Annotated in this window: 91 protein-coding genes, 2 tRNA genes, 3 pseudogenes and 1 riboswitch (1 of these 97 running past the window's edge); of the genes and pseudogenes, 33 read left to right on the top strand and 63 right to left on the bottom strand. The window is 71.8% G+C overall.

The features are described from left to right. Window positions 1–663, top strand: partial view of a lipase maturation factor family protein gene (locus HEP85_RS33820; RefSeq protein WP_168531328.1) — the 3' end only. The gene continues 759 nt to the left of window position 1, outside the view; 663 of the gene's 1,422 nt are visible here — the last part of the coding sequence; its start codon lies off the left edge, out of view; the stop codon is at window positions 661–663. Here HEP85_RS33820 and HEP85_RS33815 read toward each other — a convergent pair. From HEP85_RS33815 to HEP85_RS33780, 8 genes are all read right to left on the bottom strand, one after another. Continuing rightward, window positions 651–1,490, bottom strand: coding sequence for an amidohydrolase (locus HEP85_RS33815; protein ID WP_168531327.1), 840 nt, complete (start codon window positions 1,488–1,490; stop codon window positions 651–653). The two genes, HEP85_RS33820 and HEP85_RS33815, sit on opposite strands and share 13 nt — an antisense overlap. Further along, complete coding sequence (locus HEP85_RS33810) at window positions 1,487–1,801, bottom strand: L-rhamnose mutarotase (RefSeq protein WP_168531326.1); 315 nt, start codon at window positions 1,799–1,801, stop codon at window positions 1,487–1,489. Before HEP85_RS33810 ends, HEP85_RS33815 begins: the two co-directional genes overlap by 4 nt. Continuing rightward, entirely contained in the window at window positions 1,798–2,784 is a 987-nt protein-coding gene (locus HEP85_RS33805) for an aldo/keto reductase (protein WP_168531325.1), read from the bottom strand. Before HEP85_RS33805 ends, HEP85_RS33810 begins: the two co-directional genes overlap by 4 nt. Beyond that, complete coding sequence (locus HEP85_RS33800; RefSeq protein ID WP_329528028.1) at window positions 2,781–3,539, bottom strand: SDR family oxidoreductase; 759 nt, start codon at window positions 3,537–3,539, stop codon at window positions 2,781–2,783. The genes HEP85_RS33805 and HEP85_RS33800 overlap by 4 nt, the downstream gene beginning before the upstream one ends. Further along, window positions 3,536–4,891: an L-fuconate dehydratase gene (locus HEP85_RS33795; RefSeq protein WP_168531324.1), complete on the bottom strand. Its 1,356-nt coding sequence runs from the start codon at window positions 4,889–4,891 to the stop codon at window positions 3,536–3,538. The genes HEP85_RS33800 and HEP85_RS33795 overlap by 4 nt, the downstream gene beginning before the upstream one ends. Window positions 4,892–4,952: 61 nt before the next feature. Beyond that, complete coding sequence (locus HEP85_RS33790) at window positions 4,953–5,978, bottom strand: ABC transporter permease (protein WP_168534311.1); 1,026 nt, start codon at window positions 5,976–5,978, stop codon at window positions 4,953–4,955. After that, window positions 5,971–7,527, bottom strand: coding sequence for a sugar ABC transporter ATP-binding protein (locus HEP85_RS33785; RefSeq protein WP_168531323.1), 1,557 nt, complete (start codon window positions 7,525–7,527; stop codon window positions 5,971–5,973). Before HEP85_RS33785 ends, HEP85_RS33790 begins: the two co-directional genes overlap by 8 nt. Then, the gene (locus HEP85_RS33780) at window positions 7,524–8,600 is read right to left on the bottom strand and encodes a sugar ABC transporter substrate-binding protein (protein WP_168531322.1); all 1,077 of its coding nucleotides are present in this window, start codon (window positions 8,598–8,600) and stop codon (window positions 7,524–7,526) included. Before HEP85_RS33780 ends, HEP85_RS33785 begins: the two co-directional genes overlap by 4 nt. Before the next feature lie 193 nt (window positions 8,601–8,793). On the opposite strand from HEP85_RS33780, the gene HEP85_RS33775 reads away from it, so the two are divergent. Further along, on the top strand, window positions 8,794–9,516 hold the full coding sequence (locus HEP85_RS33775; RefSeq protein WP_211118108.1) for a FadR/GntR family transcriptional regulator: 723 nt from the start codon (window positions 8,794–8,796) through the stop codon (window positions 9,514–9,516). A 261-nt stretch (window positions 9,517–9,777) separates the two neighbouring features. Here the strand turns inward: HEP85_RS33775 and HEP85_RS33770 are convergent, their stop codons facing one another. The 6 genes and pseudogenes from HEP85_RS33770 to HEP85_RS33745 all read right to left on the bottom strand — a co-directional run bounded on the left by HEP85_RS33770 (window position 9,778) and on the right by HEP85_RS33745 (window position 19,297). After that, window positions 9,778–12,795, bottom strand: a complete 3,018-nt coding sequence (locus HEP85_RS33770; protein ID WP_168531321.1) for a glycoside hydrolase family 38 C-terminal domain-containing protein — start codon at window positions 12,793–12,795, stop codon at window positions 9,778–9,780. Between the two features lie 30 nt (window positions 12,796–12,825). Next, window positions 12,826–14,833, bottom strand: a pseudogene (locus HEP85_RS33765) (endo-beta-N-acetylglucosaminidase). A 39-nt stretch (window positions 14,834–14,872) separates the two neighbouring features. Then, window positions 14,873–16,105 (bottom strand): glycosyl hydrolase, encoded by a 1,233-nt coding sequence (locus HEP85_RS33760; RefSeq protein ID WP_168531320.1) that lies wholly within the window; start codon window positions 16,103–16,105, stop codon window positions 14,873–14,875. 34 nt (window positions 16,106–16,139) lie between these two features. Beyond that, window positions 16,140–17,063, bottom strand: a complete 924-nt coding sequence (locus tag HEP85_RS33755; protein ID WP_168531319.1) for a carbohydrate ABC transporter permease — start codon at window positions 17,061–17,063, stop codon at window positions 16,140–16,142. Continuing rightward, a complete protein-coding gene (locus tag HEP85_RS33750; RefSeq protein ID WP_211118268.1) occupies window positions 17,060–17,980 on the bottom strand; it encodes a carbohydrate ABC transporter permease in 921 nt (306 codons plus the stop codon). Before HEP85_RS33750 ends, HEP85_RS33755 begins: the two co-directional genes overlap by 4 nt. 24 nt (window positions 17,981–18,004) lie before the next feature. Further along, the gene (locus tag HEP85_RS33745) at window positions 18,005–19,297 is read right to left on the bottom strand and encodes an ABC transporter substrate-binding protein (protein WP_168531317.1); all 1,293 of its coding nucleotides are present in this window, start codon (window positions 19,295–19,297) and stop codon (window positions 18,005–18,007) included. A 223-nt stretch (window positions 19,298–19,520) separates the two neighbouring features. Here HEP85_RS33745 and HEP85_RS33740 point away from each other — a divergent pair, with 223 nt between their 5' ends. Continuing rightward, window positions 19,521–20,567: a LacI family DNA-binding transcriptional regulator gene (locus tag HEP85_RS33740; RefSeq protein WP_329528020.1), complete on the top strand. Its 1,047-nt coding sequence runs from the start codon at window positions 19,521–19,523 to the stop codon at window positions 20,565–20,567. A 201-nt stretch (window positions 20,568–20,768) separates the two neighbouring features. After that, window positions 20,769–21,497 (top strand): alpha/beta hydrolase, encoded by a 729-nt coding sequence (locus HEP85_RS33735; RefSeq protein ID WP_168531315.1) that lies wholly within the window; start codon window positions 20,769–20,771, stop codon window positions 21,495–21,497. Here HEP85_RS33735 and HEP85_RS33730 read toward each other — a convergent pair. Beyond that, window positions 21,478–21,633, bottom strand: coding sequence for a hypothetical protein (locus tag HEP85_RS33730; protein ID WP_168531314.1), 156 nt, complete (start codon window positions 21,631–21,633; stop codon window positions 21,478–21,480). The genes HEP85_RS33735 and HEP85_RS33730 overlap by 20 nt on opposite strands. 321 nt (window positions 21,634–21,954) lie before the next feature. Beyond that, the gene (locus tag HEP85_RS33725; RefSeq protein WP_168531313.1) at window positions 21,955–24,303 is read right to left on the bottom strand and encodes an alpha-L-fucosidase; all 2,349 of its coding nucleotides are present in this window, start codon (window positions 24,301–24,303) and stop codon (window positions 21,955–21,957) included. Between the two features lie 254 nt (window positions 24,304–24,557). Between HEP85_RS33725 and HEP85_RS33720 the strand changes: the two genes are divergently transcribed. Beyond that, window positions 24,558–25,901 (top strand): amidase, encoded by a 1,344-nt coding sequence (locus tag HEP85_RS33720; protein WP_369657955.1) that lies wholly within the window; start codon window positions 24,558–24,560, stop codon window positions 25,899–25,901. A 76-nt stretch (window positions 25,902–25,977) separates the two neighbouring features. On the opposite strand, the gene HEP85_RS33715 is transcribed toward HEP85_RS33720, so the two are convergent. Together HEP85_RS33715 and HEP85_RS33710 are read right to left on the bottom strand one after the other, a co-directional pair. Next, entirely contained in the window at window positions 25,978–26,460 is a 483-nt protein-coding gene (locus tag HEP85_RS33715; RefSeq protein WP_168531312.1) for a GNAT family N-acetyltransferase, read from the bottom strand. Between the two features lie 61 nt (window positions 26,461–26,521). After that, window positions 26,522–26,695, bottom strand: coding sequence for a hypothetical protein (locus tag HEP85_RS33710; protein ID WP_168531311.1), 174 nt, complete (start codon window positions 26,693–26,695; stop codon window positions 26,522–26,524). Between the two features lie 492 nt (window positions 26,696–27,187). Here HEP85_RS33710 and HEP85_RS33705 point away from each other — a divergent pair, with 492 nt between their 5' ends. The 3 genes from HEP85_RS33705 to HEP85_RS33695 all read left to right on the top strand — a co-directional run bounded on the left by HEP85_RS33705 (window position 27,188) and on the right by HEP85_RS33695 (window position 29,755). After that, entirely contained in the window at window positions 27,188–28,372 is a 1,185-nt protein-coding gene (locus HEP85_RS33705) for a permease (RefSeq protein ID WP_168531310.1), read from the top strand. A gap of 95 nt (window positions 28,373–28,467) precedes the next feature. After that, window positions 28,468–28,923, top strand: a complete 456-nt coding sequence (locus tag HEP85_RS33700; protein ID WP_168531309.1) for an inositol oxygenase family protein — start codon at window positions 28,468–28,470, stop codon at window positions 28,921–28,923. A 25-nt stretch (window positions 28,924–28,948) separates the two neighbouring features. After that, a complete protein-coding gene (locus HEP85_RS33695) occupies window positions 28,949–29,755 on the top strand; it encodes an SDR family oxidoreductase (RefSeq protein ID WP_369657954.1) in 807 nt (268 codons plus the stop codon). A 196-nt stretch (window positions 29,756–29,951) separates the two neighbouring features. On the opposite strand, the gene HEP85_RS33690 is transcribed toward HEP85_RS33695, so the two are convergent. From HEP85_RS33690 to HEP85_RS33670, 5 genes are all read right to left on the bottom strand, one after another. Continuing rightward, window positions 29,952–31,475 carry an SDR family NAD(P)-dependent oxidoreductase gene (locus HEP85_RS33690; protein ID WP_248002177.1) on the bottom strand — a complete coding sequence of 508 codons (1,524 nt, stop codon included), beginning with the start codon at window positions 31,473–31,475 and terminating at the stop codon, window positions 29,952–29,954. Between the two features lie 114 nt (window positions 31,476–31,589). Continuing rightward, window positions 31,590–32,921, bottom strand: coding sequence for a wax ester/triacylglycerol synthase family O-acyltransferase (locus HEP85_RS33685; RefSeq protein ID WP_329292011.1), 1,332 nt, complete (start codon window positions 32,919–32,921; stop codon window positions 31,590–31,592). A gap of 397 nt (window positions 32,922–33,318) precedes the next feature. After that, window positions 33,319–34,578, bottom strand: a complete 1,260-nt coding sequence (gene glgC, locus HEP85_RS33680; protein ID WP_168531307.1) for a glucose-1-phosphate adenylyltransferase — start codon at window positions 34,576–34,578, stop codon at window positions 33,319–33,321. 80 nt (window positions 34,579–34,658) lie between these two features. After that, on the bottom strand, window positions 34,659–35,810 hold the full coding sequence (gene glgA, locus HEP85_RS33675; RefSeq protein WP_168534305.1) for a glycogen synthase: 1,152 nt from the start codon (window positions 35,808–35,810) through the stop codon (window positions 34,659–34,661). A 74-nt stretch (window positions 35,811–35,884) separates the two neighbouring features. Next, window positions 35,885–36,652: a (2Fe-2S)-binding protein gene (locus HEP85_RS33670; protein ID WP_248002176.1), complete on the bottom strand. Its 768-nt coding sequence runs from the start codon at window positions 36,650–36,652 to the stop codon at window positions 35,885–35,887. 210 nt (window positions 36,653–36,862) lie between these two features. Here HEP85_RS33670 and HEP85_RS33665 point away from each other — a divergent pair, with 210 nt between their 5' ends. After that, entirely contained in the window at window positions 36,863–38,083 is a 1,221-nt protein-coding gene (locus HEP85_RS33665) for a DMT family transporter (protein ID WP_168531306.1), read from the top strand. Here the strand turns inward: HEP85_RS33665 and HEP85_RS33660 are convergent. Then, on the bottom strand, window positions 38,073–39,293 hold the full coding sequence (locus tag HEP85_RS33660; protein WP_369657953.1) for a transglycosylase family protein: 1,221 nt from the start codon (window positions 39,291–39,293) through the stop codon (window positions 38,073–38,075). The genes HEP85_RS33665 and HEP85_RS33660 overlap by 11 nt on opposite strands. Before the next feature lie 374 nt (window positions 39,294–39,667). On the opposite strand from HEP85_RS33660, the gene gndA reads away from it, so the two are divergent. Further along, complete coding sequence (gene gndA / locus HEP85_RS33655; RefSeq protein WP_168531305.1) at window positions 39,668–41,107, top strand: NADP-dependent phosphogluconate dehydrogenase; 1,440 nt, start codon at window positions 39,668–39,670, stop codon at window positions 41,105–41,107. Window positions 41,108–41,646: 539 nt separating this feature from the next. On the opposite strand, the pseudogene HEP85_RS33650 reads toward gndA, so the two are convergent. The 3 genes and pseudogenes from HEP85_RS33650 to panD form a co-directional block, all read right to left on the bottom strand. Further along, window positions 41,647–42,270, bottom strand: a pseudogene (locus HEP85_RS33650) (arylsulfatase); the annotation flags it as partial. Window positions 42,271–42,323: 53 nt separating this feature from the next. Next, on the bottom strand, window positions 42,324–42,668 hold the full coding sequence (locus HEP85_RS33645; RefSeq protein ID WP_168531304.1) for a GNAT family N-acetyltransferase: 345 nt from the start codon (window positions 42,666–42,668) through the stop codon (window positions 42,324–42,326). A gap of 125 nt (window positions 42,669–42,793) precedes the next feature. Continuing rightward, window positions 42,794–43,213 carry an aspartate 1-decarboxylase gene (panD, locus tag HEP85_RS33640; protein ID WP_168531303.1) on the bottom strand — a complete coding sequence of 140 codons (420 nt, stop codon included), beginning with the start codon at window positions 43,211–43,213 and terminating at the stop codon, window positions 42,794–42,796. Between the two features lie 824 nt (window positions 43,214–44,037). Between panD and HEP85_RS33635 the strand changes: the two genes are divergently transcribed. After that, window positions 44,038–46,146, top strand: a complete 2,109-nt coding sequence (locus HEP85_RS33635; protein WP_168531302.1) for an FUSC family protein — start codon at window positions 44,038–44,040, stop codon at window positions 46,144–46,146. A gap of 521 nt (window positions 46,147–46,667) precedes the next feature. Here the strand turns inward: HEP85_RS33635 and HEP85_RS33630 are convergent. From HEP85_RS33630 to HEP85_RS33620, 3 genes are all read right to left on the bottom strand, one after another. Then, window positions 46,668–48,626: a glycoside hydrolase family 15 protein gene (locus tag HEP85_RS33630; RefSeq protein WP_168531301.1), complete on the bottom strand. Its 1,959-nt coding sequence runs from the start codon at window positions 48,624–48,626 to the stop codon at window positions 46,668–46,670. 400 nt (window positions 48,627–49,026) lie between these two features. Then, window positions 49,027–49,710 (bottom strand): NAD(P)H-binding protein, encoded by a 684-nt coding sequence (locus HEP85_RS33625; protein ID WP_168531300.1) that lies wholly within the window; start codon window positions 49,708–49,710, stop codon window positions 49,027–49,029. A 154-nt stretch (window positions 49,711–49,864) separates the two neighbouring features. Beyond that, window positions 49,865–50,908, bottom strand: a complete 1,044-nt coding sequence (locus tag HEP85_RS33620; RefSeq protein ID WP_168531299.1) for a zinc-dependent alcohol dehydrogenase family protein — start codon at window positions 50,906–50,908, stop codon at window positions 49,865–49,867. A gap of 113 nt (window positions 50,909–51,021) precedes the next feature. Between HEP85_RS33620 and HEP85_RS33615 the strand changes: the two genes are divergently transcribed. Both HEP85_RS33615 and HEP85_RS33610 read left to right on the top strand, forming a co-directional pair. Continuing rightward, window positions 51,022–51,948: a LysR family transcriptional regulator gene (locus HEP85_RS33615; RefSeq protein WP_168531298.1), complete on the top strand. Its 927-nt coding sequence runs from the start codon at window positions 51,022–51,024 to the stop codon at window positions 51,946–51,948. A 333-nt stretch (window positions 51,949–52,281) separates the two neighbouring features. Continuing rightward, window positions 52,282–52,707, top strand: a complete 426-nt coding sequence (locus tag HEP85_RS33610; RefSeq protein ID WP_168531297.1) for a hypothetical protein — start codon at window positions 52,282–52,284, stop codon at window positions 52,705–52,707. A 91-nt stretch (window positions 52,708–52,798) separates the two neighbouring features. Here HEP85_RS33610 and HEP85_RS33605 read toward each other — a convergent pair whose 3' ends face one another. Continuing rightward, window positions 52,799–53,455: a TetR/AcrR family transcriptional regulator gene (locus HEP85_RS33605; protein WP_168531296.1), complete on the bottom strand. Its 657-nt coding sequence runs from the start codon at window positions 53,453–53,455 to the stop codon at window positions 52,799–52,801. Between the two features lie 107 nt (window positions 53,456–53,562). Between HEP85_RS33605 and HEP85_RS33600 the strand changes: the two genes are divergently transcribed. Then, window positions 53,563–54,297, top strand: coding sequence for an SDR family NAD(P)-dependent oxidoreductase (locus HEP85_RS33600; protein WP_168531295.1), 735 nt, complete (start codon window positions 53,563–53,565; stop codon window positions 54,295–54,297). Between the two features lie 382 nt (window positions 54,298–54,679). Here HEP85_RS33600 and HEP85_RS33595 read toward each other — a convergent pair whose 3' ends face one another. From HEP85_RS33595 to HEP85_RS33580, 4 genes are all read right to left on the bottom strand, one after another. Then, window positions 54,680–57,430 carry an alkaline phosphatase family protein gene (locus HEP85_RS33595; protein WP_168531294.1) on the bottom strand — a complete coding sequence of 917 codons (2,751 nt, stop codon included), beginning with the start codon at window positions 57,428–57,430 and terminating at the stop codon, window positions 54,680–54,682. Window positions 57,431–57,434: 4 nt separating this feature from the next. Next, on the bottom strand, window positions 57,435–58,790 hold the full coding sequence (locus HEP85_RS33590; RefSeq protein ID WP_168531293.1) for an ABC transporter permease: 1,356 nt from the start codon (window positions 58,788–58,790) through the stop codon (window positions 57,435–57,437). Next, the gene (locus tag HEP85_RS33585; protein ID WP_168531292.1) at window positions 58,787–59,728 is read right to left on the bottom strand and encodes an ABC transporter ATP-binding protein; all 942 of its coding nucleotides are present in this window, start codon (window positions 59,726–59,728) and stop codon (window positions 58,787–58,789) included. The genes HEP85_RS33590 and HEP85_RS33585 overlap by 4 nt, the downstream gene beginning before the upstream one ends. Before the next feature lie 385 nt (window positions 59,729–60,113). Next, complete coding sequence (locus HEP85_RS33580) at window positions 60,114–61,496, bottom strand: MFS transporter (RefSeq protein WP_369657952.1); 1,383 nt, start codon at window positions 61,494–61,496, stop codon at window positions 60,114–60,116. Between the two features lie 97 nt (window positions 61,497–61,593). On the opposite strand from HEP85_RS33580, the gene HEP85_RS33575 reads away from it, so the two are divergent. The 7 genes from HEP85_RS33575 to nhaA all read left to right on the top strand — a co-directional run bounded on the left by HEP85_RS33575 (window position 61,594) and on the right by nhaA (window position 70,678). Beyond that, window positions 61,594–62,205: a helix-turn-helix domain-containing protein gene (locus HEP85_RS33575; protein ID WP_168531290.1), complete on the top strand. Its 612-nt coding sequence runs from the start codon at window positions 61,594–61,596 to the stop codon at window positions 62,203–62,205. Between the two features lie 247 nt (window positions 62,206–62,452). Beyond that, window positions 62,453–62,983 (top strand): (2Fe-2S)-binding protein, encoded by a 531-nt coding sequence (locus tag HEP85_RS33570; protein ID WP_168531288.1) that lies wholly within the window; start codon window positions 62,453–62,455, stop codon window positions 62,981–62,983. After that, window positions 62,970–63,959 (top strand): xanthine dehydrogenase family protein subunit M, encoded by a 990-nt coding sequence (locus HEP85_RS33565; RefSeq protein ID WP_168531286.1) that lies wholly within the window; start codon window positions 62,970–62,972, stop codon window positions 63,957–63,959. The genes HEP85_RS33570 and HEP85_RS33565 overlap by 14 nt, the downstream gene beginning before the upstream one ends. Beyond that, window positions 63,956–66,163: a xanthine dehydrogenase family protein molybdopterin-binding subunit gene (locus tag HEP85_RS33560; RefSeq protein WP_365217961.1), complete on the top strand. Its 2,208-nt coding sequence runs from the start codon at window positions 63,956–63,958 to the stop codon at window positions 66,161–66,163. The genes HEP85_RS33565 and HEP85_RS33560 overlap by 4 nt, the downstream gene beginning before the upstream one ends. A gap of 100 nt (window positions 66,164–66,263) precedes the next feature. Then, complete coding sequence (locus tag HEP85_RS33555) at window positions 66,264–66,725, top strand: MarR family winged helix-turn-helix transcriptional regulator (protein WP_248002174.1); 462 nt, start codon at window positions 66,264–66,266, stop codon at window positions 66,723–66,725. Window positions 66,726–66,877: 152 nt separating this feature from the next. Continuing rightward, entirely contained in the window at window positions 66,878–68,548 is a 1,671-nt protein-coding gene (locus tag HEP85_RS33550) for an MFS transporter (protein WP_248002542.1), read from the top strand. 207 nt (window positions 68,549–68,755) lie between these two features. Then, window positions 68,756–70,678, top strand: a complete 1,923-nt coding sequence (nhaA, locus tag HEP85_RS33545; RefSeq protein ID WP_369657951.1) for a Na+/H+ antiporter NhaA — start codon at window positions 68,756–68,758, stop codon at window positions 70,676–70,678. 43 nt (window positions 70,679–70,721) lie between these two features. Here the strand turns inward: nhaA and HEP85_RS33540 are convergent, their stop codons facing one another. Continuing rightward, window positions 70,722–71,642, bottom strand: a complete 921-nt coding sequence (locus tag HEP85_RS33540; RefSeq protein WP_248002172.1) for an NAD(+)/NADH kinase — start codon at window positions 71,640–71,642, stop codon at window positions 70,722–70,724. A gap of 90 nt (window positions 71,643–71,732) precedes the next feature. After that, the gene (locus HEP85_RS33535) at window positions 71,733–73,634 is read right to left on the bottom strand and encodes an ABC transporter ATP-binding protein (protein WP_211118266.1); all 1,902 of its coding nucleotides are present in this window, start codon (window positions 73,632–73,634) and stop codon (window positions 71,733–71,735) included. Between the two features lie 231 nt (window positions 73,635–73,865). Between HEP85_RS33535 and HEP85_RS33530 the strand changes: the two genes are divergently transcribed. The 6 genes from HEP85_RS33530 to HEP85_RS33505 all read left to right on the top strand — a co-directional run bounded on the left by HEP85_RS33530 (window position 73,866) and on the right by HEP85_RS33505 (window position 82,131). Beyond that, window positions 73,866–74,852 (top strand): lysylphosphatidylglycerol synthase domain-containing protein, encoded by a 987-nt coding sequence (locus HEP85_RS33530; protein ID WP_168531281.1) that lies wholly within the window; start codon window positions 73,866–73,868, stop codon window positions 74,850–74,852. Between the two features lie 139 nt (window positions 74,853–74,991). Beyond that, window positions 74,992–75,756 (top strand): crotonase/enoyl-CoA hydratase family protein, encoded by a 765-nt coding sequence (locus tag HEP85_RS33525; RefSeq protein ID WP_168531279.1) that lies wholly within the window; start codon window positions 74,992–74,994, stop codon window positions 75,754–75,756. A 265-nt stretch (window positions 75,757–76,021) separates the two neighbouring features. Then, window positions 76,022–77,137: a mechanosensitive ion channel family protein gene (locus HEP85_RS33520; RefSeq protein WP_168531277.1), complete on the top strand. Its 1,116-nt coding sequence runs from the start codon at window positions 76,022–76,024 to the stop codon at window positions 77,135–77,137. Window positions 77,138–77,435: 298 nt separating this feature from the next. Beyond that, on the top strand, window positions 77,436–79,655 hold the full coding sequence (locus tag HEP85_RS33515; protein WP_168531276.1) for an NADP-dependent isocitrate dehydrogenase: 2,220 nt from the start codon (window positions 77,436–77,438) through the stop codon (window positions 79,653–79,655). A 296-nt stretch (window positions 79,656–79,951) separates the two neighbouring features. Beyond that, on the top strand, window positions 79,952–81,076 hold the full coding sequence (locus HEP85_RS33510) for a nitrous oxide reductase family maturation protein NosD (protein ID WP_369657950.1): 1,125 nt from the start codon (window positions 79,952–79,954) through the stop codon (window positions 81,074–81,076). A gap of 26 nt (window positions 81,077–81,102) precedes the next feature. Next, on the top strand, window positions 81,103–82,131 hold the full coding sequence (locus tag HEP85_RS33505; protein ID WP_168534293.1) for a methyltransferase: 1,029 nt from the start codon (window positions 81,103–81,105) through the stop codon (window positions 82,129–82,131). 112 nt (window positions 82,132–82,243) lie between these two features. Here HEP85_RS33505 and HEP85_RS33500 read toward each other — a convergent pair whose 3' ends face one another. From HEP85_RS33500 to HEP85_RS33470, 7 genes are all read right to left on the bottom strand, one after another. Then, complete coding sequence (locus HEP85_RS33500; protein WP_153287536.1) at window positions 82,244–82,576, bottom strand: TcmI family type II polyketide cyclase; 333 nt, start codon at window positions 82,574–82,576, stop codon at window positions 82,244–82,246. Window positions 82,577–82,599: 23 nt separating this feature from the next. Continuing rightward, on the bottom strand, window positions 82,600–83,079 hold the full coding sequence (locus HEP85_RS33495; RefSeq protein WP_168531273.1) for an SRPBCC family protein: 480 nt from the start codon (window positions 83,077–83,079) through the stop codon (window positions 82,600–82,602). A gap of 1 nt (window position 83,080) precedes the next feature. Beyond that, complete coding sequence (locus HEP85_RS33490; protein ID WP_153287538.1) at window positions 83,081–83,338, bottom strand: phosphopantetheine-binding protein; 258 nt, start codon at window positions 83,336–83,338, stop codon at window positions 83,081–83,083. 24 nt (window positions 83,339–83,362) lie between these two features. After that, window positions 83,363–84,619, bottom strand: coding sequence for a ketosynthase chain-length factor (locus HEP85_RS33485; protein ID WP_329291922.1), 1,257 nt, complete (start codon window positions 84,617–84,619; stop codon window positions 83,363–83,365). Continuing rightward, window positions 84,616–85,884: a beta-ketoacyl synthase gene (locus tag HEP85_RS33480; protein ID WP_168531271.1), complete on the bottom strand. Its 1,269-nt coding sequence runs from the start codon at window positions 85,882–85,884 to the stop codon at window positions 84,616–84,618. The genes HEP85_RS33485 and HEP85_RS33480 overlap by 4 nt, the downstream gene beginning before the upstream one ends. Continuing rightward, window positions 85,881–86,363: a cupin domain-containing protein gene (locus HEP85_RS33475; RefSeq protein ID WP_168531269.1), complete on the bottom strand. Its 483-nt coding sequence runs from the start codon at window positions 86,361–86,363 to the stop codon at window positions 85,881–85,883. The genes HEP85_RS33480 and HEP85_RS33475 overlap by 4 nt, the downstream gene beginning before the upstream one ends. Window positions 86,364–86,433: 70 nt before the next feature. After that, window positions 86,434–87,570 (bottom strand): SchA/CurD-like domain-containing protein, encoded by a 1,137-nt coding sequence (locus tag HEP85_RS33470; RefSeq protein WP_168531267.1) that lies wholly within the window; start codon window positions 87,568–87,570, stop codon window positions 86,434–86,436. Between the two features lie 234 nt (window positions 87,571–87,804). Between HEP85_RS33470 and HEP85_RS33465 the strand changes: the two genes are divergently transcribed. Then, complete coding sequence (locus HEP85_RS33465) at window positions 87,805–89,472, top strand: FAD-dependent monooxygenase (RefSeq protein ID WP_168531265.1); 1,668 nt, start codon at window positions 87,805–87,807, stop codon at window positions 89,470–89,472. A gap of 209 nt (window positions 89,473–89,681) precedes the next feature. Here the strand turns inward: HEP85_RS33465 and HEP85_RS33460 are convergent, their stop codons facing one another. From HEP85_RS33460 to HEP85_RS33440, 5 genes are all read right to left on the bottom strand, one after another. Further along, complete coding sequence (locus HEP85_RS33460; protein WP_168531263.1) at window positions 89,682–90,137, bottom strand: RpiB/LacA/LacB family sugar-phosphate isomerase; 456 nt, start codon at window positions 90,135–90,137, stop codon at window positions 89,682–89,684. A 165-nt stretch (window positions 90,138–90,302) separates the two neighbouring features. Beyond that, window positions 90,303–90,376: transfer RNA gene (locus HEP85_RS33455), tRNA-Pro, on the bottom strand. 145 nt (window positions 90,377–90,521) lie between these two features. Continuing rightward, complete coding sequence (locus tag HEP85_RS33450; protein ID WP_369658146.1) at window positions 90,522–91,910, bottom strand: hypothetical protein; 1,389 nt, start codon at window positions 91,908–91,910, stop codon at window positions 90,522–90,524. A 298-nt stretch (window positions 91,911–92,208) separates the two neighbouring features. Next, on the bottom strand, window positions 92,209–92,433 hold the full coding sequence (locus HEP85_RS33445; protein ID WP_211118106.1) for a hypothetical protein: 225 nt from the start codon (window positions 92,431–92,433) through the stop codon (window positions 92,209–92,211). 229 nt (window positions 92,434–92,662) lie between these two features. Continuing rightward, window positions 92,663–93,100 carry an Lrp/AsnC family transcriptional regulator gene (locus HEP85_RS33440; RefSeq protein WP_168534289.1) on the bottom strand — a complete coding sequence of 146 codons (438 nt, stop codon included), beginning with the start codon at window positions 93,098–93,100 and terminating at the stop codon, window positions 92,663–92,665. A 164-nt stretch (window positions 93,101–93,264) separates the two neighbouring features. On the opposite strand from HEP85_RS33440, the gene HEP85_RS33435 reads away from it, so the two are divergent. Further along, a complete protein-coding gene (locus HEP85_RS33435; protein ID WP_329291912.1) occupies window positions 93,265–94,539 on the top strand; it encodes an ArgE/DapE family deacylase in 1,275 nt (424 codons plus the stop codon). Between the two features lie 52 nt (window positions 94,540–94,591). On the opposite strand, the gene thiD is transcribed toward HEP85_RS33435, so the two are convergent. The 8 genes and pseudogenes from thiD to HEP85_RS33395 form a co-directional block, all read right to left on the bottom strand. After that, complete coding sequence (thiD, locus tag HEP85_RS33430; RefSeq protein ID WP_168531261.1) at window positions 94,592–95,404, bottom strand: bifunctional hydroxymethylpyrimidine kinase/phosphomethylpyrimidine kinase; 813 nt, start codon at window positions 95,402–95,404, stop codon at window positions 94,592–94,594. 91 nt (window positions 95,405–95,495) lie between these two features. Then, entirely contained in the window at window positions 95,496–96,890 is a 1,395-nt protein-coding gene (locus tag HEP85_RS33425; RefSeq protein WP_168531259.1) for a cytosine permease, read from the bottom strand. Beyond that, window positions 96,880–96,974: riboswitch (TPP riboswitch) on the bottom strand. (Overlaps the previous gene by 11 nt.) Before the next feature lie 104 nt (window positions 96,975–97,078). Next, window positions 97,079–98,158: a maleylacetate reductase gene (locus HEP85_RS33420; RefSeq protein WP_168534287.1), complete on the bottom strand. Its 1,080-nt coding sequence runs from the start codon at window positions 98,156–98,158 to the stop codon at window positions 97,079–97,081. Between the two features lie 5 nt (window positions 98,159–98,163). Beyond that, a pseudogene (locus HEP85_RS33415) lies at window positions 98,164–98,298 on the bottom strand (6-chlorohydroxyquinol-1,2-dioxygenase); the annotation flags it as partial. A gap of 200 nt (window positions 98,299–98,498) precedes the next feature. After that, window positions 98,499–99,719, bottom strand: coding sequence for an alanine racemase (locus HEP85_RS33410; RefSeq protein WP_211118105.1), 1,221 nt, complete (start codon window positions 99,717–99,719; stop codon window positions 98,499–98,501). 1,053 nt (window positions 99,720–100,772) lie between these two features. Continuing rightward, window positions 100,773–101,099: an SH3 domain-containing protein gene (locus tag HEP85_RS33405; protein WP_248002171.1), complete on the bottom strand. Its 327-nt coding sequence runs from the start codon at window positions 101,097–101,099 to the stop codon at window positions 100,773–100,775. Between the two features lie 225 nt (window positions 101,100–101,324). Further along, entirely contained in the window at window positions 101,325–102,569 is a 1,245-nt protein-coding gene (locus tag HEP85_RS33400; RefSeq protein WP_248002170.1) for an FAD/NAD(P)-binding oxidoreductase, read from the bottom strand. 232 nt (window positions 102,570–102,801) lie between these two features. Then, window positions 102,802–102,875, bottom strand: a tRNA-Pro gene (locus HEP85_RS33395). 100 nt (window positions 102,876–102,975) lie between these two features. Between HEP85_RS33395 and HEP85_RS33390 the strand changes: the two genes are divergently transcribed. Both HEP85_RS33390 and cobF read left to right on the top strand, forming a co-directional pair. Next, window positions 102,976–103,503, top strand: a complete 528-nt coding sequence (locus HEP85_RS33390; protein ID WP_356014818.1) for a DUF309 domain-containing protein — start codon at window positions 102,976–102,978, stop codon at window positions 103,501–103,503. A 90-nt stretch (window positions 103,504–103,593) separates the two neighbouring features. Further along, complete coding sequence (gene cobF / locus HEP85_RS33385; protein ID WP_168531257.1) at window positions 103,594–104,364, top strand: precorrin-6A synthase (deacetylating); 771 nt, start codon at window positions 103,594–103,596, stop codon at window positions 104,362–104,364. A gap of 99 nt (window positions 104,365–104,463) precedes the next feature. Here the strand turns inward: cobF and HEP85_RS33380 are convergent, their stop codons facing one another. The 5 genes from HEP85_RS33380 to HEP85_RS33360 all read right to left on the bottom strand — a co-directional run bounded on the left by HEP85_RS33380 (window position 104,464) and on the right by HEP85_RS33360 (window position 111,753). Continuing rightward, window positions 104,464–105,210 carry a cobalt-precorrin-6A reductase gene (locus HEP85_RS33380; protein ID WP_369657949.1) on the bottom strand — a complete coding sequence of 249 codons (747 nt, stop codon included), beginning with the start codon at window positions 105,208–105,210 and terminating at the stop codon, window positions 104,464–104,466. A gap of 21 nt (window positions 105,211–105,231) precedes the next feature. Then, complete coding sequence (locus tag HEP85_RS33375; protein WP_168531253.1) at window positions 105,232–106,005, bottom strand: sulfite exporter TauE/SafE family protein; 774 nt, start codon at window positions 106,003–106,005, stop codon at window positions 105,232–105,234. A 127-nt stretch (window positions 106,006–106,132) separates the two neighbouring features. Continuing rightward, window positions 106,133–107,320, bottom strand: coding sequence for a thiolase family protein (locus HEP85_RS33370; protein WP_168531251.1), 1,188 nt, complete (start codon window positions 107,318–107,320; stop codon window positions 106,133–106,135). A 203-nt stretch (window positions 107,321–107,523) separates the two neighbouring features. Further along, window positions 107,524–109,917, bottom strand: a complete 2,394-nt coding sequence (locus tag HEP85_RS33365; protein ID WP_211118104.1) for a M4 family metallopeptidase — start codon at window positions 109,915–109,917, stop codon at window positions 107,524–107,526. A 1,071-nt stretch (window positions 109,918–110,988) separates the two neighbouring features. After that, window positions 110,989–111,753: a sugar isomerase domain-containing protein gene (locus HEP85_RS33360; RefSeq protein WP_168531249.1), complete on the bottom strand. Its 765-nt coding sequence runs from the start codon at window positions 111,751–111,753 to the stop codon at window positions 110,989–110,991. A gap of 228 nt (window positions 111,754–111,981) precedes the next feature. On the opposite strand from HEP85_RS33360, the gene HEP85_RS33355 reads away from it, so the two are divergent. Beyond that, complete coding sequence (locus HEP85_RS33355) at window positions 111,982–112,866, top strand: MurR/RpiR family transcriptional regulator (protein ID WP_168534277.1); 885 nt, start codon at window positions 111,982–111,984, stop codon at window positions 112,864–112,866. A 100-nt stretch (window positions 112,867–112,966) separates the two neighbouring features. Here HEP85_RS33355 and HEP85_RS33350 read toward each other — a convergent pair whose 3' ends face one another. After that, window positions 112,967–114,145 (bottom strand): N-acetylglucosamine kinase, encoded by a 1,179-nt coding sequence (locus HEP85_RS33350; protein WP_369657948.1) that lies wholly within the window; start codon window positions 114,143–114,145, stop codon window positions 112,967–112,969. Window positions 114,146–114,320: 175 nt separating this feature from the next. Between HEP85_RS33350 and HEP85_RS33345 the strand changes: the two genes are divergently transcribed. Next, the gene (locus tag HEP85_RS33345) at window positions 114,321–114,857 is read left to right on the top strand and encodes an NUDIX hydrolase family protein (protein ID WP_329291891.1); all 537 of its coding nucleotides are present in this window, start codon (window positions 114,321–114,323) and stop codon (window positions 114,855–114,857) included. Window positions 114,858–114,923: the final 66 nt, after the last annotated feature.

Genomic DNA, 114,923 nt, shown 5'->3' with positions numbered 1-114,923 from the left:
TGGCTGAACTGGACCACGATCGTGCTGGCCCTGGCCGCCGTCGAGTTCCCGGCCACTCCCCCGCGGGTGCCCGGGCCGCCCCTCTGGTACGAGATCGTGGTCCTCGCCGTCGCCGCCTGCCTGGTGGTCCTCGGCTACCGTCCGGCCCGCAACATGGTCTCCCGGCAACAGGTCATGAACCGCTCCTTCGACCCGCTGCGCCTGGTCAACACCTACGGCGCGTTCGGCAGCGTGAGCCGGGTGCGCCACGAGGTGGTCGTCGAGGGCACCTCGGACGCGATGCCGCGCGAGGACTCGGACTGGCGGGAGTACGAGTTCAGGGGCAAGCCCGGTGATCCGCGCCGCTGGCCGCGCCAGTTCGCGCCGTACCACCTGCGGCTCGACTGGATGATGTGGTTCGCGGCGCTCTCCCCCGCCTACGCCGGTTCCTGGTTCACCGGTCTGGTCGAACGGCTGCTGGAGAACGACCGCGACACGCTGCGGCTGCTGCGCCGTTCCCCGTTCCCGGCGGACGCGCCGCCCCGGTACGTCCGGGCCCGCCTGTACCGCTACCGCTACACGACCTGGCGCGAGCTCCGCGAGACGGGCGCGTGCTGGCACCGGACCCATGTGCGGGAGTTCCTGCCGCCGACGCGGCTGGAGTGGAGTGATCAGAGCCGGTAGACGCGCAGGGCGGTACCGCCGAACACGTCGGCACGCTCGCCCTCATCGAGCACATCGGTCAACTCCTCGGTGGCCGCGACCACTTGGGCGTACGACGCGGCCAGCGTGCACACCGGCCAGTCGGAGCCGAACATCAGGCGGCCGGGGCCGAAGGCCGCCAAGGCGGTCTCGGCGTACGGGCGCAGGTCGTCGACCGTCCACTTCGCGAGGTCGGCCTCGGTGACCAGGCCGGAGAGCTTGCCCACCGTGTTGGGGAGCGCCGCCAGCGCCCGGACATGCCCCGCCCACGGGTCCAGGGAGCCGGCCGCGACCGGCGGCTTCCCCAAGTGGTCGAGGACGAAGGTGAGTTCGGGGTGATCCATGGCCGCGCGGACACAGCCGGGCAGTTGGTGGGGCAGCACGACCAGGTCGTAGACCAGGCCGGCCGCCGCGACGGCCGCCAGCCCGCGCCGCACGTCCGGCCGAAGCAGCCACTCGGGTTCCGGCTCGCCCTGCACCTGGTGACGGATGCCCTTGAGGTACCGGCCGCCCGGCAGCTCCCGCAGCCGGGCCAGTTCGTCGGCGACGTCCGGCCGGGTCAGGTCGGTCCAGCCCACCACTCCGGCGATCAGGTCGCTGTGCCGGGCGAGGCCGAGGAACTCCGGGGTCTCCTCGGCCACGGTGACGGTCTGGACCAGGACGGTCCGTCCGATGCCGGCGGCGGCCGCCTCGGGCCTGAGGTCGTCAACGGTGAAGTTCCGGCGCAGTGGGCGGAGTCCGGGCCCGGTGATCCAGTCCTGGTCCCGGACGGAGAGGTCCCACACGTGGTGGTGCGCGTCCACCCTCACGGGAGCTCCCACACGACGGGCAGCCCCGCCGCCGCGCCCTCGTCGGAGTAGTCGTGCACGACGTCGAGGAGTTCGGCCATCCGCGCCTGCCAGGCGATGTTGACCGGCAGTCTCTCCAGTTCGGCGAGCATCCGGCCGTAGTCCTCGCACTCCAGGACGTGGAACAGGTCGGTGCCGCTGCGCCAGATCGTCCAGGAGGTGGCTCCGGCGGCCCGGATCGCCGCGGTGAGTTCCGCGGGAACCTTCCGGTGGGCGGCCTCGTACGCGTCGACGCGGTCGGCGCGCACCTTGGTGTGCAGGGCGATTCTCATGACAAGTCCTGTACGGGCACGGGGGCTTCCTCGGGCAGCAGTCCCGCTTCCCGCAGCTCCCGCCAGAACGCGGCGGGCACAGGAGTGGCGAACTGCTGGGCGCAGTCGCGGACTTCGTGTGCCGAGCGGGCGCCGACGAGCACGCTCACGACGGCCGGGTGGGCGGCGGGGAAGGCGAGCGCGGCGGCGCGCAGGGTGGTGCCGTGCCGCCCCGCGATCTCCTGGAGCCGCAGGGCCCGCTCCAGCGTCTCCCGGGGCGCGGTCGCGTAGTCGTAGGTCGCTCCCGGCCGCGGGTCCGCCAGCAGGCCGGAGTTGAAGGCGCCCCCGACGACGACCGAGGTGCCGCGTTCCAGGGCGGCGGGCAGCAGCTCGGCCAGCGCGCGGTGGTCGAGCAGGGTGTAGCGTCCGGCGCAGAGCACGACGTCCACGTCCGTGTCGCGGACGAAGCGGGTGAGCATCCCGGCCTGGTTCATGCCCGCGCCGATCGCGCCCACCACGCCTTCCGAGCGGAGCTTCTCCAGCGCCGGGTAGCCCTCCTGGAAGGCCTGTTCGGCGTGGTCGTCCGGGTCGTGGAGGTAGACGACGTCGACGCGGTCGAGGCCGAGCCGCTCGAGGCCGGCCTCCAGGGCACGTCGTACCCCGTCGGCGCTGAAGTCCCAGACCCGGCGGTGCGTGGCCGGCACGGCGAATCCGTTCGCCAGGTCGTCGCCACCCGTGTCGGCGGGCTCCAGGAGGCGGCCCACCTTGGTGGAGAGGGTGTACGCGTCGCGGGGCCGCGCGCGCAGGGCCGCTCCGAGTCGCCGTTCGGAGAGGCCGAGGCCGTAGTGCGGTGCGGTGTCGAAGGAGCGGATGCCGCCGTCCCAGGCCGCGTCCACGGCCTCGTACGCCGCCTCGTCACTCACCGCGGTGAACAGGTTGCCGATGCCCGCGGCGCCGAAGGACAGGGCGCTGACCTCGACGCCGCTCCTCCCGAGGGTTCTCACCGGCCCACCGGCCGCAGCCGCAGTCCCTGCATACCGCCGTCCACGGCGAGCGCGGTACCGGTGGTGGCGCCGGACAGCGGGCTCGCCAAGTAGGCGACGGCGCCCGCGACTTCGGCGGCCGAGACGAGCCGCCCGGAGGGCTGGCGGGCCTCCAGGGCGGCGCGCTCGGCGGCCGGGTCGGAGGCGGCGTCGAGGAGCCGGCCGACCCAGGGGGTGTCGGCCGTGCCGGGATTCACGCAGTTGACACGGATGCCCTCGCGGAGGTGGTCGGCGGCCATGGCGAGGGTGAGGGAGAGGACGGCCCCCTTCGACGCGGAGTACGCGGCGCGCTGCGGCAGTCCTGCGGTGGCGGCGATGGAGCAGGTGTTCACGATCGCCGCGTGCGCGGATTCCCGCAGATGCGGCAGAGCAGCGCGGGTCGTCCGCACCATGCCGAGGACGTTGACGTCCAGGACCCGGTGCCACTCGGTGTCGTCGTTGTCCTCGACGGTGCCCTGGGCGCCGATCCCCGCGTTGTTGACCAGGACGTCGAGTCCCCCGAGATCCTGCGCCGCCGCGGCCACCGCCGTGCGGACGGAGGCGTCGTCGCCGACGTCGGCGCGGTAGCCGAGCAGCGGCTTCTCGACCCGCGAGAGGTCGAGGTCGAGGACGGCGACCTGGGCGCCGCGGGCCGCGAGCAGCTCGGCGGTGGCGCGGCCGATGCCGGAGGCTCCTCCGGTCACCAGCGCCTTGAGGCCTTCGAAGTCCGCGGTCATGCCGCTTCCCCCTTCTGACGGTCGGGTTCCTGCCGGGCGAGGTCGGCGGCCCAGAAGGTGCCGCCGGGGTAGGTGAACTCCGCGATGGACTCCGGACGCATGGTGGCGGAGAAGCCCGGCGCGGTGGGTGCCGTGTAGTGACCCTGCCGGATCACCACCGGGTCGAGGAAGTGGTCGTGCAGATGGTCGACGTATTCGATGACCCGGTCGTCGGTGGTGCCGGAGAGCGCCACGAAGTCGAACATCGACAGGTGCTGGACGAGTTCGCACAGGCCGACGCCGCCCGCGTGCGGACAGACGGGCACCCCGAACTTGGCCGCGAGCAGCAGGATGGCGAGGTTCTCGTTGACGCCGGCGACCCGGGCCGCGTCGATCTGCAGGATGTCGATGGCGCCGGCCTGGAGGAGCTGTTTGAAGACGATGCGGTTGTGGACGTGCTCGCCGGTGGCGACCTTGACGGGGGCGACCGCCTTGCGCACGGCGGCGTGTCCGAGGACGTCGTCGGGGCTGGTGGGTTCCTCGATCCAGTACGGTTCGAACTCGGCGAGGGCCCTGGTCCAGTCGATGGCCTCGTCCACGTTCCAGCGCTGGTTGGCGTCGATCGCGATGCGGATGCCGGGGCCGACGACGGAGCGGGCGACCCGGCAGCGCCGTACGTCGTCCGTCAGGTCGGCGCCGACCTTCAGCTTGATCTGCGTGAAGCCGTCGGCGACCGCCTCGGCGGCCAGCCGGGTGAGCTTCTCGTCGCTGTAGCCGAGCCAGCCCGGCGACGTGGTGTAGGCGGGGAACCCGTTCTCCCGAAGGGTGTCGGCGCGCTCGGCGGCTCCCTGTCTGCCGCGCCGCAGCAGCTCCAGCGCCTCGTCCGGGGTGAGGGCGTCCGTGAGGTAGCGGAAGTCGACCTGGCTCACGAGCCACTCCGGTTCGGCGTCGGCGAGCAGTTGCCACAGCGGCTTGCCCGCACGCTTGGCGGCCAGGTCCCACACGGCGTTGACGACGGCTCCGATCGCCATGTGCATCACGCCCTTCTCGGGCCCCAGCCAGCGCAGTTGGCTGTCACCGATCAGGTCCCGGGCGAGGGAGCCCGGGTCGGCGCACAGTTCCTCGACGGACCGTCCCACCACGTGCCCCCGCAGCGCCTCGATCGCCGCGACCTGGACGTCGTTGCCCCGTCCGATGGTGAAGGTGAATCCGTGCCCCTCGGGACAGTCGGCCGTGTCGCCGCGCAGCACGACGTAGGCCGCCGAGTAGTCGGGGTCCGGGTTCATCGCGTCCGAGCCGTCGAGCTCGCGGGAGGTGGGGAAACGGACGTCGTAGGTGTCGACCGCGGTGATGCGAGCGGCAGTTGGGGACACGGGAGGCCTTTCGGTCCGGAACAGGGGGTACGGAGGGGTCCGTACGAGAGCGAGGGGGCGGTCAGTCCTGGGCGCGTCCGGTGGTCACGCGGGCGATCATCAGGGCGACCAGGATGATTCCGCCGTAGATCGCCTGGATCCAGAAGGACGGCACCTGCGCCAGGGTGAGCAGGTTCTGCACGACGCCCAGCAGCAGGACGCCGGTGAGGGCGCCGAACATGGTGCCCCTGCCGCCGTCGAGGCTGATGCCACCGATGACCGCGGCCGCCATCACCGTGAAGATCATGTTGTTGCCCTGGTTGGCGCTGATCGCGCCGACGTAGCCGGTCTGCATGATGCCGCCGACCGAGGCGAGGACGCCCGCGACGACCGACACACCGAGCAGGACCCGGTCGACGCGGATGCCGGCCGCGCGGGCGGCGTCCGTGTTGCCGCCGATCGCGTACAGGGCGCGGCCGATCCGGTGGTACTTGAGGATCAGCCCGGCGATGCCGAAGGCGACCGCCGCCAGCCACACCGAGAGCGGAACGCGCAGGAAGGTGGAGGTGGCCAGGGAGAAGAACGCGTCGGGCATGCCGAACAGCGTCTTGCCCTTGGTCGCGCCGACCAGCAGTCCGCGCAGGACGATCAGCATCGCGAGGGTGACGATGAACGCGTTGAGCTTGAACTTCACCACGAGGACGCCGTTGAAGGCGCCGATGACGCCGCCCACGACGAGGATCGCCAGGAGGGCGAGCCCGGCCGACCATTCCGTGCCCCAGCCGGACTGGGCGGCGGGCAGGACCAGCAGGGCGCCGACGGCGGGCGCGATACCGACGACCGACTCGAGCGACAGGTCGATCTTGCCGGTGATCAGGACGAGCGACTCGGCGAGCACCACCATCGCGAGCGCCGCGGAGGCACCGAGGATGGAGATGAGGTTCCGCTCGGTGAGGAAGGAGTCGTTCACGATCGCACCGAGCACCATGAGCAGCAACAGGGCTGGTACGAGGGCGAGTTCGCGTGCCCGGCGGAGCAGTACCGTCTTGGTGGCACGCCCGTCGCGTACTCGTGCGGCGGCGAGCGGCGGGGCCTTGGTCTCAGCCACCGGGGCCTCGCTCTCCTCGGCCAGGGGTCCGGGGTTGACCCCCTGGGGAGATGCCGTAGCCATGGTCCACTCCTTCGATGGAGGCGATCAGCTCGTGGTCGTGCCAGCCCGCCGGGTGCTCGGCGACGACACGGCCGTGGAAGAGGACGAGGACGCGGTCGCAGCGGCGCAGGTCGTCGAGTTCGTCGGAGACGACGAGTACGGCGGTTCCGTCGTCACGGGCGCTGTCCACGCGGGACAGCAGCGACTCCTTGGACTTCACGTCGACGCCCGCGGTCGGGTTGATGAGGATGAGCAGACGGGGGTCGGAGGCGAGGGCGCGGGCCATCACCACCTTCTGCGCGTTGCCGCCGGAGAGGTCGGAGACGGGCTGGTCGGGCCCTTCGGCGTGGATGTCGAGGCGGTCGATCAGCTCGTCGGCGAACTCGCGTCTGCGGTCGGTGGCGATGAAGCCGTAGCGGCCGAGCCGGTTCAGGACGCTCATGGTGGCGTTGTCGCCGATGCTCATGCCGGAGACGAGCCCCTGCTCGTGCCGGTCGCGCGGCACGCAGCCGACGCCGGCCCTGAGCGCGGCCTGCACATCGCCGAACGGGAGCCGCTCGCCGTCGAGTCGGGCCGTACCGCCCGTCGGCCGGTACAGGCCGGCGAGCGACTCGGCCAGCTCGATCTTGCCGCTCGCGCTGGAGCCGGCGAGCCCGACGACCTCACCGCGGCGGACGGTGAGGTCGATGGCTTCGTACGCGTCCGAGGTGAGGCCCTCGGTCCGCAGCACGACGGGCGCGTCCTTCGGCGCGGTGTCCCGGACGGCCGCCCGTTCGGCGATCGCCTCGCCCGCCATGGCCTCCACCAACGCCGGGCGCGGAAGCTCGGCGACCGGCGCGGTGGTGATCCAGCGGGCGTCGCGCAGCACGGTGACCGTCTGGCACACCTCGTACACCTCCTGGAGGTGGTGCGAGATGAACAGGAAGGTGACGCCGGACTCCTGGAGCGCGCGCATCCGGGTGAAGAGGCGCTCGATCTCCCGGTTGTCGAGCTGGGCCGTGGGTTCGTCGAGGACGATGAACCGGGCGCCGAAGCTCAACGCCCGCGCGATCTCCACCATTTGGCGGTCCTCGACCTTGAGGTCGGCGGTGCGGGCCTCCGGGTCGACCCGCACGTCCCAGGTCGCCAGGACGTCGGCCGCCTCGGACCGCAGTCTGCGCCAGCTGATCAGTCCGCCGCGTCCCGTCGGCTGCCGGTTGATGAAGAGGTTCTCGGCGACCGTCAACTCCGGTACGACGGTGGGCTTCTGGTAGACGCAGGCCACCTTGCGGCGCCAGGCGTCGCGGTCGGTGAGCGGGGGCGCGGGTTCGCCGTCGAAGCGGACCGTGCCCTCGTCGGGGGCCTGCAGACCGGTGAGGATCGTGACGAGGGTGGACTTGCCCGCGCCGTTGCGTCCCACGAGGGCGTGGGACTCGCCCGGCAGGACGGTGAGCCGGCCGTCTTGGAGGGCGACGGTGGGGCCGTACCGTTTGGCCACCCCGCGCGCCTCCACCAGTGGTGTACTCATTTGACCGTGTTGCCCCAGAGCTTGGGGTCGTCGACGTTGTCCTTGGTGACCAGCGGGGCGGGCAGCTGGTCCTCCAGGATGCCGCTGGGGAGCTTGACGATCGTGGAGTCGTGGTCGGTCGGTCCGGTCTTGAACGTCTTCCCCTGCATGGCCGCCTTGATGTAGTACATGCCGTACTTGGCGTAGGCGTCGGCGGGCTGGGAGACGGTGGCGTCGATCTCGCCCTTGCGGATGGCGTCGAACTCCTGCGGGATGCCGTCGTTCGAGACGATCGCGATGTGGCCCGCCTGGCCGGCCTTCTTCAGCATCCCCTTGGACTTCAGGGTCTGCAGGGTGGGCGCGAGGTAGACACCGCCCGCCTGCATGTAGATGCCCTTGATGTCGGGGTTGGCGTTCAGCAGCGTGTCCAGTTTGGAGGCCGCGGTGTCGGACTCCCACTTGGCGGGGATCTCCAGGACCTTCAGCTTCGGGTAGTTCTTCTTCACGCAGGAGCGGAACGCCTCGGAGCGGTCACGGCCGTTGACCGAGGCCAGGTCGCCCATGATCTGCACGACCTTGCCCGAACCGACCTGCTTGCCCAGGAACTCGCAGGCCTTCTCGCCGTACGCGACGTTGTCGGCGCGGACGACCATGGCGACCTTCCCCTTGTCGGGGGCCACGTCGACGGCGACCACGGGGACGCCCTTGCGCTCGGCCTGGTCGAGACCGGCGACGATCGCGGCGCTGTCCAGGGGGGCCACGACCAGGCCCTTCACACCCTGGTTCAGCTGGTTGTTGATGTCGGTGATCTGCTGCGACGGATCACTGTTGGAGTTGACGGTCTTGAGGGCGTCGACGCCCTCGGACTTCGCCAGCTTCGGCACGTAGTCGTTGTAGGACTGCCAGAACGGCGAGGTCAGCAAGGGCAGGATCACTCCGACCTTGCCGCTGCCATCGCCTCCCCCGCCGCCGGAGGCGACGTCGTCCTTGGTGCTGCCGCACGCCGCGAGCAGGAGGGTCGCGCAGGCGGCCACAGCCGCCGCACTCACTGCCCGCGACGGGATTCGACTGTTCCGCACTGTTCTGCCGGCCATCTGACGGCTCCTCATCGAGCGAGATCGAGCAGGACGCGTGGCCGGAGTCCCTCTTCCAGCCGGGACGAATATTTATCAGACCACTTTGGGTCCGCAACACCCCGCGGAGCCATATTTTCCGGGATTCCGGCCATAGTGGTCCGACCACATCGATGGTTAGACTGCGGCGCACCCGGCAACAGGAGGAAGCGGCGTGGACGAGACCCTGTCCCACGGGACGGAGGGCGCCCCCCAGAAGGGCACCGTGACCCAGCGCGCCATCGAGCGGATCAAGGCGATGATCAAAGAGGGCCGTCTCGAGCCCGGCCAGCGGCTGCCGACGGAGCGCGATCTCGCCGCCCAGCTGGGGATGTCCCGCAGCTCGATGCGCGAGGCGATCCGCGCGCTCACGGTCCTCGGCGTGCTGGAGGCCCGGCACGGCTCGGGCATCTACGTCACGCAGCTGGAGGCCGGAGACCTCCTGGAGACCTTCGGCGTGGTGGCCGACCTCTCACGCGGGCCGCGGCTGGTGGAACTGCTGGAGGTGCGCCGGATCCTGGAGTCGACGGCGACGGCGCTGGCCGCCGCGCGGATCACCCCCGACCAGCTCGCCGAGGTGGAGAAACACCTCACGGCGATGAACGCGACCGACGACCCGGAGGAGATCCTCGCCCACGATCTGGCCTTCCACCGGGAGATCGCGGCCGCCGCGGGCAACGAGACGATGGCGGCCATCCTGGAGGGGCTCTCCTCGCGCACCTTCCGCGCCCGGGTCTGGCGCGGCTACCAGGAGGAAGGTGCCTTCGAGCGCACCCGCCGCGAGCACGCTGCGATCCACCGCGCCCTGCTGGCCCACGACCCGGAGGCGGCCAGAGCGGCCGCCGCCGCGCACGTGGGCGAGGTGGAGCAGTGGCTGCGGACCCAGCTCACGCCCTAAGGGCTGTCCCGTAATCCCCGGTGGATCAGCGCGCGGCGTCGGATGCGGTGCATCGCAAGGCGGAGGGTCGTCCTCATACTGGGCGTATTCGGGCGATCCGACAACGCGGCGTGGGGGTCCCCCCTGCTCGAAGAGCTCGGGGGAGTGCCGTAGCTGTCGTCGTGCGCCCGCCGGGGATTACGGGACAGCCCTTAGGGCGTGTTGCGAGGCGGGCGGGACTTTCGCGACACGCCCTGGCCGGGTCCGCCGCCCGTGCGGTGGTCAGGCCCGCTTCAGCCGCAGCGTCACCAACTCGAAGGGACGCAGCGCCAGGGTGATCCGGTCGCCGTCGCGCTCCGGCGGCGCGGCGTCCGCGAGGGGCCGCTCCAGCAGATCGGTCACCGTGACGGCCCCGGTCGCGAAGCCCGCGGTGAGCGTGGCCCGCGTCCGGCCGCCGCGGGACTCGTGGAAGCGTACGACCACGTCACCGCTGCCGTCGTCGGCGAGCTTGACCGCGGTCACCACGACCGCGTCCTGCTCGACGCCCACCAGCGGCGCGACCTCGCGCGCGCCCGTCAGAGGCCGCTCGGGCAGGTTGATCCGCCATCCCTCGCGCACCGCGTCCCCGATCCCGGCCCCCGGCACCAGCGCGTGCCGGAAGCGGTGGACTCCCTGGTCGGTCTCCGGGTCCGGGAAGCGCGGGGCCCGCAGCAGGGACACGCGCACGGTGGTGGTCGTACCGGAGTCGCGCTCGCGCACGGTCCGGGTCACGTCGTGTCCGTACGTGGAGTCGTTGACGATCGCGACACCCCAGCCCGGCTCCTCGACGTGCACGAACCGGTGGTTGCACGCCTCGAACTTGGCTGTCTCCCATGAGGTGTTGGTGTGGGTGGGCCGGTGGAAGTGCCCGAACTGGGTCTCGGACGCGTACCGTTCGGCGTGCACGTCGAGCGGGAAGGCGAGCTTCAGGAACTTCTCGGTCTCGTGCCAGTCGACCTCGGTGTCGATGCCGAGCCGCCGCTCCCCCGGTGCCAGCGACAGCAGCTGGGTGACCCGCGACGCGCCGAAGGACCGGACGATCCGGACCGACAGGCCGTCCGCACCGGGCCCGACCTCGTCGGCGTCCACCAGATCGGTGACCGTGTTGCGGTAGAACTCGTCGACGTCCCAGGCGTCCCACATGTTCGGGAAGTCGGGGTGGATCTGGAGCAGGTTCGCGGCCCGGTCCGGTGCGATCGTCTCGCGGCCGGCCTCGATGTCGTACGCCGAGACGACCAGTCCCCGGGCGTCGACCTCGACCCGCAGCAGGCCGTTGTCGAGGACGTGTCCACCGGCCGCCCTGGGTACGAGCGAGACCCCGCCGGCGTCGGTGGCCGGGCGGGCCGCGCCCGCCGGGACCCCGTCGCGGGTGTGCGGGGCCGAGTTGAACACGAGCCGGGTGGTTCCTTCACCGGCGAGCGCGCGCTGTGCCGCGCCGATGATGCCGTCCAGCTCCTCGGCGACCCGCTCGTAGGTCCGCCGGGCCTCCCGGTGCACCCAGGCGATGGACGAGCCGGGCAGGATGTCGTGGAACTGGTGGAGCAGCACCGTCTTCCAGATACGGTCCAGGTCCTCGTACGGGTAGGGGAACCCGGTCCGCACCGCCGCCGTCGCCGCCCACAGTTCGGCCTCGCGCAGCAGGTGCTCGCTGCGGCGGTTGCCCTGCTTGGTCCTCGCCTGACTGGTGAGGGTCGCTCGGTGCAGTTCGAGGTACAACTCGCCTACCCAGACCGGCGCTTCGGGGTGTTCTGCCTCGGCCTTCGCGAAGAACTCCGCCGGGGTCTCCCACCTGACGGTGGCGGAGCCTTCGAGGTCCTTGAGGCGGGCCGCCTTCGCGACCATCTCGCGGGTGGTGCCGCCGCCTCCGTCGCCCCAGCCGGTGGGTGCCAGGGAGTGCCGGGCGACCCCCTTGTCCTTGAAGTTCCTGGCCGCGTGGGCGATCTCGCTGCCCCGCATGGAGCAGTTGTAGGTGTCGACGGGCGGGAAGTGGGTGAAGATGCGGGTGCCGTCGATGCCCTCCCAGCGGAAGGTGTGGTGCGGGAACTTGTTGGTCTGGGACCACGAGATCTTCTGCGTGAGCAGCCACTTGGAGCCCGCCGCCTTGATGATCTGCGGGAGTCCGGCGGCGAAGCCGAAGGTGTCGGGCAGCCAGGCCTCTTCGTTCTCGATGCCGAACTCGTCGATGAAGAACCGCTTGCCGTGGACGAACTGACGGGCCATCGCCTCCGAACCGGGCATGTTCGTGTCCGACTCGACCCACATGCCTCCGGCCGGGACGAACCGGCCGTCCGCGACGGCCTTCTTCACCCGCGCCCACACCTCGGGCCGGTGCTCCTTCACCCAGGCCCACTGCTGGGCCTGCGACATCGCGAAGACGAACTCGGGTTCGTCCTCGATGAGCGCGGTCATGTTGGAGGTGGTGCGCGCCACCTTGCGGACCGTCTCGCGCAGCGGCCACAGCCAGGCCGAGTCGATGTGCGCGTGCCCGACGGCGCTGATCCGGTGTGCGGAGGGCACGGCGGGTTCCGCGAGGACGCCCTCCAGCCGGGCCCGGGCCGCGGCGGCGGTGCCGCCCACGTCCTGGAGGTCGACGGCGTCCAGCGCCCGCTCCACCGCGCGCAGGATGTCCCAGCGCCGCGCGGACTCCACCGGGAGCTCGGCCATCAGCTCGCCGAGCACCTCCAGGTCGAGCACCAGTTCCCACACCGTCTCGTCGAGGACCGCGAGGTCCATCCGGGTGAGCGTGTACTGAGGCTCGCTGCCCGCGGTCTCCTTGTCGCCCAGCTGGGTGGGCTGGAAGGGGTGGTAGTCGAGGATCACCGGATTGGAGGCGGCCTCGATGTGCAGCCGGACCTCCTCGCCGCCCTCCACCGGCGCGCCGACGCGCACCCACTGGTTGCGCGGGTTGAGTCCCTTCACCGGAGTGCCGTCGGACCGGTAGACGAGCCCCTCGCACTGGAATCCGGGCATGTTCTCGTCGAATCCGAGGTCGAGGACCGCCTCGACGGTCCGGCCGGCCCAGGACTCGGGTACGGTCCCGGTGACCCGGAACCAACTGGTGCCCCACGGAGCGCCCCAGCGCGCGCCCACCTCGATCGGCTCCGGCACGGCCGCGAGCCCCTCGGCGACCGGGACCGGCTCTCCGGGCGCGTTCCACACCGCCACTTCCAGCGGCACGGACTCGGGGTACACGGCGGGTCGGATGCGCTCGTCGAGGACACGCTTGAGGCGGGCTTCGACCAGGGTGCGGTCGTCATGCATGGGTGGGCTCCGTGGGGTGAGGGGTGCGGGTTACCAGGTGTGGGTGATCGTGGCGGAGGTCGAGACGGTGAACAGCTCCCCCACCGCGCGCAGTTCGAATCCTGCGGCGGCCTCGCCCTGCTCGGCGGTGAGACCGCCCGCGTAGAACGCGGTCTGGCAGGTGCCGCCGAGGAAACGACGTGTGCCGTCGGGGAACGTCCGGTACAGCTCGTAGTGGCGTACGTCGCCGGCGGCACTCTGCCACGCGAAGCGCAGGTTTCCGCCGTCGGCGTCGGTGACGCGCAGGCCGGCGGGCGCGTCGGGGGTCACCGTCGCGTCCCGGACCGCGAGCCGGCCCAGCCGCCAGCCGACCGGACCGGGTCCCGGGGCCAACCGGACGCCCAGCGCGTCCACGGTTCCCGACAGTCCGGTCAGCCGCACGGTGGACGTCTGCCAGCCGTCGCCGCCGGTGATGGGCACGGACAGATAGGTGTACGGGGGTGCCCCGCCCGCCGCGCCCGGCTCCGCGGTGGCGACGGCCAGCTCCAGGGAGGTGCTGCCCGCGTCCGTACGGTGGGTCAGCTCGACCACCGTGTCCGCGCCGATCGGCAGCCGGGTCGTGTACAGGTCCAGCGTCGTCGGCGCGTCGAGAGTTCCGGAGACCAGGAGGCTGCTGCCGCCCCGCCAGGCGTCCGCGAAGTCGAAGGTGACGGTGGGGCGGTGGCCGGTGGTGCGCACGACCCAGCGGCGGGAGGGCAGCCGGTCCTGGAGACCCAGGTGGTTCCAGGCGGTGTCCGAGGTGACCTCGCCGTCCTCGTACCACCTCAGGCCGTGACCGGTGTTGAAGACGGTCGCGAACGGCAGCGAGCCGACGGTCGAACGGTCGGCGACAGAGACCGCCGGAGCGCGCCAGGCGGCGTCCGTGGCGGGCCTGGAGGGGTCGAGGGAGGAGCCGGTCCAGAACAGGTCGTCGGCGGTGTGGAAGTCGCCGGGGGTGCGGCCCGCGGGCAGGTGGTTGCGGGTCCACTCGGGCCGGTAGAGGCCGATCGACGCGATGTGCGCCTTGGTGGTCGGCACGATGGCGTCCCAGTTGACGGACGCGTTGGTGCCGCCTGCCTCGACGTCGACGCCGGCCCACAACTCGTAGGGGCTGCGGCCGAGTTGCCGGGCGGTGGTGGCGGAGGAGGCCAGGCTGCTCTGCGACCAGCGGAAGTCGACGAACATCGAGTCGGCGGCCTGGAAGAACGTCTTGTTCTGGTTGTCGAGCGCGCCCTGCCAGCCGACCGAGCCGCTCACGGTCATCGCGTCGTACCAGGTGACGCGCTGTCCCTGGGCCGCGCCGAGCGCCTTGAGTTCCTTCAGGAAGCCGAGCACGGCGGTGGCGAGCGCGGTGTCGCCGCCGCCGGTCTCGGCGTTGACGAACCAGCCGTCGAATCCGTACGCCGCGGCCACCGCGACCAGTCGGTCCGCGAGCGGATAGTGCCCGGTGGCGTCCTTCTGCACCAGGTCACGGGTCCACTGGAGGCGGCCGCCGTAGGCGACGGGCGGCAGAAAGACGTTGCCGAGGACGGGCACGCCGTGCCGGTGGGCCGCGTCCACGATCGGGGCGTTCGGCGCGAGGATCAGGCCCTCGCCCGACGAGCCTCCCCAGAAGACGAGTTCATCGAGGTAGGCCCAGTGGGTGAGGGCGTAGTAGTCGGCGTCGGCGGCGCCCTGGGAGGGGTTGGCCGACGTGGGCCCGAAGGAGACGAGGGACTGGACGCGGGCCTGGCCGGCGCGGGCCGTGCTGTTCACGGGGGTGGGGGTGAAGCGGGCGGCGAGTGGCACGGAGGACGCGTTGAACGCCAGGTCCGTGTCGCCGTCGGCGCTCCATGTCTTCAGGCTGCGCCAGGTGATGCCGGCGCCCGGGGTGCCCGAGGGCAGCGAGTCCGGGTACCAGTAGGAGGCGTACGGCTGGAGGTCGCGGTAAGCCGCCGCCGCGGCCGGGGACGCCGGGCAGGGCGGGGGTGAGCGCCGCCGCGGCTCCGGCGAGCAGAAGAGCGCGTCTGCTGAGGTTCACTGTGTGCTCCGTATCGTCGGGAGGACGGGTGGGGACGGGCTACTCGGTGACCTGATCGGGTGTGACGACTTCGGTGATGCCACGGGCCGCGAGGTGGTCCTTGTCGTCGGCGCGGCTCGCGAGAACGGTGGTGGGACGGGCGCCGTCGGCGGTGAGCCTGGCGAAGGCCTCGAAGACGGGGCCGCCGGGGGCGCAGACGGAGCGGCCCGGCGCGGTGTCGACGACGAGCGCGGTGGTGCGCGCGCAGGGCCGGTGTGCCCGTCCCTCGCCGGCGATGCGGGCGAGGGTCCGCGCGGCGGGCTTGGGCCGCCGGTCGCTCGTCAACAGGCCGAGGCTGTACTCGAGTTCGGGGAAGTCGGCCAGGTCGCGGCTGACGTCGTGCGAGCACCACCAGGTGACGCCCCACAGGTCGGGGCAGTCGAGCGCGTTCGCGACGGTCGTCTCGGTGAAGGCGGCCGCGTGCTCGGCCGGGATCAGCGGGGCGGGCGCGCCGACCTCCTGGAGCCAGACCGGGCGGCCGGGATCGTCGGCCCAGGCCTTGGAGAGCTCGACGAGGTACGCGGCGTGGTGCTCGGTGGCGACACCCCGGCGGCCGTGCCGCTGGGCCGTCCCGTTGAACACCCAGGAGTGGACGGCGGTGAGGGCGCCGAGCCGGGCCGAGTGCTCCGGCGTGAACGGCTGGTCGTCCTGGTACCAGGCGGCGTCGTAGGAGGCGTGCAGATGCGGCTTGCCGGGAGCGCCCTCCTCACAGGCCGCGAGCAGGCGGGTCAGCCATGCCCCGGCCTGCTCGGAGGTGATGCGGTCCGGGTCGGGGTGCGGCCCGGCGGCGAACTGGTTGACCTCGTTGCCGATCGTCATGCCGATGAAGTTCGGCCGGTCGGCGAGCGCGGCGGCCAGGGTGCGCAGGTACGCGGCCTCCCCCTCGACCACTTCCGGGTCGGTGAAGATGTTCCGCCGGTGCCAGGTCCGTGTCCACGCGGGCAGGAAGTCGAAGCTCGACAGGTGCCCCTGCAGTCCGTCCACGTTGACGTCGAGTCCGCGTTCGGCGGCGGCGTCGGCGAGCGCCACGAGCTGTTCGACGGCGCGCGGGCGGATCAGGGTGCGGTTGGGCTGGAAGTAGGGCCACAGCGGGAAGACCCGGATGTGGTCGAGGCCGACGGCGGCGATCGAGTCGAGGTCGGCGCGTACGGAGTCGAGGTCGAAGTCGAGCCAGTGGTGGAACCACCCCTCGCTCGGGGTGTAGTTGACGCCGAAGCGCACGGCAGAGGGCATGCGGGATCCTTGCGAATCGGAAGGACGGACGGTTTCAGCCCTTGACCGCGCCCTCGCCCACACCGCGGAAGAAGTACCGCTGGAGACAGGCGAAGAGGGCGATCAGCGGTGCCACGGCGATGATCGTCCCCGCGGCGACGAGCCGTTCGTCGTTGGCGAACGTGCCGTGCAGGTAGTTGAGGCCGATGGTGAGGGTGAACTTGGAGGGATCGCTGAGCACGATGAGTGGCCACAGGAAGTCGTCCCAGGCGCCCATGAAGGCGAAGATGGCGACGACGGCGAGGGTGCCCTTCACCGACGGCAGCGCGATCCGCAGGAACCGCTGCCAGACGTTCGCCCCGTCGACGTAGGCCGCCTCCTCGATCTCGTAGGGCAGGTTGAGGAAGGCGTTGCGCATCAGCAGGACGTTCATCGCGCCGACGCAGCCGGGCAGGACCACACCGATGAGCGTGTTGTTCAGGCCGAGCTCACGCATGGTGGTGAACTGGGCGATGATGATGCCCTCGACGGGGACCAGCATCGCGAGGATGAAGACGAGCGTCACCACCCGGCGGCCGCGGTAGCGCAACCGGGCCAGGGCGTAGCCTGCGAGGGCCGAACCGACGCAGTTCGTCACGACGTTGGCGCCCGCGACCTTGAGCGAGTTCACGGCGTAGTCCCAGACGGGGATGGTGTCGGCGACGCGCTGGTAGTTGTGCAGCGTCGGGTGGCCGGGCAGGAGCGCCGGCGGCGAGTCGAAGATGTCCTCGGTCGGGCCCTTGAGCGAGGTGGACAGCTGCCACAGGAACGGGCCGACGGTCAGGGCGAGGACGGCGAGCAGCAGCAGGTAGCGCAAGGCGAGTTCCCACACCCGGATCCGGCGGCCGTGCTCGTCCGTGACGCGGAGGCGGTGTCGGGGGCGGGGCCGTCGCCGCGGCGCCGGACGCTCCGCGGGTCGTACCTTCTCCAGCACGCTCACGCGTCCTCCTTCCGGTCGGCGCGCAGCACGAGCAGCATCAGCGCGACGGTGACGACGAAGACGACGACGGAGAGGGCGGAGGCGTAGCCCACCCGGCCGGTCAGTCCGGTGCCGGTGCGCTGGACCAGCATGACGAGGGTGGTGTCCTCGCCCGCCGGTCCGCCGTCCGGGCCCGCCATCAGGTAGACCTCGGAGAACACCTTGAAGGCGGCGACCGAGGAGAGCGCGCCGACCAGCACCATGGTGGAACGGACGGCGGGCACGGTGACGGTGAGGAAGCGGCGTACCGCCCCCGCGCCGTCGACGGACGCCGCCTCGTGCAGTTCGCGGGGCACGTTGGCGAGCGCGGCCAGGTAGATGATCATGTAGTAGCCGAGGCCCTTCCAGACCGTGACGGCCATGGCGCTCAGCAGGAGCAGCCACTGGTCGCTGAGGAAGCCGACCCTGCCGATGCCGACCGTCTCCAGCAGCGAGTTCACCAGTCCGCGTTCGTCCAGCAGCCACACCCAGATCAGGCCGACCACGACGATGGAGGCGACCACCGGGGTGTAGAAGGCCGACCGGAAGAAGGTGATGCCGGGGATGTTCTTCTGGACCAGCAGGGCGAGCAGCAACGGCAGCAGGACGAGCGCGGGGACGACCCCGACGACGTACAGCGCGCTGTTGCGCAGGCCGATCCAGAACATGTCGTCGTGGAGCAGTTCCCGGAAGTTGGCGAGCCCCACGAACGTGCCGGGGATCAGGGTGCGGCGGTCGGTGAAGGAGTTGACCACCGTCGAGACGAACGGGTACAGGATGAAGACACCCGTGATCAGCAGCCCCGGTGCCGCGAACAGCCAGGGGCTGGACGGGAGCTGGCGTCGTACCCGGGAGGCCGCGCGGGGCGTCCGCGCACCGCGCCGCGCGTCGCCGGACAGGGTCGAGGAACTCGCCACGCCGGATCAGCCCTGCTGCTGGAGGAGCCGGTCACAGGACTTGACAGCGTTGTCAAGAGCTGTTTTGGGGCTCTCCTTGCCCTGGAGCGCCTTGGCGACCTCGTTGCGCAACGCCGTCTTCATCTGCTCGCTGAAGAGGACCGGCGTGTAATTGACCGCGTTCTTCAGGGACTTGGCGGCGGCGATCCGCACCCGCGTCTCGTCGGTGCCGTCCTCCTTGGTGAAGTACGGGTCGTCCAGCGAGCCGGCGGTGCTCGGGAAGATCGCGACCTTCTTGGCGAACGACATCTGGTTGCGCGCGTCGGTGACGAAGTGGGCGAAGGCGACCGCGGCCGGAGTGTGCTTGGTGCGCGAGTTGACCATCACGCCCATGACGTACATGTTCACCTTGCCGGTGCTGGTGATCTGGTCCGTGATGCCGATGTTCCTGTACAGATTCGGCGCCTGCTTCTTGAAGTTGCCGAGGTCCAGGGCGCTGCCCGGGTTCATGGCGACGGCGCCGGTGAGGAACTTCTTGCCGGACGACTCCGGGGTCGCGGTGAGCGCCTGCGGGTCGAGCGCCTTGGCGTCGTACAACTCCTTGTACTTGGTGAGGAGTTCGACGCCCTTGGCGTCGTTGAAGGCGAAGGCGGTGCCTTCCTTGTTCATCAGCCCGACGCCGTAGCGGCCGAAGTCCTCGATGGTCGGCACGTTGGCGAGGGTGGCGACCTTTCCGTCGCTCTTGTCGGCCAGTCGCAGCGCGTCGGAGAACAGTTCGTCGTAGGTCGTCGGCGGCTTTGAGGCGTCGAGTCCGGCTTCCTTGAACAGCGACTTGTTGTAGAAGAGCGGGCCGGTGTTGAGGTACCAGGGGAAGGCGTACGTCCCGGTCATGCCCGGTATCCGATGACCGGCCCAGGCGCCGTCCAGGTACTCCTTCTTGTACTGGGCGGCCGACTTGTCGAGGTCCAGGGCGAGGCCCGCCTTGGCGAGCGGCGCGACGAGGTCCGGGGAGACGTTCACGACGTCGGGCAGGGTGCCGCCGGCCGCGTCCGCGCTGATCTTGTCGGCGTAGCCCTCGGCGGGCTGGTCGACCCACTTCACATGGGTGTCCGGGTACTTCTTCTCGAAGTCCGCGACCACTCCCTCGAAGTAGTCCTTGAAGTTGGCCCTCAGGTTCCAGGTCTGGAAGGTGATGTCGCCCTCGACCTTGCCGGAGGCGTCCGTCGAGCCGGCGCCGTCGTTCCCGGAGCCGCAGGCACTCAGCGGCAGGACGACGGCGACGGCGGCAGCGGCGGCGAGAACTCTGCGGGAGATGCGCACGGATGGGGCTCCTCTGCGGTGGGGGGGGCGAGTGGTGCCGGGGCAGACCTTGCATGCAACTCGCCGGAGTAGTCAATGGATTTGGCCCAGCTAAACTCTTTAGTGAGGGAACATGGCTGGTCAGAGACGTGCGCCCGGCCTCTTGCAATGGATCACTAATGCGCTTTATATTGCCTCAGCTCAAGCGCATTAGTGCGCGGTCTCAGCAGAACGGGGAGCAAGGTTGCCAGCCAAGCGGTCACCCGCGCGCCGGCCGACGATGAAGGACATCGCGCAGCGCGCCGGGGTCTCGCAGAGCGCGGTCTCCTTCGCTCTCAACGACCGGCCCGGGGTCTCCGAGATCACCCGCGACCGGGTGCGCCGGGTCGCCGAACAGCTGGGCTGGCGGCCGAGCACGGCGGCCCGCGCGCTGTCCGGCGAGGGCGCCGCCACGGTCGGACTCGTCGTCGCCCGGCCCGCCGACACCCTGGGCGTGGACTCGTTCTTCCTGCAGCTGATCTCCGGCATCCAGGAGGTACTGGCCGAGCGGCATCTCGGGCTGCTCTTCCAGGTGGTGGAGGACGTCGGCGACGAGTGCGCGGTCTACCGGCGCTGGTGGGCCGAACACCGCGTGGACGGGGTCCTGGTGGTCGATCCGCGGACCGACGATCCGCGCCCCGACCTGCTGGAGGAGCTGGGCCTGCCCGCGGTGGTGATCGGCGGTGTGCCGGACACGCGCCACCCCGGGATGTCCACGGTCTGGGCGGACGACGCGGGCGCGATGGCCTCGGTGGTGGGCGAGCTGTACGCGCTCGGGCACCGCCGGATCGCGCACATCGCGGGCCTGCCGGGACTCGCCCACACCGAGCGGCGCATCCGCACCCTGCGCGCGGAGGCGGAGCGGCGGGGGCTGTCCGAGGTGCGGTCACTGACCACGGACTACTCGGACTCCGAGGGCGCCGCCGTCACCCGCCGGGTCCTGGAGAGCGGCGCGCCGCCGACGGCGCTGGTCTACGACAACGACGTGATGGCCGTCGCCGGGGTCGCCACCGCGACGGAACTGGGCTTCCTGGTGCCGCGTGACGTGTCCGTCGTGGCCTGGGAGGACTCGGCGCTGTGCCGCATGGTCAGACCGTGGCTGTCCGCGCTCTCCCGCGACACCGTGGAGTTCGGGCGCACGGCCGCGCGGGAATTGACCGCGCTCCTGGACGGCGGCCCGGCACGGACGGTCCAGGTGCCGGTGCCACGGCTGATCGAACGGGAGAGCACGGGGCCGGCGGCCGGCATCTGACACAGGGCTGGTGGTCCGGCCTCCGTGAAAACCTGTTGGCGGACCACGGCGGCCGCTGCTACTTTTCCGGAGGCCGTGCGAGAGAAAGAGGAGGTGGTACCCGTGAACACAGTATCGACATGGGTGCTCTCCTCCGGGGTCACGGTCGGGCGATAGGTCGTCCGGGAGCGCCGTTCACGCGCACTCCCGAAAGGCACGACCATGCACTTCACTTCCGAACAGCGCCTCGACGACGGCGTCCTCGAGCGCGCATTCACCCTCGGCGGGATTCCCGGCATCCTGTGGACGCCCGCGTCCGCACCGGCGCCGCTGATCCTGCTCGGCCACCCTCCCCTCGGGCTGCGCAAGATGTACCCCCGACTGGCGGCCCGGGCCCGGCACTCCGCGGCGGAGGGCTTCGCCACGGCCACCATCGAGCTCCCCGGAAGCGGGGACCGGCCCCGTTGGCCCGCCGTCGAGCAGGCCCGCGCCGACCTGCGCCGGGCGATGGAGGCCGGCGAGCCGGTCAGCGACGAGATCGTCGACGCTCTCGTCCTCCCGCTGGTCGACAAGGCGGTCCCGGAATGGCAGGCCGCCCTGGACGCCCTCCTTGCACTGCCCGAGATCGGCGGCCCGGTCGGGTACTCGGGGGGCGTGATCTCCATCGGCATCCGGCTGGCCGTGGTCGAGCCGCGCGTCTCGGCCGCCGTTCTGTTCGCCGGGAGTTTCGTGCCTCGCGCCCTGTTCGAGGAGGCCCGGCAGGTCACCATCCCCCTGCACGTCCTGCTGCAGTGGGACGACGAAGGGAACGACCGGCAGGCGGCCCTGGACCTGTTCGACGCCTTCGGCTCCAAGGAGAAGTCCCTGCACGCCCATCTCGGCGGGCACACCGGCGTCCCGCAGTTCGCGGGGGACGCCGCGGCCCAGTTCTTCACCCGGCACCTGAAGTGAGGCCCGGCCGTCCGGCCGGCAGCGGACGGTAGCTGATGTCGGCCGGCATACCGCTCATCGAGGACAGGTACCGGCCCTCCTCGACGGCGGTGGCCGGTCGACGGACGACCGCCCCGATCGCGGCGTTACCGGCCATCGGCGGTACCGGCCGGTCGGGGCGGCGCCCGGCCACCGGCGCCGCCCTCAGCCGGACCCACCCACGCAGCTGGACCCACCCGCGAACCGAGATCGGTCTCGCCGAAAGCCGCTGCCCGGTGTTCCCCGAGGCCGTGGTCGACGGAGGGGACCGCCCGCCGGTCATCGGTCATCGGTCATCGGTCATCGGTCATCGGCGGTCCGGGGTCGGCCCGCGGCCGGTCCCGGTCCGCGCGCGGATGTCGGCAGGGGTGGTCGCGGGCGGCCCCGGACCGGTCGCGCGCGGCGGTCTCGGAGTCACGGTCGCCGCACGGGATGGATGTCAGTCACGCCACTCCACCTTGAACACCCAGACGTACTGGCCGGACCTGCGGGCCGCCGCCGGCACGTCGATCACCAAGGCCCCGTTCCGTACCGTCCAGTTGAGCGGCCGGTCGTGGCCGAGCAGGGTCACCCGGTCACCGCCGCGGACCGGCACCGGCGCCTCGACGGTGAGGGTGGCGCCCGGCGCGGTCAGCGAGTGGATGTAGAAGGCCTCGTTCTGCCGCACGGTGAACCGCAGGTCCTCACCGAGCTGCGCCATCCGCGACCAGTACGTCGTGTCGTAGATCGCCTCGCCGTTGACCTTCAGCCACCGGCCGGTCTCGCGCAGCCGGGTCTGCATGATCTCGGGGATGGTGCCGTCGGCGCGCGGCCCGATGTCGAGCAGGAGGTTGCCGTTCTTGGAGACGATGTCGACGAGGCTGCGGACCACCTCCTCGGCGGTCATGTAGGCGGCGTCGGGTGTGGCCCGGTTGTAGCCGTAGCTGAACGGGTCGAGGCCCCGGCTGGACTCCCACTTGGCGACGACGGTGTTCTCGTAGGTCGTGTACTCGGGGGTCGTGAAGTCGTGGAAGCCGATGCCCGAGCGGTTGTTGACGGTGACCTCGTAGGGCTTCGGCCGGTTCTTGCCGTGGTTGAAGTACTCGGCGAGCACCCGCGGGCTGTCGTTGGCGCCGCCGATGTCGCACCAGATGACGGACGGGTCGTAGCCGTGGATCAGTTCCAGCATCTGCGCGGCCTGATAGTCCTTCACATAGTCCTTGCCGGCGGTGTATCCGGTGTAGGGGACCGCTTCCCGGGTGTACGGGTTGCGCGGGGCATGGCCCGACCAGGGGTTGTCGGGGTTGAACCACTCGGGCATGGAGAAGTACAGGCCGCGGTGCAGCTCGGGCGTGAACCGCCGTGAGGCGTCGAAGAGTTCGCGGACCAGGTCGCGCCCCGGGCCCATCTTCACGGCGTTGCGGTCGGACACCCGCGTGTCCCACAGGGCGAAGCCCTCGTGGTGCTTGGAGGTGAGGACGTGGTACTGGGCGCCGGCGTCCCGGAACAACTCCACCCAGGCGCGCGGATCGAAGCGGTGGGCCGTGAACATCGGGATGAAGTCGTCGTAGGCGAAGTCCTCCCCGTACTTCTCGCGGTGATAGGCGTACACCGCGTTGTCCGGGTTCTGCAGGTTGTTCCAGTACCACTCGGCGTACTGTTCGCCCACCGGTGACCAGGCGGGCACCGAGTAGACGCCCCAGTGGATGAAGATGCCGAACTTGGCGCGGTGGAACCAGTACGGGGCCTGGTGGCCGGCGAGGGACTCCTCGGTCGGGAGGTAGTCGGGCACGCCGAGGGTCAGTGTGCTGCGGGCGGCGGCCGCCTGCCGGCCGCGGCCCTCGACGACCACCGTCCCCTCGCGCGCGGTGCCGGGCGCCGTGCCCACCCGGTTGCGGATGCCGACACGGATCCGCGCCTGCTCTCCGGGGTCGAGGCGGGTCACCCGCGCGGGCTCGACGGTGCGGGCCCCGGGCACCTCGACGCCGACCGTCACCCGGTCGCCCGCGAGGACGGCCACCGTTCCGGCGTTGACGACGGTGGCCTCCACGCTCTGCGCGCCGCTCGACTCCAGCAGCGAGAAGGTGGAGTGCGCGTCCCGCAGGGCCAACGCCCGCCCCTGGGACACCGGTTGCAGGGAGAGGGCGAAGACATGCAGCGAGGTCTGGTTCTCCCCGGCCGGCCGGGTGGTCGGCAGGGTGAGCGCGACCGCCTCGCGCCGCGGGTCGATCCAGACCTCCGCCGTGCCGATCCCGACGCTGTGCTCGTCCTTGCCGCCGTCCGGCCGGTAGCGGTACGGGGCGGACAGCGAGCCGCCCGTCGCGTACCAGTCCGCGCCGCCGAGCCCGGCGGTCGTCGTCGAACCGTCGGCGTAGTGCACGGTGGCCGTGCCGGAGGCGTCGCCGTAGCTGCCCGCCGTGAGGAACAGGGCCGAGAGGTAGCGGCCACGGGGGAGGTCGAGGCGCTGGCCGAGGGCGACCACGTTGTTCCGGGCGCCCGCGGCGGAGGACGGGAAGAGGAAGGTGATGCCGTCCACGTCGACCGGGCCTTCGGGGAGTTCCTCGCCGGGGAAGGTGTATCCCGAGCCGTCGAAGTCGCCGCCGGGGGCGGCCGCGCGGCCGATGCCGTCGTTGTCGAAGTGGGCGTCGAGCGGTACGGGGAGCGGGACGGGGACGGGAACCCACTGCCCCGCCCGCCCGTCGGCCGGTTCGGCGGCCCGCGCCCCGGTCGCGGCGGTGAGGGGAAGAGCCGTCGCGGCGGCGGCGGCCGCGGTGGCTCCCAGAACCTGACGTCTTGGATACGTACTCATGAGCGGCTCCAATTCATCGGATGTCTGATGATGAGACGGGTTCCGATGACTGTCAACGAGGCCACAAGACAGGAAAGTTGGCGAAGTGGTCGGATGACCTGGTGCCGCTGACGGACCGCCGGACGGTCGCCCTGTGAAATGTCCACGGGAACCGGGGTGAATGTCCCAGCGCGTCAGCCCTCGACGCGGCACCCCGCACCCCGGCACAGTGCTCCTCGTACTCACCAGTAATTCCCCGTCCCCGAGGAGCACCCGTGAGCAGTTGGGCCGGCCGGACCGCCACCGAGATCGCCGCAGCCGTCCGCGAGAAGCGGATCACCCCCCGCGAGGTGGTGGCCGAGCACCTCGCCCGGATCGAGCGGCTCGACGCCCGGGTCGGCGCCTTCCGGCTCGTACGGTCCGAGGCGGCGCTCGCGGAGGCCGACGCGCTGGCCGCCCACCCGGACCTGGCCGCACTCCCCCTCGCGGGCGTGCCCGTGGCCGTCAAGGACAACCTGCCGGTGCGCGGCGAGTCCTGCCGGCAGGGCTCGGCCGCGACCCCGGACTCCGCCGCCGAGGAGGACCATGTCACCGTGGCGCGGCTGCGCGCGGCGGGTGCCGTGGTGGTGGGCCTGACGAACGTGCCCGAGCTCTGTGTCTTCGGCACCTCGGACAGCGTGTACGGCATCGCCCGCAACCCGTGGGACACCTCGCGCACGGCCGGCGGTTCCTCGGGCGGCGGCGCGGCCGCCGTCGCCGCCGGAATGGTGCCCCTCGCGCTGGGCAACGACGGGATGGGGTCGCTGCGCATCCCGGCGGCCAACTGCGGCCTGGTCGGGCTGAAGCCGGGGCACGGCACGGTCCCGGCCGGCATCGGCCACGGCGACTGGTTCGGGATGTCGGAGAACGGGCCGCTCGCGACCACCGTGGCGGACGCCCGGCTGATGCTGGCGGTCCTGGCGGACACCGAGGCGGTACGGCCCTCCGGGAACCTCCTCCGCAAGGTGGCGGTCTCCGTACGCAGCCCCCTGGCCGGTGTGACCGTCGGCCGCCCGTACGCGACGGCGGCCCGGGAGGCGGCCGCGCTGCTGGCCGGAGCGGGTCACCAGGTGCGGCCCGCCGACCCCCCGTACCCGCTCTGGCTGGGCACCACCACGCTCGCGCACTGGACGGCGGGGACCGCGGTGGACGCCGCGGACCTCGACCCGCGGCGGCTCAGCCGCCGCACGCGTGTGCACGCCGCCGTGGGGCGCCGCTTCGTGGCCGGTGTGCGCACGGGTGCGCGGCGTGAGCAGTTGCGCGCGCGCCTGACGCCGTTCTTCGAGGAGCACGACGTGCTGCTGACGCCCGCGCTGGCCCGGCGCGGACCGGCCGCCGCGGCCTGGCACGAGCGGGGCTGGCTGCGCAACCTGCTGGCCAACACGAACTACTCGCCGCTGACTCCGCCCTGGAACCTCACCGGGTGGCCCGCGATGGCGGTGCCGTTCGGGACCCTGCCGGGCGGCGCCCCGTGCGCCGTCCAGCTGGTCGGGCGGCCCGGCTCCGAGCTGGAACTGCTGGAGCTGGCGGGACAGTTGGAGGAGCTGCGTCCGTGGAGGCGGACGGCGCCGCTGGACTGAGACCGCTCAGCGTCACCCGCCCGACGGGAAGGGACGGACACGACCGCCAGGAACCGCCCCGGCCGGGGACCGCCCTTCAGAGCGCGCGGTACATGATGTGCAGTCCGACGCGCCCGTGCCGGGGGTGCTCGTAGGCGTCCGGCACGGTGGCCAGGACGGTGAAACCGAGCGAGGTCCACAGCGCGACGGCGGGGTTGGTCTCCACGACGGCGTTGAAGACCATGCCCCGGTAGCCGTCGGCCCTGGCGACGGTCAGGACGTGCTCGGCGAGCGCGCGGCCGATGCCGCGCCCCGCGTGGTCGGGGTCGACCATGAATCCGGCGTTGGCGATGCGGTCGGCGGGCCCGCCGTAGTTCGGGGTGACGTAGGCCGAGCCGACGACCGTGCCGGCGGCGTCCTCGGCGACGTACACGCGCTTGCCCGGCGCCATCCACAGGGCCCGGGCCGCTTCGGCCGGGGTGTCGGGGTCCCAGGTGTAGCTCTCGCCCGCGGCGACGATGCGGTGCCAGAAAGGCCAGATCCGCGGCCAGTCGTCGGCCACGGCTTCTCTGATCAGCATGGGCGTGAGTCTGACACGCCCATGCCGTCAGCTGTCGCGAGGGGGTCTCGCGCCGGGTCGGTCAGTCGACGCTGGGCAGGATGTGGGGCTCGGCGAGGTCGTCCTCGTAACCCGCGAGGCGGATCGGCGCGGACCTGGCCCACACGTCGAGGCTTCCCAGCTTCTTCTCGGGCCGGCGGCCCGCGCGCTCCGTGCGTTCCTTGGGGCGATCGCTATTCGTCTTCTCCGGTGTCACCGCGCACTCCTTATGTGTCGGGTCACCCTCGGGACGTGCAGGGGCCAGTCTGTTTCCGGCCGCCTGACGCCCGCTCGGGTCTGAGTCGAAGGCAGTTAGGGACGCGGTGGCGCCGGTAACTCGTGTGAGAGCAGGCCGTGGTGACCGGCTGTCCCGGGACGGACCATGGGTGTGGGTGGGACCCCTTCAGGCTGTCCGTCGGTACAGGGTAACCAAATGAGCGGATGCCCGCTCTATGGGGCTGAAAACAAGAGGTAACCGTCTCGCGTCGATCTGCGTCCCCCGCGCGCTGATCTGCGTCTATTTGATGACGTATCCCCCGTTCACATCACTCGTTCGGCGTAGCGGTCGCACCCACCACCGACTCCGGGACGGAGCCGCGGATGCGCGCCTCCACCTCCGCCGACCCGCCGGAACACTCCGTTTCATACCCCCAGGGGGTACAGTCGCGCGGACAGCCCGGAAGTCGCCCACTGGGAGAGAGCGGAGCCGATGCAAGCGATCCTGCACGCGCTGTCCATCGCCGGGTCGATGACCTGGGAGATCACCTGGGCGCTGATCCTGGGATTCACCCTGTCCGCCGTGGTCCAGGCGGTGGTGCGGCGCGCGACGGTCGCGCGGCTGCTCGGTGACGACCGGCCGCGGACGCTCGTCCTGGCCGCAGGGCTCGGCGCGGCGTCCTCGTCCTGCTCGTACGCGGCCGTGGCGCTCGCGCGCTCCCTGTTCCGCAAGGGTGCGAACTTCACCGCGGCGATGGCGTTCGAAATCGCCTCCACCAATCTCGTGGTAGAACTCGGCGTGATTCTCGCCCTGTTGATGGGCTGGCAGTTCACCGTCGCGGAGTTCGTCGGCGGCCCGGTCATGATCGTGGTACTCGCCGTGCTCTTCCGGATGTTCCTGCGCGAGCCGCTGCTGCGGCAGGCCCGGGAACAGGCGGACCGGGGACTCGCCGGGTCCATGGAGGGCCACGCGGCGATGGACATGTCGGTGCGCGGTGAGGGCTCCTTCGGACGCCGGCTGTTCTCCGGCGCGGGCTTCACCTCGGTCGCACATGTGTTCGTCATGGAGTGGGCGGCGATCCTGCGCGACCTGGTGGGCGGACTGCTGATCGCCGGCGCCATCGCCGCCTGGGTGCCCGACTCGTTCTGGCGCTCCTTCTTCCTGGACGGGCATCCGCTCGCCGCGAAGCTGGTCGGACCCCTGATCGGGCCGCTCGTGGCGATCGCCTCCTTCGTGTGCTCGATCGGCAACGTGCCGCTGGCCGTCGTGCTGTGGAAGGGCGGCATCAGTTTCGGGGGCGTGGTCGCGTTCATCTTCGCCGACCTGCTGATCCTGCCGATCCTGAACATCTACCGGAAGTACTACGGCCTGCGGATGACGGGCTTCCTGCTGGTCACCTTCTACGGGGCCATGGTGATCGCCGGGTACGTCGTGGAGATCCTCTTCAGCGGCCTCGGGCTCGTCCCCGACCAGGCCGACGCCCGGATTCCCATGGAGGGCGTCTCCTGGGACTACACGACCTGGCTCAACATCGCCTTCCTGCTGCTCGCGGCGGCGCTGGTGTGGCGCTTCCTGCGCACCGGCGGCCCGATGATGCTGCGGACCATGGGCGGCTCTCCGGAGGCGGAGGAGCACCCGGACCCCACAGGTCGTGACCACCCGCACGGCCACCGCTGAACACGGCGCGCAGTTCAGGTCCCGTTGGCCGGTTCGCAAGCCGGCCATGCTGTGCTGGCGCCCGGCAACGGCTTTTCTCGCGGAAGGACCGACGCATGGAGCTGCGCAGCGTCGAGGAGCTGATGGATCTGCTGCACGCCGGCCGGGGCACCCGGCCCACCGCGGACGGCAGCGGCGGCCCGGTGGATGTGCACGACCACGCGCTGCAGACCGCCGCCCTGCTGCGCCGGAGCCATCCCGCCGACAAGGAACTCCAGGTGGCGGGTCTGGTCCACGGCATCGGCCGGCTGCTGCGCCCCGGCGACGCCACCGCGCACGCCCGGCCCGCGCCGGAATGGGTGGGGCCGCTGCTCGGCGACCGCGTCTCCCGTCTGGGACGCCTCCACTCCGGCGGCCGGCCTGACCCCCGCGACGCCGACGACGCGCTGAGCCTGCGCCAGGCCTGCGACGCGGGCCGGGTCGCCGGACTGCACGCCGGGGTGCTGGAGGACTGGCGCACGGTGGTGGAGCTGGTGGCGGCGCAGAACTCCCGGCTCGGGGCTGTCGACTGACGGTCCGTCATGAGACGGTACGCGGATGACGTCACCGTACGGGCTGCGGGGCAGGGCCGCCATCGTCACCGGAGCCTCGCGCGGGATCGGGCTGGCCGTCGCCGAGGAGCTCTCCCGGGCGGGGGCACGGGTGTGTGTGACCGCCCGGGACGCGGACGCGGTGGGCCGGGCGGCCGAGCGGCTCGGCGGGGTCGCGCTCGCCGGTTCGGTCGCCGATCCGGCGCATCTGAGAGCCGTGACCGAGCTGGCGCTGCGCGAGTTCGGGCGCATCGACCTCGTGGTGAACAACGCCGCGACCAATCAGCCGTACGGCCCGCTCATGGACGTCGATCCGGACCGCTGGCGGGCGGCGTTCACCGTCAACGTCGAGGCCGCGCTGCGGTTGGCGCAGTACGCCTGGCACGGCTGGATGGGTGAGCACGGCGGCGCGATCGTGAACGTGTGCACGGAGGGCGCGGACCATGTGGGGCCCCACGTGGGCGCGTACGGCACCAGCAAGGCGGCCCTGCTGCACCTCACCCGGCAGCTCGCGGGCGAACTGGCCCCGGGGGTCCGGGTCAACTCCGTCTCCCCCGGTCTCGTCCGCACCGAGATGGCGCGCTTCGTCTGGGAGGACTCCGAGGACGAGCTCGGCGCCGGGCTCCCGCTGGGCCGTATCGGCCGGCCCGAGGACGTCGCGCGGGCGGTGGCGTGGCTGGCCTCCGACGCCGCCGAGTGGATCACGGGCGCCGATCTGCTGGTCGACGGCGGGACCCGGGTCCGGGCCGCGCGCGGGGCCGGCCACGCCCTGCACGACCGTCTGCGCTCCCGCGCACCGGACGGCGGCCGCTGAGACCCGCGGGGGCGCCGTGGGCACGCCGTCCCGGCCCCCGCCGTCACCGCGGCGCCCCTCGCGGGGTCCGGTGGTCCGAAGGCGCCGGAGATGACCGCCGAGGCTTTCGCCCGGAACGGTCCGGGGGCGGCCTCACCCGCCGCCCGTGGCCACCCGCGGCCCGCGCACGGGCCGGACCACCGCTCGACGGGCGGGACTACCACTTGCCGGGCGCGTAGTCCTTCATGAAGACCCCGTAGAGCTCCTCGCCCTGCTCGCCGCGCACGATCGGGTCGTACACCCGGGCCGCGCCGTCGACGAGGTCGAGGGGGGCGTGGAAGCCCGCGTCGGCGAGGCGCATCTTGTCGGGGTGCGGACGCTCGTCGGTGATCCAGCCGGTGTCGACGGCGGTCATGAGGATGCGGTCCTTCTCGAACATCTCCTGGGCACTGGTGCGCGTGAGCATGTTCAGTGCGGCCTTGGCCATGTTGGTGTGCGGGTGGCCTGCGCCCTTGTAGCCGCGGTTGAAGACGCCCTCCATCGCGGAGACGTTCACGATGTACGTCCGCTCGGCCCGTGCCGCCGCCATCGCCGCGCGCAGGCGGCTGATGAGGATGAACGGCGCGGTGGAGTTGCAGAGCTGGACCTCGAGCAGCTCGACCGGCGTGACCTCCTCGACGGCCTGGATCCAGCTGTTGGTGTCGTGCAGGTCGGGCACGAGGCCGCCGGCGTCGATGGCCGTACCGGCCGCGATCCGCTCCAGCGACGCGGATCCGGACACCAGCGCGAGGTCCGTGACGTCCTGGGCGGTCAGCGCGCCGCCGCCGGGAACCGGGAGCGCGGCCACCGCGCCGGAGCCGAAGGTGCCGATGACCTCGGCGGGCGGCAGCTCCCCGGCGGGCAGCGGGCCGGACTCGGCGGCGAGCAGCTCACCGTAGGCCTGCGGCGAGCGGCGTACGGTCTGGGCCGCGTTGTTGATCAGGATGTCGAGCGGGCCCGCGGCGGCGACGGAGTCGGCGAGCGCGACGACCTGGGCCGGGTCGCGCAGGTCGATGCCGACGATCTTCAGCCGGCCGATCCACTCGTCGCTGTCGGGCATGGCCTTGAAGCGGCGGATCGCGTCGTTCGGGAAGCGGGTGGTGATGGTGGTGTGGGCACCGTCACGCAACAGCCGCAGCGCGATGTACATACCGATCTTGGCGCGGCCGCCGGTGAGCAGGGCGCGCTTGCCGGTGAGGTCGGTGCGGGCGTCGCGGCGGGTGCGGTTCTCGGCCGCGCAGTCCTGGCAGAGCTGGTGGTAGAAGTAGTCGACCTCGACGTAGCGCGTCTTGCAGATGTAGCAGGAACGCGGGCGCTGGAGTATCCCCGCGATCTCACCGGCCTCGGTGACGGACGAGGGCAGGATGCCCTCGGTCTCGTCGTCGATGCGCTGGGCGGAACCGGTCGCGGTGGACTCGGTGACGGCCTTGTCGTGGGCGGTCTTGGCGGCCCTGCGATCCTGTCGGCGGCGCTGCTTCACCGTGCGGTAGATGCCCGCGGTGGCACGGCGCACGGCGATGGCGTCGGGGTGGTCGACGTCGATCCGGTCGAGCTCGTCGAGCACGCTGAGGCAGACGGCCAGCCGCTGCGGGTCGATGCCGGGCCCGTACGCCTCCGCTGCCACGTCGACGGCGGAAGCCGCCCGGTCGTCCTCTGCCGTGTCCACGGCGAGAGCCGCCTGGCCGTCCTCTGTCACCGTCATCGCCGTTGCCGCTTCCTGGGGTTTCGCGCCGCGCTCGAACCGCGCTCGCTTTCGAAGGCGGAATTTTACGGAGCAAGGGGGCAAGGCGCCAAACCCGCGGTGATCACCGGCCGCTCAGGGGCCGCAGGCGATGATCAGCGTCTCCACCTCCTCGGTCAGCGCGCGGGCCAGCCGGTGCAGGTCCGGCACGGCCTCCGCGTCGGCGACGAGCCCGTAGTGGACCCGCCCGCGGAACGTCGAGACCGCCACCGCCAGTGCCTGGCCGCGGGCCAGCGGCGCGAGCGGATAGACCTCGGCGAGCGGGCAGCCGCCGAGCTTCAGACCGAGGCTGGGCAGCGGCACGCTGGTGACGAGGATGTCGAAGAGCAGCCGGGCCGCCTGGCCGACGACGGGGCCGCCGAGACGATGGCCGAGCGGCGGCACGTGGTCGGCGAGCAGCGCCACGGCGCCCGCTCCCCGGTTGGGGCCCGCGTCCTTGTTGCGGTCCATGGCCGTACGCACCGCGCGCAGCCGGCCGACCGGGTCCGGGTCGTCCACCGGAAGCCGTATCAGGTAGCCGGAGAGCCGGTTGCCCTGTGGCTGCGCGGTGCGCGGGCGGCGCCGGGAGACGGGGATCAGGGCGCGGGGCGCCACGCCCTCGCTGCCGTCGCCGCGCTCGTCGAGCCAGGTGCGCAGGGCGCCCGCGACGACGGCGATCAGGACGTCGTTGACGGTGCCGCCGACGCTCTTGCGGACGCGGTGCACGTCGTCCAGGTCGAGGGAGACGCCCGCGATGCGGCGGGTGCCGGTGGGGCGCGAGGTCAGCGCGGGTGAGGAGCGGACACCGAGGGTGGCGCGGGCGACCGAGGTGCCGATGTCCAGGGCACGGCCCACGTCGGAGAGGGTGCCGCGGACGAGTCCCGGCAGCTTGCGGACGTCCGGGAAGAGGCTCCGGGGCGGCTCCGCGGGCCGCGGGCGGGGTTCCGGCATGTCCACCGGGTCCATGAGGGCGGCGGCGAGCATCAGCGCCCGCAGCCCGTCGGCCAGGGCGTGGTGGAACTTGAAGAACACGGCGAACGAGGTGCCGTCCTCGCCGGGCAGGACGTGCGCCTCCCAGGGCGGCCGGCCGCGCAGCAGCGGGCGCTCCATGAGCCGTCCCGCGTCCGTGTGGAAGTCCGTGGTCGGCGCGTGCAGCCGGACGTGGTCCAGGGGGTCGAAGTGGGGCGCGGGTTCCCGGGTCGCGCTTCCGAAGGTCGGCGGATAGACGAGAGGCTGCCAGACGTCGCGGATCCGCATGCGCAGCCCGGGGACCCCGACCGCGCGGGCCGCGAGCAGGTCGGCGGCGTGCGCGCCCGCGGTGGGCGAGTGCGCCGTGAAGACGCCGAGGGCACCGAGGTGCATCGGGTGCTGGGCGGACTCGATGTTCCAGAACGCCAGGTCGAGTGGTGCGAGGAGATCGGAAGTCAAGGGCTTGCTCTCGCGTCGACGACGGTTGAGCAAGCAGTCAAACCCCGAGAGGCGATTACGGTCAAGTACGATCAAGCTACGCACAGTTAACAGCAGATTAAGCCCGGCCACTGAAAGAGGGGTCGGACACAAGGGACACTTGAGGTCAGTTCACACCCAAGAGCCCCGAAGGGCCCCCAGAACCCAAGCCGGACGGCTCAGCGCCGAGAGTGAACGCGTCGCACGGAGACGGCACTCGGCGGCAGGGGCCGGATCCGCACGCCCATGCGAAGCGCTCGCCGCGCACGGCCGTACGGGGCATCAAAACCGTACGGCCGTACGAGAATCGGCCGGATGTCCGGACGTCCGCGCACCCCGGCGGTCCGGACCGGGTGGTCGTCGGTGCGGGCGGCCGGGTCTACGACACGAGCCGGCCCTTCCCGAGCGCGATCACCCCGTTCCCGGAGACCGTGTACAGCTCCGCGTCCCGCTCCGGGTTGACGCCGATCGTCGCGCCCGGGGGCACCTCGACGTTCTTGTCGAGGACCGCGCCGCGCACCACCGCGCCACGCCCTATGCGGACGTTGTCGTGCAGGACGGAGCCCTGGACCACGGCGCCCGGGTCGACGAGGACGCCCGGCGAGAGCACCGACCGCGTGACCTGCCCCCGGATCAGACAGCCCGCGCTGACGATCGACCCGCTCGCGATGCCCCCGGTGCTGAATCTCGCCGGCGAGAGCTGCCCGGAGTGCGTGTAGATGGGCCACCTGCGGTTGTAGAGGTTGAAGGCGGGGCGTTCGGCGATCAGGTCCATGTGGGCGTCGTAGTACGCGTCGAGCGTCCCGACGTCGCGCCAGTACCCCTGGTCCCGGGTGGTCTCCCCGGGGACGTGGTTCTCGCTGAAGTCGTAGAGCCGCGCCTCACCGCGCTCGGTGAGCATGGGCAGGATCGACCCGCCCATGTCGTGCACCGAGTCCTCGTCCTCGGCGTCCCGCTGGAGCGCCTCAACCAGGGCCTTGGTGGTGAAGATGTAGTTGCCCATCGAGGCGAAGACGCAGCCGGGGTCGTCGGGCAGACCCGGCGGGTCGGCGGGCTTCTCCAGGAAGCCCCGCACGGTCTGCCCGTCGGAGCCGGGGGTGATGACACCGAACGAGGAGGACTCGGCGCGCGGCACCCGTATCCCCGCCACGGTCACGCCCGCGCCGCTCTCGATGTGCTGGGCGAGCATCTGCCGCGGGTCCATGCGGTAGACGTGGTCGGCGCCGAACACCGCGATGTAGTCGGGCCGTTCGTCGTACACGAGGTTGAGGGACTGCAGGATCGCGTCCGCGCTGCCCAGGTACCAGCGCGGGCCGAGCCGCTGCTGGGCGGGGACCGGCGTGACGTAGTTGCCGAGCAGGCTCGACATCCGCCAGGTCGTCGTCACATGCCGGTCCAGCGAGTGCGACTTGTACTGCGTCAGGACGCAGATGCGCAGGATGTCCGCGTTGACGAGATTGGAGAGCACGAAGTCCACCAGGCGGTACGTTCCGCCGAAGGTGACCGCGGGTTTCGCGCGGTCCGCCGTGAGGGGCATCAGACGCTTGCCCTCTCCCCCCGCGAGTACGATCCCCAGTACGGAAGGCCCCTCCCCCAGGTCCCGGCTCCACTCGCCCAGGGGGTGTCCCGTTCGCCGCATGCCGCCGCCCCTCTACGCCCGCTCGGGCCGCGTCCGGTGGCCGGACGGGGCCCTGTTGCCGAAGTACGCCTCTTCGATGGTTACCCCGCTTTGAGGACTTCCTCGTACAACTGGACGGTCCTTCGGGCCACCGCGTCCCAGCCGAACTCCCGTACCGCGCGCTCCTGTCCGGCCTCGCCCATCCGCCGGGCGGCCAGGGGATCGGCGAGAACCGAGTCGAGGGCGCGTGCCAGAGCGGCCTCGAAGTCCTGATCGACCGTCACCAGCACGCCCGTCACCCCGTCCTCGACGACCTCGGGGATGCCGCCGACCCGGGACGCGACGACGGCCGTTCCGCAGGCCATCGCCTCCAGGTTGACGATGCCCAGCGGCTCGTAGACGGAGGGGCAGACGAACACGGACGCGTGCGTGAGGAGTTGGATGACGTCCGGGCGCGGCAGCATCTGCGGGATCCAGTGCACTCCCTCGCGGACGCCGCTCAGTTCCTGGAAGAGTTCGCGGAACTCCCGGTCGATCTCGGGGGTGTCGGGGGCACCCGCGCACAGCACCACCTGCACGGCCGGATCGATGTCCCGCACCGCGCGCAGGAGTTGGGGCACGCCCTTCTGCCGGGTGATGCGGCCGACGAACAGTACGTAGGGGCGGCCGGTGTCGACGCCGATACGGTCGAGGACGTCCGTGCCGGGATCGGGCCGGTAGAGGGAGGTGTCGATGCCGTTGTGCACGACCCGCACCTTCGCCGGGTCCAGGGCCGGATAGCAGGTCAGGATGTCCTCGCGCATGGCTCCGGAGACGGCGATGACGGCGTCGGCGGACTCGATGGCGGTGCGCTCGGCCCAGCTGGAGAGGGCGTAACCGCCGCCGAGCTGCTCGGCCTTCCAGGGGCGCAGCGGCTCCAGGGAGTGCGCGGTCATGACGTGCGGGATGCCGTACAGGAGCTTGCCGAAGTGGCCGGCGAGGTTGGCGTACCAGGTGTGCGAGTGGACGAGTTCGCGGCCTTCGAGGGCGGCGGCGACGGCGAGGTCCACGGAGAAGGTGCGCAGGGCGTCGTTGGCGCCGTCGAGCGAGGACCAGGGCCGGTGGCGCACGACGCCGTCCGCCGAGCCCTCGCCCCAGCAGTGCACGTCCAGCTCGGTGAGCGCACGCAACTCCCGGGCGAGGAACTCGACATGGACGCCCGCGCCGCCGTACACGTCCGGCGGATACTCCCGGGTCAGCAGTCCCACTCGCACACAGAACCCCCCGTCGTTCCGGTCGGTGTCCCTCATGGTCACCCACAAGGAGCGCGCGCGGAAGACCACGGCCCTCAGGAACGGGGCGTCGTTCCCCGGCGGCCCCCGGTGCGGTCCGGCGGCCGGTCGAAGCAGCAGTCGCCGCAGAGGCCGCCGCCGGGCAGGCGGTAGTAGAGACAGCAGCTGCGGCGGCGGAGCGTGCGGGGGTCGAGGGTGCCGGCCAGACCGGGCCCCTGAAGGAGGCCGACGGCCAGGGTGCGGGCCCGGTCGGCCACGTCCGTGCGGCCGTGGGTCCGGGCCCAGCGGTCCACCTGGCGCCAGGCGCCCGCCAGCGCCGAGGCCGCGTTCCCCCGCAGCAGGCCCCGCGAGACGCGGTACCGGGACCGCAGGGCGGTCTCCAGCGGGCCGAGATGGCCGTCGCCCACGACCGTCCCGATCGCGGTCACGGGCAGGGCGCGCACCTCGGACAGCCACAGGTCGTCCGGAGCGCTGCCGTCCGGGTCCCAGCGCAGCAGTTCCGGATCGAGGTCGGGCAGGTGCCCGTAGACCGCCGCGGCGCCCAGCGCGATCGACCAGAGGCGGGCCGCCAGCCCCAGCTGCGCCACCGACGCCGCGACGCGGGGCTCAGGGGCCCGCAGACCCTCCGCGACCTTCCGGACACGGAAAATTATCGGATCTCCGTAAACCTCTCCGGGATGATCGACTTCCGGCGCCGCGTACGTCCGGGCGAGGGTCGGCAACGGCCCGCGCGGCGGCACGCCGGTGCGTAGTACGGAGAAGCCGCCGAGCGCGTCGAGCGCCGCGAGATCGGGGTCGAGGTCCACGAAAACCAGTAGTACCAAGCCCCCTAGGGGATTTCACCGGCGGGCCTCCCCCTCGTGTCGCCCACCCAGGGGAGGACACGGCGCGTGTCGTACTCCATCGGCAGTAGTACGCATTGCCTGCTCAGGTACGACGACGTGAAGGGCCGAACGAGGGATCGTAGTCACCATGAAGGCCGACCGTTCGCCGCGCCGGGCACCGCGCCCACGCCGCACGCAGAGGAGGGACACATGAGCGCGCTCGCGCTGTCCGTCCTGCTCTCGTTCGTCTCCGCCGTCGCGTACGCGGGCGGCGCCATCGTGCAGGAACAGGTCGCGCTGACCTCTCCCGAGCAGACGTACGCCCCGCTGCGCCGTCCCGGCTGGTGGGCGGCCGTCGCCCTGACCGGCCTCGGCGGTGTGCTGCACGTGGTGGCGCTCGCCTACGGGCCGCTGAGCCTGGTGCAGCCGCTGGGCGCGCTGACCATCGTTTTCGCCCTGCCCATGGCGGCGGTCTTCGTCGGCCGCCGGGCCGGGGCGACCGCCTGGCGCGGCGCGATCATGGCCACGGTGGGTCTCGCGGTGCTGCTCGCGCTGGTCGGCTCGGCCGACGCGCAGTCCCTGAGCACCACCCAGCGCACGGTGCTGGCCGTGGTGGCCGGCGGCGCGGTGGTGGCGTTCATGGTCGCGGGCCGCGCCGCGCACCGGCACCCGGCCGTGCGCAGTGTGCTGCTCGCGGTGGGATCGGGCACGGCCTTCAGCATGTCCTCGGTGTTCACCAAGACGGTCGCGGTCGACTGGGAGCACCGGGTCTCGCTCTCCGACCTGCCGAGCCTCGCGCTCATCGGTGTCTTCGCGACGGCCGGGATGCTGCTGTCGCAGGCCTCCTACCGCGGCGGCGGCCTCGCCGCGCCGCTGGCCACGCTGACGGTCGTGAACCCCGTCGTCGCCGCCGCCGTCGGCATCACGATGTTCGGTGAGACGTTCCGCTACGGCGAGACGGGCACCGTGCTCGCGCTGGCCTGCGGGGTCGTCGCCGCGGGCGGTCTGATCCTCCTCACGACGGAGCAGATCGGCAGTACCCGGCGTCCCGCCGAGGACGCCCCGGACGAGTACGCGGAGTCCGCGGCGGGGCCGGACGACACGGCCGCCGCCGTCCTCGCGACGCCGGACCCCGTCATCGCGACGCCGGACCCCGTCGAGGAGCTGCTGCTGCTCGCCGTCCTTCCCGACCAGCCCGTCCCCCCGGCCCGCGCGGGCGACGTCGGGCGCGAGAACGGGATCGCCGGGGTGGGGCACGGTGGGGAAGCCCGCGTGCCCCGCATACCGGCGGCGGTGACGGCGCCGTCCCCGGAGAGCGCGTCACCGCGGGACGCGCCGTCCGGGGGTGTGGCTGGTTTTGGCCCTCTGTACGCGCCGTACCTACCGACGACGCCGCTCCCGAAGCCCCAGCGCACCCGCGTCAGATCCTGACGCCGCCCGCCCGCAGGTACGCCAGCGGGTCGACGTCGGTACCGAAGCCGGGCCCGGTCCGCACCTCGAAGTGCAGATGCGGGCCCGTGCTGTTGCCCGTGGACCCGGACCGGCCGATGCGCTGCCCCTCCCCCACGCTCTGGCCGTCCTTCACGGAGATCGCCGACAGGTGGGCGTACTGCGTGTAGCGGCCGTCGGCGTGCCGGATGACCACCTGGTAGCCGAACGAGCCGCCCCAGCCCGCGCTGACGACATGGCCCGCGGCGACCGCCTTCACCGAGGTGCCGGTGGGCACCGGGAAGTCGACGCCCGTGTGGTAGCCCTTCGACCAGGACGCGCCGGCGGCGTGGTACTGCGTCCCCGTCGCGGCGTTCACGGGGGCGACCAGCGTGTGCCGCTTGGTGGAGTGGTCCGGGGTGGTCTTGTGCGGGGTGGTCTTGTGCGGCGTCGTCTTGTGCGGAGTGGTCTTGTGCGGAGTGGTCTTGTGATCCGCGGGCTGCTTCGCCGGTGCGCTCGGCGTGTGCACGGGGGCCTGGGCCTTGCCGTGCAGGTCAAGGCGCTGACCGGGGAGGATCAGGTCGGGGTCGGAGCCGACGGTCGCCCGGTTCGTGTCGTACAGCCGCTGCCATCCGCCCTCGACGTGCCGGGAGCCGGCGATGCCGGAGAGCGTGTCGCCGTGGACGACGGTGTACATCTCGGCCGTGCCCGCGTGCGACTGGGGCGTGGTCTGCGGCTTCACGTCACGGACGGAACGCTTGACCGTCTGCGGCGAGGTGCTCGCGGTGGCCGGCCGCGAGGAGCCGCCGGACGGGTCGACGGCGGGCGTGCCGCCGCCGCGGCTGAGGCCCGCGCGTACCGAGCAGACCGGCCAGGCCCCGGGCCCCTGGCCCTTGAGCACCTTCTCGGCGATGGCGATCTGCTGGTCCTTGGTGGCCTGATCCGCGCGGTGGGCGTAGACCGTGCCGCCGTACGCCTCCCAGGTGGACTGGGTGAACTGCAGCCCCCCGTAGTAGCCGTTGCCCGTGTTGATGCTCCAGTTGTCGCCGGACTCGCAGGCGGCGACCTTGTTCCAGGTGTCCACGTCGGCCGCGTGCGCCACGCCGGTGGCGATGAGCGGGAGAGCCATTCCGGCACCGCCCGCCGTGACGGTGAGTGAGGCGCGGTTGATCCTGTTCGGCTGATACCGGCGGTGCCGGCCGCGTACGGCCATGTGGGAGCCCCCTCGACATGCGTCAGGAGCGGCAAAAGTAAACGCTGCGAACAGGCCAGGACAAGACGGCAATCGGCCGTGCTGCGCCGGGGGTTGGCCGGGTGGCCGGCGGCCCGCGCCCGCCCTCCCCGCGGAGAGCGCCACTCGCGGCAGAGCGGCGTGCGCGGCGATCCGAAACACCGGGTGATATCTCTCGTGTGGAGATCGCCCCCGCCTCACCGCGTCGACGGCTGAGGTACCCGGGGGTTGTTCTGCGTACACATCCTCGACGCGTCAGGATGGCCGGAGGCGATGATGGCCAAGGCGATACTGACGAGCACGACCGGCACTACCGAATACAGGACCTCTTACAGGACCTTTTAGGAGCCAACCGTATGAGCACTTCAGCCCAGATCGGCGTCACGGGTCTCGCGGTCATGGGGCGCAACCTCGCCCGCAACTTCGCACGCAACGGCTACACGGTCGCCGTGCACAACCGCACCGTGGCCAAGACGAACGCGCTGGTGGAGGAGTTCGGTCACGAGGGCAGCTTCGTGGCCGCGGAGACGGCGAAGGAGTTCGTGGCGGCGCTGGAGCGGCCGCGGCGCCTGGTGATCATGGTGAAGGCCGGCGAGCCGACCGACGCGGTGATCCAGGAGTTCGCCCCGCTCCTCGAGCCCGGCGACATGATCATCGACGGTGGGAACGCGCACTTCGCCGACACCCGGCGCCGGGAACGCGAACTGCGCGGACAGGGCATCCACTTCGTCGGCACCGGTGTCTCCGGTGGCGAGGAGGGCGCGCTGAACGGGCCGAGCATCATGCCCGGCGGCTCGCCCGAGTCGTACGAGTCGCTCGGCCCCATGCTGGAGAAGATCTCCGCGAAGGCCGAGGACGGCGCCCCGTGCGTGACGCACGTCGGCCCCGACGGCGCCGGACACTTCGTCAAGATGGTCCACAACGGCATCGAGTACGCCGACATGCAGCTGATCGGCGAGGCCTACCAGCTGCTGCGCGATGTCGCCGGGTACTCCCCCGCGCAGATCGCCGACATCTTCCGCACCTGGAACACCGGCCGGCTCGACTCGTACCTGATCGAGATCACGGCGGAGGTCCTGTCGCACGTGGACGCGGCGACGGGCAAGCCGTTCGTGGACGTGGTCGAGGACCGCGCCGAGCAGAAGGGCACGGGCCGCTGGACCGTGCAGATCGCGCTCGACCTGGGAGTCCCGGTCTCCGGTATCGCGGAGGCGGTCTTCGCGCGCTCGCTGTCCGGGCACGCCGATCTGCGGGCTGCCTCGCGCGGCCTCGCGGGCCCCACGGCGCAGCAGCTCGACGAGGTCGACGCGGCGGCCTTCGCGGACCGGGTGGAGCAGGCTCTGTACGCCTCGAAGATCGTGTCGTACACACAGGGCTTCCACGAGATCACCGCGGGCAGCGACGAGTACGACTGGAACATCGACCTCGGCGCGGTCGCCTCCATCTGGCGTGGCGGCTGCATCATCCGGGCGGCGTTCCTGGACCGTATCCGTGCCGCGTACGACGCCCGGCCGGACCTGCCGAGCCTGCTGTCCGACGACACGTTCGCCCAGGAGATCGCGGCGGCCCAGGACGACTGGCGCGAGGTCGTGGTGGCCGCCACCCGCCAAGGCGTGCCGACGCCCGGATTCTCCGCGGCCCTGGCCTACTACGACGCGCTGCGCGCCGAGCGGCTGCCCGCCGCGCTGACCCAGGGACAGCGCGACTTCTTCGGGGCGCACACCTACCGGCGTACGGACCGGGAGGGCTCGTTCCACACGCTGTGGGGCGACGACCGGTCGGAGGTCGACGCGTAGGCGTCCGCACCGCAGGACCGAGGCCGTCACCTCCCCGACCTCGGGGGTGTGACGGCCTCGTCGTCGTACGGATCGCGGGGTGTCTTCGTCTCACCCCGCCGGATTCCCGTTCGCCGGATCACCGTCCGCCGGATCACCGTCCGCCTGGCTGCTCACGAGAGGGGTGGTCCCGGTTCGGGCTGCGGTACCGGCTCGGGTCCGGGCGGCACCGGTCCGGGTCCCGGCGGCGGAGGAGCGGGGGACGGCGGCGGAGTGGGTTCCGGGGTGGGACGGGGACCCGGGTCCGGCGTCGGTTCGGGGAAGGGGTTCGGGTCCGGGAAGGGCCGCGGGTGGTCGGGCCCCGGCCCGGGGTGGGACCGGGCTTCACCGGTTCGGGGTGCGGATGCGTCATCGTGTCCTCCAGCCAGTCGGTACGTCCCTGTCGGTACGTCGGCTCTGGACTTGTCCCACGCGTACCCGGCCCCCGCGCGCCCACTCACCCCATCGCGAGGGAAGCGGACCGGTTGGTTCTGCGCGCGGACCGGTCGGGTCCGTGCGAGCCGTGCCGCGTCCGCCCCGGCCGCGAGTCCCGGGCGGGGACTCGACAGGACCGGAACCGCGGTCGTGACCAACCGCTGGGCCGGCGCCATGGACGCCTGGGCGAGGACGATCACATCGGCGCCGGTGACCGAGTCCGCGGTCGCCGCGACCGCGGCGGCGAAGCCGTCCCGGTCGCCCGCCTCGAAGCGGGCCCACGCGCCGTCGGCCCGCAGGGTGCGGACCGTCACGGGCCGGCCGGCGGCGCGGGCCTCGTCCCCGACGAGGGCGACCGTCGGCGCCAGGGTGCTCTCCAGCGCCGCCACCACCGTGACACGCGGGCCGATGGCCACCGCGGCGGCGGCCATCGGGCGGTCCACCCGCAGCACGGGCACACCGGCCTCCGCCCGCTCGGCGATGCCGCCGATGGTCGAGCACGTGCACAGCACGGCGCCCGCCCCGTCCGCGACGGCCCGGCCGAGCGCCACCCGCACCCCGCCCACGACCGCGGCCGGGCCCTCGATCCGGGCCCGGGCCAACAGCTCCTCGTCCACCGTGTGCCGCAGTTCCAGGTCGGGATGGTCCTCGTCGCGGAGCGCGTCGAACACGGGAACGTGCACGGGCGAGGTGTGCAGCAGGGCGAGCACACCGCCCGGGACCGGCCTCCGAGGCGCCAGCGGCCTCCGAGGCGCCTGAGACATCAGAAGCGTCCGGGATGCGCCTGGAGCCACTCCATCGCCGCGTCCAGCAGCTCCGGGTCGGCCGCCGGGGCCTCCTCGGGGTGACGCGCCGCCCACTTCACGACGTACGGGCACAGCGGCGCGACCACGACGCCCTCGCGTGCGGCGATGGTGTACAACTCACGGGCGAGGGAGCCCGCGATGCCCTTTCCCTCGTGCGCGGGCTCCACGATGGTGTGCACGGGGACGAGGGCGCGTGCGGGGGCTTCGAGGACGAAGTACTCGATGTGGCCCACCACCTCGTCCCCGGCGAGGGCCTCCAGACGGCCGGCCGCCCGGTCGTCACGGATCACGATGTCGCTCATGGGTACTCCTCGAGTCCTGGTTACTCAGTTCCTGGTTACTCAGGTCCTGGTTCCTCGGCCCCGGCCCGCGGATCCGCCGGTTCGGCGGACGGCCTCGGACGCCCCCGGACTGTCTCGGCCGGGGCTCAGGCGGTGACCGCCTGGGGGCTGCGTTCCTGGTCCGAGCCCGGCACCGGCTCGGACGGATCGGCCCCCAGGGCCACGATCCGGTTGTCGCGGTCCACGTGCACGACCCGCGGCCGCAGTGCCCGCGCCTCGGCGTCGGAGACCTGAGCGTAACTGATGATGATCACCAGATCACCGGGATGGACGAGATGGGCCGCCGCACCGTTGATCCCGACCACCCCGGAACCGCGCTCACCCTCGATGACGTACGTCTCCAGGCGCGCGCCGTTGGTGACGTCGACGATGTGGACGAGCTCGCCGGGCAGCAGATCCGCGGCGTCGAGCAGATCGGCGTCGATGGTCACGGACCCGACGTAGTGCAGGTCGGCCTGGGTGACCGTGGCACGGTGGATCTTGGACTTGAACAGAGTACGCAGCACTTTGGACTCCTGGAAGACGGCTCCCTGCCTGCTTGTCGCAGGTCAAGGGCGGTCTTCACTGTACATCGGCACGCGTCGGAGTCGATGATCGTGAGGAACATCGCTTCGCGCTGACGAGAAGGCTCCCCACCTGCGCTTCCGTATGAACCAGGTTGTTATACCGCCGCCGACCAACCACCCGTTCGAACACCGGTCTCGGAATGCGCGAGGACTGATACTGATCAGATACTGACTTACCTGACGATAAGTCAGGTAGATGCCACCTCGAGCACTGGGCCATCCTCGTCACCGGACCCGGAAATCGTTCAACCCACCCCGTCGACCGGAGGCTTCGCCCGCCTTTGATCAGGTGGCAGCTGGATTGGTTCGCAACGGGCCGTGCTTGAGCGGCGCGCGGCCCCCGGGGACGGTGCCGGAAGGGGCGCCCGGCACCGTCCCTTTGTCAGGTGCGCGTCCGGTCAGCGCGAGTCGGCAGGGCACGTGAGGCCCTTGTCGTGGCCACCCTACGGAGAGTCGTGCAGCCGAAGTACGGAAAGGCGTGCTCCCGCGACTGCACGATCTTCAATCGGAGCCGGTGTCGGAATCGGCGACGAGTTCGGTGAGGGGTGCAGGAGCGTGATGAGCAGGACGCGCTCGGCCGGCGTGAACGCCTCGTAGGCGCGGGCCTGGCGCATTCCGGAGCCGGGCCCCGGAGCTGTTCGGACGAACGCACGTGACCGCCGGTCTCACGACCCTGAGTGGCGCCCTCCAGGGGCGAGTGGCAGCCACGCCGGAGCTGGCAGAGGATGAGAGCGCTGCTCCCGCGCCGCCAAGGAGGCCCGGACATGCACTGGTGGTCCTCGCTGGTCACGATCAGCCGGGACGGGCTGCGCATTCAACGGGCATTCGCCGCCCCGTCGGCGATCGCACGGGCCGTACTGTCCGTGCTGCTCGCCACGGTCCTCGGCCTGGTGCTGGACGACCCGGTGGCCGGGGCCATGGCCAGCGTCGGTGCGTTCATCTGCGGCATCGGTACGCTGCTGAGCCCGCTGCGGCACCCTGTGGTGAACGCGCTCGGGATGGCCGCGGCCTTCAGCGCCATGGCGGTGCTGGGGGCCCTGGTGCACGGCACCACCTGGCTGTTCCTGCTGGTGCTCGCGGTCGCAGCGTTCGCCACCGGACTGTGGCGGACGATGGGCATCGCGCCCGGCATCCGGGGTTGCCTCGCGGTCATCGGGCTGATGATCACGGCTGATCTCGCTCCCGACGTACATGGCGGCCTGGTGATCGCCGGCTGGATCGCGGTCGGGACCGGACTCGTCGTGGTGGTGCAACTGCTCCCCCCGTACGGTCCGCGGTTCGCCGCCCAGCGCCGCGCCCTTGCAGTTCTGTACCAGTCGCTCGCCGAGGCTTCGGTCGCGGCCGGCTCCGCCGGCCTGGGCGGGGCCGCTCCGTTCACGGCGGCCCGGCAGGCCCTGGACCTGCTGCCTCAGTTGAGCCGACCGGCGGCGGCGGCCATGTTCGGACTGCTGGGAGAGGCCGAGCGCATCCGCCGCGCGCTGCACACGGTGCGGCTGACGGTAGCGGCGGCCGGGAACCAGGAGGCACTGGCCGCTGCGGCGCACGTGCTGGGCGACATCTCCCGTACGGTGGCCTCCGGCCGCGAGCACCGCACCCCCGAGGAAGCTTGGACCCTCCTGGAGTCCTGGACGGCCGTCTCGCCCGCGCGCGGCCCGCGCGATCTGGCCGCACGGCTACGGACGGCCGAGCAGCTGGCCCGACGCTCGACCGACGACCGCCTGGGCGATGTACTGGAACCCCACACCGAGGTGCCGGGCCTGTACGCGGGCACCCCCTCCGTAGCACGCACCGCCCGGCGGTTCCGGGCGCAGCTGCACCCCCAATCACCGATCTTCCGCCATGCGGTGCGGCTCGCAGTGGGCGTGGTGCTCGCCGAGGTCATCGGCCGGTCGATCGGCGGGTGGGGCGGGCTGGGCATCTCCACGCACGGCTTCTGGGTGGCCCTGACCACCATGCTGGTGCTCTTCCCCGAGTACGGTCATACCCTCGCCCGCGGCTGGGGACGTGCGGCCGGGGCCGTGCTGGGCGGCCTGTTCGCCTGGGTTCTGTCCCTGCCGAACTGGACGCCCGTCGGCCTCGCGGTCGTGGCGGTAGTGCTGGCCGCTGCGTCGTTCGTGACCCTGCGGACTGGGCAGTTGATGCTCAATCTATGGCTGACCACCTGGATCGTCTTCCTCATCCACCACGTCGGCGGGCTACCCGGGCCCACAGCGTGGGCGCGCGCCGCCGACACGGTGGTCGGCGCCGCGATCGCCGTGTTCATCTTCCTGGTCTGGCCGACCTGGTCCACCCAGCGGGTGCCGGGCCTGCTCGCGGAGTGGCTGCGGGTGCAGGACCGGCTGCTGCCAGAGCTGCTGACCGGCTACGCCGACGTCGGGGCGACCGACCCGGCAGCCGTCGACGCGCTGCGGGCGCGGTCACGGCAGGTCAGGGAGCACCTGGAGGCCGCGGTGGAGCAGTCGCACGCCGAGCCGGCAGAGCACCGCGGCCCCTGGTCGAGTGTGCAGCTGGAGCAGATCAGGACTCAGGTGTCCACGGTTGCCGGATGCGCCACCCTGCTGGGCGAACACCTGCCGCGTACTCCTCAGGACACCGTGCCGGAGCTGACCGAACTGGTCGATCCGCTGCACGAACACCTCACGGCCCTGGCCCGCGCCTCCGCCGGAGCCGAGACAGTGGCCCCGGGGGCATTGCGGTCGGTCTTCGACTCCTTCACCGCCCGCTCCGGCTTGCTGGCCGAGACACCCGACGGCTTCGGCAGCGCCACGACCAGCCGCGCCGTCCTCCTGAGCATCGCAACCGTCGACGCCGTGGAGGCCCTGACCGCCACCATCGCCTCCCGCCACCGCCGCGGTCGCCACGCGGCAGCCTGAAACTCCGCAAAGTCGCTGTCCGCCCTGACCGTGGGGTCCCTGCCGGGGGGTGACGGGCGAAGCCGGGTAGGCCCTGGGGATCGACGCCAGTGCAGGGCGGCGCGACGCGTTCCGGATCCCTACCCCGACCTGACCATCAAGCCGGTTACCTGTCGAGTTGCGCGCACGCGCCAGGTCGCGCAACAGCAGCTCCGTGCCGATCGCCCCAGTCGGAATGGCCGACCCTTGCGTTCACCAGGCTGCCAGTGTCGTCAGCGGTCGGGCGAGGGCGTCGAGGGTGCAGTCACCTGGCAACGGCAACCGTAGATCGGCAATCTCGGTCAGCAGGATCCAACCACCGCGCAGCGATGCCGCAACAGGCTGGTCGGCCGTGGCCGAAGCCTTCTCAGTGGCGTGTTGACGGGCTTGCCCATGGTCATCGCGCACCCTGTAGCCGTGCCGGCATCACGACCGCCTTGCCGTCACCGGTGGACGCGGCCTGCTACCGCAGGTGGCGGACCGATGGGGAAAGGGTGGCGCGCTCACCTGCGGATGACGTGGTCCGACGGATACGGGGTGGCCGGCGTGACAGGTGGACCTCCGGCCGCTGCCGCCATCGGTTGCGCGTAGAGAAAGGGAACCGGAACCGCAGAGGTGGGAGGGAAGCCCGGCCTGGCGGCGTCGAGATGGGCATCCAGGCTAAGCGCGGCGGTGACAAGGGCGAGGTGGGTCAATGCTTGTGGGAAGTTGCCGAGTTGCTCGCCGGTCAGCCCGATCTCCTCGGAGTACAGGCCGAGATGGTTGGCGTAGGTGAGCATCTTCTCGAAGACGAGTCGCCCTTCGCGCAGATGGCCGGCGCGAGCGAGGGCTTCGACGTACCAGAAAGTGCACGCCGAGAAGGTGCCCTCGAAACCGAGCAGTCCGTCGGGAGAGGCAGAGGGGTCGTACCGGTATACGAGGCCGTCGGACACGAGATCGTTCCTGATCGCGTCCAAGGTCGAGAGCCACCGCGGATCCTGCGGGGGGATGAACCCTACCGCAGGCATCCGCAAAAGCGCGGAATCCAGGACGTCGCTGCCCAGGTACTGCGTGAACGCTGCACGCTCCGGGCTCCACCCTCGCCGCAGGATCTGCCAGTAGATGGCGTCGCGTTCCTTCGTCCAGCGCTGCACCTCGGCGGGGCGGCCGCTCCGGGCGGCCATGCGTATGGCCCGATCCAGCGCGGTCCAGCTCATGAGTCGTCCATAGGTGAAGTCCTTGTCACCGCCCCGCGTTTCCCAAATACCGGCTTCGGGACGGTCCCAGTTCTCGCACACCCAGTCCACCGTGTTGATCAGCGTCTGCCAGATCCGGCAGGTTGTCGGCAGACCCTGCTGGTCGGCGAAATGGAGGCACTCCAGTGCCGATCCGTAGATGTCGAGCTGCAACTGGTCAGCGGCAGCGTTGCCCACCCGCACCGGAGCGGAGTGCCGGTAGCCCTCCCAGTGGCCCAGGGTCTGCTCTGCCAGGTCGGAGGAGCCGTCGACGCGGTACATGACCTTCAGAGGGTGTTCGCCAGGACCGGTGTATTCCTGAATGCGGTCGCCCAGCCACTCGGTGAACGCCACGGCCTCCTCGGTGAATCCCAGCCCGAGCAGCGCATGAAGGGACAAGGAGGCATCACGTACCCACGCGTAGCGGTAGTCCCAGTTGCGCTCGCCTCCGACCTGTTCCGGCAGACTGGTGGTCGGAGCCGCGACCATGGCCCCGGACGGGGCGTACGTCATGAGTTTGAGCGTCATGGCGGAGCGGTTGACCGTCTCCCGCCACCGTCCGGTGTAGCGCGAACGCGCCAGCCAGTTGTGCCAGAAGGCGATGGTGTCCTCCAGTAGCTGCTCGCATTCCCGCGGCGAAACGATGCGTGGCGGACCGTCAGCGAACGTCTCCAGCACCAGGCCGCGGGTCATACCAGCTCGTAGCCTTACAGTCATGCACACGCCATCTGACCGAATCCTGCGGTCGCTCACGGACTCAACGTCAGGTGTGTCCACCACATGGACGGTCACATCCGTATCTCGGCTGGCAAAATGCCAGCCGCCCATATGCGAGGTGACCTCATATGGTTGCTGCGCGTAGTCGAACCGAGGGGCGATCTCGATGTCGAACGAGATCTCGCCGCGTGTGCACCGCAGCATGCGGACCAGCCGGTGATTGCTTGTCGGATTACGTGGAGAAGCAGGCGGCATGAAATCCACGACCGATCCGACACCTTGCTCGGTCATGAATCTGGTGAGCAGCACACAGGTGTCCGGGTAGTAGAGCTGCTTGGTCGCACATGTCGGCGCCTGGGGAGCAATCGTCCAGTGACCGCCGTTCGCACCGTCGAGCAGTGCTCCAAAGATACTCGGCGAGTCGAATCGCGGGCTGCAGAACCAGTCGATCGTTCCCTCGGTGGAGACCAGCGCGGCCGTCTGCAGGTCACCGATGAGTCCGTGGTCGTCGATCAGCGGATATTCGTTCATGGGGCCTCTTCCCATCCCGCCTGGCGTGAGCGGTGACGTCGCTGCTACCGCCGTGCCCCTCGCGGACACACCTTGCGCCCCCACCTCCAGACTGCCCGGCCTGCCGCGGGTTCGCATTACTCCTCGGGTAGCTCCTGGGGAGGTGAGGTACGCGCAGGGTGGTGGGCTGACCGACGCCGAGAGGGCCGCGCGGGAGCGGATCGGGTTACAGGCTGTCGTCCACTTCGAGGCCGGGCGGTCCCGGCTCAGCGAAACGCAGATCGCCAGGCTGGAGCGTGGCACGCTGGTCCACAACCGGGCGGACCGGCGGTGGACGCCGGCGCGGATCAAGACGTTGATCGGCCGACTGTGGCTCTGTTCGCCGAACGTTCGGCGGGGTCGTTCGTCGCGGAGGTGTTGTCTACCGGGGTCCGGGCTCGCCTGTGCGGGCGCTCGCGGCGTGGGAGACCGCTTCGGTCACCGGAACGGATCCTTCGGCGAGTTCGAGGACGAGTCCCGCGGTGGCGGGAGTGTCGAGGAGAGCGGCCAGGACCTGTGCGACGTCGTCACGGGTGACCTCCCCGACGCTTCGCTCCGCGGTGAGGCACACCCCGCCCGTGCCGGGTCCGTCGGTGAGGGCCGCGGGACGCAGGACGGTCCAGTCGAGGTCCTGGGCCATGAGGTACTCGTCGGCGACGGTCTTGGCCTGGATGTAGGCGGCCCAGACCTCATCGGCATGGGCCGGGGGCGGGCTGCCGGCGCCCCGGGTGGAGACCATCACATACCGTCGGACCCCGGCGCGCAGGGCTGCTTCGGCGAGGAGGACGGCGGCCTGGTTGTCGACGGTGTGCTTACGCGACGCGCCGCTGCCCGGCCCGGCGCCGGCGGCGAAGACCACGGCGTCCGCCCCCGACACGACCGGGACGACGTCGTCGCACGACGCCGTCTCGAGGTCGCGGACGACGGGCTCGACGCCGTCCGCCAGCAGGTCACCGCTGTGGTCCGGGTTACGGATGATCCCGGCGACGCTGTCTCCCCGGGCGGCGAGCAGTCGGCCCAGACGCCGCGCGATCTGGCCGTGGCCACCGGCGATCACGATCTTCATGAAGCTCTCCTCGGTACGAACTCGGTGCAGTACGAACTCGGTGCAGAAGGGGTGCGAACCGGGCCGTGGACCCGCACCGCGTCGGTGGACGTGTCGAGGCGACTCGCTCACGGGCCGGTGGACAACGCTCTCGTACCGGCCCGTGGGGACGGCCTCAGAACGCGATGCGGACCTTAAGGGCCGAGCGGTCGTCCATCGCCCGGTAGCCGTCCGGTACGCCGTCCAGGCCGATGGTGCGGTCGAAGACGAGGCCGGGGTCGATGGCACCGCTGAGCACGTCCGGAAGCAGCTCGGGTATGTAGGCGCGGGCGGGGGCGACGCCGCCGGCGAGAGTGATGTTGCGGTCGAACATCTGGCTGATGTCGATACCGGCGGAGCCGCCGTGCGGCACTCCCACGTAGCCGACAGCGCCGCCGTCGCGGGCGATGGAGATCGCGGTACGCATCGATTCCTCGGTGCCGACGGCCTCCAGGACGGCCTGCGCGCCCTGACCGCCGGTCAGCTCCTTGACCGCCTCGACAGCGGCCTCGCCCCGGTCCGCGACGACGTCGGTGGCGCCGAACCTGCGGGCGATGTCCGTGCGGACCTGGTGGCGGCCGAGCGCGATGATCCGGCCGGCGCCGAGCCGGTGTGCGGCGAGGACGCCGCACAGTCCGACCGCGCCGTCGCCGACCACGGCCACCGTGCTGCCCGGACGGACCCGGGCGGAGAGAGCGGCGTGGTGCCCGGTGCTCATCACGTCGGAGAGCGCCAGCATGCCGGGCAGCAGCTTCTCGTCGCCTGCGGCCTCCTTCGGCAACTGGACGAGCGTGCCGTCGGCGTAGGGTACGCGGACCGCCTCGCCCTGACCGCCGTCGGACCCGACCTCGCCCCAGAATCCGCCGTGCGGGCAGGAGGTCTGCAGGCCTTCGCGGCAGAAGTCGCACGTCCCGTCGGACCAGACGAACGGCGCCACCACGAAGTCGCCGGGCCGCACGCCGGAGACCTCGGAGCCGACCTCCTCGACGATCCCGAGGAACTCGTGCCCGATCCGCTGCCCCGCGACGCGGGAGGCCACACCGCGGTAGGCCCAGAGGTCGCTGCCGCAGATGCAGGCGTTGACCACGCGGACCACGGCGTCGGCGGGGTGCTCGATCCGGGGATCGGGGACCTCGTCGATGCGGATGTCGTTCGGGCCGTGGATCACGGTGGCGCGCACGGTCGGGCTCCTGACGTGGGTGCAAGTCACGGACTGGCTGTGTCGCCAGCGTCGCCTCCGGAGCCTGCCCGCGTCCAGCTACATCGTCTACAGAAGGCATTTAAGATGAACTAATGCTCGATGTTCGACGGCTCGTTCTCCTGCGCGATCTGGCCGCGCACGGCACCGTGACCGCCGTGGCCGAATTGCACGGTGTCACGCCCTCCGCCGTCTCCCAGCAGCTACGGCTCCTGGAGGAGGAGACCCGCACCCGGCTGCTGGAACGCACCGGCCGCTCCGTCCGTCTCACGGCGGCCGGGCACCGGCTGGCCGAGGACACCGAGGGCGTGCTGGCCGCTCTCGAACAAGCCCGAAGCCGCCTGCACGACACCGAGGATCCGGCCGGGCCCGTCCATCTTGCCTGCTTCCCCAGCGCTCTTGTGCCGCTGGCGGCCCCGTTCGGCGACGCCCTGGAGAAGGCCCACCCCGTCCTGAGCCTGCACATCACGGAGGCCGAGCCCGAGAACGCCGTGCGTCTGCTCGTACAGCGCCGGGTCGATCTCGCTCTGGTCTACCGCTACACCAATCTCGCCACCCCCGCGTACCCCGGCGTCGAGACCCGCCATCTGCGGACCGATCCGCTGGTCGCCGTCCTGCGAGGCGATCACCCGGCGGCGCGTCCGGAGGGAGATCCGATCGACCTGCGGGAGCTCGCGGACAGGCCCTGGATCACCGCACCCGCGCAAACGGCGTGCGGGGACGCCGTCCTCCAGTCGTGCCGGTCGGCCGGATTCACGCCCGATGTGCGGCACACCTGCACCGACTTCTCCGCGATGATCGCCCTCGCCGCGAGCGGGGGCCACCCGGTCCTCATCCCCCGCCTGGCCACGGCCCGTCTCCCCACGACGCTGACCGTCAGACCCGTGACGGACGAGACGCTGGCGCGCACGATCGAGGTCGCCGTCCGCCACGCCACGGCGCAGGAACCCGCGATCGCCGTCTGCCTCGACCTGTTGCGCGACCTCGGCTCCGGCAGCGCGGCGGACGCGGGGGCACTGTGACCCCGGTGGTGGGTCAGCCGCCGCGGGCCGGGCGCGGCGCGGTACGACGCCGCCCTCGCCACGGTCGACGACTGACGGCCACCAGCCGTCCCGGCTCCGGAGTTGAGCCGTCCCGACTCCGGCGCTGACGGGTGATGCCTGTGATCACACCCACGTCACGCTGCCGGCGCCGGTGAATCCGGCGTTCGCCGCCCCTGACACCCGCCGTCACCGCGGCCTTCGCCGGGTGGGACCTCTCGGCGCTCCGCACCTCGACTCCCCCGGACCCGGCTGGACGCCACTCCGTCCACGGCGTTGACTGTAGGCACATGCCGTAGACATCCGGAGAGTGCCATGTTTGTCATCATTGGCCTCATCATCCTTGTTGTCGCAGTGGTCGTGGGCGTGGCCGGTGTGCTCGGCAACGCCGGCGGCGGGCACACCCTCGCCTCCGACGGCTTCACCGTTTTCGGCTACCACGTCACCGGTTCCACAGGCACGCTCTTCCTGTCCGGCATCGTGGTCGGGGCCGCCGCCATGATCGGGCTGAGCCTGCTGCTGACCGGATACCGCCGCACCGCGCGTCGCGCCCGCACCGCGCGCCGCGGCCTCGATGAGTCCCGGCGCAGGACGGCGGCCATCAGCAAGGACCGCGACGACCTGATCACCCGGAGCGAGACCGACGGGGCCCGGAGCGACCAGCCCCGCAGCGACGCCGGTCAGGGCAACGGGCACCACCACCGATGGCACCCGTTCGGGCACCGCCCGGTCCACCGATAACGCATCCGCTTGCGCACCACACCGCCGCGGAGCGGTAGGGGTTCCTGCCAGGGGCGGCAGGACGACAGAGCGACACGGAGCCAGTGGCCGGTCAGGGCTTGGCCGGCGCGTCCGTCCTGACGCGTGCGATGTGGTCGAGCATCGCGTCGAGGGCCACCTCCAACGGCCGGACCTCACGCTGGATCTGCGTCAGCAGCAGCCCTCCCTGCAGGGCCGCGAGGGTGGCGAGGGCGAGGTCGTCGGGGTCGGCGTCGAGTTCCCCCCGCGCGTGCATGGCCGTCAGGCCTTCACGGATCGCGGACTCCCAGCGCAGGAAGCCCGAGGCGACGGCCAGCCGGGCTTCCGGGTTGCTCTCGGCGACCTCGCTGCCCAGCGTGCCGATCGGGCATCCGCCACGGCACTGCAGACGGCGCTGGTAGTTCACCAGGGAGTCACGCCATCCGCGCAGACCGGCCATGGTGTCCAGGCGGGCGAAGTGCGGTTCCTGCAGTTCCAGAACCGCCGCTGTCTGGAACTCGATGACGGCCAGGAGGAGCGCCTGCTTGTCCGCGAAGTAGTGGTAGATCTGCGAGCCGCTCACGCCGGCCGCGGCCCGTACGTCCTCCAGCGTCGCCTCGGTGAGGCCGCGCTCGTACATCAGCTGGGCGGCGGCGGCGACGATCCGTTGGCGGGTCGCCCGGCCCTTGGGGGTCAGGGACCTCTCGGGGGCGTTCTGCCGGTTCGGCGCCGTCCGGTTCTGAGTCGTCATGGCTCCACCATAGAAGATTCTGGAGTGGACAACCCATTTTTTGCTGAGCAATCTGGGACGCACAACCCACTCCGGTCCCGCGACCGGATTCCTGGAAGGTGCAGCACATGGAACTCACCGGCAAAGTCGCCTTGATCACCGGCTCCACCGGGGGTATCGGCAGCGAGGCCGCCCGCCTGATCGCAGCCTCGGGGGCCCACGTGGTCGTCTCCGGCCGTAATCCGGAGCGCGGTGCGGCCACGGTCAGGGCGATCACCGAAACCGGCGGCAGCGCGCGGTTCGTCCCGGCCGAACTCACGGACCTCGCCTCGCTGCGCCGGCTCGCCGCGGAAGCCGGCGATGTCGACATCCTGGTCAACAACGCCGCGCTGTTTCCCGGTGGGCCGACCACGTCGCAGGACGTGGAGGCCTTCGACGCCGCCCTGGCCGCCAACATCCGGGCCCCCTACTTCCTGACCGCCGCGCTGGCGCCGGGCATGGTGGCCCGGGGCTCCGGCAGCATCATCAACGTGAGCACGATGGCCGCGCGCATCGGCATGGCCGGGCTGTCCGTCTACTCCGCGACCAAGGCCGCGCTGGAGTCCCTCACGCGCACCTGGGCGGCCGAGTTCAGCCCGGCCGGAGTCCGCGTCAACACGGTGGCTCCCGGCCCCACTCGCACCGACATGGTGATGGACACCATGGGAGAGGAAGGAGCCCAGCAGATCGCCAAGACGACCCTGCTCGGCCGCCTGGCGACCCCGCGGGAGATCGCCGAGGTCATCCACTTCCTCGCGACCGAACGCGCCGGCTACCTCACCGGCGCCACGATCGCGGCGGACGCCGGCCGCACGGCGGTCTAGGCACCCACGCGGGGCCACGCGAGACGGCGGTCCGGGCCACACTGCTCGTGCGCGCCCTCACGTATCGTCTGGAGCGCGTCCACAAGCTCCCAACTCCTCACCCCGGGAGGCTTGTTGATCGCGGAGACGGTGCGGGGCGCGGATGCCGACGAACGTGTCGACGTCCGCATCGTCCATGGCGCATCGTCCGTGGCGTGCGCCGACGACGGTAGGAGCGGCGCCGGCGCACACGGCTGGGGCCCGCCGCGAGGAGAAGCCGAACCACAGCCGCGAGGCCGGTCGGCGCCGAGCCCGCAGGGGTGCCCCCCCCAGGCGCGGACGGAAGGGGCTCCTGGCCGGCGACCGTGCCGGCCAGGAGCCCCTTCACTGGTTACGCCCAGGGTCAGCCGTCGGATTCGGACGACGGGATGTAGGCGCCGGGCACGTCCTTGGGCGCGAAGATCTTCTTCTCGCCGGGGTACGGCTGCTTCCAGTTGTGGGTCTGGTACCAGGTGAGGTGGTTCATCTGTGCGGGGTTGGCGTAGTCGGGCACGGCATGGGGTCCGGTCAGCCGCTGCTGCGACTTCCAGGTGTCCCACTGCGACGCGAGCGGCCGCATGTCGGCCGGGACCTTCGTCGTCGGCACGGCCGCCGCCTCGGGGTTCTGCGGCGCGGGGGTGTCCGTGCCGCAGGCCGGCGGGGTCGCCAGGCCGTCGGTCAGCGAGGTGCGGTTGGCCAGGGCGTCGAAGGGCGCGAGGTTCGCCTTCTTGGTGAACGCCCCGCTCATCGGGGTGGCCGCGCTGTCCTTCTGGTTCATCGGGTGGATCCCGAGGATCTGCTCGATGGTGCGGATCATCGTGATCTGCGAGTAGTAGTGGCTGTCGACGACGCCGTGCCGGGCGTAGGGGCTGATGATCTGGACCGGGGCACGGTGGCCGTCGACGTGGTCGAGGCCGGCCTGGGAGTCGTCCTCGACGACGAAGATCGCGGAGTCCTTCCAGTACTTGCTGTGCGAGATCTCGTCGACCATCCTGCCGACCGCGAGGTCGTTGTCCGCCACCTGGGCGGCCGGGCTCGCCGGACCACCCGTGTGGTCACTGGAGAGCCAGAACATGTTCAGGTTCGCCGGCCCGTTCTTCTCGAAGTCCTGCTTCCAGATCTCCTCCCGGTAGACGTCCGGGACGCTGGTGTCGAACTTCGGGAAGGCGGGAACCGACACGCTGTTGAGCGAGGGGATCGGTGACGAGGAGACCAGGGAGTACGCGGACTGCTGCCCCGTCGCGTTCATGTTCTTGGAGTCGCAGTACAGGTTCTGCCAGGTCGAACCGGTCGGCTTGGTCAGGAACTGGTGGAACTCACCGAAGTCGCGGACCGACTTGTCCGCCGCCTGGGCGCCGGTCCAGAGGAAGCCGGACTTCTGGTGGCCGAGAGCGTCGTCCTCGGTGTCGTAGCTGCGCAGGTACTCGCCGGCCGAGGACTCGGTGTACTCGGGATTGTCGGCCTGCATCAGCCAGTTGTGCCCCTCGGCGGAGTTCGTGCCGATGTCGTACGTGTTGTCGTACAGCCCGAACTGCTCCGCGAGCGCGTGCTGGTTCGGTGTCACGTTCTCGCCGAACTGCGTCAGTGAGGGGCTGCCGTTGCCCTGCGGGATGTCACCGAGGACCTGGTCGTAGGTCCGGTTCTCCTTGACGATCATGAAGACGTGCTTGATCGTCGAGGGGTCGCCGAGCTTCGCCGGGACGGGTACCGGCTTCGCCTTGCTCCTGCCCTTGGCGAGCTTGACCGAGTCGCCGGTCCAGCCGTTCTGCTTGAAGACCTTGCCCGTCTCGGACTTGATGACCCGGTCGCCGGGCAGCGTGAAACGGGTCAGGCTCGACGTGGTGTCGTGGGTGCCGTGCCCGGCGCTGGTGGTGGTTCGACGGGCGTCGATGCCACGGGTGTTGGAGACCACGACCTGGTTGCCGGCCGTGGCGATCTCCGCGGGGAAGTAGTCCGTCGGAAGCAGTCCGACGAAGCTGACCGGCTCCTGCGGGCTCGTGTACCGGTAGACGGCGACCGCGTTCGCGCGACCGAGCGTCACCAGCAGATGGCCGTCGTCGGTGAGCGTCACCGCGTCGGGCTCGTAGCCCACCGACGCCTCCGGCCACGGCTGCGTGGCGATGGTCTGCACGACTTTGTCGTTGGCGGTCCTGATGACCGACACGTCGTTGGTGGCGGTGTTGGTGACGAACAGCGCCCCCTTCTTCGCGTACATCGCGGTCGGATGCAGACCGACGTTGATGCTCGTGACGGCGGCGTCCGGCTTCTTCAGGTCGATGACACTGACCGTGCCGGTGGTCGTGGCACCGGTCACCGGGTCGGCCGGCACCTGCGTGTTGTAGGAGTTGATGGTGGTCTCGCCGGGCCTCGCCGGGCGGCCGCCCTCGTTGCTGACGTAGAGCTTCCCTCCGACCTGGACCATGTCTCGCGGGGCGTTGCCCACGGTCCAGCTCCGCTGGACGACACCGGTCGCCGCGTCGAGGGCGACGACGCGGTTCTGTCCGTTGACCGCGGAGTACACGGTGGCCCCGTCGGGGGAGAACACCGCCTCGCCCACCAGTGCGTGCCTGGGTCCGTCCGCCGGGATCGGGATGTTGACCGGGCCCGCGACGCTGCCGTCCGGGTTCACACTGAATCTGGTGTATCCGTCGGTCCGGCCCAGCCACAACTGCTTGCCGTCGGGCGAGTAGGTGGGGCCTTCCTGGCCCACGTCGTTGCCGCTGATGCGCGGAACCGACGACGCGGCGCTGCTGACGAGCTGCTGCACCTTCCAGCTCTTGAGGTCCACGATCGACAGCGCCGCACCACCGTCGGTGACCGAGGCCGCGAGATGGGTGCCGTCCGGGCTGACCGACGACGACATGATCTTGCCGTTGCCGATGACAAGACGGTCGCCGTACGGAGCGATGTACTGGTCGCTGGAGACGACCTGACCGTTATGAGTGGTCTGGCCGACCTGTTCGGTGCCGAACTGCCGTGTCTGGGCGAGAGCGGTACCGGCGGCGGCGACAGCGAGGGCGGTGATACCGGCCGTCACCAGTGGTATCCGGCCGACGCGTCTGCTGAGAAGGCCCGGACGGCCATTCCCGGCCCGCCTGCGGCGTGTTACCTGCATGGAGTCATCCCTTCGTGGAGCCCAGCAGTTCGACGTTGCCGTCGAACTGCCAGAGCGGGTTCGGTGCGTCCCCGACCGGGGTGCGCACCAGGAAGAAGCCGTTCACCTCCTTCGGCCCGTCGCCGTCGGCGACGAACCGCCCGTCCGGGGTGACGTCGAGCTGGTAGATGGCCGTGCCGGTGGCCACGACGTCGGGAAGATGCCAGGACACGACACAGCGCCAGTCGTTTCCCGCTCCTTGCGCACCGTCCGTGACGCTGCCCTTCGTGCACGCCGCACTGGCCTTCAGCTGCGCCTCGGTGACGGCGGGGCGGTTGAGCTCCTCGGTCTGCCTGCGGTAGAGATGGGCGAACGCCACGGCTACCGAGTCCTGCACCTTTGTCCGCTCGATTCCAGAGCCCATGGCCCCGGTCGTCCCGGCGACGACCCCGACCGTCAGGGCGAGCAGCGCGGCGAGCGGCAGTACTCCGGCGACGAGTGCGCGGCGCGGCGACCCGTCGTCGGTGAGATTGGTGAAGTCCCGTCGCAGGAACAGCAGACAGGCCAGTCCCGTCGCGGCCACGGCCCACACCAGACTGACCACGATGCCGATCAGGAGCGGGTCCAGCTGCGCCGTACTGGTGAACAGGCCGTTCCAGGAGATGAAGGCGTACCCGGGCAGGGCGAGGCGCACGGCGACGGGCAACGGCAGCATCTGGGCGAGCTGCATGGCGAGCGCGACGAGCGCCGGCAGCAGCAGTCCCATCGGGGAGCGCCCCAGCGTGACGGACCCGAGCAGTCCGATCGCCGCGAGGGCGAGCGTGGGGGCGAGTGCGCAGGCCCAGGCGAGGAAGACCTTCCCGGCGGCGTCGCCCGCCGACAGCAGGTGACCGTCGAGGCCGACCAGCGGCTGGTTCCCGACCGCTGCCACCCCGCCCACCGCACTGGAACAGACCAGTCCGGCCACGAGCGACAGGATGACGGAGAGGCTGGCCAGGGCCTTCGCCGCGAAGATCCGCCGGGGCGAGCGGACCGCCACCAGCAGGTGACGCCATGTGCCGAGGCGGTCCTCGGAGGCGAACACGTCACCGGCTACCAGTGAGGTCAGCAGCGGGAGCGCCCAGGTGCCCGCGAATCCGAGGACCACCAGCGGTCCGGCCCACCCTGTGGCGTGCATCCAGCGGCCGAAGAGCGTGTCCACGGGGAGCGAGTCCTGCTGACTCACCGCGGCGACGAAGAGCGCCGGCGCGATCCAGCAGGCGAGGATCACGAGGCGGATCCGCCACTGCGAGAGGAGCTTGACCAGCTCGAAGCGGTAAGCGCGTGCCACCGACACCCTCGGGGTGCCGACCGTGACGTTCTCGGTGATGGTCGCGGTCATCGGGCCGCCTCCTGCTGCTCGGTGAGGGCGAGGAACGCGGCCTCCAGCGGGGACACCACGGGGGCGAACTCGCGCAACGCGATGCCCGCGTGCACGAGCCGCACCACCAGGTCGTCCAGGGCAGGTACCAGCCCCCGCACGACGAGGGACTCCGCATCACGCCACGCCCCGGCGGGGCCGACGACCTGGATCCCGGCTGTACCGGTGGCCAGCCGACGGGCGGCCTGCGGATCGGAGGTGAGCACCCGGTAGTCGAGTGCACCGTTCTCGGCTGCCAGCTTGCCCAGCGGGCCGGAGAAGACCACCCGCCCGGTCGCGAGGATGGTGACCTCGGAACACAGGGCCTCGAGATCGTCCATACGGTGACTCGAGAGCACCACGCTGGTTCCCTCCGCGGCAAGCCGCGCGAGGACACCGTGGACGTGCTTCTTGCCGGCTGGATCGAGACCGTTGGAGGGCTCGTCCAGCACGAGAAGCCGCGGCTTGGTGAGCAGAGCCGCGGCGAGCCCCAGCCTCTGACGCATCCCCAGGGAGAAGCCCCGGGCCCGGTCGTCGGCGACGTCCGTGAGCCCGACCTGATCGAGCACCTCGTCGATCCCCGCCGTCCGCGCCTCGCGGCCACGGAGAGCCGCCAGCGCGGCGAGGTTCTGCCGGGCGGTCAACGAGGGATAGAGGCCCGGCCCGTCCACGAAGCCGGCGACACCCTCGGGAGCCGCGAGCGCACGCCCGACCGGTGTACCCAGGACCTCGAGACGGCCGCCCTCGGCGACGGCCAGACCCAGCAGGAGACCGAGCAGGGTCGTCTTGCCCGCGCCGTTCGGTCCGACCAAGCCGTGGATCTGGCCCCGCGTCACCTCCAGATCGATGCCGTCGAGTGCGACGACGTCGCCGAAGGACTTGGTGATCCCGCGCGCCCGGACTGCGGGGAGAGTGTCCATGAGGCCCTTCCTTCGAAGCTCTCAAGGACCCTAGGTGTGGCGTACATCGAAGTCAGGGACGGCGAGTTGAACGGTCGCGGAACGGAAGACGACCCTCATCCGCCACCCCGGCGTCCTCCTTCCGTTTGTTCCGTGCGTACCGTCAATTTCACGGTTCACAGCGGAAACTGACGTTCTGTCGGGCCGAAAGCCACTGTCCTGTCCGTAAATCGATCGTTTTCCGGGGCCGGATTCCCGATCCGTGCCGGGTCCGGGGCCGCCGCTACCGCGCCGAGTGCCAGGCGCCGTTCCCCCCGCACCACGTCCTGGCGATCCACCGGAGGGCGGCGATCCCCCGGAGCGCGGCGGTCCCCCGGAGGGCGGCGGTCCCCCGGAGGGCGCGGTCTCAGTTCCGTGAGGCGCGTGCCACGACGAGGAGGAACAGCCCGCAGGCCGTCACGAGCAGCCATCCCGGATGTGACGCGGCGGCGAGGCCCGCGGGGCCGGCCCCCGCGGCCATGCCTCCGGCGACGGCGATCCCGATCGCCGCGCCGACCTGGCGCGCGGTGGAGGTGATCGCCCCCGCCACACCCGCCCGGGACCGCGGCAGACCGCTGACCGCGGTGTTGGTGAGGGGAGCGTTGGCGAAGCCGAACCCGACGCCGATCAGCAGATGGGCGAGGAGGATCAGCGGCACGCTCGTGTCCTGGCGCAGGTTCGTCAGGCACAGTCCGCCGGCCGCGATGAACCCGCCCGCGAGGATCAGCGGACGCCGCGGCCCGAAACGTCCGACCAGGGTGCCGGACCACGGTGCGCACAGCGTGGCCCCGAGTGCCATGGGCAGTGTCGAGGCGCCGCTCGCGAGCGGCGTCCAGCCACGGGTGTGCTGGAGGTAGAGGGTGTTGAGCAGCAGACTCACGTTCAGCGCGACGAACACCGCCGCGGCGCCGAGCACCGCCGACGCGAACGGCGGTCGCCGGAAGAGGCGGAGGTCCACCAGGGGTTCGCCGTGGCGCAGTTCGACCTGGACGAACCCGGCCGCCGCCGCCATGGTCAGGACGTAGCAGACGAGGGCCGTGGGCGACGCCCAGCCGATGCGAGGGCCTTCGATCAGCACACCGACGGACAGGCCGAGGACCGCGGCGAGGAGCACCTGGCCGGGCAGGTCCAGGCGCCGGGGGCGCTCCGCGCGGGACTCCGGCACGAACACCGCGACCAGGACGAGCGCGGCGACGACGACCGGGGCGTTGATCCAGAAGACCGAACGCCAGCCGAAGGCGGCGATGAGCACCCCGCCGGTGACCGGGCCCACCGCCATGCTGAGCCCGAACACCGAGGCCCACACACCGATCGCGCGGGCCCGTTCCCGCGGGTCGGGCATCGCGTTCACCACGATCGCCAGGGCCACCGGACTCAGCATCGAGGCGCCGACGCCCTGGGCGGCCCGGGCGGCGACGAGCACGCCGAGCGACGGGGCGAGCGCGCACACGAGGGAGGCCAGACCGAAGACGATCAGTCCGCACTGGAAGATCCGGCGGCGTCCGAAGCGGTCCGCGAGCGCGCCGGAGACGATGAGGAGGCCGGCGAGGGCCACGGTGTAGGCGTCGACGGCCCATTCCAGACCGCGGGTGCCCGTGTCGAGGCCCCGCCCGATCTCGGGCAGGGACACGTTGACGATCGTGGTGTCCACCCCCACCAGGAACATGCTGAGCGCGCAGACGGCCAGCACCGTCCAGCGGCGGCGCGCGCTCAGTGGGGAGGGTGGTGCGGCCAGGGATGTCGTGAGCACGGGAGGTCCCCCTTCGGTACGGGATCGGTTCCCGCTCAGGCTCGCGTCGGGGGAGGTGCCGGAACCAGGTTCTTTGCGGAGACCGCAAAATGGCCCCATGGACGCCGAACTCGCGGAACTCCTCGCCGCTGTCGGGCCCCGGTTGCGCGCCCTGCGGCGCGACCGGGGCCTCACCCTCGAATCACTCGCGAAGGACACCGGGATCTCCGTCAGTACGCTGTCGCGCCTGGAGTCGGGCCTGCGCCGCCCGACGCTCGACCTTCTCATCCCGCTCGCCCGGGCCCATCGTGTCGCGCTGGACCAGTTGGTGGCGGCACCGGCCACCGGCGACCCGCGGGTCCATCTCCAGCCGCGGAGCCGGAAGCCGGGCAGCGTCCTCGTCCCGCTGACGCAGTACCCCGGCCGGGTCCAGGTCTTCAAGCAGGTGCTGGCGTACCGCGAACCGAGGCTGGTGACCCACTCCGGCTACGAATGGCTCTACGTGCTCGCCGGTGAGCTCCGTCTCGTCCTCGGGGAGCGCGAGGTCACGCTCCGGCCGGGCGAGGTGGCCGAGTTCGACACCGACGAACCGCACTGGTTCGGGCCCGCCGGTGCCGAAGCGGTGGAGATCCTGCACCTGTTCGGGCCGCACGGCGACCAGGCCGTCGTACGCGCCGGCCCGGCCGCCGGCCCGGCGGCCGACAGCGCGGGGCGGCCGCCGGTCGTCTGAGTGGAGCCCTCCGAGTGGAGACGACCTTGAGCGGAGATCCGGCGAGGTGTGCGGAGGCGTCCTCTAGCGGAGGCCCGTGGAACGTACGGGGTGGGCCCCTGTCCGGACCGGTGCCCGCGCGGAATCACCTGTTCGGCCTATATGGTGGGAAACATTCATGAAGTAGCTCATATCAGCCGAATCAACTCACCGGATCCGGCCCCAGGAGGGGCTCGAGTCGTTCGCGACCCGTCCGGAGGAGGACGCGATGACGGACGTGGCGAGCAGGCGGGACGTGGACGAACGTCCCGCGATCATCGAACGGGTCGTGACACTCGACGTGAACGGCCGTCCCTACACGCTCCGCCTGGACACCCGGGTCACCCTGTTGGACGCCCTGCGCGACCGGCTGGGCCTGGTGGGCACGAAGAAGGGCTGTGACCAGGGAGCCTGTGGCGCGTGCACGGTCCATGTGGACGGCCGGAGAGTGCTGTCCTGCCTGACCCTGGCGGCGCAGGCCGAGGGCCGCGCCATCACCACCGTCGAGGGGGTCTCCGGGCCCGACGGACCGCACCCGGTGCAGCAGGCGTTCATGGAGCACGACGGCTTCCAGTGCGGCTTCTGCACGCCTGGGCAGATCATGTCCGCGGTGGCTCTCCTGGCCGAGGGCCGGGCCGGCTCCGACGAGGAGATCCGGGAGTTCATGAGCGGCAACCTGTGCCGTTGCGGCGCCTATCCGAACATCGTGGCCGCCATACGCGAGGCGGCGTCCCGGGGAGGCCGCGATGCGCACCTTTGACTACGTGCGGGCCGTCGACACCCAGGAAGTGGTCCGGTTGCTGGCGGACGACCCGGCCGCGTCCTGCCTGGCGGGCGGCACCACTCAGCTGGACCTGATGAAGGACGGGGTCCTGGAGCCACCGCGGCTGATCGACATCACCCGGCTCCCCCTCCACGGCATCGAACGCCGCGGCGAATCCCTTCATGTGGGAGCGCTGGTGACCATGGAGGAACTGGCCGCCGATGCCACGGTGGCCGAGCGACTGCCCGTGGTGCGCGAGGCGCTGCTGCTGGGCGCCTCGGTGCAGCTGCGGAACATGGCCACCATCGGGGGCAACCTGCTCCAGCGCACGCGCTGCCGCTACTTCCGCGACCCGACCGTCCAGGCGTGCAACAAGCGCGCCCCCGACTCCGGTTGCGCCGCGGTCGAGGGCGTGGCGCGCATGCACGCCGTGCTCGGTGCGAGCGAGCGGTGCATCGCGCTGCACGCCTCCGATCTCGCCGTCGCGCTGGTGGCGCTGGACGCGCTCGTGCACGTCCAGGGGGTGTCGGAGCGTCGCACCGTGCCGCTGACGGAGTTCTATCTGACGGCGGACGAGAGCCCACGGCGCGAGAACGTCCTGGAGCACGCCGAGCTGATCACCGAGGTCGAGATCCCGCTGCCCCCGGCGGCCGCGCGGTCGGGCTACCTCAAGGTCCGCGACCGGGCGTCGTACGAGTTCGCCCTCGCCTCCGCCGCCGTTCTGCTCCTCCTGGACGGTGGCACGATCCGGCGCGCCCGGGTCGGCCTCGGCGGGGTGGGAACGAAACCCTGGCGGGCCTACGAGGCCGAGCACGTGCTGACGGGCGCGCCGGCCACGACCGCCACGTTCACGGACGCGGCCGAGGCGACGATGCGCGATGCCTTCACCGTCCCCGGCACGGCGTTCAAGGTGCCGCTGGCCCGTCGCACGCTGGTGCGCGAGCTGCAGACAGTCTCAGGAGTGACGGCATGAGCACCGTCGAGAGCAGGCCGCTGGTCGGCGCGGGCGTCAGCAGGGTCGACGGCCCGCGGAAGGTCACCGGAACCGCCCCGTACCCGATGGACTTCAGCATCCCCGGCCAGGCCTACGGCACCGTGGTGCAGTCCACCGTCGCCGCGGGCCGCATCGTGCGTATGCACACCGAGGCCGCCGAGGGCGCTCCCGGTGTGCTGGCCGTGCTCACCCATGCGAACGCCCCGTCCGTCGGCACGGGCCCGACGACCGTGCTCGGGGCGTCGCCGCCACCGCCGCTGAGGAACGACCGGATCGTGCACCACGGGCAGCACATCGCCTTCGTGGTGGCCGAGACTCCGGAGCAGGCCACGGCCGCGGCGCGGCTGGTGCGGGTCGACTACGAGGTCGAGGAGCCACTGCTGGACCTTCGGGACCCACGGGCCGAACAGGTCCTCGATCCATGGGAGATGGACACCTCGCGCGGCGACCCCGGCGCGGCGCTGGAGTCCGCGGAGGTGACCGTCCGGGCCACGTACACGACGGCCGACAACACCAACAACCCCCTCGGGCTGTTCGCGACGGTCGCCGTGTGGGAGGGCGACACCCTCACCGTCCACGACACCAGTCAGTGGCCGTCCATGGTGCGCACCACCCTGGCCATGGTCTTCGGCATCCCCGAGAGCTCGGTACGGGTCCTGGTGCCCTACGTCGGCGGGGGCTTCGGCGCCGGACTGCGCGCGTGGCCGCACGTGATCCTGACCGCCCTCGCCGCCCGGATGCTCAAGCGGCCGGTCAAACTGGTCCTGACCCGGCCGCAGATGTTCACCTCCGTCGGGCATCGCCCCAGCGGGGTGCAGCGGTTGAGCGTCGGTGCCACGCGCGAGGGAGACCTGGTCGCCCTCGACCACCGCAGCCTCATCTCCCTGAGCATCGAGGACAACGACTTCGAGCCGTTCTCCTCCGGAACCTCGTTCGCCTACCGGTGCCCCAACGTGATCACGCGGGACCGGCAGGCGCGGATCAACATCGCCGTCCCGACGTCCATGCGTGCCCCCGCCGAGGCACAGGGCAACTTCGCGCTGGAGTCGGCGCTCGACGAACTGGCTTGCACCCTGGGCATGGACCCCTTGGACCTACGGGTGCGCAACCACACCGACGTCGATCCGCGCAATGGGCTGCCCTGGACCGGCAAGGCGATCCTGGAGTGCTACGAGGCCGGCGCGCGGCGCTTCGGCTGGTACGACCGCAACCCCGAGCCGCGCTCGATGCGCGACGGGAACTGGCTCGTCGGGTACGGGATGGCGAGCGCGATGTTCCCCTACTTCGCGCAGCCCTGCTCGGCGCAGGCCACCGTCAACAGCGACGGCAGCGCGCTGGTGCGCAGCGCGGCGACGGACATCGGCACCGGCACGTACACCGTCATGGCCCAACTGGCCGCGGCGGAGCTGGGTCTGCCCCTGGACCTGGTCCGTTTCGACCTGGGCGACTCCGACATGCCCAACTCGATGATGGCGGGCGGCTCCGGCCTGACCGGCGCGCTGGGCAACGCCGTGCACGACGCCTGCCGGCGACTGGTGCGCTCCTTCGCCGAGCTCGCACGCGGTGACACCGACTCGCCGCTGCGGGGGGTGTCCCCCGACGACGTGGAGTGCGGCGGGGGCAGGGTCCACCCGGCCGGCCGTCCGGACCGCGGGGAGTCGTACGTCGACATCCTCGCCCGGCACGGGATGTCCGAGCTCACGGCGTACGGGAACAGCACGCCGCCGGTCGCCACCGAGCTGGGCATGTCCCCGGCCGGTGCGTACGGCGCGAAGTTCGTGGAGGTCCGGGTGGACGCGGATCTCGGACTCATCCGTGTCGCGCGGGTGGTCTCCGCGATCGACGGCGGCCGCATCCTCAACGCGAAGACGGCCCGGAGTCAGATCATCGGCGGCACGGTCGGCGGCATCGGCATGGCCCTGTACGAGGACACCGTCACCGACCCGCACACCGGCCGCATCGCCAACGGCACCTTCGGCGACTACCTCATCGCGGTGAACGCCGACGTCCCCGAGCTGGACGTGGTCTTCGTCGGCGAGCCCGATCGCGGCACCGCCACGGGCACCAAGGGTGTCGGAGAGGTCGGCCTGGTCGGCATCGCGCCCGCGATCTCCAACGCCGTCCACCACGCCACGGGGAAGCGTCTGCGCGATCTGCCGATCACGCTCGACGCCCTGCTGTGAAGGCACCGACCCACTTCCGTGGACGCAGCCGGGCCGCGATAATTACTAACATTTGATTGATCAGCCCAGCCTGATAAACCTAGTGTCAGTATCTGTGAGGGTGGATACAGAAGCAGGTCACGAGCACGTCCGGGAGCCCGGCGACACCGCCCGGCTCGCCTCCGCACTGCGCCTCGCCGTGGGTCGCACGACCCGGCGCCTGCGCCAGGCCCACTCCGTGGGGGACGTGTCGCTCTCCGGCGTCTCGGTGCTCGCGCGGCTCGCCGCCGACGGCCCCCGCTCGCCGGGGTCCCTCGCCGAGCTGGAGCGCGTACGGCCGCAGGCGATGGCCAGCACGCTCGCCGCGCTCGGCGAACGCGGGCTGGTCGGTCGCGCGCCCGACACGACGGACGGGCGGCGGATCATCGTGGCGATCACCGAGGAGGGGCGGGCCATGCTGGCGGAACGCCGCTCCGAGTCCGTCCACCGCCTCTCGGCCGTCCTCGACGAGTTCACCGAGCAGGAGCGCGAGACCCTCGCCGCCGCGCTGCCCCTCCTCGACCGACTGGCGGAACGACTGTGAGCGTCCGCGCGCCCGACGACCGTGGCCCGGACCGTCCGCGCGGAGGCGGCGCGTCCGCCCTGCGCTCCGTGCGCCGCAAGGACCTGCCCGCGGGCCCCGGCTACAAGTGGGTCGCCCTGTCCAACACCACGCTCGGCGTGCTGATCGCCACGATGGACGCCTCCATCGTGATCATCTCGCTGCCCGCGATCTTCCGCGGGATCGGCCTCGACCCGCTCGCACCCGGCAACATCGGCTATCTGCTCTGGATGATCCTGGGCTATCTGCTGGTGTCGGCGGTGCTCGTCGTCGTCCTCGGACGGCTCGGTGACATGTACGGCCGGGTCAAGATCTACAACCTGGGCTTCCTCGTCTTCGCCTGCGCCTCCGTCGCGCTCTCCCTCGACCCGTTCCGGGCCGCCGCCGGCGCCCTGTGGCTGATCCTGTGGCGCGTCGTGCAGGCGTTCGGCGGCTCCATGCTCACCGCCAACTCGGCTGCCATCCTCACCGACGCCTTCCCCACCCGGCAGCGTGGCATGGCCCTCGGCATCAACCAGATCACCGCGCTCGCCGGCCAGTTCCTCGGCCTCCTCGCCGGCGGACTGCTGGCCGCCGTCGACTGGCGCGCGGTGTTCTGGGTGAGCGTGCCGGTCAGCATCACCGGCACCGTCTGGTCGTATCTGAGCCTGCGGGAGACCTCGACGGGGCGCCCCGGCCGCATCGACTGGCTGGGCAACCTCACCTTCGCGGCGGGCGCCGGAACCCTGCTGGTCGGCATCACCTACGGCATCCAGCCCTACGGCTCGCACGCCACCGGCTGGGGAAACCCGTGGGTGCTCGCCGGTCTGACCGGCGGTGTCGTCCTGCTGCTGCTCTTCTGCTACGTCGAGTCGCGCGTCGCCGACCCCATGTTCACGCTGGCCCTGTTCAAGATCCGGGCCTTCGCCGCGGGCAACCTGGCGGCGCTGCTGACCGCGATCGCGCGGGGCGGGCTGCAGTTCATGCTCATCATCTGGCTTCAGGGCATCTGGCTGCCCCTGCACGGCTACGCGTTCGAGGACACCCCGTTGTGGGCGGGCGTCTTCATGCTTCCCCTGACCCTGGGCTTCCTGATCGCGGGTCCCCTGTCCGGTTACCTGTCGGACCGGTTCGGCGCCCGTATGTTCTCCACGACCGGCCTGATCGTCGTCGCGGTCTCCTTTCTCGGGCTGCTCGCCCTGCCCATCGACTTCGACTACGGGACCTTCGCGGCGCTGCTGCTGCTCAACGGACTGGGCCAGGGCATGTTCTCCTCCCCGAACACCTCCTCGATCATGGGCAGCGTGCCGCCCGAGTACCGCGGCGTCGCCTCGGGCATGCGCTCCACCTTCCAGAACTCGGGCACCGCCCTGTCCATCGGCGTGTTCTTCTCCCTGATGGTCTCCGGACTGGCCTCGTCGCTGCCCGCGGCCCTCAGCGGCGGACTCCAGGCCCACGGCGTGCCCGCCGGAGCGGCCGAACACGCCGCGTCGCTGCCGCCGGTGAGCACGTTGTTCGCCACGTTCCTCGGCAACAACCCCATCGAACACCTGCTCGCGTCCGGTGGAGCCCTCACCCACCTCTCCCCGGCCCAGCACGCGGCCCTGACCGGTCACACCTTCTTCCCCCGGCTGGTCTCCGCTCCCTTCCACCACGGGCTCGCCATCGTCTTCGGTGTGGCCGCGGGCATGGCGCTGGTCTCCGCGCTCGCCTCGGCCCTGCGCGGCGGACGCCGTCCCGCCGAGGACGCCCCTCCGCCGGATCCGGGGCCCGCCGCGGCCGGACCGGCGCCGACGGGACAGCGCCGGCACCACACACCTTCGTAGGCGCGGCGGCCGCCCGGGAATCACCCGGAAGGCGTCCGCGACGCGCCCCGCGAAACACCCGGAAGGCGTCCGCGCGGACCCCGGGAAGGAAGAGGGACCGCCTGCGGGGAGTTACCAGGGGTGCACCATGGAACCGAGCGGGGCCGGGGCGGCGCCTCGCCGTGGCTTCGCCGGGTGCGGGTCGACGCGCGGGGCGAGAATCACGGAGTGACTGTGCCACTTGAGCCACCTGAGCCGCCCGAGAGCCCCCTCCTGTCGGGGCAGACCGAGTGCGGCACGAGCGCCCACGGTCCGCTGCGGGACTTCCTGCGGACCGAGACCGGCAGCGCCGCCGTGCTGCTCACCGCGGCGCTCCTGGCCCTCGCCTGGGCCAACCTCGGGCCCGGCTCGTACGCGTCCTTCTGGCACACCGAGCTGTCGGTCCGCATCGGGTCGGGCGGGGTCTCCCTGGGGCTGCGCGAGTGGGTGAACAGCGGGCTGATGACCCTGTTCTTCTTCGTCGTGGGCCTCGAGGCGCGCCGCGAGTTCGACATGGGCGAACTACGGGAGCGCCGGCGGGTCACGCTGCCGGTGCTCGCGGGGCTCAGCGGTATGGCCGTGCCGGTCGCGGTCTATCTGGCCGTCAACGCGGGCCACGCCTCCGCGCAGGGGTGGGGCACCGCCATGTCGACGGACACGGCCTTCGCGCTGGGCATGCTCGCCCTCTTCGGTACGCGGCTGCCCGGCAGTCTGCGGGTCTTCATCCTCAGCGTCTCCGTCGTGGACGACTTCGTCGCACTGGCCGTCATCGCCTTCGCCTACAGCAAAGCCGTCTCGGTGCCCGCGCTGCTGACGGCGCTGGGCCTGTTCGCGGTCCTCCTCCTGGTACGCCGCACCCTGGGCATGCGGATCCCGGCCCTGTACGCGGTGCTGGGCGTGGCGATCTGGGTGGCGCTCCTGAAGTCGGGTGTGGACCCGGTCGTGACGGGACTCGCGATGGGTCTGCTGACGTACGCCCGCCCGGCCGAACGCAGCGACCTGGAGCACGCGACCACACTGTTCCGGCGCTTCCGCGAGCAGCCGACGCCGGAACTGGAGCGCACCGTACGCCGGGGACTGGCCTCGACGCTCTCCCCCAACGAGCGCCTCCAGCGGATGTTCCACCCCTGGACGAGCTATGTGATCGTGCCGCTGTTCGCCCTCGCCAACGCCGGCATCACCGTCAGCGGCGGCCAGCTGGCGCACGCCTTCACCTCGCCGATCACGCTCGGCATCCTCTTCGGCTACGTCCTCGGCAAACCGCTCGGCATCATCGGCGCCGCCCTCCTCACCACACGCGTCAGCCGCGGACGCCTCCGGCCGCCGGCCGGCTGGGGCGCCATCACCGCGGGCGGCACCCTGGCCGGGGTCGGGTTCACCGTCTCCCTGCTGATCGCGACCCTCGCCTTCGACGGCGACGAACTGGCGCAGGCGAAGATCGGGATCCTGGCCGCCGTGGTCGGCTCGTTCGTCCTCACCTGGCTGGTCACCCGGGTGATCGGCGCCCTGCCGAAGCGTTCCCGCTCCCGGGCCCTCCTCGGTACGAGCCAGGGCATCGTGGATCTCAGCGACTCCGTCGACGTGCGACGCGACCACGTACGCGGCCCCCTGGACGCGCCCGTGACACTGGTCGAGTACGGGGACTTCGAGTGCCCGTACTGCGGACTGGCCGAGCCCGTGGTGCGCGAGCTGCTCGCCGACTTCGGGGACGTGCGCTACGTATGGCGGCATCTGCCGCTGCACGACGTGCACCCCAACGCCCAGCTCGCCGCCGAGGCCGCCGAGGCCGCCGCCCTCCAGGACGGCTACTGGGAGATGCACGATCTGCTGCTGGAGCACCAGGGGGACCTGCTGCCGAAGGACCTGCTCCACTACGCCGAGGAGATCGGCCTCGACACCGCCCGCTTCCGCGCCGACCTGCGGGCGGGGGTGGGCTCGGCCCATATCGCCGCGGACCTGGAGTCCGCCGATCTCAGCGGCGTCTCGGGTACCCCGACGTTCTTCGTCAACGGCCGCCGTCACCACGGCGCCTACGACATCGCCTCGCTGTCCGCGGCCGTACGCGCGGCGCGGGAGAGGGCGGCGCTCACCGGGGCCGGCCGGCCGGCCTGAAACCGGCTCGTTCGCACGCATACGGGTACGGAGTCCGGGTGTGTCACTGCTCCGCGATATCGGCGTGGAGCGCGAAATCGACGTGCTCGTCGGGATGGAGGCGGCCCGCTTCGAGGCTTCCCCTGATGCCGAGCTTCCTGCGGGCCCGCTGGTAGAACGTGGTGCCGCCGAGGCGCACCACATGGGCCACCGCGGGGCAGGCCGTCACGGTGATCCGGTCACCCGCGTCGAGGTACTCGACCACCTCACCGTCGACCTCGACCGCCAACCGCCCTGTCGTGGGGAGCAGTTCGAGCACCACCTGCTCGTCCGCCGGCAGGACGAGCGCCCTGTCGAACGACGAGTGCGCGCTGGCCGGGACGACGAGGATGGCCTCCACCCTGGGCGAGAGGATCGGGCCGCCCGCGGCGAAGCTGTACGCCGTCGATCCGGTCGAGGTGGCGACCACGAGCGCGTCGGCCGCGTATCGGATGAACTCGTCCCCCTGGAGACTGATGGAGATGGCGGCCATTCCGTGGCCCGGCACCCGTACGAGGGCGATGTCGTTGAACGCCCGGCACTCGCGCCCGTCCGGCAGGCGGGTCCGTACGGCCATGCGGGCCTCGGTGGTGAAGCGGCCGCCGTCGATGCGGTCCAGCGCCGCTGCCAGGTCCTCGACGTCGATCTCGGCGAGGAAGCCCAGCCGGCCCAGGTTGACGCCGAGCACCGGGGTGGCGGAGCCGGAGAGCAGCCGCATGGCGCGGAGCATGGTTCCGTCACCGCCGAGACTGACGATCAGACCGGCCCGGGCCACCAGGTCGTCGGCCGGCACGGCCACGGCGCTGCAGGCGATGCGTCCCACCTCGTCCGGCAGCCCCAGCACCTCGGTCCGGTGCGTACGGGCCCAGTGGACGACGGATTCGATGACCGGCCCCGGATTGCGCCTGGGATGCAGAATCAGGCCGATCGATCCGATCTGACCCATGAGGATTCCCCTTACGTCGATGCGACGATCCCGAGTGCTCCATCATTGTCCTGCAGTGCGGCTTTCCTGCCGGTGTGGCCCGGTGGCCCCTCAGTCCATCATCAGCCCGAGGCTCCGTTCCCGGGCGCTTTCCGGCCGGGGCTCGTCGAACTGGGTCCGGTACAGCTCCGCGTACCGCCCCTCCGCCGCCAGCAGCTCCTCGTGGGTACCCCGCTCCACGATCCGTCCCGCCTCGACGACCAGGATCACGTCGGCGGCGCGCACCGTGGACAGCCGGTGGGCGATCACCAGGGCCGTACGCCCCGCCAGCGCCTCGGCGAGCGCCTCCTGCACGGCCGCCTCCGAGGTGTTGTCCAGGTGGGCGGTGGCCTCGTCGAGGATGACGACGCGCTGGCGGGCGAGCAGCAGCCGGGCGATGGTCATCCGCTGGCGTTCGCCGCCGGAGAGCCGGTAGCCGCGCTCGCCGACCACGGTGTCGAGGCCGTCGGGCAGCGAGCGTACGAGTTCCTCCAGCCGGGCGCGGCGCAGTACGTCCCACAGTTCCTGCTCCGTCGCGGCGGGGCGGGCCAGCAGCAGGTTGTCGCGTACCGAGTCGTGGAAGAGGTGTCCGTCCTGGGTGACCATGCCGAGGGTCCGGCGGATCGACTCGGCGCTCAGGTCGCGGACGTCGACGCCGCCGATGCGGACCGCGCCCGCGTCGGTGTCGTACAGCCGCGGCAGCAGTTGGGCGATGGTCGACTTGCCCGCACCGGAGGAGCCGACGAGCGCGACGGTCTGGCCGGGTTCGGCGCGGAAGGAGACGCCGCGCAGGACCTCGGCGCCGGCGCGGGTGTCGAGGGCGGCGACCTCCTCCAGGGAGGCGAGGGAGACCTTGTCCGCGGCGGGGTAGGCGAAGCTGACGTCGTCGAACTCCACGGAAGCCGGGCCTTCCGGGACCTCCTGGGCGTCCGGCTTCTCCTCGATGAGCGGCTTGAGGTCGAGCACCTCGAATACGCGTTCGAAGCTGACCAGGGCGCTCATGACCTCGACGCGCGCCCCGGCGAGCGAGGTGAGGGGCGCGTACAGGCGGGTCAGCAGCAGCGCGAGCGAGACGACGGCGCCCGGTTCCAGGCTGCCGCGCAGCGCGTACCAGCCGCCCAGCCCGTACACGAGCGCCAGCGCCAGCGCGGAGACCAGTGTCAGGGCCGTGATGAACGCCGACTGCGCCATCGCCGTACGCACCCCGATGTCCCGTACCCGCCCGGCCCGCGCCGCGAACTCGGCGGACTCGTCCTCGGGCCGCCCGAAGAGCTTGATGAGGGTGGCGCCGGGTGCGGAGAACCGCTCGGTCATCCGGGTGCCCATGGCCGCGTTCAGCTGCGCGGCCTCGCGTTGCATCCTGGCCATCCGGCTGCCCATGCGCCGCGCGGGCACCACGAACACGGGCAGCAGCACCAGGGCGAGCAGCGTGATCTGCCAGGACAGGGTCAGCATGACGGCGAGGGTGAGCAGCAGGGTGACGACGTTGCCGACCACTCCGGAGAGGGTGTTGCTGAAGGCGCGCTGGGCGCCGATCACGTCGTTGTTGAGTCGACTGACGAGCGCGCCCGTACGGGTACGTGTGAAGAACGCGACCGGCATGCGCTGTACATGATCGAACACAGCCGCCCGCAGATCCAGGATGAGCCCCTCCCCCAGCGTCGCCGACAGCCAGCGACTGAGAATCCCCAGTCCCGCCTCGGCGAACGCGATGATCGCGATGAGCACGGCAAGGCGGACGACGGTGCCCTCGTCGCCGCGGGAAACGATGGCGTCCACGACGCGCCCCGCGAGCACCGGTGTCGCGACGGCCAGCAGCGCGGTGATCACGCTGAGCACGACGAACTGGCCGATACGGCGGCGGTGCGGGCGGGCGAAGGCCGCGATGCGGCGCAGTGTCGCGCGGGCGAAGGGGCGGCGCTCCTGCTGCGCGTTCATCACGCTGTGCAGCTGTGTCCAGGCTGTGGTCTCCATGCTCATGGAAGTGACCGTAGGACCTCAAGCTTCGTTGAGGTCAATGTCTCGCGGAAGAAGTCCACGCGCACGAAGGAACGACCCAGGGAACTCATGACGGCATCCACGACGGTATCCACGGCCCCGCCGACCGCGCCGGCCCCGGCTCCTCCCGCACCTTGCCCGGCGCGTCAGCCTCCGGACCCTCGCCCGCAACCTCCTGTTGGTGCGGTGTGGAAAACCTCTCCGGATGTGACAGCGGTCCGTTTTCCCCAGACGCCCCCGCGGGGTCCCCTCCAGGGACTCCCCCGGCGCCTCCCCCTCCGGTCGGTCCTGTGCCTGGTCCCGCTCGCCCTCGTGCTGGTCATCGCCGTGCGCCACCGCGCCGTGCTCGCGGAGGGTTTCGGCCATCTGCGCGCGGCCGAGTGGCCGTGGCTGCTGGCGGCGGCCCTCGCGACCTGTCTGACCTGGGTCGCCGCGGCCGTCACCCGGCAGGGCGCGGTCGTGGAGCGGCTGCCCGCGCGGCGGCTGCTCGCCACCCAGTTCGCGGCGGGTGCCGCCAATCACCTGCTGCCGACGGGGCTGGGCGCCGGCGCGGTCAATCTGCGTTTCATGACGGTGTGCGGCGTTCCGCTCGCCCGCTCCTCCGCGGCGCTCGCGCTGTACATGCTGGCCGAGTCGGTCGCCCGTCTCGCCCTGCTGGCGGGCCTGCTCGTCGCGTTCCCCGGCGCGCTGCGGATCGGCGGCCTCCTCCCGGACGGGGCGACGGGCCCTCTGCTGCTCGGCGCGGGCGTACTGCTGTGCGTCGCGGTGACGGTGCTGCTGCTCGTACGGCGGCTGCGGGTGGCGGTGCTGTCGTTCCTGCGCACCGCGCTCGGCGAGGCGCGCTCGGTGCACTCCCGCCCGGCGCGCGCGTGCGCCCTGTGGGGCGGTTCGCTCGCCTTCCCGCTGCTGCAGGCCGCCGGTCTGACCGCGGTGGGACAGGCGATGGACCTGCCGGTGCCGCCGCTGCACATGGCTCTCGCGTACCTGGCGGCGACGGCCGCGGTGGCGGTGGTGCCCACGCCGGGCGGGATCGGTTCGGTGGAGGCGGCGCTCGTCGTGGCGCTGGTGGCGGCGGGCGGTCCGGTGGCGGTGGCCACGGCGGTGGTCCTGGCGTTCCGGATCATCACGGTGTGGCTGCCGCTGCTGCCCGGGGCACTGACGCTGGGAGCGCTGGTGCGTCTGAAGGTGATCTGACCGGGCCCGCACGGTAAGCGGGGCCCGCACGGTAGCGGGCCCGCACGATGAGGGGCCCCGGACGGCGGCGGGCCCCGCAGGGCGGCGGACGGCACGGAGTAGCCTCGGACGTACGTCAGCCGGAGAAGGGGGCAGCAGGATGCCGGTCCGGACCGAACGCCAGGGGTACGTGACCACGGTGGTCCTCTCCCGCCCCGGCGCCCGCAACGCGGTGGACGGCCCGACGGCCGTCGAACTGGCCGACGCCTTCCGGGAGTTCGAGGCCGATGACACGGCCCGGGTGGCGGTGCTCTGGGGCGAGGGCGGCACGTTCTGCGCCGGCGCGGACCTCAAGGCGATCGGTACCGAGCACGGCAACCGGGTCGCCGAGGACGGTGACGGGCCGATGGGCCCGACCCGCCTGCGGCTGTCCAAGCCGGTCATCGCGGCGGTCGCGGGGCATGCCGTGGCCGGGGGGCTGGAACTGGCGCTCTGGTGCGATCTGCGGGTCGCGGAGGAGGACGCGGTCCTCGGTGTGTTCTGCCGCCGTTGGGGCGTCCCGCTCATCGACGGCGGCACCGTGCGCCTGCCCCGCCTCATCGGCACCAGCCGCGCGATGGACATGATCCTCACCGGCCGCCCGGTTCCCGCCCCCGAGGCGTACGGGATGGGGCTCGTCAACCGCCTCGTCCCGAACGGCCGGGCCCGTGCCGCGGCCGAGGAACTGGCCGCCGACATCGCCGGCTTCCCCCAGTCCTGCCTGCGCAGCGACCGCGCCTCGGTGCTCGACCAGGAGGGCCTGGTCGAGCAGACCGCCCTGCGCGGTGAACTCCGCCACGGCATGGACGTGTTGGCCGACGGCATGGAGGGCGCGGCACGCTTCGCGTCGGGAGCCGGGCGGCACGGTTCGTTCAGCGGGACGTGAGGCGGGCGAGGGCACGGCCGGGGGCCCGGTTCCGTCAAGAGCCGCCGTGCGCGGGCCTGGTGACGGACGGACGGCAATGGCGCGGGTGCGCGGACCCGGTCACGGACCTACCCCCGGGTACGGCAGGATGAGCGGTCGCCCCGGAAGCCGAACGGCCGTCCGGGCGTGATCGTGCGTTCCCGGATTCGAGCAGGTGGCAAGTGACGACACAGCGCATACGGCCCATGGGCCCTCACCCCGGCCCCGGTCTCCCAGGAGGTCACCGATGAAGCGTCCGGTCACCCTGGACGACCTGATGATCGCCGGCATAGCCGTGGCCGCGGGACTGCTGGCGGCGTTCCTGCTGCGGATGCTGCTGCGCTGGCTGGGCAAGCACGCCGAGCGCACCCGTTGGAGCGGCGACGACGCCATCGTGGACGCGTTGCGCACCCTGGTGCCGTGGGCGGCGATCGCCGGCGGGTTCGCGTCGGCGGCCGCGGTGCTGCCGCTGACCGCGCCGGTCGGACGCACGGTCAACCGCTCGCTGACCGTGCTTCTCATCCTGGTCACGACGATCACCGCGGCCCGGCTCATCGCCGGACTGGTCCGGTCGGTGACCCAGTCCCGATCGGGGGTCGCCGGATCGGCCACCATCTTCGTCAACATCACCCGGGTCGTGGTGCTGGCGATCGGTTTCCTGGTCGTCCTGCAGACCCTGGGGATCTCCATAGCGCCCCTGCTCACGGCCCTGGGCGTGGGCGGTCTCGCCGTCGCCCTGGCACTCCAGGACACCCTCGCGAACCTCTTCGCGGGCGTCCACATCCTCGCGTCGAAGACGATCCAGCCGGGCGACTACATCCGGCTGAGCAGCGGCGAGGAGGGCTACGTCGTCGACATCAACTGGCGCAACACCACGGTCCGTCAGCTCTCCAACAACCTGGTCATCATCCCCAACGCCCAGCTGTCGGGCACCAACATGACCAACTTCACCCGGCCCGAGCAGCAGATGACGCTGACCGTGCAGGTCGGCGTCGGTTACGACAGCGACCTCGACCACGTCGAGCGCGTCACCAACGAGGTCGTCACCGAGGTGATGACCGGGATCACGGGCGCCGTCCCGGACCACGAGCCCGCCGTCCGCTTCCACACCTTCGGCGACTCCCGCATCGGACTGACCGTGATCCTCGGCGTGGGCGAGTTCAGCGACCAGTACCGGATCAAGCACGAGTTCATCAAGCGCCTCCACAAGCGCTACCGCGACGAGGGCATCCGCATCCCGTCGCCCGCCCGCACGGTCGCCCTGCAGCCGGGCGGTGCGGAGCTCCTGGAGTCGGGCATACCGCACCAGCGGGACGCGCGGCCGCAGAGCCGGAGCCGCACGGACGGGCCGGCCCGGCTCTAGGGCGTCGTGGGGGGCAGGCGGGACTCTCGCCACACGTCCTCGGGGGCGCGGCGCCACCGATGCCGTACGCCGGGCGCCCGTGGCCCCCGAAGGCGTCTCCTCCCAGGAGGTCGGAGGCTCGCGGGCGCGTCGAGGTGGTCGGGGCGGTGGCCGTGACGCACGGTTACGGGGCAAAACCCCGCCCGGGGTCGATCGAACCGCGATCGGGCTCGGTCGGATGCGGACCCCTGTCGAGCCGGGGTCGCTCAGGAGATATCTTGATGTCGAGCAATGTTGCAGACGTGGAGCGGAGCACCCGGTGACTGACTCGACCATCATCTACACGCACACTGACGAGGCCCCGGCCCTGGCGACGTATTCGTTCCTGCCGGTGGTCCAGGCGTACGCCTCGCAGGCGGGTGTCACTGTGGAGACCCGTGACATCTCGCTGGCCGGGCGCATCCTCGCGCTCTTCCCCGAGTTCCTGGAGGAGGGGCAGCGCGTCCCGGACGCCCTCGCCGAGCTGGGCGACCTGGCCAAGACGCCCGGGGCCAACATCATCAAGCTGCCGAACGTCTCGGCCTCCATCCCGCAGCTCAAGGCCGCGGTCGCCGAGCTGCAGGAGCAGGGCTACGCGCTGCCGGCCTACCCGGACGACCCGAAGTCGGACGAGGAGCGCGACATCCGCGCCCGTTACGACAAGGTCAAGGGCAGCGCCGTGAACCCGGTGCTGCGCGAGGGCAACTCCGACCGCCGCGCCCCCGCCTCGGTCAAGAACTACGCCAAGACGCACCCGCACCGCATGGGCAAGTGGACGTCCGACTCGAAGACGAACGTCGCCACCATGGGCGTCGACGACTTCCGTTCCACCGAGAAGTCCACGGTGATCACCGAGGCCGGCGCGCTGAGGATCGAGCTGGTCGGCGACGACGGCTCCACCACGGTGCTGCGCGAGTCCGTACCCGTCCTCGCCGGCGAGGTCGTGGACGCGTCCGTCATGCACGTCGCGCCGCTGCGCGAGTTCCTCACCGAGCAGATCGCCCGCGCCAAGGCCGAGGGCGTGCTGTTCTCGGTGCACCTCAAGGCCACGATGATGAAGGTCTCCGACCCGATCGTCTTCGGTCACGTGGTGCGCGCCTTCTTCCCGAAGACGTTCGCCCGGTACGGCGAGGCGCTCGCCACCGCCGGTCTGACCCCGAACGACGGACTCGGCGGCATCTACAAGGGCCTGGAGGCCCTGCCCGAGGGCGCCGAGATCAAGGCCTCCTTCGACGCCGAGCTCGCCGAAGGACCGGAGCTCGCGATGGTCGACTCCGACAAGGGCATCACCAACCTGCACGTGCCGTCCGACGTCATCGTCGACGCCTCGATGCCGGCCATGATCCGCACCTCCGGCCACATGTGGGGCCCGGACGGCCAGGAGGCCGACACGCTCGCCGTCCTGCCGGACAGCAGCTACTCCGGCGTCTACCAGGTCGTCATCGACGACTGCCGCGCCAACGGCGCCTTCGACCCGTCCACCATGGGCTCGGTGCCGAACGTCGGTCTGATGGCGCAGAAGGCCGAGGAGTACGGCAGCCACGACAAGACCTTCGAGGTGCCGACCACCGGTACGGTCCGCCTCGTCGACCAGTCCGGCAACGTCGTCCTGGAGCAGACGGTCTCCGCCGGCGACATCTTCCGCGCCTGCCAGACCAAGGACGCCCCGATCAAGGACTGGGTGAAGCTGGCCGTCACCCGCGCCCGCGCCACCGGCGACCCGGCCGTGTTCTGGCTGGACGAGAGCCGCGCGCACGACGCCGTGCTCATCGGGAAGGTCGAGCAGTACCTGCCTGAGCACGACACCGAGGGCCTGGACATCCGCGTCCTGTCCCCCGTCGAGGCGACCGAGCTGTCCGTGGAGCGCATCCGCCGCGGCGAGAACACCATCTCGGTCACCGGCAACGTGCTGCGCGACTACCTCACCGACCTCTTCCCGATCCTGGAGCTGGGCACCAGCGCCAAGATGCTGTCGGTCGTCCCGCTGATGGCGGGCGGCGGCCTCTTCGAGACGGGCGCCGGCGGCTCCGCCCCGAAGCACGTCCAGCAGCTGGTCAAGGAGAACTACCTGCGCTGGGACAGCCTGGGCGAGTTCTTCGCGCTCGCGGCCAGCTTCGAGCACCTCGCGACCACCACGGGCAACGCCCGCGCCCAGGTCCTCGCCGACACCCTCGACCGCGCGACGGCGACCTTCCTCAACGAGGACAAGTCGCCGACCCGTCGCGTCGGCGGCATCGACAACCGCGGCAGCCACTTCTACCTGGGCCTCTACTGGGCGCAGGAGCTGGCCGCGCAGACCGACGACGCGGACCTCGCCAAGGCGTTCGCCCCGCTCGCCGAGACGCTCACCGCGCAGGAGCCGGTGATCGTCGACGAGCTGCTCGCCGTCCAGGGCAAGCCCGCCGACATCGGCGGCTACTACCAGCCCGACCCCGCCAAGGCCGCGAAGATCATGCGTCCGTCCGCCACCTGGAACGAGTCGCTCGCGACCCTCGCCTGACATACCGTCGTGCCCCGACGGGCCACGACTGCGCCGCCCCGGCCGGGTCCTCCGGCCGGGGCGGCGGCGTTCCGCCGGTCCGGTGGCCCCGGGCCGGACACCTTGTGTCGTCCACCGTGTGCCCACACCGTGCGCCGGACACGGTGTACCGGGCAGGGTCCTCCGTCGTCCTGATACCCCGTCAGAGTCTCCGCGTGGCCGACCGACACACCGGCGCACACCCAAGGGGCGACAAGGGCTGTCCACCTGGGTGATCAGCGGTGGCGTGCCGGAACCCCCGCTCATAGCTTCGGCCCATGACCAAACGACAGATGGCCTATCTCGCGTGCACCGCGGCCGTCATGGCGTCGGGGCTGGGCGCCGCCCCGTCGGCCGACCACCGCACCGTGCACCTGGTGAGGCCCGGCGAGTCCATCCAGAAGGCCGTGGACACCGCACGGCCGGGGGACACCGTCCTCATCTCCCCCGGCACGTATCACGAGAGCGTCCGCATCACCGTGCCGGACCTGACGGTGCGGGGCTCCGGCGCCCGCCGCACCGTCATCGAGCCGGGCCCGGCCTCCGCCGACGTCTGCGCCAAGGCCGGCAACGGCATCTGCGTGACCGGGACGGACAGCGCTCCCCTCACCGGTGTCACCGTGCGCGCGCTGACCGTCAAGGGCTTCGCCAAGCAGGGCCTGTGGGCGTCGGGGACCGACCGGCTGACCGTCCGCGGGGTGACCGCCGAGGACAACGGCCAGTGGGGCATCGCCCAGGAGAGGTCCGACCGCGGGGTGTTCCGGCACAACACCGCCCGGGGCAACGGCGACGCCGGCCTGTTCGTCGCCAACACGGTGTCCGCCGAGGAGGGCGCCCGGGACACCCGGGGGACGGTGATCAGTGACAACCGACTGGTCGACAACCGGATCGGCATCACGGTACGCCGGCTGCGCAACCTCACCGTCGACCACAACGAGGCGACCGGCAACTGCGCCGCGGTGTTCGTCGTGGGCGACGAGAACAAGCCGCCCGCCGGAGCGCTGACCGTGCGCCGTAACTACCTCCACGCCAACAACAGGTCCTGCCCCAAGACCCCCCGGCTGCCCGCTCTGCAGGGCTCGGGCATCGTCCTCACCGGCACCGAGAACTCCCTGGTGACGAAGAACTGGGTCGTGGACAACGTGGGCACCTCCCCCCTGTCGGGCGGCATCGTGCTGTTCAAGAGCTTCGTCGGCGCGGCCAACCGCGGCAACGTGATCCACGACAACGTGGTGCTGCGCAACGGCCCGGCCGACCTGGCCGACCGGGACCCCGCCGGCACGGACAACGTGTTCCGCCGCAACACCTGCCGGGTCTCCCAGCCCGCTAAGCCGGTGCTGACCGTCCCATCGCTCCCCCACCCCCCACCCAAGGCACGACAGAAGAAGCGAGGCACCAGATGACGACTGCCGAGCAGGCTCCGGACCGGATGACCACCGCCGAACAGGCTCCCCCGCCGCCCATGCGGCTGCGGGAGCTCGTCTTCGGAGCGGCGTGCGCCGCCGCCGTACGCGCCGCCGCCCGCCTGGGCGTGGCCGACGCCCTGGAAGAGACGCCGATGAGCGTCGAGGACCTGGCGGCGGCGGTCAAGACCCAGCCGGGGACCCTGCGCCGGCTGTTGCGCGCTCTGTCCTGCCAGGGCGTCTTCGTGGAGCGCCCCGACGGCTCCTTCGCCCACACGGAGATGTCCCGGCTGCTGCGCGAGGACGACCCGCACAGCCTGCGGTACATCGCCCTGTGGTGCACCGAGCCCTGGACGTGGAACGTCTGGCCCCGGCTCGACGAGGCGGTGCGCTCCGGCCGCAACGTCTTCGAGGACGTGTACGAGAGGGAGTTCTTCGAGTACCTCAACGAGGAGGCGCCCGAGTCCGCGTACGTCTTCAACCGGGCCATGACGACGTCCAGCGAGCAGTCGGCGCGCGACGTCGCGGCCCTGCTCGACCTCGGTGGGGTGGCCTCGGTCGCCGACATCGGAGGCGGTCAGGGGCAGGTCGTGGCCGGCCTGCTGGAGAAGCACCCCGGGATGCACGGCACCCTGCTCGACCTGCCGGGCGTGGTGGCGAACGCCGACGCGCGCCTGCGCGACGGGGGTTCGCTGGCCGACCGGGTGCGCATCGTGCCCGGTGACTGCCGCGAGGACATCCCGGTACAGGCGGACGTGTACATCATCAAGAACATCCTGGAGTGGGACGACGACAGCACCCGCCGGGCGCTGGCGAACATCCGCAAGGCGGCGCTGCCCGGTGCCCGCGTCGTCGTCATCGAGAACCTCGTGGACGACACCCCGTCGATGAAGTTCACGACCTCCATGGACCTGCTGCTGCTCCTCAACGTCGGTGGCGCGAAGCACACCCGGCAGAGCATGGTCGACCGGCTGACGGCCGCGGGCCTGGTCATCGGTGAGGTCCGTCCGGTCAACGCGTATCTCCACGCGTTCGAGTGCACCGTCCCGGCCTGAGCCGACACGGCGTCCCGGGCCGGCCGCCCCGCACAGGCCCGCCCCGCAAACCCGAGGCCGCCGGATCCGCGTTCGCGGATCCGGCGGCCTCGGGTTGTGTCCGGGCGCCCGGTCAGGAGGCGGCGGCGCGCTCCCAGCGGTAGAAGCAGCGGGCCATGGCGTCCTTGGGGCTGCGCCACGTCTGCGGGTCGTACGCACTGACGTACGCGGACAGTTCCTCGCTGACGCTGCGGAACTCCGGGTGCCCGACCACCTTCGCGATGGCGGGCGCGGGGTCCTTGTCGGATTCGATGAGGTGCATGTACACATCACCGAACTGGAAGAGGCTGCGCCGGTTGACGCCGATCAGGTGCGGCAGTTCACCGCGGTCGGAGGCGGCGAACACGTCGGCGATCGCCGGCGCCGAGTCGGGCGCCATCCGGGCGACGATCAGGGCGTGATGCATCGGGGTCCTTCCTGGGTCGGTGATCAGCCCGGTACGGCGGGCGCGTTGCGGCGGTCGCGGGCGACCTGCTCGATGCGGTCCCGGATCAGGGCCATCTGGACGCGGGAGTTGCGGTTGATGTTGTCCGTCATCCAGGCGTCGTCGACCGGCGCGTCGGGCTTCATCGCGAAGTCCTGCACCCAGTGCATGTGGGTGCCGCCCGGGGTCTCCTTGTACTCCCACCGGATGTTCATGTGGGCGAAGGGGCCGGTCTCGACGCGGCGGGCCCGTACGGTCCGCGCGGCGCGGTCCACGGTCCGCTCCGAGACCCAGCTCCAGACCTTCCCGTTCTCGTCCGGGTGCATGGTCAGGCGGAAGCTCGTCGTGTCGCCGTCACGGGAGAGCACCTCCAGGGACGCGTACTCGCTGAACAGCTGAGGCCAGTTCTCGATGTCGTTGGTCATGTCCCAGACCAGGTCGAGAGGGGCGTCGATGGTGATGCTGTTCTCGGTGTGTCCTGCCACTTCAGGCTCCAGTCTTGAGGGTGCTGTTGACGAGGTCGAGGAACTCGCGGGGCGTCTTGCAGCGCTCCGCGTCGGGCGGCAGCGGCTTGCTGTACCGGTTCTCCAGCTCGCCGACGATGCCGAGCAGGCCCAGCGAGTCGAGGCCGAGGGTGCCGAACGGGGAGTCCGACGCGTGGTGCAGCTGCTGGGGGTCGACGGTGACTCCGGCGGCCTTCTTCATCAGCTTGGCCAGTTCGTCGACGGTCACTTCGATGATCATCTGTGTTCTCCTTCCCGCCCGGTCCTATCGGGCGGATTCGCCGCCGCGGCGCACGACCAGCGCCGCGTTGGATCCCATGAGTCCCCTGCTGAGGATCAGGGCCGTGTTCAGCTCGGCGGGGCGAGCGCTGGACATCACCAGGTCGAGGTCGTGGCAGATGTCGAACACGTTGGGGGTGGGGGGCACCAGCCCGTTCTCCATGGCGAGCACCGCGGCCGCGGTGTCCAGCACGGGTGCCGCGCAGTAGGCCCGCCCGATCCCGGTCTTGGGCGCCGTGACGGGCACCCGGGTGCCGTGCGCCCCCAGGGCGTCGGCGATGGCCAGGGCTTCGGCGCGGTCCGCCTCGGGCACGCCCAGGGCGTCGGCGAACACGACGTCGATGTCCTGCGGGGCGCAGCCCGCCTCGTCGAGGGCGACCCGGATGGCCTGGGCGAGTCCCTCCCGGGACTGCTCCCAGCGGGAGGCCCCCGTGAAGGTGGCGCCGTGCCCGGCCACGGTGGCCCGGATCGCGGCACCGCGGTCGCGGGCGCGAGCCTCTTCCTCCACGACGAGCATCGCGCCGCCCTCCGCGGGTGCGAACCCGCAGGCCCCCTCGGTGAAGGGCCGGTAGGCGCGATCGGGGTCCTCGACGGTGCTGATCTCGGGGTAGCCGAGCTGGCAGACCATCGAGTACGGGGCGAGGGGCGCCTCGGCGGACCCGGCGAGGACCGATCCGGTGCCGCGCCGTACGCCGCGGGCGGCGTGCGCGATGGCGTCCAGGCCGCCGGCCTCGTCGCTGGCGACCACTCCGCACGGCCCCTTGAAGCCGCCCCGGATGGAGATCTGGCCGGTGCTGGCGGCGTAGAACCAGGCGATGGACTGGTACGGGCCGACGTACCGGGATCCCTGGCCCCACAGTTTCTGGAGTTCCCGCTGCCCGAACTCCCCGCCTCCGGAGCCGGCCGCGGTGACCACGCCGATGTTGTACGGCTCCGCGGGCTCCCCGTGGCCGAGGCCGGCGTCGTCCAGGGCGAGGACGGTCGCGGCCATGGCGAAGTGACTGAAGCGGTCGGTCTGGACGAGGAAGCGCTCCTCGATGAGGGACGCGGCGTCGAAGGAGCGGACCTCGCCGGCGACGCGGAGCGGCAGGTGCTCGCATCCCTCGCGGGTGATCCGGCCCAGAACGCCGAGCCCCTCACTGATGGACTTCCAGTAGGCGTCGGCTCGCAATCCGTTGGGCGCGATCACACCGATCCCGGTGATGGCCGCGCGCCGGGGGCGCTCAGTGCGCTGACTGGTCATGGGTTCCTCCCACCCGGCCCGGTCAGGAGCACCGCGGACTGGAAACCGCCGAATCCGCTGCCCACGGAGAGCACGTTGCGGAGCTTCCGGGGGCGTGCGGTGCGCGGAACGTAGTCCAGGTCGCACTCGGGGTCGGGGGTTTCGTAGTTCGCGGTGGGCGGCACGACCTGGTGCTTCAGGGCGAGGACGCAGGCGACGACCTCGATCGCGCCGATCGCGCCCAGCGAGTGCCCCACCATGGATTTGATGGAGCTCATGGGTGTCTTGTACGCGTGTGCGCCCAGCGACCGCTTGACCGCGGCGGTCTCGTGGCGGTCGTTCTGCCGGGTGCCCGAGCCGTGCGCGTTGACGTAGTCGATCAGTGTCGGATCGAGTCGCGCCTGGTCGAGCGTGGTGTCGATCGCCCGGGCCATCTCACGGCCCTCACTGGTCAGACCGGTCATGTGGTAGGCGTTGCCGTAGGTGGCGTAGCCGCCGATCTCGCAGTAGATGTGCGCACCGCGGGCCCGGGCGTGCTCGTACTCCTCGAGGACGAGTACCGCCGCGCCCTCGCCCATGACGAAGCCGTTGCGGTTGGCATCGAAGGGCCGGGAGGCGTGTTCCGGGTCGTCGTTGTCGGGCGACGTCGCCTTGATGGCGTCGAAGCAGGCCATGGTGATCGGGGATATGGGAGAGTCGGACGCCCCGGCGATGCAGACGTCGGCCCGGCCCTCCTCGATCGTGTGGAAGGCGTAGCCGACCGCGTCGAGTCCGGAGGTGCAGCCCGTGGAGACGGTCTGTACCGGACCCTGCGCGCCGAACTGTTCGGCGACCACCGAGGCGAGCGTGCTGGGTGAGAACGCCAGGTGCAGTTGCGGGTCGGCGGCGCGGTGGTCCACGTCCCACCGTCGACCGCCCTCACTGACCTTGACGTAGTCGTGTTCCAGGCGGGTGGTACCGCCGACGGCGCTGCCGAGCGAGACACCGACCCGCCAGGGGTCCTCCCTGGCGGTGTCGAGTCCCGAGTCGCGTACGGCCTCGTTGGCCGCGACCGCGGCGAACTGGATGTACCGGTCCGTGTGCTGACTCAGCTCCGGGTCGAGACCGTGCGCGAGGGGGTCGAAGTCGCATTCGGCGGCTATGCGCGAGCGCAGGCCCACCGGATCGAACAGCGTGATGCCGCGGGTCGCGGTACGGCCGTTGGCGAGGAGGTCCCAGAACGCCGTCGCTCCGGTGCCGCCCGGAGCGACCACACCGATGCCGGTGACGGCCACCCGCCGGGTCACTTTATGGCCCCACTTCGCTCGGACGGCCGTCCGTGGTCAGGCGCGGACAGGTCCGTCCCGGCGGCGACGAACTCGGGGGCGGGCCCGTGTCCGTCGGTCACCTCCGTGTCGACGTGACCGAGGCTCGGCCGGGGGGCGAGCGGGCCCAGGTGGAAGACCATGCGGGCCTCCGTGTCACCGACGTTGCGGAAGCGGTGGCGCATGTTGATCGGGATCAGGAGCCCCTGGTCCGGCCGGAGCGCGTGCGCCTCGCCGTCCAGGTCCACCTCGAGCGCGCCGGTGACGACGTACACGAACTCCTCGGAGTACGGGTGGTAGTGCTCGCCGATGCGCTCGCCGGGCTGGATGATGGCCAGGCCCATGAACCCGCTGGTGGAACCCGCGGTGGCGGGGGTGAGCATGGCCCGGATGTCGCCTCCGCGCCTGCGGTTGGGTTCCGTCTCGCTCAGGTCCACGATGCGTGGATGCTTCTGGATCATTCTTGATACCTCCGACTGTGGAAGTGGCGTGCGGTGGGGCGGCCGCGGGCCTGGGGGCCGCGGCCGTCCGTCAGGAGTCCGCCGAGGTGCGGTCGGTGACGGGCATCATGTCGGCGTGCGACAGGAGCCGGTTGACGTTGCGCTCCGTCTCCAGGGAGCCCTCGACGCCGATCGCGGGACCGTCGAGGAGCCGCTCGAGCTCCGCGGCCTTGCCGGCGCCCTGGACGCCGAGCGAGGCGACGGGGTCGGCGTCGAGTTCGCCCGTGATGTCGACGAGGCGCACCACGATGTCGTCGCGCTGGAAGACGGTGCTCCCGTAGACCGGCCCGTCGGGGTCGGCCGCCGCGGACTCGTCCTGATGGGCGAGCAGCCGGGCGAGCTCCATCCCCTGGCCGCGCTTGGCCGGGTAGTACAGCGCGTGCCGGCGAAGGCCCGCGGGTTCCGGCCGGTCCGCCACCACGTGGTGCACGGCCGGCAGGGCCGCGCGGGTGAAGAAGACCCGCGCCGAGTCCTCGTTGCCCAGGTCGCGGTCCTGCTCCAGGTACGGGTTGATGGCCTCCTCGACCGCCCGTACCTCGGGCTGGCGCGCGACATGGCGCAGGGCCACCAGGAGGTCGCCCTCCACTTCCACCGCGCGCACGACGCGGTTGCCGTGCATGAAGAGCGAGGTGCGGCGCAGGCGCGTGGTGGCGTCGACCTGGGCCTCGGGCGCCTGGTACCCGGCCAGGATCTCCGCGACCTTCGACTCGGAGCCCGGCTTGACCGTGAAGGTGAGGGCGTGGCGAGCCACCCCGTCGCCCACGCGGGCCTGTACCTGCTGGACGGACTTGGCGGCCTTGCCGGCCTTCGGCGCCGCCTGCTGCGGGTTGCCGTGGGTCTCGCGCAGGATGCTGTACCGCATCGAGCGGGTGTCCTTGACGCAGCTGTGCATCGGCCTGACCGTCTCGACGTGCTCCTCGCTGTTCACCCAGGCGAGGAAGGGCGGGGCGCTCTCCCACTCACTGGTGATGAGCCACTGCGAGGGGTTCTCGATGGACTGGCAGAGCTGGTCGCTGATGTGACCGGGGATGGACGCGACCTGGTTGCACATGAGTTCGTAGGCGTCGAGGAACTTCTGCTGGGCTCCGTCGTACAGATCGAGCAGCAGGATCACCCGCAGCTTGGAGCCGTCGAACGCCGACTGCGAGATACGTCCCGAGCTGGTCATCCGGCACACCTTTCTTCGTTCTTCACGGAAGGTCAGGAACGACCGCCGTGGCCGAAAGGCCGGGGTCGCCATGAGCCGATCGTTGACGGGACGTCCGATACGCGCGAGCCCCACGGGGCGGACGAGTGAACTGCGTGTCATCCGGGTGCCCCGGGCTCGCGGCCAGGCCCTCAAAGGGCATGGAACCTGCATCCCATTCCTGACTCACGTCGCGGGTGACACGGGAGGCAATCAATGAACCGATGGAAAGAGGCCGGCGAGGTCGGTCACCACACGCCGGTCCTCGTCGTCGGCGGCTCCCTGGTGGGCCTGTCCACTTCGCTGTTCCTGGGGCGCCTCGGCGTTCCGCACCTGCTCGTCGAGCGTCACCCGGGCACGTCGATCCATCCGCGCGGACGCGGCAACAACGTCCGCACGATGGAGTTGTTCCGGGTGGCCGGGGTGCAGCGGCGCATCGAGCGGGCCGCGTCCGTCCTGGCGGAGAACCATGGCATCCTGCAGGCTCCGACGCTGGTGGGCGACGCGGGGGAATGGCTGTTCAAGACCATCGACCCGGGTGGCGGCCTGGCGCGTTTCAGCCCCAGCAAATGGTGTCTGTGCAGCCAGAACGACCTGGAGCCGGTGCTGCTGGAGTGCGCTCGGGAGCTGGGCGGGGAGTTGCGGTACTCCACGGAACTGATGTCGTTCGAGCAGGACGCCGAGGGGGTGACCGCGCGGCTCAAGAGCCGTGTGACGGGCGAGCACAGCACGGTCAGGGCGGACTATCTCGTCGCCGCGGACGGCCCGCGCAGCCCCGTCCGCGAGCGGCTCGGCATCGGGCACAACGGCCCGGGCGACCTGTTCCACAACGTGAGCGTCACCTTCACCTCCCGGCGCCTCGCGGAGGCCGTCGGCGACCGGCGCTTCATCGTCTGCTATCTGACCGACCCGGAGGCCGACGGGGCGCTGCTGCCGGTCGACAACAAGGAGCACTGGGTGTTCCACGCTCCCTGGCACCCCGAACACGGGGAGACGCTGGAGGAGTTCACCGACGAGCGGTGCGCGCGGCACATCCGGCGGGCCACGGGCGTACGGGATCTCGATGTGGAGATCACCGGCCGGGCCGCCTGGCACGCGGCCGAGCGGGTCGCCGAACGGTACGTGGACGGCCGGGTGCTCCTCGCCGGTGACTCGGCCCACGAGATGTCCCCCACCGGGGCGTTCGGTTCCAACACCGGTATCCAGGACGCGCACAATCTCGCCTGGAAGCTGGCCGCGGTCCTGGGCGGCTGGGCCGGCCGCGGGCTGCTGGACTCGTACGACGCGGAGCGCCGTCCGGTCGCGGAGGCGACGAGCGCGCGCGCCTCGTCGCGTTCGGTCGAGCACAGCCACCCCGGGTACACGCCCGCGCCCCGAACCGGCGGCCCCGGGGGCCCGCATGGCAAGGGCGGCGGCATCCTCAACGTGGCGCTGGCCTACCGCTATCCGCGCGGCGCGGTCCTGGACGCCGATCCGACGCTGCCGATCGTGCCGGACGGCATGCGGTTGACGGGCGAGCCGGGCAGCCGGGCACCTCACCTGTGGCTGGAGCGTTCCGGCGACCGGATCTCCACCCTCGACCTGTACGAGCGGTCCATGGTGCTCCTGAGTTCGGCGGACGGCACCACCGGGTGGCACACCGCGGCGAAGGACGCCGCGGCGCGGCTGTCGGTGCCGCTGGACTCGTACCGGATCGGCGGCGGACCCGGCGCGGAGCTGTCCCCCGAGGGCGGAAGCGACTGGGCCCGGGCGCACGGTGTCACCACGGAGGGTGCGGTGCTGGTCCGCCCCGACGGGTTCGTCGCCTGGCGGTCCGAGGGCCCGTCGGCCGATCCCGGCGCGACACTGCGGGAGGCGCTCATGGAATTGCTGGACCGGCGCTGACGAGTCCTTCGCGCCGGCGGACGCGGACGCTCCGCCGGAACGGACGCGGGAACTCCGCCGGAACGGACGGCGGCGGGGAGCCGGGCCCCGACGAAGGCGGGTGCCCGGACCGGCGGCCGCGGGGAGCCGGGATGCGCGCGAGGGCGGGACGGCCGGTGTCCGCCGGCCGCCCCGCCGTCGCGCGTGTCCGGGGGCCTCGCCCGAAGGGGTCAGGGACCCGTTCGGCCGAGGTCGAGCCGTCCGATGTGCGCCACGTTCTCCCGGTCGTCGGCGTCCTCGCCCGCGTCGGCGGCGAACCAGGCGTCGAGGATCTCCTTGAGCAGCGGTTCGGACGTCAGCCGCAGGCTCAGCGCCAGTACGTTGGCGTCGTTCCAGCGGCGTGCGCCGTCCGCCGTGTACGCGTCGGTGCACAGGGCCGCCCGGACGCCCGCCACCTTGTTCGCGGCGATCGACGCGCCCGTGCCGGTCCAGCAGCACACGACCGCCTGCTCCGCGGTCCCCGCGGCCACCTCGCGGGCCGCCGCCTCCGAGCACACCGCCCACCGCGGGTCCTGGCCGGGGTGCAGCGCCCCGTGCGTCGTGACCTCGTGGCCCCGGCCGCGCAGCTCCGCGACGAGGGAACGGGCCACGGGTTCGTCCATGTCCGAGGAGACGGAGATCCGCATGCACGGCAGCCTACCCAGCGACGCGGACGTGCGGCACGCCGCTGCGTCCGGCAGCCTGAGAAAGGCCTGCGTACCCGAAGAGGAGCCGGCGTACACGAAGAGAGGAGCCGGCGTACACGAAGAAGGGCCCTCACGGACCATCGCCCGTGAAGACCCTTCGCACCGTCGGGACGACAGGATTTGAACCTGCGACCCCTTGACCCCCAGTCAAGTGCGCTACCAAGCTGCGCCACGTCCCGATGCGGTTCACCCGCGGTGATCCCGCGTGATCGTGCAGGTAAACCCTACCGCACGTGCGGGGGCGGGCCCGCACACGCGACGGCGGGCGGGGCGGTGCGTCAGGTAAGCCGCATAAGCGCGGCACGTGGACCACGGGGGCTGCGGCTACACCCTGCCGCCCGCGAGCCTCCACTCCCGGTGCAGCGTGCCCAGCGGAATCCCCCGCCGGAGGACCGGGGTGCCGAAGACGGACAGCTGGATCCGCAGGGTCCCGCTCAGATCGAGACCGCCGTAGACGCCCCAGGTACCCGTCGCCGCGGTGTGGGCCTTCGTGCCGGAGCCGGCCGGGGCGGTGACGTCGACGGTGCCCGCGGCCTCACCGCGTAGATACGGGGCCAGGTCGGCGGTGACGCCCACGGCTCCGTACAGACCGACGGTGGCCTGCGCGCCGAGGGCGGCCTTCACCCCTCCGGCGGTCGTGACCAGGGCATGCACCGGGGTGCTCGCCATGTGCGACTCGTTGACCGGGGTCCAGCCCCTGGCCGAGTCGTAGGTGCCGCCCGCGTCGAAGTCGCCCTTGAGGTCCTGCTCGATGTCGACGGTGACCCTGCCGTCGCCGCTGATCTGGAAGTAGCAGGTCAGGTCGAGGTTCACGACGACGGGGATCGGGCCGACCTGGAGGACGGGGTCGGCGTGCAGCTTCGCGAACGGCAGCCGGACGGGCTGGGCGGAGGCGGCGGCGCGTCCCTTCAGTGCCCACCGCGAGGTCCAGTCGCCGGAGACACCGAGACGGGCGGTTCCGGGGCCGGCCGCGGCGCCCCCGCCGCCGTAGGAGAAGTCGACCTCCGGCTTGACCTGGACGAAGCCGGACACGGTCGCCGCCGCGGAGGCCGACGCCCCCTCGGCCGTGGCGACCCGGGTGGCGACGTCGACCCGCAGGCTGCCGAGCGGGACCTTCGCGCCCTCGGGGCCCGCGTGCACGTCTCCGGCCCGCGCCCAGGAGACCTTGACGTCGGGCAGCAGCCGCTCGACGTCGAAGGAGGCGGGATCGACGGGAACGGTGCCCTTCGCGTCACCGTCGCCGAGCAGCGCGTCCAGGGTCGTCGGCGCGGTCCGCACCTCGGTGCCGTCGGACCTCTCGTCGATCACCTCGGTGACCTTGGCGAGCAGTCCGTCAGGGGCGCCGGGCGCGGGGGCGCTGGCGATGACGTCGCCGACGGCGGTGCGGCTCGGCGCCGGTGTCCCTCCGGGGGCCGGCGACGCGGACGGATTCCCCTTGTGCGCGGGGGATATGACGGCGCGCCGGGTGCGGCTGTCGTACGAGGTCACCGTCAGCGCGGACTTGGCCGCCCTGCCGCCGGCCGTACCGGGCCGCGCGACGGCGGTCGAGGTGGCCGCGGGCGCGGCGGCGACGGCCAGTGGCCGGCCGTTGTCCGCGGGCGCGGCGGCGGAGGAAGTGGCGTCCGGGGCACGTTCGGGGGCGGTGGCGGAGCGCGGGCCGGGGTCTGCGGAGCAGCCGGCGAGGAAGAGGGCGGATGCGGCGAGCGCGGGCATGACGGCACGCAAGGGCCGCTTGCGGATACGCAAGATCAGTCCTGAGGGGGGTGGGGGCGGCAAGGAATTACCGGCGAGTAACTAGATGTGAGCATGCCATGAAGGCGTGAAGACCCGCTTCACCTTTCCGCACCCCTCAGGGGTGATGTGCGCCACGCCGCCCCCCTCAAGGCGGTCGCGGCGCCTCCAACTCACGCCAAAGTCGACCCAATTGACGTGGCGTCACAAGATCGACCCACACGGGCGCACCCGTCACACCCCGCCCACAGGGGGAGGGGACACGACGGCCCGGGCGCCCTCACGTCCCGGTCTCGGGCCCCCAGTACTCCGGGCCGATCCCCCGCCAGTCGATGAGCGGGGACACCGCGATGGTCAGCGGGTCGACATCGAGCCCCGCACGCCGCAGGAACTCGGACAGGTCGCCCAGGTTGTAGGCCAACCCGAGGCTCTCTCCGTGCACACGGACCCGACGGCCACCCGTCGGCGCCGGCGGGGACACGATCACAGGCAGCGGTTCGGACATGAATCCAGCCTCGCCTCTCCGGTCCCGGCCTGCATCCCGGCCGGCTGTCTCGCTCGTTCACCGCGCGCCACCATGGGGCCGCCGGGGAAGTGTGGGTACGCCATGGCCAGATTCAATCACGTGTTCGATTTACTGCGCGACCGCGACCACGACCACGACCGCCGCCGCACCCGCACCCGTGCCCCGTGCGGATCGCCGATCGCCGGCCGGCCGGGCGGGCCGCCGTCGGTCAGACCCGCGGCCGGTTGATCAGCCCGGACAGCACGATCACGCTCTCCGTCCGCTCGATGACCCGGGCCTCGCGCACCTGCTGGATGGCCCGTTCCAGGTGCGGGATGTCCAGGGCCATCAGGTGCACCATCGCGTCGGCGGCCCCGGAGACCGTGTAGGCCTCGACCACCTCCGGCACGGCCTCCAGGGCCCGCCGCAGTTCGGCGGGGGTCGGATTGCCCTTGCAGTACACCTCGGCGAAGGCCTCGGTCCGCCAGCCCAGCGCCTGGGTGTCGACGAGGGCCGTGAAGCCGCGGATCGTACCGTCGGCCACGAGCCGGTCCAGGCGCCGCTTCGCCGCCGGTGCCGAGAGCCCGGCGGCGCGGCCGATCTCCGCGTACGTGCTGCGCGCGTCGCTCAGCACACACCGCACGATGTCCTCGTCGATGGCGTCCATGGCCAAGTCGCTCACCCTCTCGCCGCGCAAGAAATCACCACGCAGGCCCAGTCTTCACAAGAAATCGATCCTAGACGGAAACAAACGGCGATTGTTTGCGTACCGGAACTGTTCGTAGCATCCTCACGCCCCCTCGTCGTCCACCCGCGAAAGGAGCGTGTGGCATGCGCGCAGTGCTCAGTGCCGAGGAGTCCGCCGCCGTGGAGGCGGTCGACGAAACGGCCGTCGCCACGATGCTGCTCGACACCCTGGCCGTGCCCAGCGTGACGGGAAGCGCGGCCGAGTCCGAGCTGCAGCACCGCCTGGCGCGGGACCTCGGCCGGTCCGGCCTGGACATCGACCTGTGGTCGATGGATCTGCCCGCTCTGCGCGCCGAGCCCGGTTTCCCCGGCATGGAGGTGCCACGCGACGAGGCATGGGGGCTCGTCGCGACGCTGCCCGGCGCCGAGGACGGTCCGACCATGATCCTCCAGGGTCATGTCGACGTCGTGCCGCCCGGTGACCTCGCGCAGTGGGCGGGCGCCCCCTTCGTACCGAGCCTCCGCGGAGACGTCGTGCACGGCCGGGGCGCCTGTGACATGAAGGCCGGGGTCGTCGCCAACGTCGCCGCGCTCGCCGCCATCCGAGCCTCCGGGGTACGGCTGCGCGGCAGCGTGGCGGGCCACTTCGTGGTCGGCGAGGAGGACGGCGGGATCGGGGCCTTCGGGACCCTGCGCCGTGGCCACACCGGCGACGCCTGCGTCATCAGCGAACCGACCGGCGGCACGCTGGTCACCGCGAACGCCGGCGCCCTGACCTTCCGGATCACCGTGCCGGGCCGGTCCACCCACGCGAGCACCCGTGACGCCGGGGTGAGCGCCATCGACGCCTACGCCCCCATCGCCGCCGCCCTGGCCCGGCTGGAGGCAACCCGCAGCGAGACGCCCGATCCGCTGATGGCCGAGTACCCCTTCCCGTACAGCGTCTCCGTCGGAATGCTCCAGGCCGGGGACTGGGCCAGCAGCGTGCCGGGGCTGCTCGTCGCCGACGGCCGGCTCGGGCTGCAACTCGGCGAGGACCCGGCCGCGGCACGCGCCGCGTTCGAACGCTGTGTGGCGGAGGCGTGCGCGGCCGATCCGTGGCTGCGCGGGCATCCCGCGGTCGTCTCCTGGCCCGGCGGCCAGTTCGCCAGCGGACGGCTCCCGGCCGGCCATCCCCTGCGCGAGACGGTCGGCACCGCGCACGCCGACGTCACGGGCGCGCCCTCGGCCCGGGAGCGCGGCGCCCCCTACGGGAGCGACCTGCGGCTCTACGCCGGGGCGGGCATAGCCACACTCCAGTACGGCCCCGGGGACGTACGCCTGGCCCACGGCCCCGACGAGCACGTGTCCCTCGCGGAGACGGTCGCCGTCGCCCAGGCGCTGGTCCTGGCGACACTGCGCACCGTGGGAACCCGGTAGGACCGGCGCCGGGAGGACGACGGACCCGGTAGGCCCACGGACCCCAGGACGTTCAGCGCCCCGCGCGCATCCGCCAGCCGTGGTCGACCGGTCCGAGTCCGGAACCGAGCGGGAAGCCCGCCGCGATCGCGCCCGTGACGTACTCCTTGGCCCGCCGCACCGCCTCCGGCACCGCCCGCCCGCGCGCCAGTTCCACCGCGATCGCCGAGGCCAGGGTGCAGCCGGTGCCGTGGGTGTGCCGGTTGTCGTGGCGCGGGGCCCGCAACCAGAGCTGTTCGGTGCCGTCGGTCAGCAGGTCGACGGCCTCGCCGGGCAGATGGCCGCCCTTCACCAGGACCCAGCGGGGACCGTAGGACAGCAGCCGTTCCGCGGCCCGGCACATGTCCCGCTCCCCCGTCACTTCGATCCCCGTGAGCTCGGCGGTCTCGTCGAGATTCGGCGTCGCCACCGTCGCGACCGGCAGCAGCGCGGTCCGTACGGCGTCCAGCGCGTCGTCGGCCAGCAGCCGGTCACCGTGCTTGGAGACGCTCACCGGATCCACCACCACGGGCGCGGCGACGTCCGACAGCAGCTCGGCGACGGTCTCGACGAGCAGCGCGGAGCCGAGCATGCCGGTCTTCACCGCCTGCACCCCGATGTCGTCCACCACGCTGCGGTACTGCGCGCGCACCGCCTCGGCCGGAAGTTCCCAGGCTCCCTGCACACCGAGGGAGTTCTGCGCGGTGACCGCGGTCAACACGCTCATCCCGTGCGCCCCGAGCGCCAGCATGGTCTTGAGGTCGGCCTGGATGCCGGCGCCGCCGCCCGAGTCCGATCCGGCGACGGTCAGGACGCGGGGCGGGGCGGCGGGGGTGTTCGAGGACATGGCGGGTTCGCTCCGTACGAGAGGCGAGACGGGTGAGAAGTGGCGGGCGGGGGTGCGGGGCGACCGGGCCCGTGACGGGCGGCGGCCGTGGTCAGCGGCGCAGCCGCAGCGGCGCGTACACCACGAGGGCCGCGAGGAACGCCACCCCGTAGGCGAGATCCGCACCGTGCAGGGCCCGGGCGACCGGACCGACGTACAGGCTGGTGCTCATGAACGGCACCGCCGCGGCGAAGGCGCCGACGAACGCCACCAGCGCGGGCCACCACGGCTGCGGGCGGGCGCTCTCGGCGGACAGATCCACCGGCGCGCCGGCGCGCGCCCTGGCCCGGACGAGCCAGTCGACGGCGACGATCGCGACGAACCCGGGGATCCAGTAGCCGACGAGCAGCAGCACGTTCTGGAACCGGGTCGTGGTGTCGGCGGCGTGCATCCACAGCACGAGCGGAAAGCCGAGTACGGCCGCCAGCGCGGCGGCGGCCGGACGCGGCAGGCGTACGCCCATGGTCTGCAGGGCGAGTGAGCCGCTGTAGTCGTTCATGGCGTTGCTGCTCAGGGCGGCCAGGGCCACGGCGAGCAGCCCGAAGGCGCCGAGGACACCGCCGCCGAGCAGGGTGTCGACGCCGCGGGCGGTCTGGTCGGTGAAGACGGAGGCGCCCCACAGGCCGAGCGCCTGGACGGCCACGAAGGACACGCTGACACCGGCGAGCGTGCACCAGAACATCCGCGGTCGGGACGCCGTACGCGGCAGATAGCGGCTGAAGTCGCTGGCGTAGGGGGCCCAGGACAGCGCCAGGCTGAGGGCGATGGTGCAGGTCAGGACGAAGGCCCCGGCCCGGTCGGCGCCGTGCGCGGAGGCGGTGGCGGCGGGGTGGTCGCCGTTCAGGAGCTTCACCGTCAGCGCGGCGAAGGCGGCGGCGAGGGCGAACGTCATCACGGTCTGGAGCCGGTGGATCACCTCGTACCCGAGGACGCCGAGCGCTCCCTGCGCGCCCATCATGACCAGCACACCCAGCCAGAACGGCCAGCCGCACAACTGCGCCAGCGCGTCCCCGCCGAACAGGCCGATCAGCGCGTCCCAGGCGATCGACGACAGCCACTGCAGCGCACCCGGCACCAGCACGGCCCGTCCGAACGCGAGCCGGGCGAGCGGCAGCTGTCCGGCGCCGGTCTGGCTGCCCCAGGTGCCGAGGTACGCCGTCGGCACCGCGCCCAGCAGGGTGCCCAGCACGACGGCGGTCAGCGCGGTGGCGAAGTCCAGGCCGAGCGCGACGCCGACGGTACCGGTGAAGACGCCGGTCATCGTCAGGTTGGGGGCGAACCACACGGTGAAGAGGCGGCCGGGGCCGCCGTAGCGGTGGTCCTCCGGCACCGGGGCGATGCCGCGCGCCTCGACGCGCAGATCCCCGGGGGCCTCGGGCATCCGCCCGTCGAAGACGCCCTGCGGGCCTCCGACGGCCACTTCACCACGGGCATACGGCAACGACATGAGACATCCCTCCGCCAGTCCTAACTGGTTCAGGTTCGACGGGTGTGATCTCAGCCCACGTGCGGGGCACCCCGTGTCCGGTTCGGCGTCAGGATAGCCCGGCCCGCGCGTACGTCCCAGGCAGGGGGCGCAGGGACCCACGCGAGGGAGCGCGAAGCCCGTGGATCGGCGTCGTTGCGGGCCGGCTCTCAGGAGCCGACGCGCGGCTCCCAGCCCTCGTACGCCGCTGTCAGCAGGCCCAGCACGCCGTGCGCGGTGACCTCGCGGGGGTTCGGGTACGCCTGGCCGGCGGCCTGCGCCGCGGCCACCGCCAAGTCGGCCTCCTCCAGGCCGAGTTCGGCGAGGGTGCTCGGCGCGCCCAGGCCCCTGGCGAGCTCCCGCAGGGCGCGCGGGACGTCGTCCGTGCCGAGCGCCCGGGACAGCGTGGCGATCGCCCGGGGCGCGGCGGACGCGTTGTAGGCGAGGACGTAGGGCAGGACCACCGTGTGCGTCTCGGCGTGCGGGAGGCCGAAGGTGCCGCCGAGGACATGGCACAGCTTGTGGTGCAGGCCCATGGTGGTGGCGCCGAGGCAGGCACCGCACAGCCACGCGCCGTACAGGGCGCGGCTGCGCGCGTCGAGGTCGCCGGGGGCGGCGGCCACGGCCGGCAGGGCGCCCGTCATCGCCCGGACCCCCTCCTCGGCCATGAGCGAGACGAGGGGCGAGGCGTCGGGCGCGTAGAGGGCTTCGACTGCGTGCGCGAGGGCGTTGACGCCGCTGGTCACCGAGAGGGGAACGGGGAGCCCGAGGGTGAGTTCGGGATCGTAGACGACGCTTCGGGGCTGAACGGCGAGGTCGCGTCCGGTGCGTTTGGCGCCGTCCTCGGTCAGACCCCACACCGGGGTCATCTCGGAGCCGGAGTAGGTGGACGGCACGGCGATCAGCGGCAGCCCGGTACGCAGCGCGATCGCCTTGCCGAGGCCGATCGCCGAGCCTCCGCCGACCGCCACGCAGCCGTCGGCCCGTATCTCGCGGGCCACCTCGACGGCTCGGGCGGCGACCTCGGCGGGTACGTGCATCCGGGCCTCGGCGTGCAGCCCCGCGCACTGGCCGCCCAGCGCGTCGGCGACCGCACGGGCGGTGACCTCGCCCCGGCTGCCGCAGACCACCAGCACCCGGTGCAGACCGAGCCGGGCGACCTCGCCGGGGGTCGCGGACACGGCGGCGCCGGGCCGGAAGACGACCCGGCCCGGCCGGGTCTCGTACGAGAAGTCGAGCGGGGTGTCCATGGCGCTCATGCCTGCTCCCGTACGAGGTCGAAGCGGGCGTGCCGGAGGGGGGCCGGGAAGCCGAACTCCCCTGCCAGGGAGGGGTCGTCGGTCTCGGCGACCTCCTGGACCAGGCCCTGCTCCACGGCGGACACGGCGTCGATGACGCCGGCCGTGAAGGCGGCCGTGGAGTCGGCCGTGGAGTCGTTCATGAAGGCGGTCGGGAGGTCTGTCGTGAAGTCGGTCGGTTCGACGGTCATGCCACTCTCCTGGTCCGGCGCACGATCCTGCCAGGCGTGTCCGAGGATGCGCCGCGATGCCCCCGACGGCAACTCCTGGTGTTCCGTCGCACGGTCATCGGTCATCGGGACCGGTCGCCGTCGGCGTCCGCGTCCAGGAAGTGGAAGCCGGGTTCCGGATAGCGCGTGTGGGCCCGGTGCGGGGCGGACGAGGTGTAGGCGCCCGCGAGGGAGAACACCACGCGGTCACCGGCCCGCAGGCCCTGGGCCCGGACGTCACGGACCAGGACGTCCTTCGGCGTGCTCAGCTGGCCGGTGAGGGTGGCACGCTCCCTCCGCACCACGGGACGCGGCCAGGAATACGGCCACGGCTCCACTTCGAGAACGGACCAGGGCTGGTCGTGCCGCCCGGTCACGGGGGTGCGCAGGTGGACGGCGCCGCCACGGATGACGGCGAAGTCCTCGCTGGAGCCGTGCTCGACGTCCAGCACCTCGCTCGCGTACCAGCCGCAGTACGCGGTCAGCGCGCGGCCGGGCTCGATCCGCAGCGTCAGTCCCGGGTGGGCCGTGACGAGCCGGGCGAGGCCCTCGCCGTACGCGTGCCAGTCGAAGCGGCGCTCGGGGCGGTCGTAGTCCACCGCCATACCGCCCCCGATGTCCACCTCGGTGAGCCGAAGACCGTTCCGGGCGGCCAGTTCCAGGGTCCAGGCGACGACGGACTCGGCCAGCGCCAGGTGTTCCTCGGCGTGCACCCCGTTGGCCAAGTGGGCGTGGACGCCTCGCAGTTCGAGGTTCGGATAGCTGCCGTCGGTGAGCAGGCCGACGATCGTGTCGGCCCGCGCCGGATCGAGGCCGGAGGCGGTGGCGGACCCGCCGCCGTCCGCCGTGAGAAGACCGTCGGGCACCGGGAGGTCGAACCGCGGCAGCACCGCCACCCGGCGGTCCGGAGCGTGCCGCTGGGCCAGCCCCGCCAGCATGTACAGCTCGTACTCGCTCTCGACCTGGAAGCGTGTCACGCCCCGCTCCAGCGCGTCCGCCAGCTCCGTCGGGGTCTTCTCCGTGCCGCCGAAGACCCGCGGACGGTCCACGACGGCCTCGGCCATGTGGGCCAGTTCGATGCCGGAGGACACCTTGTAGCCGTCGACGTACGGGCCGAGCTCGGCCAGGACCTCCGGTTCCCCGTTGGCCTGGACCGCGTAGTACAGCTCGACGCGATCGGGCAGGGCGGCTCTGACGGACGCGGCGTGGGCGCGCAGTGCCGCCAAGTCGTATACGTAGGCGGGCAGTTCCGTGGGCGACAGGGAGAGGATGCGGTCGCGCACCGCGCGCGGGGGTGTGATCATTGGGGCACTCCGGGTCGTATGGCGCAAGGTGTCGGCGGCACACGACGGGGGTGGCGAACGGCCGCGCGACATCGCCGACCGGCCGGCACGCGATACGGGGAGCGGGGGCACGCCGGATACGCGGAGCAGAGCCGCGGGCGCCACGGGGAGCGGGACCGCGCGCCCCACGGGGAGCAGGTCCGCGGGCGCCACGGGGCAGCCGGTATCTCTCCCGGGACGCGGGTGCGACGAGCGTGCCGGGTCAGCCGTCCGTGCCAGGTCCGTCGGCCGAGGCGAGGTGTCCGAGAAGGGCCGACCGAGCGTCCGGTCCAGCGGAATGAGCGGGGACCAGGAGAGCACCGCCGCCGCCCTCCGGCAGGCCGACGCCCTCGCTCGCAGGGCTCGCGCCCTGTGGCATCCCACCATCATTCTGATCCGCGACTCCCAACCCGTGGCCCGGATACGATCTCTACCCGGCGAGAGATCCTCAGGCACCTTGAGCCGCTCACGGGCGGGAACCTCCCGGGAGTGTCGCCCCGGCGCACACCACCACCCACGACACCCTCCCATGCCGCGGTTCCACGGGCGCGCGGCCGGTGGTGTTCCGGCGGGGCGCAGCACTTGGGAGCCCTCGCACAGCACGGCGGCGCAGTCGCGTACGTCAATACATGGATACGCCGGATACATCTGATATGTCGGTACATAAATACGTCGGTACCGGCGGGCGCGCAGGCGGCGCGGGGAGGGAGCCGTCCGCGAAGACCGGCAGTCGCTCGGTGGCATGGCGCGGCTGACCCGCGGGAGAGGTCCGCGCCGATCACTGTCGGGCCCACGGGGGCGAGCGCGAACGCGTGGGCGCCGGGGTCACGGCGGTGTCCGGGGCCGGCCCGTCACCCGGGCCCGGAAGATCGTGGAGCGTGGTGCGCGCCCGGCGGATGTGGCGGCGGCTCGGATCAGGGCGGGGCAGATCGGACGTGCGGCAGATCGGGGAGGGTCAGGCCGGCGCGAAGGGACAGGACGCGATCCGGCATGACGCGGTGCCCGGCTCCGTCCGGAACCGGGCACCGCGTCAGGTCAGCAGGTGGCCGACGCGGGCAGTCCGCCGTACTGGTCACCCTTGAGATACACGGCACTCACATAGCCCTCGGCCAGCCGCACCCAGACGTCGTTGACATAGCCGTTGTCGCGGATGGTCTCGCCGTGGGTCCAGCACGACGCGCCGCGCGGATCCCCCGCGGTGACGTGCCCGGTGATACCGGTCTGGCTCGACGGGCCGGAGCGGACGTTGACGTTCACGTACGGAGTGACGGCGTACGGCAGTCCCGCCGCCGCGGCCTGCGCCCCGCCGGCGCCGGTCACAAGCAGGGCGGCGGCGAACGCGCCGACACCCGCCGTGGTCAACGCCCTGGTCCTCATCCTCATGGTCTTGCTGCCCTTCCCCGTGGTGGAGTCCCGGTGCTTCCCGGGCGGGACCGCGCGTCCCGCGTGATCCCACAAGGCAACCTTGCAAGTTCGGCGCCGGGCAGGGAACTTCTTTCGACCACGCTCGAAACGTCCCGCCCCCGAGGTCACACCGTCGACGGACACATCGCCCCCGACCCGCCCGGCTCCGGCCGCGCCGGTCCGTCAGGCGCGCCCCTTCAACATGCCGTGCCAGTACAGGGCGGGCAGGCCGTAGCGCTTGAGCAGCCACATGTCGCGGCGCTCCTTGGCCGTGTCGACCAGCGGGATGCTGGGGGCGGGCCGCCGGGCGTAGTCGAACTCGGCGAGCAGCACCCGGTCGCGGGCGGTGACGAGCGGACAGGAGGTGTAGCCGTCGTAGCGGCGCCGGTCACCCCGCTCCCCCTTCATCGCGGCCAGCAGGTTGGCGACCACGACGGGCGCCTGTCTGCGGACGGCGGCGCCGGTCCTGGAGGTGGGCAGGTTCGCGACGTCGCCGAGGGCGAAGACGTCGCGGTGGCGCGGGTGGCGCAGCGTGTACGGGTCGGCCTCGACATAGCCGTACGGGCTCGCGGGGTCGGCCAGCGGACCGTGCCCGACCCAGTCGGGGGCGCTCTGCGGCGGTACGGCGTGGAGCAGGTCGAAGGCGAGGCTCTCCTCGGTACCGGCGGCGCGGTCGGCCACGGTCAGCCGCCGGGCGGCGCCGTCCACGGAGGTCATCTCCGAGTTCAGCCGGACCTCGATGCCGTAGCGGTCGGCGACCCGTTCCAGGGCCCGGCACCAGACCGGCACCCCGAACATGGAGTCGGCCGGCAGGACGAGGATGACCCGGATGCGGTTCAGGACCCCCTGCCTGCGCCAGTGGTCGGCAGCCAGGTAGGCGATCTTCTGCGGGGCGCCGCCGCACTTGATGGGGCCGGCGGGCTGGGTGAAGACCGCGGTGCCCGAGCGCAGGCCGCGGATCAGCTCCCAGGTGTGGGGTGCGTACTCGTGGGAGTAGTTGCTGGAGACGGCACCGTGCCCGACGGCCGTGTCGAGGCCGGGGACCTCGCCCCAGTCGAGCCGCAGGCCGGGGGCCATCACCAGGAAGTCGTAGCCGTGGACGCCGCCGGTGGTGGTGACGGTCCGCGCCTCGGGATCCACGGCGGTGGCGGCCTCGCGGATCCAGCGCACCCGCCGGGGCATCACGGACGCTTCGGGGCGGTGGGTGAGGGACAGCGGGGCCCTGCCGCCGCCGACCAGGGTCCACAGGGGCTGGTACCAGTGCGTGCCGGCCGGTTCGAGGACCGCGACGCCGGTGACACCGGCTCGGCGCAGCCGCGCGGCGGTCGTGATCCCGGCGGTGCCGCCACCGACGATCAGCACCCGGTGGTGGTCACGGGCGGGACCGGGCACGCGGCACAGGGAGAACAGGGAGGACATGGAGGACATGAGGGACTCCTTGCCGTCTGCGGGAGACACTCCCGAGGCATACCCCGCGGGGTATTCGGCCGACGGCGATGGTAGACCGCACGGCGCGCGGGGGCCAATGAGGGACCGGTTAATTGCCCCTGGGGCAAGGAGAGTTGACAGTCACGGCGGGTGTGCCGGCTCACACGGGCATCCCCGGGCGCACGAAAAAAGGGCCCTCACAGGCTGTCGCCCGTGAAGACCCTTCGCACCGTCGGGACGACAGGATTTGAACCTGCGACCCCTTGACCCCCAGTCAAGTGCGCTACCAAGCTGCGCCACGTCCCGATGCGTTCCCCCGCGATGTCCCGCGGGATCGTGCGAACAGAACTTTACCCCACAGCGGGGGCTGCTCCGAAGACGGCGCGGGGCGAGCGACAATCGGGGCATGAGCGGGACATCCGGAAGTCGGCAGAACGGCGCGCGGGATCGGGACACCGAGGGCAGGGCGCGCAACGCCCGGCCGCGGGACGGGCTGGGCCGCCCTCTGCCGTACGGCGCCGACGGCGTCGAGCGGCAGCCGGAGGGCGTCGTGCGAGACCCCGAGCGGACGGTGACCGAGGCACAGGCGCTGCTGGACGCGGGGCGGCCGTTCCACGCGCACGAGGTCTTCGAGGACGCCTGGAAGTCGGGCCCCGAGGACGAGCGCACGCTCTGGCGGGGTCTGGCCCAGCTCGCGGTGGGTCTCACGCACGCGGCCCGGGGCAATACGACGGGCGGCGCCCGGCTGCTGCGGCGCGGCGCCGGAGCCGTCGACGAGTGGCGGACCGGCGGGGCCGGCCGGCCCCGCCCCTACGGGCTCGATTTGACCGAACTGGCTTCATGGGCGAGGGAGTTGGCGGCTGTCGTGGAGCGTGACGGTGCCGCGATCAGCGCCGGGGGCTGCGCGCCCCGGTTGCGCGGGGGCAGGCGCTGAGAGGCCGTTCCACGCGCTGGTCCGGGCCGGGCGCGAACCTCGGGCGGACGCGGTGCGTCCGCTGTCGGTGGCGTGCGGCAGACTCGGGGTGTGCGAAAGATTCATGTCATCGGCATCGGCGCGGGCGACCCCGACCAGCTCACCCTCCAGGCGGTCAAGGCGCTGCGGAGCACGGACGTGTTCTTCGTCCTGGGCAAGGGCGAGGCGAAGTCGGACCTCGTCCAGCTGCGCCGTGACATCCTCGACGCCCACCTGCCCGACGGGGCGTACCGCCTGGTCGAGGCCCGCGACCCGGACCGCGACCGGGCCGCCGACGGCGCCGCCTACTCCCCCGCCGTGGGGGACTGGCGCAGCGCCCGCGCCGACATCTACCAGCGGCTCATCGCCGAGGAGCTGGGCGAGGACGAGAGCGGCGCCTTCCTGGTGTGGGGCGATCCCGCGCTGTACGACAGCACGCTCGGGATCCTGGAGGAGATCCTGGACCGGGGCGCGGTGGCGTTCACGTACGACGTCGTGCCCGGCATCAGCAGCGTCTCCGCGCTCGTCGCCCGGCACCGCACGGGGCTCAACCGGGTGGCCGGGCCCGTCCAGATCACCACGGGCAGGCGTCTGGCGGAGGGCTTTCCCGAAGGCGTCGACGACGTGGTCGTCATGCTCGACGCCCACCAGGCCTTCCGGCGGTACACCGACGAGGACATCGACATCTTCTGGGGCGCGTACATCGGCACACCCGACGAGATCCTCGTCTCCGGCCCGATAGCGGAGGCGGCGCCCCGGATCGAGCGGCTGCGCGCCGAGGCACGCGAGCGCAAGGGCTGGATCATGGACACGTATCTGCTGCGCAGGCGTCCGCGGGGGTAGGACACGCGTCCGCCGCCTTCACCGCGTGGGCATCCGCGCGGGTCGGAGGGCCGGACCCGCGCCGGGTCGGTTCGTCCGCCGAGTCGGGCCGCGCCCGCGTCAGCCGGTGCCGGACTCCAAGCGGGCCAGGACCGACGCCACGTCCGGTGCCGCGGCCACACCGTCCGGGAGCGGCGGCCGGCGCACGACGACCACGGGCAGGCCCAGTGCGCGGGCGGCGGTGAGCTTGGCGGCCGTCGCCTCTCCCCCGCTGTCCTTCGTCACCAGGACGTCGATGCGGTGCGCGCGCAGCAGGGTCCGTTCCTCGTCCACCGTGAACGGGCCGCGGGCGAGGAGCACTTCGGTGTCCGGCGGCAGTGGCGGCTCCGGCGCCTCCACCGACCGGGCGAGGAAGTGGAGTCCGGCAAGGTGCGCGAAGGCGGGCATGCCCAGGCGGCCGGTGGTGAGGAAGACCCGGCGGCCCAGCGGCGGAAGGAGCGCGGCGGCCTCGGTGAGTGAGGCGGCGAAGTGCCACCGGTCGTCGGGGCCGGGTTGCCAGCCCGGGCGGCGCAGGACGACCGCCGGGACTCCGGTCGCGGCGGCGGCGCGGACGGCGTTCTCGGTGATGCGGGTGGCGAAGGGGTGGGTGGCGTCGACGACTGCGTCCACCCGCTGCTCGCGCAGCCACCGCGCCAGCCCGTCCGCACCGCCGAACCCGCCGACGCGCACGTCCCCTTCGAGCGCACCCGGCCGGGACACCCGCCCCGCGAGAGACGTGGTCACCCGCACTCCGGGGCGGCCCGCCAGTTCGGCGGCGAGCCGGCGTGCCTCGGTGGTGCCGCCGAGGACCAGGACGTGGGGGGACATGGCGTCGAGCCTACGAGGTGGTCAGCGCAGCAGCAGCTGCACCCCGCCCACCACCGTCGCGGCGATCACCAGCCGTTCGAAGAGCAGCTGGTTGATGCGGTGCACGGCCCATCTGCCGAGGAACGCGCCCGGTACGACGAAGATCGCGAGCGCCGCGTCCAGGAGCAGCGAGTGTCCGTCGATGAGTCCGAGGCCCACGCTGAAGGGCACCTTGGACGTGTTGACGATCAGGAAGAAGAAGGCCGAGGTGCCCAGGAAGCCGAGTTTGCGGAAGCCGGCGGACAGCAGGTACATCGACATCACCGGGCCGCCCGCGTTGGCGACCATCGTGGTGAACCCGCCGAGGACGCCGTACGAGCGTGCCTTGATCCGGCCCGTCCGGGTCGCGACCGCGTCGGGTTCCTCCTCCTGGGTGGCGGCCCGGCGGCGCCAGAGCGTCACCGCCGCCATCAGCAGCAGGATCGCGCCGATCGAGGTCCGTACCATCCCGTCGTCGGCCCACACCAGGAACAGCGTGCCGAGGACGACACCCGCCGCGACCGCCGGGAACAGCCGCCACAGCGTGGGCCAGTGGGCGTGGCGCCGGTAGGTCAGTACGGCCAGCACGTCCCCGACGATGAGGAGGGGGAGCAGCACGCCGGTGGAGGCGCGGGCGGGCAGTACGGCGGCGAAGATCGCCAGGCTGACCGTGTTGGCCCCGCTGACGGCGGTCTTCGAGAAGCCGACGAGCAGTGCCGCGGCGGCGAGGGCGGCGAATTCCCAGCCGGATATGTGCCAGAGCGTCATCGTGTTCATGCGGGGACCGATGCTATGCCCACGCATCTCGTCCGCGTAAGGAGCGTCCCGTCAGGTGATCCCCGCGCGGGGCCGGTCGCCCCCGGTTCCGGTCCCGGGGGCTCGCTCGGCACTCACGGGGACGGGGTCAGGGGCGCTCGACCAGGACCGCGCTGCCCTGTCCGACCCCGACGCACATCGTGGCCAGGCCGCGCCCGGCGTCGTTGCGGCGCATCCGGTGCAGAAGGGTGGTGAGGATGCGGGCGCCGGAGCATCCGAGGGGGTGGCCCAGCGCGATGGCGCCGCCAGTGGGGTTCACCCGCTCCGGGTCGATGCCGAGTCGGTCCACGCAGGCGAGGGCCTGGGCCGCGAACGCCTCGTTGAACTCGGCCTCGTCGAGGTCGCCGACGCTCCAGCCGACCCGCGCCAGCGCCTTGTGCGTGGCGGGAACGGGGCCGATGCCCATGACGTCCGGGTCGACTCCCGCCGAGGCGCCGGCGACATACCGGCCCAGCGACTCCAGGCCCAGGTCGTTCAGCGCCTCTTCGCCGACCAGGAGCAGTCCGGCCGCTCCGTCGTTCATGGGCGACGCGTTTCCCGCGGTGACCGTGCCACCCGCGCGGAAGACCGGCTTGAGGCGGGACAGTTTCTCCAGCGAGGTGTCCTCGCGTACGCATTCGTCGGTGTCGACGATCATCCCGTCGGGGCGCTCGACGGGCAGCAGTTCGCGGTCGAAGTGGCCGTTCTTGCGGGCGTCCGCGGCACGCTGGTGGCTGCGCAGCGCGAACGCGTCCTGGCGCTCGCGGGAGACCCCGTACCGGGCGGCGACCTCCTCGGCGGTCTCCCCCATCGACAGGAGTCCGTGCAGTTCCTTCATCGCCGGGTTGACCAGTCTCCAGCCGAGCCGGGTGTCGACGGTCTCGATGCGGTGCGGCAGTGCCTCGTCGGGCCGGGGCAGGACGAAGGGGGCCCGGCTCATCGACTCGGAGCCGCCCGCGAGCACGATGTCGGCCTCGCCGGCGGCGATGGCGCGGGCCGCCGTGGTGACGGCCTCCAGGCCCGAGGCGCACAGCCGGTTGACGGTCGCGCCGGGCACGGTCTCGGGCAGACCGGCGAGGAGAACGGCCATGCGGGCGACGTTGCGGTTGTCCTCACCGGCCTGGTTGGCGGCGCCCCAGTAGACGTCGTCGATCCTGGCCGGGTCGAGCGCGGGCACGTCGGCGAGCAGCCCGCGGATCACGGTCGCGGCGAGGTCGTCGGGGCGCACCCCGGACAGGGCGCCGCGCAGCTTGCCGATGGGGGTGCGGCGGGCCGCCGCGAAGTGGACAGGACGCACGACAGGACTCCTGACGGACACCGGAACGACGAGATCAACCATTAATTAGCACCGCTAGTTTTTGACTATAGCCCGCCGCCCGCTGCCTTGGAAAGAATTCCCCGGGCTCCGGTCCGGCGAGCGCGGGGTGCGAACACGAACGTGGGCCACCCGGAGGGGTGGCCCACGTCAGCGCTGGAACCGGCTCGGTCGGCCGGTACCGGTCAGCTGGTCGTGACGGCGGTGTCGTCGACGACGAAGCTGGTCTGGAGCGAGGAGTCCTCCACGCCGCTGAACTTCAGGGTGACGGTGGAGCCGGCGAACGAGGACAGGTCGAAGGTCTTCTGGGCGTACCCGGTGGCCTTGTTGAGGTTGGAGTAGGCGGCCAGGGTGGTCGATCCGGCGGTGACCGTCAGCTTGTCGTACGCGGTGCTGGTGGTGGTCTCCGCGGTGTCGATGTGCAGGTAGAAGGTGAAGCTGGCCTTGCAGCCGGCGGGGATCGTCACCGACTGGGAGACGGTGTCGGTGTGGGTGGAGCCGTAGCCGTCGAGCCAGGCCTTGTAGGAGCCGCCGTGCGCCGCCTCACCGGTGTCGGTCGTGATGACGCCGCTCGACGCGGTCCACGAGGTGCTGCCCGACTCGAAGCCCGGGTTGCCGAGCAACTGCGCCGAGGTGCAGGTGCCACCGCCACCCGAGGAGACGGTCCAGGTGAAGGACGCGGTACCGGTCGCGCCGGTGCTGTCCGTGACGGTGACCGTGGTGCTGTAGGTGCCGGCCGTGGTCGGTGTCCCGGTGATCGCGCCGGTGGAACCGTTGATCGACAGGCCGGTGGGCAGGCCCGTCGCGGCGTAGCTCAGCGAGCCGCTGTTGGTGCTGCTGGCGGAGACCTGCAGACTCACCGCGGTACCGACGGTGGAGGACTGGCTGCCCGGGTTGGTGACGGTCACACCGCTCGACGGCGGGGTCACGTGGCTGCCGACGGCGATGCCCGCGAAGGCGTTCGCCACCCCCGCGTACTGGGTGGAGTTGGCGCCGTAGAGCGCGGTGGCGGCGTTGAGCGCGGCGGTACGGGCCGCGGCGTAGTTGGTGCTGGACGTCATGTACGTCGTCAGCGCCTTGTACCAGATCTGCAGGGCGGCGGCCCGGCCGATGCCCGCGACGGCGACACCGTCGGACGTGGTGCTGTTGTAGGTGACGCCGTTGATCACCTTGGTGCCGCTGCCCTCCGAGAGCAGGTAGAACATGTGGTTCGCCGGACCCGAGGAGTAGTGGACGTCCAGGTTGCCGACCCCGGAGTACCAACTGTCCGCGGAACCCCCGTCCTTGCTGGGCTTGTCCATGTAGCGCAGCGGAGTGCCGTCGCCGTTGATGTCGATCTTCTCGCCGATGAGGTAGTCACCGGGGTCGGAGCTGTTGTTGGCGTAGAACTCGACGCCGGTGCCGAAGATGTCGGAGGTCGCCTCGTTCAGACCGCCGGACTCGCCGGTGTAGTTGAGGCCCGCGGTGTTGGAGGTGACACCGTGGCTCATCTCGTGGCCGGCCACGTCCAGCGCGGTCAGCGGGTCCGCGTTGCCGGAACCGTCGCCGTACGTCATGCAGAAGCAGGTGTCGTCCCAGAACGCGTTGACGTACGCGTTGCCGTAGTGGACCCGGGAGTAGGCGCCCACGCCGTTGTTCTTGATGCCGCTGCGGTTGAACGTGTTCTTGTAGAAGTCCCAGGTCTCCGCGGCGCCGTAATGCGCGTCGGCGCCGGCCGTCGCGGCGTTGGAGGTGGTGCCGTTGCCCCAGGTGTCGCTGGTCTGCGAGAAGAGCGTGCCGGTGCCGGACGTGCCCCGGTTCAGGTTGTACGTCTTGTGGCCGCCGCGGGCGCCGTCGGTCAGCGTGTAGTTGGAGCCCGACTGCGTCGTCGTCAGGGTCACCTGACCGCTGTACTGCGTGTTGCCGATGCCGGTCTCGATGCCCTGGTAGCGGTAGAGCTCGTTACCGGTGGTGGCGTCGGTGATGACGTGCAGCTGGTTCGGGGTGCCGTCGTCCTGGAAGCCGCCGATCACGGTCTCCCAGGCAAGCTTCGGGGTGCCGCTGCCGGCCCAGATCACCTTGCGGGCGCTGTCGGTGGTGGCCTTCTCGGCGACCAGTGACCTCGCGGCCTTCAGGGCCTTGCCGGTGGCGGCCGACTTGCTGAAGGTCGCGGTGGTCGAGGCGACCTTGATGGTGCGCTTGTTGTTGAAGGTGCTGCTCACCGTGCCGGCGGCCAGCGAGGCCGGCGGGGTGTGCACGACCACGTCGCCGCCCAGCACCGGCAGACCGGCGTAGGTGCGCTCGTAGCGGGTGTGCAGCGTGCCGTCCTGGTCCTTGACGACGTCCCTGACGACCAGCTTCTCCTTGGCCCCGAGGCCGAGGGTGCCGGCGGTCGCCGTCGTCCTCTGCGCCGCGCTCTTCAGCAGGGCCGCGTGCTGGGCCGGGCTGAGCTTGGCCTCCAGCCCTCCGCTGCGCAACGGACTGGGGTGGGGGGCGGCGGGCTTGGCGACCGCCGGAACCGTCTGTATGCCGACGGCCAGCAACGCGGCGGTGGCCACCAGTGCTCCGGCTGCGGCCGCCTGACGGGGAATTCGTCTCACTCGTACTCCTACTGCTGCGGTCGCGGGGACGACCGGTGACAGCCCGGACAGACGGGATGTGCTGCCCGGGACGAGCTGAGCAGTGCGGTGCGGGGCCCCTGCGCAGGCCGTGGGGGCCTGTCCGGCAGGTGGAGGAAGGATGGCAGCTTGACGCATCCATGTCATGCATCCTCGGGGCATTCGAGGGTTAACCCTCGGCGGAGGCCGCCCCGGCCCGGATGGCGGCACGGCCCCGACGGGCGGAGGATGGACGCGAGGGGCGGCGCACGGCCGGACCGGCCGGTACCGCCACGATGGAGGTCGGCACGACCGACGGGCGACGCGTTCTCGCTGAGGGCGTGGCCGTGTCCGCCGGCCTCACCGGTCGCGACCCAGTCGCGGGAACCCGCAAACCGGGCCCGCGCCGGTCCGAGTCCGCGCAACCGATCGCGGGAGCCGAGAGCCGCCGGATCCACCACGCCGGGCCTGCCGCCCATGCCGGACGCACACCCGCGTGGGTCAGGGCGCCGAGAGCGATCCGGGCCCGGCGACACCTTCGTTCACCAGTCCACCCCCACCCCTTCCCCTCTGCCTTCCCCCCTGCCCATGCGCCCGTCCATCCCTCCACTCGTCGGCCCATCCACCCGACGGACCGTCCGCCGGGGCGGGTTGCGGGGGCCCGCGGCGACCAGCGGTCCGTGGTGCCCGACTTGGCCGGAGGCATGACGACGGAATATGCGAACGCGGAACGGGGTAACTCCGAAGAGCACGGCGACGCACCGGGCCGTGCCGGCCGGGAGGGACCCTCTTTCCCGGCAGTACCCCTGAGGCACGCGCCTGTTCCTCCAGGGCTGGGGCAGATGACTCCGCGGCGCCCGAACCGGGCGGCGTGGAAGCCGGTCGTACGAGTCCAAGGAGGCGCAATGACCCGCCAGATCCGTATTCGTACCAGCCGCCGCACCACCTCGGGGCGCGAGGTCAAGATGGAGATCGACCGGCGGACCCCTTCGGGACGAATCCTCCCTTACTGATGCGAACTCCCCCTTCCAAGGGGCCTGTTCGGACGCGGGACGCGGAGCGCGGCGGCGTGGGTCAGCTCGCGGTGCGGCGGATGCGTCCCGCGTAGCGCTCCTCCAGTACCAGGTTGCCCTCGAAACCGCCGGGAACGTTGGCCGACACGTAGACCGGCGGCCTGACACCGGCGGCGAGCAGGAGTGCGGCGCTCTCCGCGACGGCCATCTGCACGAGCATCACCCCGGTGAGTGTGGACAGCGCGCAGACGGCGCCGCCGCCCGGGAGTTCGAGCAGCGCGTCGCCCCGCGGCGCGGCGTTGTCCAGGACGACGTCGGCGAGGTCGGCCAGCTTCTGTCCGCTCGGGTGCGAGGCGGGCACCGCCCGCGTGTGGGCCAGCGAGGTGACGGCCAGGACGCGGTGCCCACGCTCCTTGGCGTGCAGGGCCATCTCCACGACCACGTTGTTGACGCCCGAGTTGGAGACGATGACGAAGAGGTCCTCGGGCCGCGGCTCCACGAGCGCGTAGATCCGGGCGGCGACACCGGACTGCCGCTCCAGGAGCGGATCGGCGAGAACGTCCGGCCGCTCCCCGCCGTACAGCACCAGGTCGGCGATGCTCAGCCGGTTGGTCGGCACCAACCCCCCGGCCCGGCCCGCGATTTCGAGCACGAGGGCCTGTGAGTGCCCGGTGCCGAAGGCCTGGACGACGCCGTCCGCGCGTACACAGTCCGCGATCAGCTCGGCGGCGCGCCGCACGTCGTCGCGGGCGGACGCGGTGATGCCGTCGAGGACGGCGAGGCTCTCGCGCACGAAGCTGTCGGCGCTGACGGATCCTGCGGACACGTGGCACTCCCCACCGGTGGATCGAACCACCACATCAGACGACTCTGCATGAATGGCTGAACCCTACCCGGTTCTCGGTCCTGCGATTCAATCTGCCCGTCGGACGATGGCTGGTACATTCACAGCCCGGAGCGTCCCGTGGGTGCCGGGATGTACGCGAAGCCCCGGGATGCACGCGGGGCCGAGGAGATCGGGTAAAGCATGGAACGGACCGGCGCCGGCAGCGGGATGCCCCCGACGGATGTCACCGCACTGATCCGCACCGAACTGCCGCGGCTGACCGGCTCCTTGCGGAAGGTCGGCGAGCTGATCCTCGAGGACCCGGCCGCCGCCACCCACTGCTCCGCCGCCGAACTGGGCCGCCGTACCGGCACCTCACAGGCGACCGTCACCCGGTTCTGCCGGGCCGTCGGTCTCGATTCCTACCAGCACCTGCTGATCGCGCTGGCCCAGGAGCGCGGCCGCGGCGAGGTCTCGGACTGGGGCACCGCCGAGATCGGCTCCGACATCTCCCCCGACGACGACCTCGAACGGGTGGTCGCCGTGGTCGGCAGCGCGGACCTGCGCGCGGTCCAGCAGACCATCGACCGGATCGACCTCGACGCGCTGGAGCGCGCGGCCCAGGCCGTGGCGCGCGCCCGCCGCATCGACGTGTACGGCGTCGGCGGCAGCGGCGCGGTGGCCCTGGAGACCGAGGTCCGCCTCTTCCGCATCGGCTGCGCGGTGCGCGGCTGGAACGAGGTGCACGCCGCGGCCACCTCCGCGGCCCTGCTCACCCCGGCCGACGTCGCCATCGGCATCTCCCACTCCGGGTCGACCCGCGAGACCATCGAGCCCTTCGAACTCGCCAAGGAGCGCGGCGCCACCACCGTGGCGATCACCGCGGACCCGCGCTCGCCGCTCGCCCGCGCCGCGGACGTCCGGCTGATCTCCGCCTCGTCCGAGACCAGCTTCCGCACCGGCAGCATCGGTGCCCGTCACTCCGTCCTGGTCCTCATCGACTGCCTGTACGTACGGGTCGCGCAACTGTCGTACACACGGGCCAGCGCCTCACTGACGTTGACCGGCCACATCGCGGGACAGCACGCGGTCACGTCCCGCCGCGCCCGCTGAGCCCTCCCGGCCGCCCCGCGTGTCCGTGGGCGCCCCGCCCGCGCACCGCTGCCGCCCCCTGCTTCCGGTCCCCCTGCCGGGTCCGCGCGTGGTCTGTCGGTCACACGGCCCCGGCGGCGCGCGTCGGGTCACCGTGGCCGAGCCGGGCCAGGGCCACGGCTCCCCGGCAGCCGTCCGCCACCTGGTCGACCGTCAGCCCCAGATCCTCCAGCCGCCCGGTCAGTGGTGCGGTCAGCGGACCGTCCGGGCCGAGCAACCCGCCCGTGACGACGATCCGTTCACCCGGCCGGGGGTCCAACGCGCGCACCGCGGCCGTCAGATGGTCCACCGCCTCGCGCAGGATCGCCTCCGCGACCGGGTCCTTGTCGCGGGCCGCCTCGGCCACCAGCGGAGCGAGCCGGGCGAGTGTGATCGGTGGCTGCGCCATCACGGTGGGCAGCAGCCGCATGCGGTAGGCCTCGCGCCGCGCCGCGGACCATCCCGCGGCGGCACCCTCGGCACGCCCGGCGCTCTCGGCCCCTTCCGTTCCTCTGGCCTCTTCGGTCCCTCTGGCCTCTTCGGTCCCTCTGGCCTCTCCGGCCTCCTCGGTCCCTCTGGCCTCTCCGGCCTTTCCGGTCCCTCTGGCCTCTCCGGTTCCTCCAGCCCCCTCCAGAAGACCGGCGGGCAGTCCCAGGGCCAAACCGACCGTCCGGGCCAGCGTCGTGGGGCCGCCGCGCCCGTCCGCCATGCGCAGGGCCGCGCGTACCGCGCCGCGCCCGATCCAGAACCCGCTGCCCTCGTCACCGAGCAGCCAGCCGTCGCCGTCCACGGTGGCCGCGCAGCGGTGTCCGGCGACGCGGGTCGCGACCGCTCCGGTGCCGGCGACCAGGGCCAGCCCGTCGGCGGGAGTTCCGGGAGCAGAGGCGAAGGCCGCCTCGACGTCGCTGCTCACACCGACCGTCCGCGGCGCGATGCCCAGCCGCCGCAGCGCCTCGGTCAGCGCCGCGAGGGCGTTCAGCCGCCCCGGGTCCCCGCCCGCGAATTCCGCGAAGCCCGCGGAACCGGCGAATCCGCCGACCACGGCCACGACACCGCCGCGGACCCGCTCCGGCACCGACCGGCCGATGGCCTCGGCGAGGTGATCGGTGAGCCGCGGCAGCGGAACCGTCAGGGCGTTGCCCGGTCCCGCCACGGCCTCGCCCACGGTGCGTCCGGTCGCGGCGAACGCCAGAACGGCGCGGGTGCGAGTGCCTCCGGCGTCCAGGCCGACCACGAGATCCTGGTTCAATTCATTACTCATTGCCCACCATGGTGGTTGACGCATTCACCTGGAACAAGCCCTCCGCGGTGGCCGTGGATCCGCGGCGGACCGTCTCTTCAGCGGGCGGGCGTTCGTCCACGAAGGAGGCGCCGTTCCCCCGTGTCGCGTCGAGCGGCGCACGCAAATCCGGAGGGGTTGAAAGTATGATCAGCCAATGTCTGACATGACCGAGACCACGCCCGGCTGGCTGACCCCCGACGAGCTCGAGATGGCGCGGGCCCGTATGCCGATCCTGTACGTCGAGGCCGTGCCGGTGCGCGTCGACGACAACGGCGAAGTCACCAGCATCGGACTGCTGCTGCGCATAGGGCCGGACGGAACCGTCAGCCGCACCCTCGTCTCCGGCCGCGTGCTGCACCACGAGCGGGTCCGCGACGCCCTGCTGCGGAATCTGGAGAAGGACCTCGGGCCGGTGGCGCTGCCCCGCATCCCCACCTCCCTGCAGCCCTTCACCGTCGCCGAGTACTTCCCGACGCAGGGCATCACGCCCTTCCACGACCCACGCCAGCACGCGGTGTCACTCGCCTACATCGTCCCGGTCACCGGCGACTGCCGTCCCCGGCAGGACGCCCTCGACCTGGTCTGGTTCAGCCCGGAGGAGGCGTCGACGTCCGTGGTCCTCAACGAGATGCCGGGCGGTCACGGCGCCCTCCTCAAGCAGGCCCTCGCCCACGTGGGCCGCCTGTCCTGAACCCGCCGGGAGCGCCCCGGCCGGAGTCGGCACCGACCTCGGCCGGACCGGCTGCCGTGGGGCCCG

The sequence above is a fragment of the Streptomyces sp. RPA4-2 genome (assembly GCF_012273515.2).
Taxonomy (GTDB): Bacteria; Actinomycetota; Actinomycetes; order Streptomycetales; family Streptomycetaceae; genus Streptomyces; species Streptomyces kaempferi.
This window is presented reverse-complemented; position numbering and strand designations above follow the sequence as displayed.

What these genes read in the sequence shown, in the direction of transcription:
- HEP85_RS33810 (WP_168531326.1), bottom strand. Translation starts at nt 1,801, where the DNA reads ATGAGAATCGCCCTGCACACCAAGGTGCGCGCCGACCGCGTCGACGCG.
- HEP85_RS33800 (WP_329528028.1), bottom strand. Translation starts at nt 3,539, where the DNA reads ATGACCGCGGACTTCGAAGGCCTCAAGGCGCTGGTGACCGGAGGAGCC.
- HEP85_RS33785 (WP_168531323.1), bottom strand. Translation starts at nt 7,527, where the DNA reads ATGAGTACACCACTGGTGGAGGCGCGCGGGGTGGCCAAACGGTACGGC.
- HEP85_RS33780 (WP_168531322.1), bottom strand. Translation starts at nt 8,600, where the DNA reads ATGGCCGGCAGAACAGTGCGGAACAGTCGAATCCCGTCGCGGGCAGTG.
- HEP85_RS33770 (WP_168531321.1), bottom strand. Translation starts at nt 12,795, where the DNA reads ATGCATGACGACCGCACCCTGGTCGAAGCCCGCCTCAAGCGTGTCCTC.
- HEP85_RS33760 (WP_168531320.1), bottom strand. Translation starts at nt 16,105, where the DNA reads ATGCCCTCTGCCGTGCGCTTCGGCGTCAACTACACCCCGAGCGAGGGG.
- HEP85_RS33735 (WP_168531315.1), top strand. Translation starts at nt 20,769, where the DNA reads ATGCACTTCACTTCCGAACAGCGCCTCGACGACGGCGTCCTCGAGCGC.
- HEP85_RS33730 (WP_168531314.1), bottom strand. Translation starts at nt 21,633, where the DNA reads ATGGCCGGTAACGCCGCGATCGGGGCGGTCGTCCGTCGACCGGCCACC.
- HEP85_RS33725 (WP_168531313.1), bottom strand. Translation starts at nt 24,303, where the DNA reads ATGAGTACGTATCCAAGACGTCAGGTTCTGGGAGCCACCGCGGCCGCC.
- HEP85_RS33715 (WP_168531312.1), bottom strand. Translation starts at nt 26,460, where the DNA reads ATGCTGATCAGAGAAGCCGTGGCCGACGACTGGCCGCGGATCTGGCCT.
- HEP85_RS33705 (WP_168531310.1), top strand. Translation starts at nt 27,188, where the DNA reads ATGCAAGCGATCCTGCACGCGCTGTCCATCGCCGGGTCGATGACCTGG.
- HEP85_RS33700 (WP_168531309.1), top strand. Translation starts at nt 28,468, where the DNA reads ATGGAGCTGCGCAGCGTCGAGGAGCTGATGGATCTGCTGCACGCCGGC.
- HEP85_RS33695 (WP_369657954.1), top strand. Translation starts at nt 28,949, where the DNA reads ATGACGTCACCGTACGGGCTGCGGGGCAGGGCCGCCATCGTCACCGGA.
- HEP85_RS33690 (WP_248002177.1), bottom strand. Translation starts at nt 31,475, where the DNA reads ATGACGGTGACAGAGGACGGCCAGGCGGCTCTCGCCGTGGACACGGCA.
- glgC (WP_168531307.1), bottom strand. Translation starts at nt 34,578, where the DNA reads ATGCGGCGAACGGGACACCCCCTGGGCGAGTGGAGCCGGGACCTGGGG.
- HEP85_RS33665 (WP_168531306.1), top strand. Translation starts at nt 36,863, where the DNA reads ATGAGCGCGCTCGCGCTGTCCGTCCTGCTCTCGTTCGTCTCCGCCGTC.
- HEP85_RS33660 (WP_369657953.1), bottom strand. Translation starts at nt 39,293, where the DNA reads ATGGCCGTACGCGGCCGGCACCGCCGGTATCAGCCGAACAGGATCAAC.
- gndA (WP_168531305.1), top strand. Translation starts at nt 39,668, where the DNA reads ATGAGCACTTCAGCCCAGATCGGCGTCACGGGTCTCGCGGTCATGGGG.
- HEP85_RS33645 (WP_168531304.1), bottom strand. Translation starts at nt 42,668, where the DNA reads ATGAGCGACATCGTGATCCGTGACGACCGGGCGGCCGGCCGTCTGGAG.
- HEP85_RS33635 (WP_168531302.1), top strand. Translation starts at nt 44,038, where the DNA reads ATGCACTGGTGGTCCTCGCTGGTCACGATCAGCCGGGACGGGCTGCGC.
- HEP85_RS33630 (WP_168531301.1), bottom strand. Translation starts at nt 48,626, where the DNA reads ATGAACGAATATCCGCTGATCGACGACCACGGACTCATCGGTGACCTG.
- HEP85_RS33625 (WP_168531300.1), bottom strand. Translation starts at nt 49,710, where the DNA reads ATGAAGATCGTGATCGCCGGTGGCCACGGCCAGATCGCGCGGCGTCTG.
- HEP85_RS33615 (WP_168531298.1), top strand. Translation starts at nt 51,022, where the DNA reads ATGCTCGATGTTCGACGGCTCGTTCTCCTGCGCGATCTGGCCGCGCAC.
- HEP85_RS33610 (WP_168531297.1), top strand. Translation starts at nt 52,282, where the DNA reads ATGTTTGTCATCATTGGCCTCATCATCCTTGTTGTCGCAGTGGTCGTG.
- HEP85_RS33605 (WP_168531296.1), bottom strand. Translation starts at nt 53,455, where the DNA reads ATGACGACTCAGAACCGGACGGCGCCGAACCGGCAGAACGCCCCCGAG.
- HEP85_RS33600 (WP_168531295.1), top strand. Translation starts at nt 53,563, where the DNA reads ATGGAACTCACCGGCAAAGTCGCCTTGATCACCGGCTCCACCGGGGGT.
- HEP85_RS33595 (WP_168531294.1), bottom strand. Translation starts at nt 57,430, where the DNA reads ATGCAGGTAACACGCCGCAGGCGGGCCGGGAATGGCCGTCCGGGCCTT.
- HEP85_RS33590 (WP_168531293.1), bottom strand. Translation starts at nt 58,790, where the DNA reads ATGACCGCGACCATCACCGAGAACGTCACGGTCGGCACCCCGAGGGTG.
- HEP85_RS33585 (WP_168531292.1), bottom strand. Translation starts at nt 59,728, where the DNA reads ATGGACACTCTCCCCGCAGTCCGGGCGCGCGGGATCACCAAGTCCTTC.
- HEP85_RS33575 (WP_168531290.1), top strand. Translation starts at nt 61,594, where the DNA reads ATGGACGCCGAACTCGCGGAACTCCTCGCCGCTGTCGGGCCCCGGTTG.
- HEP85_RS33570 (WP_168531288.1), top strand. Translation starts at nt 62,453, where the DNA reads ATGACGGACGTGGCGAGCAGGCGGGACGTGGACGAACGTCCCGCGATC.
- HEP85_RS33565 (WP_168531286.1), top strand. Translation starts at nt 62,970, where the DNA reads ATGCGCACCTTTGACTACGTGCGGGCCGTCGACACCCAGGAAGTGGTC.
- HEP85_RS33560 (WP_365217961.1), top strand. Translation starts at nt 63,956, where the DNA reads ATGAGCACCGTCGAGAGCAGGCCGCTGGTCGGCGCGGGCGTCAGCAGG.
- HEP85_RS33550 (WP_248002542.1), top strand. Translation starts at nt 66,878, where the DNA reads ATGGACGCCTCCATCGTGATCATCTCGCTGCCCGCGATCTTCCGCGGG.
- HEP85_RS33540 (WP_248002172.1), bottom strand. Translation starts at nt 71,642, where the DNA reads ATGGGTCAGATCGGATCGATCGGCCTGATTCTGCATCCCAGGCGCAAT.
- HEP85_RS33535 (WP_211118266.1), bottom strand. Translation starts at nt 73,634, where the DNA reads ATGGAGACCACAGCCTGGACACAGCTGCACAGCGTGATGAACGCGCAG.
- HEP85_RS33525 (WP_168531279.1), top strand. Translation starts at nt 74,992, where the DNA reads ATGCCGGTCCGGACCGAACGCCAGGGGTACGTGACCACGGTGGTCCTC.
- HEP85_RS33520 (WP_168531277.1), top strand. Translation starts at nt 76,022, where the DNA reads ATGAAGCGTCCGGTCACCCTGGACGACCTGATGATCGCCGGCATAGCC.
- HEP85_RS33510 (WP_369657950.1), top strand. Translation starts at nt 79,952, where the DNA reads ATGACCAAACGACAGATGGCCTATCTCGCGTGCACCGCGGCCGTCATG.
- HEP85_RS33505 (WP_168534293.1), top strand. Translation starts at nt 81,103, where the DNA reads ATGACCACCGCCGAACAGGCTCCCCCGCCGCCCATGCGGCTGCGGGAG.
- HEP85_RS33500 (WP_153287536.1), bottom strand. Translation starts at nt 82,576, where the DNA reads ATGCATCACGCCCTGATCGTCGCCCGGATGGCGCCCGACTCGGCGCCG.
- HEP85_RS33490 (WP_153287538.1), bottom strand. Translation starts at nt 83,338, where the DNA reads ATGATCATCGAAGTGACCGTCGACGAACTGGCCAAGCTGATGAAGAAG.
- HEP85_RS33485 (WP_329291922.1), bottom strand. Translation starts at nt 84,619, where the DNA reads ATGACCAGTCAGCGCACTGAGCGCCCCCGGCGCGCGGCCATCACCGGG.
- HEP85_RS33475 (WP_168531269.1), bottom strand. Translation starts at nt 86,363, where the DNA reads ATGATCCAGAAGCATCCACGCATCGTGGACCTGAGCGAGACGGAACCC.
- HEP85_RS33470 (WP_168531267.1), bottom strand. Translation starts at nt 87,570, where the DNA reads ATGACCAGCTCGGGACGTATCTCGCAGTCGGCGTTCGACGGCTCCAAG.
- HEP85_RS33465 (WP_168531265.1), top strand. Translation starts at nt 87,805, where the DNA reads ATGAACCGATGGAAAGAGGCCGGCGAGGTCGGTCACCACACGCCGGTC.
- HEP85_RS33460 (WP_168531263.1), bottom strand. Translation starts at nt 90,137, where the DNA reads ATGCGGATCTCCGTCTCCTCGGACATGGACGAACCCGTGGCCCGTTCC.
- HEP85_RS33450 (WP_369658146.1), bottom strand. Translation starts at nt 91,910, where the DNA reads ATGCCCGCGCTCGCCGCATCCGCCCTCTTCCTCGCCGGCTGCTCCGCA.
- HEP85_RS33445 (WP_211118106.1), bottom strand. Translation starts at nt 92,433, where the DNA reads ATGTCCGAACCGCTGCCTGTGATCGTGTCCCCGCCGGCGCCGACGGGT.
- HEP85_RS33440 (WP_168534289.1), bottom strand. Translation starts at nt 93,100, where the DNA reads ATGGACGCCATCGACGAGGACATCGTGCGGTGTGTGCTGAGCGACGCG.
- HEP85_RS33435 (WP_329291912.1), top strand. Translation starts at nt 93,265, where the DNA reads ATGCGCGCAGTGCTCAGTGCCGAGGAGTCCGCCGCCGTGGAGGCGGTC.
- thiD (WP_168531261.1), bottom strand. Translation starts at nt 95,404, where the DNA reads ATGTCCTCGAACACCCCCGCCGCCCCGCCCCGCGTCCTGACCGTCGCC.
- HEP85_RS33425 (WP_168531259.1), bottom strand. Translation starts at nt 96,890, where the DNA reads ATGTCGTTGCCGTATGCCCGTGGTGAAGTGGCCGTCGGAGGCCCGCAG.
- HEP85_RS33420 (WP_168534287.1), bottom strand. Translation starts at nt 98,158, where the DNA reads ATGGACACCCCGCTCGACTTCTCGTACGAGACCCGGCCGGGCCGGGTC.
- HEP85_RS33410 (WP_211118105.1), bottom strand. Translation starts at nt 99,719, where the DNA reads ATGATCACACCCCCGCGCGCGGTGCGCGACCGCATCCTCTCCCTGTCG.
- HEP85_RS33400 (WP_248002170.1), bottom strand. Translation starts at nt 102,569, where the DNA reads ATGTCCTCCATGTCCTCCCTGTTCTCCCTGTGCCGCGTGCCCGGTCCC.
- HEP85_RS33390 (WP_356014818.1), top strand. Translation starts at nt 102,976, where the DNA reads ATGAGCGGGACATCCGGAAGTCGGCAGAACGGCGCGCGGGATCGGGAC.
- HEP85_RS33380 (WP_369657949.1), bottom strand. Translation starts at nt 105,210, where the DNA reads ATGTCCCCCCACGTCCTGGTCCTCGGCGGCACCACCGAGGCACGCCGG.
- HEP85_RS33375 (WP_168531253.1), bottom strand. Translation starts at nt 106,005, where the DNA reads ATGAACACGATGACGCTCTGGCACATATCCGGCTGGGAATTCGCCGCC.
- HEP85_RS33355 (WP_168534277.1), top strand. Translation starts at nt 111,982, where the DNA reads ATGCCCCCGACGGATGTCACCGCACTGATCCGCACCGAACTGCCGCGG.
- HEP85_RS33350 (WP_369657948.1), bottom strand. Translation starts at nt 114,145, where the DNA reads ATGAGTAATGAATTGAACCAGGATCTCGTGGTCGGCCTGGACGCCGGA.
- HEP85_RS33345 (WP_329291891.1), top strand. Translation starts at nt 114,321, where the DNA reads ATGTCTGACATGACCGAGACCACGCCCGGCTGGCTGACCCCCGACGAG.